The organism is Streptomyces sp. NPDC088350 (assembly GCF_044753545.1).
Lineage (GTDB): Bacteria > Actinomycetota > Actinomycetes > Streptomycetales > Streptomycetaceae > Streptomyces.
The window spans coordinates 249,201-364,543 of sequence record NZ_JBIVNL010000002.1 but is presented as its reverse complement, the minus strand read 5'-3'; the positions used below and the strand labels follow the sequence as shown (position 1 = coordinate 364,543).

97 protein-coding genes, 1 tRNA gene and 2 pseudogenes (1 of these 100 only partly in view) are annotated in these 115,343 nt (G+C 70.5%); 56 read left to right on the top strand and 44 right to left on the bottom strand.

Features of this window, described 5'->3' with window-relative positions; all coding sequences use genetic code 11:
* Positions 1-116, bottom strand: the beginning of a protein-coding gene (locus ACIQBL_RS06915; protein WP_366092920.1) for an indole-3-glycerol phosphate synthase. 358 nt of this gene lie to the left of the window's left edge; 116 of the gene's 474 nt are visible here — the first part of the coding sequence; it begins with the start codon at positions 114-116; the stop codon falls past the left edge of the window.
* A 154-nt stretch (positions 117-270) separates the two neighbouring features.
* Positions 271-1,065: a pyrimidine reductase family protein gene (locus tag ACIQBL_RS06910; RefSeq protein WP_401937688.1), complete on the bottom strand. Its 795-nt coding sequence runs from the start codon at positions 1,063-1,065 to the stop codon at positions 271-273.
* Between the two features lie 37 nt (positions 1,066-1,102).
* Between ACIQBL_RS06910 and zapE the strand changes: the two genes are divergently transcribed.
* From zapE to ACIQBL_RS06860, 10 genes are all read left to right on the top strand, one after another.
* Positions 1,103-2,209 (top strand): cell division protein ZapE, encoded by a 1,107-nt coding sequence (gene zapE / locus ACIQBL_RS06905; protein WP_401937686.1) that lies wholly within the window; start codon positions 1,103-1,105, stop codon positions 2,207-2,209.
* Positions 2,210-2,363: 154 nt separating this feature from the next.
* Complete coding sequence (locus ACIQBL_RS06900; RefSeq protein WP_401937684.1) at positions 2,364-2,762, top strand: hypothetical protein; 399 nt, start codon at positions 2,364-2,366, stop codon at positions 2,760-2,762.
* Between the two features lie 87 nt (positions 2,763-2,849).
* Entirely contained in the window at positions 2,850-3,428 is a 579-nt protein-coding gene (locus ACIQBL_RS06895) for a carbonic anhydrase (RefSeq protein WP_401937682.1), read from the top strand.
* 8 nt (positions 3,429-3,436) lie between these two features.
* On the top strand, positions 3,437-4,897 hold the full coding sequence (locus ACIQBL_RS06890) for a SulP family inorganic anion transporter (RefSeq protein WP_401937681.1): 1,461 nt from the start codon (positions 3,437-3,439) through the stop codon (positions 4,895-4,897).
* A 98-nt stretch (positions 4,898-4,995) separates the two neighbouring features.
* A complete protein-coding gene (locus ACIQBL_RS06885; RefSeq protein WP_401937679.1) occupies positions 4,996-5,796 on the top strand; it encodes a slipin family protein in 801 nt (266 codons plus the stop codon).
* 9 nt (positions 5,797-5,805) lie between these two features.
* Positions 5,806-6,360, top strand: a complete 555-nt coding sequence (locus tag ACIQBL_RS06880; protein ID WP_401937676.1) for a YbhB/YbcL family Raf kinase inhibitor-like protein — start codon at positions 5,806-5,808, stop codon at positions 6,358-6,360.
* Positions 6,361-6,417: 57 nt separating this feature from the next.
* Positions 6,418-6,741, top strand: coding sequence for a hypothetical protein (locus tag ACIQBL_RS06875; RefSeq protein WP_401937673.1), 324 nt, complete (start codon positions 6,418-6,420; stop codon positions 6,739-6,741).
* Between the two features lie 56 nt (positions 6,742-6,797).
* Positions 6,798-7,643 (top strand): polysaccharide deacetylase family protein, encoded by an 846-nt coding sequence (locus ACIQBL_RS06870; RefSeq protein WP_401937670.1) that lies wholly within the window; start codon positions 6,798-6,800, stop codon positions 7,641-7,643.
* A 45-nt stretch (positions 7,644-7,688) separates the two neighbouring features.
* Positions 7,689-7,832 (top strand): hypothetical protein, encoded by a 144-nt coding sequence (locus ACIQBL_RS06865; protein ID WP_401937667.1) that lies wholly within the window; start codon positions 7,689-7,691, stop codon positions 7,830-7,832.
* Positions 7,833-7,909: 77 nt separating this feature from the next.
* Positions 7,910-8,668 (top strand): peptidyl-tRNA hydrolase, encoded by a 759-nt coding sequence (locus ACIQBL_RS06860; RefSeq protein WP_401937664.1) that lies wholly within the window; start codon positions 7,910-7,912, stop codon positions 8,666-8,668.
* A 332-nt stretch (positions 8,669-9,000) separates the two neighbouring features.
* Here ACIQBL_RS06860 and ACIQBL_RS06855 read toward each other — a convergent pair whose 3' ends face one another.
* Complete coding sequence (locus tag ACIQBL_RS06855; RefSeq protein WP_401937661.1) at positions 9,001-9,639, bottom strand: methyltransferase family protein; 639 nt, start codon at positions 9,637-9,639, stop codon at positions 9,001-9,003.
* A 255-nt stretch (positions 9,640-9,894) separates the two neighbouring features.
* Here ACIQBL_RS06855 and ACIQBL_RS06850 point away from each other — a divergent pair, with 255 nt between their 5' ends.
* Entirely contained in the window at positions 9,895-10,797 is a 903-nt protein-coding gene (locus tag ACIQBL_RS06850; protein WP_401937659.1) for a DUF2236 domain-containing protein, read from the top strand.
* Between the two features lie 8 nt (positions 10,798-10,805).
* On the opposite strand, the pseudogene ACIQBL_RS06845 reads toward ACIQBL_RS06850, so the two are convergent.
* A pseudogene (locus tag ACIQBL_RS06845) lies at positions 10,806-11,419 on the bottom strand (IS5 family transposase).
* A 194-nt stretch (positions 11,420-11,613) separates the two neighbouring features.
* Between ACIQBL_RS06845 and ACIQBL_RS06840 the strand changes: the two are divergent.
* The 7 genes from ACIQBL_RS06840 (at position 11,614) to ACIQBL_RS06810 (ending at position 18,842) form a co-directional block, all read left to right on the top strand.
* Positions 11,614-12,252 carry a TetR/AcrR family transcriptional regulator gene (locus ACIQBL_RS06840; protein WP_401937657.1) on the top strand — a complete coding sequence of 213 codons (639 nt, stop codon included), beginning with the start codon at positions 11,614-11,616 and terminating at the stop codon, positions 12,250-12,252.
* An 82-nt stretch (positions 12,253-12,334) separates the two neighbouring features.
* Positions 12,335-12,946, top strand: a complete 612-nt coding sequence (locus tag ACIQBL_RS06835) for a TIGR03086 family metal-binding protein (RefSeq protein ID WP_401937654.1) — start codon at positions 12,335-12,337, stop codon at positions 12,944-12,946.
* Between the two features lie 133 nt (positions 12,947-13,079).
* Positions 13,080-13,868, top strand: a complete 789-nt coding sequence (locus tag ACIQBL_RS06830) for a DUF4142 domain-containing protein (RefSeq protein ID WP_401937653.1) — start codon at positions 13,080-13,082, stop codon at positions 13,866-13,868.
* Between the two features lie 147 nt (positions 13,869-14,015).
* Positions 14,016-15,323 (top strand): DUF692 domain-containing protein, encoded by a 1,308-nt coding sequence (locus ACIQBL_RS06825; protein ID WP_401937651.1) that lies wholly within the window; start codon positions 14,016-14,018, stop codon positions 15,321-15,323.
* Between the two features lie 114 nt (positions 15,324-15,437).
* Entirely contained in the window at positions 15,438-16,214 is a 777-nt protein-coding gene (locus tag ACIQBL_RS06820; RefSeq protein WP_401937650.1) for a DUF4142 domain-containing protein, read from the top strand.
* Between the two features lie 118 nt (positions 16,215-16,332).
* A complete protein-coding gene (locus tag ACIQBL_RS06815) occupies positions 16,333-17,127 on the top strand; it encodes a TIGR04222 domain-containing membrane protein (protein WP_401937647.1) in 795 nt (264 codons plus the stop codon).
* Positions 17,128-17,261: 134 nt separating this feature from the next.
* Complete coding sequence (locus ACIQBL_RS06810) at positions 17,262-18,842, top strand: alpha/beta hydrolase (protein WP_401937644.1); 1,581 nt, start codon at positions 17,262-17,264, stop codon at positions 18,840-18,842.
* 78 nt (positions 18,843-18,920) lie between these two features.
* Here the strand turns inward: ACIQBL_RS06810 and hemQ are convergent, their stop codons facing one another.
* The gene (hemQ, locus tag ACIQBL_RS06805) at positions 18,921-19,652 is read right to left on the bottom strand and encodes a hydrogen peroxide-dependent heme synthase (RefSeq protein WP_043678366.1); all 732 of its coding nucleotides are present in this window, start codon (positions 19,650-19,652) and stop codon (positions 18,921-18,923) included.
* Between the two features lie 4 nt (positions 19,653-19,656).
* Positions 19,657-21,087, bottom strand: coding sequence for a protoporphyrinogen oxidase (gene hemG, locus ACIQBL_RS06800; protein ID WP_401937641.1), 1,431 nt, complete (start codon positions 21,085-21,087; stop codon positions 19,657-19,659).
* Positions 21,088-21,272: 185 nt separating this feature from the next.
* Here hemG and ACIQBL_RS06795 point away from each other — a divergent pair, with 185 nt between their 5' ends.
* Together ACIQBL_RS06795 and ACIQBL_RS06790 are read left to right on the top strand one after the other, a co-directional pair.
* Positions 21,273-22,226 (top strand): DUF4349 domain-containing protein, encoded by a 954-nt coding sequence (locus ACIQBL_RS06795; protein WP_401937639.1) that lies wholly within the window; start codon positions 21,273-21,275, stop codon positions 22,224-22,226.
* Positions 22,227-22,253: 27 nt separating this feature from the next.
* The gene (locus ACIQBL_RS06790; protein WP_401937636.1) at positions 22,254-23,654 is read left to right on the top strand and encodes an FAD-dependent oxidoreductase; all 1,401 of its coding nucleotides are present in this window, start codon (positions 22,254-22,256) and stop codon (positions 23,652-23,654) included.
* 6 nt (positions 23,655-23,660) lie between these two features.
* Here ACIQBL_RS06790 and ACIQBL_RS06785 read toward each other — a convergent pair whose 3' ends face one another.
* A complete protein-coding gene (locus ACIQBL_RS06785) occupies positions 23,661-23,987 on the bottom strand; it encodes a hypothetical protein (RefSeq protein ID WP_401937634.1) in 327 nt (108 codons plus the stop codon).
* Between the two features lie 126 nt (positions 23,988-24,113).
* Between ACIQBL_RS06785 and ACIQBL_RS06780 the strand changes: the two genes are divergently transcribed.
* A complete protein-coding gene (locus tag ACIQBL_RS06780; RefSeq protein WP_401937633.1) occupies positions 24,114-24,938 on the top strand; it encodes a rhomboid family intramembrane serine protease in 825 nt (274 codons plus the stop codon).
* A gap of 6 nt (positions 24,939-24,944) precedes the next feature.
* Here ACIQBL_RS06780 and hemE read toward each other — a convergent pair whose 3' ends face one another.
* A complete protein-coding gene (hemE, locus tag ACIQBL_RS06775; RefSeq protein WP_401937631.1) occupies positions 24,945-26,012 on the bottom strand; it encodes a uroporphyrinogen decarboxylase in 1,068 nt (355 codons plus the stop codon).
* A gap of 104 nt (positions 26,013-26,116) precedes the next feature.
* Here hemE and ACIQBL_RS06770 point away from each other — a divergent pair, with 104 nt between their 5' ends.
* The 5 genes from ACIQBL_RS06770 to ACIQBL_RS06750 all read left to right on the top strand — a co-directional run bounded on the left by ACIQBL_RS06770 (position 26,117) and on the right by ACIQBL_RS06750 (position 32,720).
* Positions 26,117-26,785, top strand: a complete 669-nt coding sequence (locus ACIQBL_RS06770) for a DUF3000 domain-containing protein (RefSeq protein WP_401937629.1) — start codon at positions 26,117-26,119, stop codon at positions 26,783-26,785.
* A 236-nt stretch (positions 26,786-27,021) separates the two neighbouring features.
* The gene (locus ACIQBL_RS06765) at positions 27,022-27,684 is read left to right on the top strand and encodes a response regulator transcription factor (RefSeq protein WP_030605794.1); all 663 of its coding nucleotides are present in this window, start codon (positions 27,022-27,024) and stop codon (positions 27,682-27,684) included.
* Positions 27,685-27,839: 155 nt separating this feature from the next.
* On the top strand, positions 27,840-29,117 hold the full coding sequence (locus tag ACIQBL_RS06760; RefSeq protein WP_401937626.1) for an HRDC domain-containing protein: 1,278 nt from the start codon (positions 27,840-27,842) through the stop codon (positions 29,115-29,117).
* A gap of 250 nt (positions 29,118-29,367) precedes the next feature.
* On the top strand, positions 29,368-30,585 hold the full coding sequence (locus tag ACIQBL_RS06755) for a thiolase family protein (protein WP_401937623.1): 1,218 nt from the start codon (positions 29,368-29,370) through the stop codon (positions 30,583-30,585).
* Positions 30,582-32,720: a 3-hydroxyacyl-CoA dehydrogenase NAD-binding domain-containing protein gene (locus ACIQBL_RS06750; protein WP_401937620.1), complete on the top strand. Its 2,139-nt coding sequence runs from the start codon at positions 30,582-30,584 to the stop codon at positions 32,718-32,720. The genes ACIQBL_RS06755 and ACIQBL_RS06750 overlap by 4 nt, the downstream gene beginning before the upstream one ends.
* Before the next feature lie 84 nt (positions 32,721-32,804).
* On the opposite strand, the gene ACIQBL_RS06745 is transcribed toward ACIQBL_RS06750, so the two are convergent.
* The 5 genes from ACIQBL_RS06745 to ACIQBL_RS06725 form a co-directional block, all read right to left on the bottom strand.
* Positions 32,805-34,775 carry a PIG-L family deacetylase gene (locus ACIQBL_RS06745; RefSeq protein ID WP_401937617.1) on the bottom strand — a complete coding sequence of 657 codons (1,971 nt, stop codon included), beginning with the start codon at positions 34,773-34,775 and terminating at the stop codon, positions 32,805-32,807.
* Between the two features lie 32 nt (positions 34,776-34,807).
* Positions 34,808-37,678 (bottom strand): stealth conserved region 3 domain-containing protein, encoded by a 2,871-nt coding sequence (locus ACIQBL_RS06740; RefSeq protein WP_401937614.1) that lies wholly within the window; start codon positions 37,676-37,678, stop codon positions 34,808-34,810.
* Positions 37,675-38,649 carry a hypothetical protein gene (locus ACIQBL_RS06735; RefSeq protein ID WP_401937611.1) on the bottom strand — a complete coding sequence of 325 codons (975 nt, stop codon included), beginning with the start codon at positions 38,647-38,649 and terminating at the stop codon, positions 37,675-37,677. Before ACIQBL_RS06735 ends, ACIQBL_RS06740 begins: the two co-directional genes overlap by 4 nt.
* On the bottom strand, positions 38,646-40,466 hold the full coding sequence (locus tag ACIQBL_RS06730) for a stealth family protein (protein ID WP_401937609.1): 1,821 nt from the start codon (positions 40,464-40,466) through the stop codon (positions 38,646-38,648). The genes ACIQBL_RS06735 and ACIQBL_RS06730 overlap by 4 nt, the downstream gene beginning before the upstream one ends.
* A 252-nt stretch (positions 40,467-40,718) precedes the next feature.
* Positions 40,719-41,831 carry a hypothetical protein gene (locus ACIQBL_RS06725; protein WP_401938902.1) on the bottom strand — a complete coding sequence of 371 codons (1,113 nt, stop codon included), beginning with the start codon at positions 41,829-41,831 and terminating at the stop codon, positions 40,719-40,721.
* 270 nt (positions 41,832-42,101) lie between these two features.
* On the opposite strand from ACIQBL_RS06725, the gene ACIQBL_RS06720 reads away from it, so the two are divergent.
* Positions 42,102-43,190, top strand: coding sequence for an LCP family protein (locus ACIQBL_RS06720; protein ID WP_401937607.1), 1,089 nt, complete (start codon positions 42,102-42,104; stop codon positions 43,188-43,190).
* Positions 43,191-43,242: 52 nt separating this feature from the next.
* Positions 43,243-43,701 (top strand): FG-GAP repeat domain-containing protein, encoded by a 459-nt coding sequence (locus ACIQBL_RS06715; RefSeq protein WP_401938899.1) that lies wholly within the window; start codon positions 43,243-43,245, stop codon positions 43,699-43,701.
* 66 nt (positions 43,702-43,767) lie between these two features.
* Here ACIQBL_RS06715 and ACIQBL_RS06710 read toward each other — a convergent pair whose 3' ends face one another.
* Positions 43,768-44,787 (bottom strand): hypothetical protein, encoded by a 1,020-nt coding sequence (locus ACIQBL_RS06710; RefSeq protein WP_401937605.1) that lies wholly within the window; start codon positions 44,785-44,787, stop codon positions 43,768-43,770.
* 68 nt (positions 44,788-44,855) lie between these two features.
* Between ACIQBL_RS06710 and ACIQBL_RS06705 the strand changes: the two genes are divergently transcribed.
* The gene (locus ACIQBL_RS06705) at positions 44,856-45,227 is read left to right on the top strand and encodes an NTP pyrophosphohydrolase (protein WP_401937603.1); all 372 of its coding nucleotides are present in this window, start codon (positions 44,856-44,858) and stop codon (positions 45,225-45,227) included.
* Positions 45,228-45,300: 73 nt separating this feature from the next.
* On the opposite strand, the gene ACIQBL_RS06700 is transcribed toward ACIQBL_RS06705, so the two are convergent.
* The 9 genes from ACIQBL_RS06700 to ngcE all read right to left on the bottom strand — a co-directional run bounded on the left by ACIQBL_RS06700 (position 45,301) and on the right by ngcE (position 57,428).
* Positions 45,301-46,824 (bottom strand): amino acid permease, encoded by a 1,524-nt coding sequence (locus ACIQBL_RS06700; RefSeq protein ID WP_401937600.1) that lies wholly within the window; start codon positions 46,822-46,824, stop codon positions 45,301-45,303.
* Between the two features lie 147 nt (positions 46,825-46,971).
* Positions 46,972-48,900, bottom strand: a complete 1,929-nt coding sequence (dxs, locus tag ACIQBL_RS06695) for a 1-deoxy-D-xylulose-5-phosphate synthase (protein ID WP_401937597.1) — start codon at positions 48,898-48,900, stop codon at positions 46,972-46,974.
* A gap of 193 nt (positions 48,901-49,093) precedes the next feature.
* The gene (locus tag ACIQBL_RS06690) at positions 49,094-50,413 is read right to left on the bottom strand and encodes a sugar ABC transporter permease (RefSeq protein ID WP_401937595.1); all 1,320 of its coding nucleotides are present in this window, start codon (positions 50,411-50,413) and stop codon (positions 49,094-49,096) included.
* Entirely contained in the window at positions 50,410-51,198 is a 789-nt protein-coding gene (locus ACIQBL_RS06685; protein WP_401937592.1) for an ATP-binding cassette domain-containing protein, read from the bottom strand. The genes ACIQBL_RS06690 and ACIQBL_RS06685 overlap by 4 nt, the downstream gene beginning before the upstream one ends.
* A 209-nt stretch (positions 51,199-51,407) precedes the next feature.
* Positions 51,408-52,499, bottom strand: a complete 1,092-nt coding sequence (locus tag ACIQBL_RS06680; protein ID WP_401938896.1) for a sugar ABC transporter substrate-binding protein — start codon at positions 52,497-52,499, stop codon at positions 51,408-51,410.
* A 133-nt stretch (positions 52,500-52,632) separates the two neighbouring features.
* Complete coding sequence (locus ACIQBL_RS06675; protein ID WP_401937590.1) at positions 52,633-53,832, bottom strand: ROK family protein; 1,200 nt, start codon at positions 53,830-53,832, stop codon at positions 52,633-52,635.
* 199 nt (positions 53,833-54,031) lie between these two features.
* A complete protein-coding gene (locus ACIQBL_RS06670; RefSeq protein WP_401937587.1) occupies positions 54,032-54,967 on the bottom strand; it encodes a carbohydrate ABC transporter permease in 936 nt (311 codons plus the stop codon).
* A 17-nt stretch (positions 54,968-54,984) separates the two neighbouring features.
* On the bottom strand, positions 54,985-55,920 hold the full coding sequence (locus ACIQBL_RS06665; RefSeq protein ID WP_401937585.1) for a carbohydrate ABC transporter permease: 936 nt from the start codon (positions 55,918-55,920) through the stop codon (positions 54,985-54,987).
* A gap of 59 nt (positions 55,921-55,979) precedes the next feature.
* The gene (gene ngcE / locus ACIQBL_RS06660) at positions 55,980-57,428 is read right to left on the bottom strand and encodes an N-acetylglucosamine/diacetylchitobiose ABC transporter substrate-binding protein (protein ID WP_401937583.1); all 1,449 of its coding nucleotides are present in this window, start codon (positions 57,426-57,428) and stop codon (positions 55,980-55,982) included.
* A 369-nt stretch (positions 57,429-57,797) separates the two neighbouring features.
* On the opposite strand from ngcE, the gene ACIQBL_RS06655 reads away from it, so the two are divergent.
* Entirely contained in the window at positions 57,798-61,580 is a 3,783-nt protein-coding gene (locus ACIQBL_RS06655) for a GH92 family glycosyl hydrolase (RefSeq protein WP_401937581.1), read from the top strand.
* A 7-nt stretch (positions 61,581-61,587) separates the two neighbouring features.
* On the opposite strand, the gene ACIQBL_RS06650 is transcribed toward ACIQBL_RS06655, so the two are convergent.
* The 3 genes from ACIQBL_RS06650 to ACIQBL_RS06640 form a co-directional block, all read right to left on the bottom strand.
* Positions 61,588-61,962: a hypothetical protein gene (locus tag ACIQBL_RS06650; protein ID WP_401937579.1), complete on the bottom strand. Its 375-nt coding sequence runs from the start codon at positions 61,960-61,962 to the stop codon at positions 61,588-61,590.
* Between the two features lie 67 nt (positions 61,963-62,029).
* Positions 62,030-65,305 (bottom strand): GH92 family glycosyl hydrolase, encoded by a 3,276-nt coding sequence (locus ACIQBL_RS06645; protein ID WP_401937577.1) that lies wholly within the window; start codon positions 65,303-65,305, stop codon positions 62,030-62,032.
* Between the two features lie 324 nt (positions 65,306-65,629).
* The gene (locus ACIQBL_RS06640) at positions 65,630-66,688 is read right to left on the bottom strand and encodes a lytic polysaccharide monooxygenase (protein ID WP_401937574.1); all 1,059 of its coding nucleotides are present in this window, start codon (positions 66,686-66,688) and stop codon (positions 65,630-65,632) included.
* A 261-nt stretch (positions 66,689-66,949) separates the two neighbouring features.
* On the opposite strand from ACIQBL_RS06640, the gene ACIQBL_RS06635 reads away from it, so the two are divergent.
* Both ACIQBL_RS06635 and ACIQBL_RS06630 read left to right on the top strand, forming a co-directional pair.
* Positions 66,950-67,552: a hypothetical protein gene (locus tag ACIQBL_RS06635; protein ID WP_401937572.1), complete on the top strand. Its 603-nt coding sequence runs from the start codon at positions 66,950-66,952 to the stop codon at positions 67,550-67,552.
* Positions 67,553-67,566: 14 nt separating this feature from the next.
* A complete protein-coding gene (locus ACIQBL_RS06630; RefSeq protein ID WP_401937570.1) occupies positions 67,567-68,940 on the top strand; it encodes a glycoside hydrolase family 27 protein in 1,374 nt (457 codons plus the stop codon).
* Positions 68,941-68,980: 40 nt separating this feature from the next.
* Here the strand turns inward: ACIQBL_RS06630 and ACIQBL_RS06625 are convergent, their stop codons facing one another.
* From ACIQBL_RS06625 to acnA, 3 genes are all read right to left on the bottom strand, one after another.
* Positions 68,981-70,513, bottom strand: a complete 1,533-nt coding sequence (locus tag ACIQBL_RS06625; protein WP_401937568.1) for a sensor histidine kinase — start codon at positions 70,511-70,513, stop codon at positions 68,981-68,983.
* A complete protein-coding gene (locus ACIQBL_RS06620; RefSeq protein ID WP_401937566.1) occupies positions 70,510-71,235 on the bottom strand; it encodes a response regulator transcription factor in 726 nt (241 codons plus the stop codon). The genes ACIQBL_RS06625 and ACIQBL_RS06620 overlap by 4 nt, the downstream gene beginning before the upstream one ends.
* Before the next feature lie 310 nt (positions 71,236-71,545).
* The gene (gene acnA, locus ACIQBL_RS06615; RefSeq protein ID WP_401937564.1) at positions 71,546-74,260 is read right to left on the bottom strand and encodes an aconitate hydratase AcnA; all 2,715 of its coding nucleotides are present in this window, start codon (positions 74,258-74,260) and stop codon (positions 71,546-71,548) included.
* Positions 74,261-74,518: 258 nt separating this feature from the next.
* On the opposite strand from acnA, the gene ACIQBL_RS06610 reads away from it, so the two are divergent.
* From ACIQBL_RS06610 to ACIQBL_RS06600, 3 genes are all read left to right on the top strand, one after another.
* Complete coding sequence (locus tag ACIQBL_RS06610; RefSeq protein WP_363095465.1) at positions 74,519-74,716, top strand: DUF4236 domain-containing protein; 198 nt, start codon at positions 74,519-74,521, stop codon at positions 74,714-74,716.
* A gap of 64 nt (positions 74,717-74,780) precedes the next feature.
* Positions 74,781-76,310: a helix-turn-helix domain-containing protein gene (locus ACIQBL_RS06605; RefSeq protein WP_401937562.1), complete on the top strand. Its 1,530-nt coding sequence runs from the start codon at positions 74,781-74,783 to the stop codon at positions 76,308-76,310.
* A 607-nt stretch (positions 76,311-76,917) separates the two neighbouring features.
* Positions 76,918-77,082: a hypothetical protein gene (locus tag ACIQBL_RS06600; protein WP_401937561.1), complete on the top strand. Its 165-nt coding sequence runs from the start codon at positions 76,918-76,920 to the stop codon at positions 77,080-77,082.
* Positions 77,083-77,141: 59 nt separating this feature from the next.
* On the opposite strand, the gene ACIQBL_RS06595 is transcribed toward ACIQBL_RS06600, so the two are convergent.
* On the bottom strand, positions 77,142-77,573 hold the full coding sequence (locus ACIQBL_RS06595; RefSeq protein WP_401937558.1) for a DUF6299 family protein: 432 nt from the start codon (positions 77,571-77,573) through the stop codon (positions 77,142-77,144).
* A 254-nt stretch (positions 77,574-77,827) separates the two neighbouring features.
* Here ACIQBL_RS06595 and ACIQBL_RS06590 point away from each other — a divergent pair, with 254 nt between their 5' ends.
* From ACIQBL_RS06590 to ACIQBL_RS06575, 4 genes and pseudogenes are all read left to right on the top strand, one after another.
* Positions 77,828-78,025 carry a DUF5999 family protein gene (locus ACIQBL_RS06590; protein WP_401937556.1) on the top strand — a complete coding sequence of 66 codons (198 nt, stop codon included), beginning with the start codon at positions 77,828-77,830 and terminating at the stop codon, positions 78,023-78,025.
* Positions 78,026-78,148: 123 nt separating this feature from the next.
* Positions 78,149-79,006, top strand: coding sequence for a PaaX family transcriptional regulator C-terminal domain-containing protein (locus tag ACIQBL_RS06585; RefSeq protein WP_401937553.1), 858 nt, complete (start codon positions 78,149-78,151; stop codon positions 79,004-79,006).
* A pseudogene (locus ACIQBL_RS06580) lies at positions 78,993-79,230 on the top strand (adenylyl-sulfate kinase); the annotation flags it as partial. The gene ACIQBL_RS06585 and the pseudogene ACIQBL_RS06580, both read left to right, overlap by 14 nt.
* A gap of 234 nt (positions 79,231-79,464) precedes the next feature.
* The gene (locus tag ACIQBL_RS06575; RefSeq protein WP_401937552.1) at positions 79,465-79,920 is read left to right on the top strand and encodes an ATP-binding protein; all 456 of its coding nucleotides are present in this window, start codon (positions 79,465-79,467) and stop codon (positions 79,918-79,920) included.
* Between the two features lie 23 nt (positions 79,921-79,943).
* Here ACIQBL_RS06575 and argF read toward each other — a convergent pair whose 3' ends face one another.
* Together argF and ACIQBL_RS06565 are read right to left on the bottom strand one after the other, a co-directional pair.
* Positions 79,944-80,951 (bottom strand): ornithine carbamoyltransferase, encoded by a 1,008-nt coding sequence (argF, locus tag ACIQBL_RS06570; RefSeq protein ID WP_401937550.1) that lies wholly within the window; start codon positions 80,949-80,951, stop codon positions 79,944-79,946.
* A 114-nt stretch (positions 80,952-81,065) separates the two neighbouring features.
* Positions 81,066-82,289 (bottom strand): arginine deiminase, encoded by a 1,224-nt coding sequence (locus ACIQBL_RS06565; RefSeq protein ID WP_401937548.1) that lies wholly within the window; start codon positions 82,287-82,289, stop codon positions 81,066-81,068.
* Between the two features lie 146 nt (positions 82,290-82,435).
* Here ACIQBL_RS06565 and ACIQBL_RS06560 point away from each other — a divergent pair, with 146 nt between their 5' ends.
* The 7 genes from ACIQBL_RS06560 (at position 82,436) to ACIQBL_RS06530 (ending at position 89,489) form a co-directional block, all read left to right on the top strand.
* A complete protein-coding gene (locus ACIQBL_RS06560) occupies positions 82,436-83,473 on the top strand; it encodes an SPFH domain-containing protein (RefSeq protein ID WP_401937546.1) in 1,038 nt (345 codons plus the stop codon).
* A complete protein-coding gene (locus ACIQBL_RS06555; RefSeq protein WP_401937544.1) occupies positions 83,470-84,369 on the top strand; it encodes a hypothetical protein in 900 nt (299 codons plus the stop codon). The genes ACIQBL_RS06560 and ACIQBL_RS06555 overlap by 4 nt, the downstream gene beginning before the upstream one ends.
* Before the next feature lie 309 nt (positions 84,370-84,678).
* The gene (locus tag ACIQBL_RS06550; protein ID WP_401938894.1) at positions 84,679-85,572 is read left to right on the top strand and encodes a carbohydrate ABC transporter permease; all 894 of its coding nucleotides are present in this window, start codon (positions 84,679-84,681) and stop codon (positions 85,570-85,572) included.
* A complete protein-coding gene (locus ACIQBL_RS06545) occupies positions 85,569-86,474 on the top strand; it encodes a carbohydrate ABC transporter permease (protein ID WP_401937541.1) in 906 nt (301 codons plus the stop codon). The genes ACIQBL_RS06550 and ACIQBL_RS06545 overlap by 4 nt, the downstream gene beginning before the upstream one ends.
* A 145-nt stretch (positions 86,475-86,619) precedes the next feature.
* Complete coding sequence (locus tag ACIQBL_RS06540; RefSeq protein WP_401937539.1) at positions 86,620-88,047, top strand: GH1 family beta-glucosidase; 1,428 nt, start codon at positions 86,620-86,622, stop codon at positions 88,045-88,047.
* A 272-nt stretch (positions 88,048-88,319) separates the two neighbouring features.
* Positions 88,320-88,829, top strand: a complete 510-nt coding sequence (locus ACIQBL_RS06535) for an aromatic amino acid lyase (protein WP_401937537.1) — start codon at positions 88,320-88,322, stop codon at positions 88,827-88,829.
* Between the two features lie 57 nt (positions 88,830-88,886).
* A complete protein-coding gene (locus ACIQBL_RS06530; RefSeq protein ID WP_401937535.1) occupies positions 88,887-89,489 on the top strand; it encodes a DUF4328 domain-containing protein in 603 nt (200 codons plus the stop codon).
* Between the two features lie 436 nt (positions 89,490-89,925).
* Here ACIQBL_RS06530 and ACIQBL_RS06525 read toward each other — a convergent pair whose 3' ends face one another.
* The 7 genes from ACIQBL_RS06525 to ACIQBL_RS06495 all read right to left on the bottom strand — a co-directional run bounded on the left by ACIQBL_RS06525 (position 89,926) and on the right by ACIQBL_RS06495 (position 99,114).
* The gene (locus ACIQBL_RS06525) at positions 89,926-91,950 is read right to left on the bottom strand and encodes a beta-galactosidase (protein ID WP_401937534.1); all 2,025 of its coding nucleotides are present in this window, start codon (positions 91,948-91,950) and stop codon (positions 89,926-89,928) included.
* A gap of 41 nt (positions 91,951-91,991) precedes the next feature.
* On the bottom strand, positions 91,992-92,885 hold the full coding sequence (locus tag ACIQBL_RS06520) for a carbohydrate ABC transporter permease (RefSeq protein ID WP_401937532.1): 894 nt from the start codon (positions 92,883-92,885) through the stop codon (positions 91,992-91,994).
* Complete coding sequence (locus ACIQBL_RS06515) at positions 92,882-93,862, bottom strand: carbohydrate ABC transporter permease (RefSeq protein WP_401937529.1); 981 nt, start codon at positions 93,860-93,862, stop codon at positions 92,882-92,884. The genes ACIQBL_RS06520 and ACIQBL_RS06515 overlap by 4 nt, the downstream gene beginning before the upstream one ends.
* On the bottom strand, positions 93,859-95,157 hold the full coding sequence (locus ACIQBL_RS06510) for an ABC transporter substrate-binding protein (protein WP_401937526.1): 1,299 nt from the start codon (positions 95,155-95,157) through the stop codon (positions 93,859-93,861). The genes ACIQBL_RS06515 and ACIQBL_RS06510 overlap by 4 nt, the downstream gene beginning before the upstream one ends.
* Before the next feature lie 265 nt (positions 95,158-95,422).
* On the bottom strand, positions 95,423-96,898 hold the full coding sequence (locus tag ACIQBL_RS06505) for a cellulose binding domain-containing protein (RefSeq protein WP_401937523.1): 1,476 nt from the start codon (positions 96,896-96,898) through the stop codon (positions 95,423-95,425).
* 111 nt (positions 96,899-97,009) lie between these two features.
* Complete coding sequence (locus ACIQBL_RS06500; protein ID WP_401937522.1) at positions 97,010-98,413, bottom strand: ATP-binding protein; 1,404 nt, start codon at positions 98,411-98,413, stop codon at positions 97,010-97,012.
* Positions 98,410-99,114 (bottom strand): response regulator transcription factor, encoded by a 705-nt coding sequence (locus tag ACIQBL_RS06495; RefSeq protein ID WP_401937519.1) that lies wholly within the window; start codon positions 99,112-99,114, stop codon positions 98,410-98,412. The genes ACIQBL_RS06500 and ACIQBL_RS06495 overlap by 4 nt, the downstream gene beginning before the upstream one ends.
* 111 nt (positions 99,115-99,225) lie before the next feature.
* Between ACIQBL_RS06495 and ACIQBL_RS06490 the strand changes: the two genes are divergently transcribed.
* The gene (locus tag ACIQBL_RS06490; RefSeq protein WP_401937517.1) at positions 99,226-99,768 is read left to right on the top strand and encodes a hypothetical protein; all 543 of its coding nucleotides are present in this window, start codon (positions 99,226-99,228) and stop codon (positions 99,766-99,768) included.
* A gap of 13 nt (positions 99,769-99,781) precedes the next feature.
* Here the strand turns inward: ACIQBL_RS06490 and ACIQBL_RS06485 are convergent, their stop codons facing one another.
* Positions 99,782-100,654, bottom strand: coding sequence for a spermidine synthase (locus ACIQBL_RS06485; RefSeq protein WP_401937515.1), 873 nt, complete (start codon positions 100,652-100,654; stop codon positions 99,782-99,784).
* A gap of 145 nt (positions 100,655-100,799) precedes the next feature.
* Positions 100,800-101,234, bottom strand: coding sequence for a hypothetical protein (locus ACIQBL_RS06480; protein ID WP_401937514.1), 435 nt, complete (start codon positions 101,232-101,234; stop codon positions 100,800-100,802).
* Positions 101,235-101,504: 270 nt separating this feature from the next.
* Here ACIQBL_RS06480 and ACIQBL_RS06475 point away from each other — a divergent pair, with 270 nt between their 5' ends.
* Positions 101,505-102,977, top strand: a complete 1,473-nt coding sequence (locus tag ACIQBL_RS06475; RefSeq protein ID WP_401937512.1) for a hypothetical protein — start codon at positions 101,505-101,507, stop codon at positions 102,975-102,977.
* A 69-nt stretch (positions 102,978-103,046) separates the two neighbouring features.
* On the opposite strand, the gene ACIQBL_RS06470 is transcribed toward ACIQBL_RS06475, so the two are convergent.
* On the bottom strand, positions 103,047-103,646 hold the full coding sequence (locus ACIQBL_RS06470) for a histidine phosphatase family protein (protein ID WP_401937511.1): 600 nt from the start codon (positions 103,644-103,646) through the stop codon (positions 103,047-103,049).
* Positions 103,647-103,855: 209 nt separating this feature from the next.
* Here ACIQBL_RS06470 and ACIQBL_RS06465 point away from each other — a divergent pair, with 209 nt between their 5' ends.
* The 7 genes from ACIQBL_RS06465 (at position 103,856) to ACIQBL_RS06435 (ending at position 110,418) form a co-directional block, all read left to right on the top strand.
* Positions 103,856-104,857 (top strand): phosphatase PAP2 family protein, encoded by a 1,002-nt coding sequence (locus tag ACIQBL_RS06465; RefSeq protein ID WP_401937508.1) that lies wholly within the window; start codon positions 103,856-103,858, stop codon positions 104,855-104,857.
* Entirely contained in the window at positions 104,808-105,968 is a 1,161-nt protein-coding gene (locus tag ACIQBL_RS06460; RefSeq protein ID WP_401937507.1) for a hypothetical protein, read from the top strand. Before ACIQBL_RS06465 ends, ACIQBL_RS06460 begins: the two co-directional genes overlap by 50 nt.
* A gap of 127 nt (positions 105,969-106,095) precedes the next feature.
* On the top strand, positions 106,096-107,694 hold the full coding sequence (locus ACIQBL_RS06455) for a hypothetical protein (protein WP_401937504.1): 1,599 nt from the start codon (positions 106,096-106,098) through the stop codon (positions 107,692-107,694).
* Complete coding sequence (locus ACIQBL_RS06450) at positions 107,691-109,025, top strand: AAA domain-containing protein (protein WP_401937502.1); 1,335 nt, start codon at positions 107,691-107,693, stop codon at positions 109,023-109,025. Before ACIQBL_RS06455 ends, ACIQBL_RS06450 begins: the two co-directional genes overlap by 4 nt.
* Positions 109,026-109,212: 187 nt before the next feature.
* Complete coding sequence (locus ACIQBL_RS06445; protein WP_401937500.1) at positions 109,213-109,584, top strand: hypothetical protein; 372 nt, start codon at positions 109,213-109,215, stop codon at positions 109,582-109,584.
* Between the two features lie 155 nt (positions 109,585-109,739).
* Positions 109,740-110,354, top strand: coding sequence for a bifunctional DNA primase/polymerase (locus ACIQBL_RS06440; RefSeq protein ID WP_401937497.1), 615 nt, complete (start codon positions 109,740-109,742; stop codon positions 110,352-110,354).
* Positions 110,345-110,418, top strand: a tRNA-Lys gene (locus ACIQBL_RS06435). Before ACIQBL_RS06440 ends, ACIQBL_RS06435 begins: the two co-directional genes overlap by 10 nt.
* Positions 110,419-110,478: 60 nt before the next feature.
* Here ACIQBL_RS06435 and ACIQBL_RS06430 read toward each other — a convergent pair.
* Positions 110,479-111,798 carry a M6 family metalloprotease domain-containing protein gene (locus ACIQBL_RS06430; RefSeq protein ID WP_401937494.1) on the bottom strand — a complete coding sequence of 440 codons (1,320 nt, stop codon included), beginning with the start codon at positions 111,796-111,798 and terminating at the stop codon, positions 110,479-110,481.
* A 375-nt stretch (positions 111,799-112,173) separates the two neighbouring features.
* Here ACIQBL_RS06430 and ACIQBL_RS06425 point away from each other — a divergent pair, with 375 nt between their 5' ends.
* The gene (locus ACIQBL_RS06425) at positions 112,174-114,003 is read left to right on the top strand and encodes a putative bifunctional diguanylate cyclase/phosphodiesterase (protein ID WP_401937492.1); all 1,830 of its coding nucleotides are present in this window, start codon (positions 112,174-112,176) and stop codon (positions 114,001-114,003) included.
* On the opposite strand, the gene ACIQBL_RS06420 is transcribed toward ACIQBL_RS06425, so the two are convergent.
* Positions 113,991-115,112: an LLM class flavin-dependent oxidoreductase gene (locus ACIQBL_RS06420; RefSeq protein ID WP_401937489.1), complete on the bottom strand. Its 1,122-nt coding sequence runs from the start codon at positions 115,110-115,112 to the stop codon at positions 113,991-113,993. The two genes, ACIQBL_RS06425 and ACIQBL_RS06420, sit on opposite strands and share 13 nt — an antisense overlap.
* Between the last annotated feature and the right edge of the window lie 231 nt (positions 115,113-115,343).

Genomic DNA, 115,343 nt, shown 5'->3' with positions numbered 1-115,343 from the left:
CCGCGGGGCTGGAGCAACACGTGGAAGGAGACGGTCTCGTCACCGTGCAAGGTGGTGACGAACTCCACGTCGGCGGACGTAAGGGCCTTCTCGATCATCAGTACGCTTGTGAACACCAGGCGCCCCTTCTCCTTCGAGGACCCGCGGGCCCTCTCTCCTCCGTGGGCCGTCCAGGCCCTGCGGAAACCATCCTGCCCCGTGATCGCACGGGTACTGCCGGATTTAGTGTGCCCGCCGAAAGACAAACGGAACGGATCATTCCGCCCGTCTTCAGGACCGACGGTAGCGACCGAACAGGAACCCGGCCTCTTCCAGCAGGGACACCAGTTCGAAGCGCTGAGGAACCCTAACCGACGGCCCTCCCGCGATCCGCTGCGCGTCCCCCGCCACGAGCATCGGCGAGAGGGTCAGACACAGCTCGTCGAGCACCCCGGCGGCCACGAACTGTCCGAGCAGCCGCGGCCCGCCCTCGGTCAGCAGCCGGGTGTGCCCCCGTTCGGCGAGCGCCTGTACGGCCCGCGCGGGGTCCACTCCGGCACCGTCACCGGCGACCACCACCCGGGCGCCCGCCTTCTCGGCTGCCGCGATCCGCTCCGGCGCCGCCAGGGCACCCGTAAGGACCAGTGTCGGTACCAGGGGCGAGACGAACAGCGGAAGCGAGAAGTCCAGGTCGAGGCTCGCGGTGACGACCGCGATCACCGGCGCCGGCCCCTGTCCCGCCCCGGCCCGGGCCGCCGCGAACTCCGCACGCGCGCGTGCGGGCCGATAACCCTCCTGGCGTACCGTTTCCGCACCGACCACGACCACGTCGGCCAGCGCCCGCAGGGTGCCGAAGATCCGCATGTCGGCGTCGCCCGAGATGGGCTGCGAACGCCCCTCGTGCTGACCGGCCCCGTCGAGCGTGGACACCATGTTGCCGCGCAGCCAGGGACCGCTCCCGGCGGGGTAGGCGTACGCCTCCGCCAGCTCCGGGAGCCCCCATTCCCGGTCCGTCCCACGCGCATCGGGGGCCCCGTCCGAGGCCTGGGCTGCTGTTTCGTCGGTCACAGGGAACAGGCGTCGCATGTCGTGCAGTGTGGCACGCCCCCTAGACTGAGTGACCGTGCCGTCCTCCTCCGCCGCCTCCGGGATCAGCCCGATAGCAGACGCGGCCCCGCTGTCCCTGTGCGCCCGTGAGCCGTACGTCCCCGCGGACCGGCTGGTCGCCGAGATGGTGCCGCCGCCGCGCTTCGACTCCGTGCGCTTCGCCACGTACATCCCGGACCCGAACCAGCCCAGCCAGACCGCGGCGGTCGGCGTCCTGGAGACCTTCGCCGCCGGACTCGGCGGGGCACACGCCGCCGGCACCGCCAAGCGCGGCTTCCTCGGCTTCGGCAAGGGCAGGGCGGCCAAGGCCCCGGCGGGCCCCCGTGGCGTCTACCTCGACGGCGGCTACGGCGTCGGCAAGACCCACCTCCTCGCCTCCCTCTGGCACGCGACCCCGGCCGAGCCCGCGCTCAAGGCCTTCGGCACCTTCGTCGAGCTGACGAACCTGGTCGGCGCGCTCGGCTTCCAGAAGACGGTCCAGACGCTGTCGGGCCACCGGCTGCTGTGCATAGACGAGTTCGAGCTGGACGACCCGGGCGACACCGTCCTCGTGTCGACCCTGCTCGGCAAGCTGGTCGACGCGGGCGTGGCGCTCGCCGCCACCTCCAACACCCTGCCGGGCAAGCTCGGCGAGGGCCGGTTCGCGTCCGTCGACTTCCTGCGCGAGATCCAGGGCCTGTCCGCGCACTTCCGCTCGCTGCGCATCGACGGCGACGACTACCGCCACCGCGGGCTGCCACAGGCCCCGGCGCCGTTCTCCGACGAGCAGGTGACAAAGGCGGCGTACGCCACCGAGGGCGCCTCCCTCGACGACTTCCCGCACCTCCTCGCCCACCTCGCCAAGGTCCACCCCAGCCGCTACGGCGCCCTGACGGACGACCTGAAGGCCGTCTGCCTCACCGACGTCCAGCCGATACCCGACCAGTCGACGGCCCTGCGGCTCGTCGTCCTCGCGGACCGGCTCTACGACCGTGAAGTGCCCGTCCTGGCCTCGGGCTTGCCCTTCGACCAGCTGTTCAGCGAGGAGATGCTGAACGGCGGCTACCGCAAGAAGTACTTCCGCGCGATCTCCCGCCTCACCGCGCTGGCCCGGGACGCCGAGGGCCTCGTCGAAACCGCATAGTTCACGCCAGCCCGGGCACGCTTTTCACGCTCTCTTCCATCGGAAACGTTCCGTTAACCCTGCAAACAACTTCGCCGGGATACCGTGTCACTTGACCAGCCATTGACCAGGCCTTGGTCTGCACGAGAAACACGAACGGGCTGAAGGGGGGCGCATGTTCCGAGGTAAGGCGGCCCGGACCGTCGTGACGCTCCTCACCGCCGTCCTGCTCGCCCTCCAGTTCTTCGCACCCACCGCATCCTTCGCATCCGCGCACACAGCCCGTCATGCGGAGGCCAAAGCACAGCCCGTCGTCAAGCTCGGCGGCAAGGCGCTGCGCGCCGAGACCATCACCTTCCGCGACTGCGGAGCCGCCGGGACCCCCACCGCCCCGCTGCGCCTGCGCGACCGTTGCCGCACCGCCGACTGCGGGCCCGAGACGCCCGAGCGCCCTCTGCTGGCGCAGGACCCGGCGGGCGCCCACCCACCGGCGGCGCCCGGCGCCGCGCACCATCGCACAGCGAGATCCTCAACAGCACACTCTCCGGCGGCACTTCAGGTCTTCCGCTGCTGAGAGCGGAGCAGGCAGTCAGTTCCCCCACGCACACTGTCATGCAAGCCCGACGCGCCCAGAGGGCGCGCCAGGAGGAGTCCACACGCCATGCAGCCCCTCATCGACAACGCCCGTACGTTCGGACAACGCCCTGAGGAGTTCGCCAAACTCGCCGAAGGCCAGTCCCCGCAGGTGCTGTTCATCACCTGCTCCGACTCCAGGGTCGTCCCGGCCCTGATCACGGGCGCCCGCCCCGGCCAGCTCTTCGAGCTGCGCACCGCGGGCAACATCGTCCCGCCGTACGCCTCCGAACACCCCACCAGCGAGGCGTGCACCATCGAGTACGCCGTGGAGGTGCTCGGCGTCTCGGACATCGTGGTCTGCGGCCACTCCCACTGCGGCGCCGTCGGCGCCCTGGTCCGCGGCGACGACCTGACCGCCGTACCGGCCGTGCGCGACTGGCTCACGCACGCGACCCCGAGGCCGCAGGGCGCGGTCGAGGACCCGGCGGTGTCCGAGGGCGTGCAGAGCCACGTCCTGACGCAGCTGCTGAGGCTGCGCTCGTACCCGTACATCGACAAGAAGCTGAAGGGCGGTCAACTCACCCTGCACGCCTGGTTCTACGAGGTCCACACCGGCGCCGTCCAGGTGCACGACCCGGCCGTCGACGCCTTCAAGGCCCTGTGAGCGCGCCGATGTCGACCAAATACCCTTATCTGCGGCAGGACTTCGCCGCCTCCCTCGTCGTGTTCCTGGTCGCGCTCCCGCTGTGCGTGGGCGTGGCCGTCGCCTCCGGTGTGCCGGCCGAACTCGGCCTGGTCACCGGCATCGTGGGCGGGATCGTCACCGGATTCATGCGGGGCAGCAGCCTCCAGGTGTCCGGTCCCGCCGCCGGTCTGACCGTGCTGGTCTTCGAGGCGGTGCGGGAGTACGGACTGCCCGCCCTCGGCGTCATCGTGCTCGCCACCGGAGTGCTCCAAATCCTCATGGGCGTCCTGAAGTTGGGGCGCTACTTCCGGGCCATCTCGGTCTCGGTCGTCGAGGGCATGCTGGCCGGCATCGGACTGGTGCTGATCGCCGGGCAGTTGTACTCGGTGGCCGGGGCGAAGGCCCCGGCCTCGGGGCTGGACAAGATAGCCGAGCTGCCCGGCGCGCTCGTCGACGCCGCCGGGAACACGAAGGCGCTGGCCTCGCTCGCGCTCGGCGCCGCCACCATCGCCGTACTGGTGCTGTGGAAGCGCCTGCCCGCCAAGGTGCGTACGGTGCCGGGTCCGTTGGCCGCCGTAGGGCTCGCGACCCTCGCCGCGCTCGTCCTCGGGCTGCCGGTGGCGACCGTCGAGGTGCAGGGTCTGCTCGGCTCGCTCCAGTCGCCGCCGCTCGGCGCGTTCGGCGATCTGGCGCAGGTCGGCATGCTGGGCACGATCGTCGCGTTCACGCTGATCGCGTCCGCCGAGTCGCTGTTCAGCGCGGCGGCCGTGGACCGGCTGCACAAGGGGCCGCGCACCGAGTACGACAAGGAACTCGTGGCACAGGGCGCGGGCAACGCGCTCTGCGGGCTGCTCGGCGCGCTGCCGATGACCGCGGTGATCGTGCGCAGCGCGGCGAACGTGCAGGCGGGCGCACGGACGAAGGCGTCCCGGGTGCTGCACGGCGTCTGGCTGCTGCTGTTCGCCGCCCTGCTGCCGAACGTCCTCGCGTACATCCCGATCCCGGCCCTGGCGGGCATCCTCGTGCACGCCGGAGCCAAGCTCATCCCCGTGCGGGAGATCGTGTCGCTGTGGCGCGAGCACCGGGGCGAGGCGCTGATCCTGGTCGTCACGGCGCTGTCGATCGTCGCGGTCAGCATGTTCGAGGGCGTCCTCATCGGCCTCGCGCTGGCCGTCGCGAAGACGGCGTGGGAGGCCTCGCACATCAAGCTGGAGGTCGTCGACAAGGGCGCGGGCCCGGTCCAGGCCTACCTGTCGGGCAACGCGACCTTCCTGCGGCTGCCGAAGATCCTCGACAGCCTGGAGGCACTCCCCCAGGACCGGCCGGTGGAACTGCACCTCTCCGGCCTGCACCACCTGGACCACGCCTGCCGTACGGCACTGGAGAACTGGGCCGAGCGGCACAGCGCGGCCGGTACCGAGCCGGTGAAGGTCACGGCGGTGAAGTAGCGGGCCGGTGTCCGCTCCGGGGCGATCGTGGCCCCGGAGCGGGCGCCGGGCATACCCTTGCAGGAGCAGACAAAAGGCCTCTCCGCTAGGGGGTCAGGATGCTCCAGGAACTGCTGGTGGCGGGCGCGGCGACCGGTTCCGCGTGCGTGGTCTACGTCGCCGCGGCGGCCAGGGTCGTCAAGCAGTACGAGCGCGGGGTCGTCTTCCGCCTCGGGCGGGTGACCGGCGAGGTGCGGGCACCCGGGTTCACCATGGTCGTCCCGTTCGTGGACAAGCTCCGCAAGGTCAACATGCAGATCGTGACGATGCCCGTGCCCGCGCAGGAGGGCATCACCCGCGACAACGTCACCGTGCGGGTCGACGCCGTCGTCTACTTCAAGGTCGTCGACGCGGCCGACGCGATCATCACCGTCGAGGACTATCGCTTCGCCGTCTCGCAGATGGCGCAGACCTCGCTGCGGTCGATCATCGGCAAGAGCGACCTGGACGATCTGCTCTCCAACCGCGAAAAGCTCAACCAGGGCCTGGAGTTGATGATCGACAGCCCCTCCATCGGCTGGGGCGTGCAGATCGACCGTGTCGAGATCAAGGACGTCTCCCTGCCCGAGACGATGAAACGCTCGATGGCCCGCCAGGCCGAGGCCGACCGCGAACGCCGGGCCCGGATCATCAACGCCGACGCCGAGTTGCAGGCATCCAAGAAACTCGCCGAGGCCGCAGCGCAGATGTCCGAACAACCCGCAGCCCTCCAACTCCGCCTGCTGCAAACGGTGGTGGCGGTCGCGGCGGAAAAGAACTCGACACTCGTACTCCCCTTCCCCGTCGAACTGCTGCGCTTCCTGGAACGGGCCCAGCCGCAGCCACCCCAGCCCCCTCCGCCGCCCGCCGTGGAGCAGTAGCGTGGCGCCATGCGCCCGAGGATCGTGATCGTCGCGGTGGCCGCCGCGCTGGGGAGCGTCGCCGGCTGCGGGGGCGACGCAGGCGGCTCCGCCGTGCCCACGCCGAGCGCCTCGCAACGGATCACCGTCACCAGTACGGCGTTCACCGAGAACGGCACCGTCCCGCGCCGCTACACGTGCGACGGCGAGGACGTGTCCCCACCCCTGACCTTCGCGGGCGTCCCGGCGAACGCCGGCGACCTCGTCGTACTCCTGGACGACCCGGACGCTCCGCACGGCACGTTCACACACTGGTTGATGTGGGGTGTGCCCCCGCAGGACACCCGCCTCAAGGCCGGAGAGTCGCCGCGGGGCGCGATCCAGGGCCGCAACGGCTTCAAGAAGGCCGGCTACGGCGGCCCGTGCCCGCCCAAGGGAGCCGCGCCCCACCGCTACGTCCTCTCGGTCTACGCCACCGACCGGAGGCTCACCCTCGCCGGCGACGCCTCACCCGACGACGTACGACGCGCCCTGACCGGCCACACCCTCGCCTCGGGCACGCTGACCGGCCGCTACGGGCGCTGACTGGCGGGGCCCGTACCCGCGCCGCGGGATCGAGGGAGCCGACCGAAGGGGTGTCCCATGGCCAAGAAGGGCGCGAAGCGCGAGAACGGGAAGAAGAGCCTCACCGAGCTGCTGCGCGTCCCCGCCGCCCACCCGGTCGACCTCTCCTCCTACGACGCCGCAGGCACCCCCGGCGGCCCCGCCGACAAGGCCGCCGGCCTCAAGGACACCGCCCGGATGGGCGAACACCTGGCCGACCTGCAGGAACGTCTCTGGGCCGCGAGCACGGCAGGCGACCGACGCCGCCTCCTCCTGGACCACCTGACGGCGCTGGATCCGCAGTATCCGAAGGGCGACTTCGATGGGGAGGAGTGCCGGAAGCGGCTGCTGGGTTCGGGCTGACGACTCGGTCCGTGTCGATGGGTGATTAGTCACTTTTATTCACCTATGTTCCTACGGTGATCATTCGAGTACGACGAGTCGCCGCCGCCTGTGCACTCGGCGCCGCGCTCACCGCCTGCGGGACCCCCTCGGCACCCCACGCCACCCGTCCGGCGCCCACCGCGCCCTCCGCCGCCGCCTCTTCGCGGCCCCCCACGCTCGCGCCCGGCCCGGCCGGTCTGACCCCTGTGTTCAAGAACGGTCCGCGGACGGACGGCAAGACCGTCGCGCTGACCTTCGACGCCGACATGACCGCCGATCAGGGGCCGCGCGCGGCGGCGGGCGAGCACTTCGACAATCCGCGGCTCATCGCCACGCTGCGGGCGCTGAAGGTGCCGGCGACCGTGTTCATGACGGGCCGGTGGGCCGACGAGTACCCGGCCGAGGCCCGTGCCCTCGGACGGGACCCGCAGTTCGAGATCGCCAACCATTCCTACAGCCACTACGCCTTCACCGGAGACTGCTACGGCCTGCCGACCGTGTCCCCGGACCGGATGAAGGCGGATGTGGAGCGGGCGTACACGGCGTTCAAGAAGGCGGGCGTGCCGAACGCGATGCCGTACTTCCGCTTCCCCGGCGGGTGTTACGACCGGCAGGCGCTGAAGGCGCTGAGCGCGGTCGGTGTCACGGCGGTGCAGTGGGACGTGGTGAGCGGCGACGCCTTCGCGACGGACTCGGACGCCGTGGCCCAGCAGGTGCTGGCGGGTGTGCGGCCAGGGTCGGTCGTCGTCATGCACTGCACGCGCAGCGCCGCCCCGGCGACCGAGAAGGCCGTCCGCATGATCGTGCCCGAGCTGCGGAAGAAGGGGTACCGGTTCGTGAAGGTGTCGGAGCTGATCGGGGCCACCGACAAGCACCGCTGAGGACAAGCACCGCTGACGTCCCCGCACTCCTCGTACGCTGGTCGCATGAGCGACGAAGAACCGGCGCCGGCGTACGCGGAGTGTGTGCTGTGCCGGCAACCGACGGAGTACCCGGAGTCGTACAAGGGGATCACGTTGTGCCCGGTCTGCGAGTGGCAGGAGGCGCAGCGCACCGCCTGTTCGGGGTGAGCTGCGTCCGACGCCCTCCGTCCTTCCGGTCCTCCCCGCGCCGGGAGGGCCGATCTTGCGCCTGGCAGACTGGGGGCGTGACCAGTGATCCCACCGTTCCCGGCGACGATGTCGACCCCTTCCGCAATGAGCCCACCGCGCGCGACGAGGCTCCGCAGTTCGTACTGCCCCTGGTCGTCCGGATCGAGCGGGACGCTCCCCCGGCCCGTACGGACGCGTTGGAGACGGCCGCCCGGGCCGTGCTGACGATCCTGAGCGACGAGCGGGCCGTCGGTGACGGGGAGTGGGCGCAGGTCATGCGGGACTGGCAGGACGCACGGATCCGGAAGGTGGTCCGGCGGGCGCGCGGGGCCGAGTGGCGGCGGGCCGAGGCGCTGCCGGGCATCACCGTGACCGGGAAGTCGGCGGAGGTACGGGTCTTCCCGCCCGTCCCGCTCGACGGCTGGCCCAAGGACCTGGCCCGGCTCCAGGTCTCCGGCACCGACCTCGACGACCCCGAACCGCCGGCCGACGCGGACCCGACGGCGCCGGTGCTCTGGCTGAACCCCGACCTCGACATGTCCGCAGGCAAGACGATGGCCCAGACCGGCCACGGCGCCCAACTGGCCTGGTGGGAACTGTCCGACGCCGACCGCACCGCCTGGCGCCGGGCGGGCTTCCCCCTCTCCGTCCGCACCGCCGCCCCCGCCCAGTGGGCCGAACTCACCAGCACCGAACGGCCGTTGGTCCGCGACGCGGGCTTCACGGAGATCGCCCCCGGACTGACCGTCGCGGTCGAGGGATACGACCGTGCGGGCGACCTGCCCGGCGACGGGGTACGACGACCGGTCGGCTGAGGTCGGACGTCGACCGGTCCACGGGGGGGGCAGGGGTCGACCGGTCCACGGAGGTCGGTTGTCGATCGGTCCGCTGAGGTCGCGCGTCGGCAGGCAGGCTGCATGCCGCGCCCGGCAGAAGCAGGACAGGGCAGGGCAGTACGGTGCCGTCGGCCGTGTGCGGGACGGGTTTCGCCTCGCCGGAGGCCACCGCGCTCAACCACCCGAGCGGCACGGCTGCGCACCATGACGGTCGGTTCCCTGCCCGGCGTCCGTGTGATCCCACGACCCCCGGAAGCCGCGCCAACTGTCGCTCCCGGGCCGGGGATTGCCCCCCCCTCCGACCGCCGGCCCTACCGACCGCCGGCCGCCCGAGGCCCGACCGGAACCGGTCGTGTCCACGGGATCAGTGCCGGGACACGGGCGCGGTAGGCCTCGTAGGACGCACCGAACCGGTCGGCCATCATGCCGTCCTCTGTGCGGACCCGGCGCAGCAGCCAGGGCACGGCGACGGCCAGGAAGACGATCCAGACGCCGAAGCCACAGGCCAGCATCCCGCCGAGGACCAGGCCGAGGAGGCCGGTGTAGATGGGGTGCCGCACTATTCGGTAGGGGCCCTCGGTGCGGAGTTCGTGATGGTCGTGGACCATCGGGATGCTGGCCCACATGACGCCCAGGACCCACCGCGCCCACAGCAGCAGAGCGGTGGAGGCCACGGCGAGCAGGGCGCCCAGGAGCGCCAGCTCGGGCTGCCAGTACTGGAGGTGGTGCCAGAAGGAATCCGGAGTGCACCTGATCAGCAGGGACAACGCGTAGGCGCCCGCGATCAGCAGAACCCGCCGGGGCAGGGTGCGGCGCAGGCCGTGCACCCAGCCGCCCAGCCCGGCCTCGCTCTTCACGCCGAAGTAGACGGCGCCCGCGATCCAGGCCACGACGAAGACCAGTACACAGCCGCCGGTGAGAGCGACGAGTGCGGAATGAAGTGAGCCCATGGCACAAGGCTGCGCCCTGACGGGAGCGGATCACCACCACCCACGGGCTGATTCGGAGGCTCCACCCCCGGGTGGAGATCCACACCCCACGGCCGGACCGACATGATCACGGACCAGCACGAATCACGGACCAGCACGGCTCGCGGGCCGCCACAGATCGCGTGACGCAGATCACGACGGATCATGGCATCGGGCAGCTCCGCCGGAGCGTCCCCCATCTGAAAGTCCGCGAGGGGGATACGAGGGGAACCGACAGTGCGCCGTGGGTACAAGTGGGTCGACCGCGAACTGGCCCGGATGGACCCGGACGCCGACTGGGAGCGGATGATCTCGCTCTACGTCGGCCACCGCGTCCCCGAGTTCGCGCTGGCGATGATGGTCTATCCGGGCACCATGCGCATGATGCAGCCGAGCTTCGGATCCGCCACGCTGGCCCACACCGCGAAGCTGGAGACGAGGCCACAGCGGCGTTTCGAGGACGGCAACACGTTCCTGATGGCCTGGATGGTGAACGGGTTGTCGAGCGAGGCGGGCCTCGGGGCGGCGGACCGGCTGAACCGCATCCACCTGGCCATCGCCCGCAGGACCCCGCACCTGCCCGGCAACTTCGACGACATCGACGACTTCGTCTATCCGCTGGTCCTGCTGGCCACGTTCGCCGACCGGCTGCAGACCTCGCTGGGCCTGCCCGGTACCGGCGAGCACATGAAGACCGCCTGGCATCACTGGGCGCGGACCCTTTTCCGCCTCCTGGAGCGCGAGTCCGGTCCGCTGGCCGGCGAGGCGTTCCCCGAGGACTGGGACGCGATGACCGAGTTCGCCCTGAAGTTCGACTCACGGCCGTACGAGGAGACGGAGTCCGGTCATCGCGTGGCGACGGCGATGATGGAGTTCTTCGCCGAGCGCTGGTTCCCCGCCCCCTTACGGCCGTTCGGCAGAGACCTGACCCGGTACCTCGCCGGCGAGCGGGTCTGCCGGCTCCACCGGATCGGCTGGCTCAGCCCTCGCCGTGAACGCGCTGTCCGCGTCTTCCTGAAGTCCGCGTTCCTCGTCCAGCGCCTTCTCCCCGACTACCGCAGACCGCTTCCCGAACGCCTACGGCAGACCCGGCGGACCGAGCGGACCGAGGGAACCCGGCGGTCCCGGCTCACCCGTTAGACCGTGTCCTACGTGGTGAGGCGGACGAACCGTTTGTAGCAGCAGAGGGCGGCGGCGAGTCCGAGGAAGGCCAGGCAGTTGCGGCGCTGGGGCTTGAAGTAGCGGCCTCGGTAGGGGTCGTGTCTCGTTTGGTGACCCTCGATCATGGGCTTGAGCCCTTCGCTGTCGTGGACGTTTCCGGCCGAGACGCCGACGAGGAGGGGCAGTCCGTTCGCGTCCGACAGGACGTGCATCGTGGAGCGCGGCTTGCCCCGGTCCACTGGGCTCGGGCCTGTGTGTTCGCCCCCTTTTCAGCCCTGACGTGGGCGGTGTCGAGGACGACGCGGGTGACGTCGATGAGTCCGGCGTCGTCGAGGCGGTGCAGCACGGTCTCGTGCAGGCGGCCCCAGACGCCGGCTCTCGACCAGATCAGGAAGCGGCGGTGTGCGGTCGACTTCGATATCCCGAAGCAGGGCGGCAGCCGGCGCCAGGCGCAGCCGCTGACCAGCACGTAGACGATCGCGGCGAACTGCGTCTCATCAGGCGTGTCCTGCGTTCCGCCGCCCCGCGGTCGCACTCGCGACGGCGGGATCAGCGGCTTCGCGATCTCCCACAGCCCGTCCGGAACAATCCAACTCCACATACCCCGCCCCGTATACGGCTCAACGTCCGCCTCACCACGTAGGACATGGTCCAAGGGCCTGTCCGGCGAGTCCTGCCGCAGACGCGGGGCTCACCGGCACCGATCAGGCACCGTCACTTGACTGCGACCTGATCCGCCGGACAGGCCCTACGCTGGCCCACCATGAGACCCAGCGCGGCGACAAGGACCAGGCCATGACACGACTCGACGGCCGGGTCGAGCGAGGCAACCGCACCCGCCGACTCGTCCTGCGCCGCACCGTCGACATCGCCTCCGTCGAGGGCCTGGAAGCACTCTCCGTCGGCCGCCTGGCCACGGAATTGCAGCTCAGCAAGAGCGGAGTGTTCGCACTCTTCGGCTCCAAGCAGGAGCTGCAACTGGCCACCGTGCGCGAGGCCGCCCGCATCTACACCGAGCGGGTGATCAGGCCCGCCGCCGAAGTCCCGGCCGGGGTGGGCCGGTTGTGGCGGCTGTGCGAGCTGTGGCTGGAGTACTCGCGGGGACGGGTCTTCCCGGGTGGCTGTTTCTTCTACGGGGTCATCGCCGAGTTCGACGCCAGGTCCGGGCCGGTGCACGACGCGATGGTCGGCGCACAGCGGGACTGGACGGCCCTCGTGGAGCGGACGATCACCGATGCCAGGGACGCGGGCGAGCTGCGCACCGACACCGACATACCCCAACTGGCCTTCGAACTGGTCGCGTTGATGGAGACGTCCAACGCGGTCTCCGTACTGCACGGCGAGGAGACCGCGTATCACCGGGCCCGCGTCGGCATCGCGGCACGACTGCGGGACGCGGCGACGAACCCTTCGACGGCCCCCCAAGTCCCCTGATCCACACGCCACTTGAACCGCCCGCCGCCTTCGGCCGAAAAACAAGTAGCACGATCGTTCGCACAGTTTTAGTCTCGAACCCATGACAGTCACCGGAACGGACATCGTCGAACTCGACCGGATCGCCGTGTACGAGGCTTTGCGCGTAGTGGAGTTGGCGCAGGACGAGGACTGGGAGCGGGACACCCCGTGCGCGGGATGGGACCTGCGGCGGCTCGTGGCGCACATGGCCGCGCAGCATCACGGGTTCGCCGCCGCCGCACGCGGCGCGGGCGGGGACAGGGCGTACTGGCAGGAGCCGCAGGACATGGGCGACCCGGCCCGGACGCACCGCGCGGCGGCCACGGCCGTCCTCGCCGCGTTCGCCGAACCCGGCGCCACCGAGCGGGAGTTCGCCCTTCCGGAGCTGGGTGCGAGCTTCCCCGGCGGGACGGCGATCGGCTTCCACTTCATCGACTACGTCGTCCACGCCTGGGACGTCGCCGCCGCGCTCGGCGTGACGGTGGACCTGTCGAAGGACGTCCTGGACATCACCCTGGTGGTCGCCCGGTTGGTGCCCACCGACCCGGCCGGCCGCGGTCCGGGATTCGCCTTCGCCCCACCGCTCGACGTACCGCCGGGAACCGACCCGCTCGACGAGACGCTACGGCTGCTCGGCCGGACGCCGGAACAGTGGCCCGCGAAGAGCCGCTGAACTCGCTTCCTTTGCACGCCCTTTGAGCAAAACTGCCCTCCCCTTGAACAAGGCGCCTTGCCCGCGCGTACCTCCTGGCACTCGCCAAGCGTCGACTTCTCCAACGACCAGTTGGTTTCCCCGGGAGGTTCCCTTGCGTCGTATCAACGGTACGGCTGTGCTCATCGCGGCGATCGTCGCCACCACCGGCGCGCTCGCGTTTCCCGTGTGGTCGTACGGCGACCGCGCGGGCACCGGTCAGGCGAACGTGGCGGCGGGCACCGTCAACACCCAGTGGGGGCCGCTGACGGCCGCCGACCGGGATCTCATCGTGCGGGTCCGGCTGGCCGGGCTGTGGGAGCTGCCCGCCGGTCAGCAGGCGATCGAGCGGGCGCCCAGCCAGGCGATCAAGGAGGCCGGCGACCATCTCATCGTCGGCCACACCGACCTGGACAAGCGGGTGCGGATCATCGCGGCCCAGCTCAACGTCGCGCTGCCCAACGTGCCGAACGAGCAACAGCAGGGCTGGCTGCGGGAAATGAGCGCGGCGACCGGCGCGGAGTACGAGTACAAGTTCGCCAACCTGCTGCGGGCCGCGCACGGCAAGATCTTCCCGGCCATCGGCGCCGTGCGGAACACCACCCGCAACTCGCTCGTGCGGCAGCTGGCCTCGGACGCCAACCAGACCGTGCTCGACCACATCACCATGCTGGAGAAGACCGGGCGGGTCGACTTCGACGCCATCGCCAACGAGATCGCGAACGCCTCGACCGCCAGCCCCACCGGCCCCGCCGCGCCGGTCCCCGGCCAGGTGGTTCCCTCGGCACCGGCCGCCGAGGCGAGCGGAAACATCGGCGCCACCTCGCGGCCGTCCCCGGCGGCCCCGGGCACGGTCAACACCGGCCGACCGGATCCGGTCGACTCGAACGGCGTGCTGGGGTAGCCGGCCGGTCCCATGCCCCGAACCTCAAATATTGCTCTGAAGGTGCCGCGGGCGGGGTTCGCCGCCCGGCGCGGGGGCGATACCTCCGTCACGCCGGAACAGCGGCCTTGTGGAGTTGACGGATTCACCGGAGGACGGGGACCGACGATGGAGCGACTGGGGACGGGCATCGGATGGCGGCCGGAGATCGCGGACGCCGTGGAACGCATGCCGGGCATCGACTGGGTCGAGGCCGTGGCCGAGAACGTCTGCCCAGGCCACCTCCCGGATGCGCTCCTACGGCTGCGCGAGCGCGGCGTGACCGTGGTCCCGCACGGCGTCTCCCTCGGCCTCGGCGGCGCGGACCGCCCGGACGAGGGCAGGCTGACGGCCCTCGCCGAACGGGCCGAGGCCCTGGGCTCGCCGCTGGTCACCGAGCACATCGCGTTCGTCCGCGCGGGCGGCCCGCTGACCGCCTCCCCGCTCCTCGAAGCCGGCCATCTGCTGCCGGTACCGCGCACCCGGGACGCCCTCGACGTGCTCTGCGAGAACATCCGCATCGCCCAGGACGCGCTGCCCGTGCCCCTCGCGGTCGAGAACATCGCCGCGCTGCTGGCCTGGCCGGGCGAGGAGATGACCGAGGGGCAGTTCCTGTACGAACTGGCCGACCGCACCGGCGTACGCCTCCTCATCGACGTCGCGAACCTGCACACCAACCACGTCAACCGCGGCGAGGACCCGGCCAAGGCCCTCGCCGAACTGCCCGTCGAGGCCATCGCGTACGTCCACGTCGCGGGCGGCGTCGAACGCGACGGCGTCTGGCACGACACCCACGCCCACCCCGTCCCCGCCCCGGTCCTCGCCATCCTCACCGACCTGGCATCCCGCGTCTCCCCGCCGGGGGTGCTGCTGGAGCGTGACGACAACTTCCCCGAACCGGCCGAGCTGGAGCGGGAGTTGAGGTCGATACGCGGGGCGCTGGTGAAGGGGCGGGCACGGCCCACGAGCGGTGCGCGGCCGGCCCGCGCCGCGGCCCCGGCCGCCGTACCGCAGGCCTCCGCCCCCGCCCGTCAGCGCGTCGCCCTCGCGCAGACCGCCCTGCTCTCCGCCCTCGTCGCCGGCACTCCCGTCCCCGACGGGTTCGACCGCGTACGGCTCGGGGTGCAGGCGCGGGCGCTCGGGGTGAAGCGGGCCGATGTCGTGGCGAAGGTGGCCCCCGAACTGCCGGAGATCCTCGGGGACGGGTACCGGCCGGCCTTCCTCGCCTACGCCCACACGCACCCGATGACCGGCGGTTACCGGCGTGACGCGCTGGACTTCGCCGGGCAGCTGCTGCTCGCGGGCGGGCCCGAGGACGCCGAGGCGCGGCGGGAGTTGCGGGAGTGGTGGCTGGAGCGTTCGGGGCCGGTCCCGCGGTCGACGCGGCCCGGGGTCCGGCTCGCCCGCGCCACGAGGCGGGTGCTGCTGCGCCGCTGACGGGTCGCGGTGGGGCTGACGAGGGGCCTTGGGAGGTGACGGTGACTCCACAGTAATATTGCGGTTCCGCACGAGAAGCGCACTCACGTGCGGTGCCGTCACAGGAGGCACCCCATGCGACCGCGACCCCCCGTCAAGGGCCGAGGCATATTCAGTGGCACCGGCGTCATCGTCGTGGGCCTGACCGCGACCCTGGCCGCGCTGGTCTTCCCGGTCTGGTCCTACGCCGACCGGTCCGGGACGACCGGCGCGAGCGTGCTCAGCGACCAGACCGTGGCGACACAGTACGGGCCGTTGTCGGCCCTGGACCGGGACTTCGTCACCAGGGTCCGGCTGGCCGGGCTGTGGGAGCTGCCGGCCGGCCAGCAGGCCGAGGAGAAGGGCACCACCGCGGCCGTACGGACGGCGGGGCAGCACCTCATCGACGGCCACACGTTCCTGGACGAGCGGGTGCGCGACGTCGCCGCCAAGCTCGGGCTGCCGCTGCCGAACCAGCCCAACGCGCAGCAACAGCAGTGGCTCGCCACCCTGAACGCGGCGCAGGGCGTGGACTTCGACCGCGAGTTCGCCAACATCCTGCGCCTCGCGCACGGCAAGGTGTTCACGGTGGTCGCCCAGGTCCGTGCGACCACCCAGAACTCCCTGGTCCGCGCCCTCGCCGACGACGCGAACACGACGGTCCTGGACCACATCAAGGTCCTGGAGGCCACCGGGTACGTCGACTTCGGCGAGCTGGCCCGGGACATGGCCGCGACGGGCGCGCCCGCTGCCACCAACTCCCCGGTCCCCGCCGTCGATCCCGGCCAGGTGGTCCCGCTGGCCCCGTCGGTCTCCCCCACCTTCACGCTCCCGCCGGCCGCGTCCAGCCCACCGCCGTCGACGCAGCCGTAGAGCGGGTTTCGGCCGTGGTTGGTTTCCGGACAACCGGAACGTCACGTACAGACAACGCTCCGTCCGGATTGTGAACAAGGCATGGCGTCGCACTGGGCCTTTGGCATAGAAATTTGGCATGTTCTGGGTCCTTCTCCTGCTCCTGGCCTGGGCCGTCGCGGGCACGGCCTGCACACGGCTGTGCCTGGCCGCCGTCAGAGCGGCGGCCGTCGACGCGGACGGCGTGGGCAAGGGACACGATCTGACGCTCTACGAGGCGGCGTTCCTGTCCGGCGGTCCCGCGCGGGTCGCCGATCTCACGCTCGTCTCCATGGCGCGGCAGCACCGGCTGCTGCTCGCCCACACCGGCTGGGCGACCGTCGTCGACCCGCGCGGCCGGGACGCCATCGAGCGGTCGGTGATCGGCGCCATCGGGCCCGAGGGGCAGTCCCGGATCGCCCCGGTGCGGGCCACCGCGGCGGCCACGGACGCGGTCCGCGACGTCGCGGACCGGCTCGTCGACGCGGGTCTCGCCGTACCGGACGGAAGCAGTACGACGGTCGCGGCCGGGGTGCGGCAGGTGCGGGCCGCCGCGCTCGTCGTGCTCGTGCTGGGCGCGACCGCGCTGTTGACGCCCGGGGCCGAGATGCCGCGCGGGCTGGTCGCGCTCTGGTTCGCGCTGCCGCTCGCCGTCACGCTGAGCTGTCTGGCGATCGCCCGGGTCGAGGTGCACCCGTACTCGCGCTGGGCCTCCCCGGCCGGACAGCAGCTGCTCGGCGCCCTGGCCCGGCACGCGGGCGGCGGCGCCGACGACCGTACGTATCTCACCTCCGTCGCCGTACGCGGTATCCGCGCGGTCGGCGAGCCGGATCTGCGGGCGGCCTTCGCGCATCGCGAGCAGTACCGCGAGCAGTTCGACATGTGGCGCCGCTGACCACAGCGTGAAAGCGCTCCAGGGGGCGCACAGGGGTCATTGGGGACGACACCGGCCCGATGGTGCTTGCCTTCGCCAACGACCGAACGAAACATCCCTTTTGTTGCTGCCGTGCTCCGAAGGGATACCCCACCATGCGAGCCGCCGCCCTGTACTCGGCCGCCGGGTCCTTGCTGCTGACCACCCTCGCCGCCGCCCCGGCCACCGGTGCCCCGGGCGCCGTCGAGTCGGCCGGCACCGCGCTGGCCGCCGCGCACGCCCGCGCGCGGGGCATCGACTTCGGGACATGCCCCGACGCGCAGGACCTGCCCGGCACCATGGAGTGCGGCACGGTCTCCGTCCCGCTCGACTACGCGCACCCCGACGGCAAGCAGATCAAACTGACCGTCGGCCGCGCCCGGGCCACCCACAAGGACCCGCACAACAGCAAGCGCAGAGTCCCCCGCCAGGGCTCCCTGGTCTACAACCCGGGCGGCCCCGGCGCCTCCGGCCTCTACTTCCCGCTGATCGGCATGCTCCCCGAGTGGAAGCGCATCGCGTCGGCCTACGACCTCGTCGGCTACGCCCCGCGCGGCGTCGACAACTCGGCGCCGCTGTCCTGCGTCGACCCCAAGCACTTCTTCAAGGGACCCTCGCAGTCGCCGGCCTACCCCTCGGAGTCGTACAAGAAGGAGCGCGTCGCGCAGGCCCAGGCCTACGCGCGCGGCTGTGCCAAGCGCTCCGGCAGCAAGCTCCGCTTCTACACCTCGCTCAACAACGCCCGCGACCTGGACGTCCTGCGCGCCGCGCTCGGCGAGGACAAACTGACGTTCATGGGCGCGTCCTACGGCACGTACTTCGGGGCGCTGTACGCGACGCTGTTCCCCTCGCACGTACGGCGGATGGTGTTCGACTCGGCGGTGAACCCCGACCCGGAGCAGATCTGGTACCGCGACAACCTCGACCAGTCGGCCGCGTTCGAGGGCCGTTGGGCGGACTTCCGGGAGTGGGTCGCCAGGCACGACGACGTGTACGGGCTCGGCGACACGGCCGAGAAGGTGCTGCTCAGCTACCGGAAGGCCGAGGCGCGGCTCGCCGAGAAGCCGGCGGGCGGCAAGGTGGGGCCGGCGCAGTTGCAGGGCGCGTTCCTGTCGGCCGGGTACTACGACGACTACTGGCCGCACCGCGCCGCCGCGCTGTCGTCGTATCTCAAGGGCGATCCGAAGCCGCTGATCCTGCAGGCCGCCTCGACGCCGGAGGCGGCCGTCGAGGCGGAGAACAGCAACGCGGTCTACACGGCCGTCGAGTGCAATGACGCGCCCTGGCCGACCGAGTGGGAGGTGTGGGACCGGGACAACACGCGGCTGGCGCGGGTGGCGCCGTTCGAGACGTGGGACAACGTGTGGATGAATCTGCCGTGCGCGTATTGGCCCGAGCCGCGTCAGCAGGCCCTCGATGTGCGCACGGGCCCGGGTGAACTCCCGCCGGTGCTGATCCTTGCCGCCGAGCGGGACGCGGCTACGCCGTATGAGGGGGCGCTTGAGTTGCAGCGGCGGTTGTCCGACTCGGTGTTGGTGACCGAGCGGGACGCGGGGACGCATGGGATCGCGGGTGGGTCCAACAAGTGTGTCAACGGGTATCTCGATGCTTACCTGTTGGAAGGGCGGTTGCCGGCTCGGCATGCTGCGTGTGCTCCGCATGCCGAGCCGGTTGCTGCGCGGCCAGGCAGTCGGTAAACCGCGGCCCGGTGGGGGCTGGTCGCGCCCACGCGGCGAAGCCGCATATCGACACTGCCCCGCGCCCCTTTGGGGCGCTTACGCCAGGCCTGCTACCAAGTCGCCGATGTCCTTGCGGCGGCCCGTGTAGAACGGGACCTCTTCTCGGACGTGCATCCGCGCCTCGGAGGCTCGGAGGTGGCGCATGAGGTCGACGATGCGGTACAGCTCGTCGGCCTCGAAGGCGAGGAGCCATTCGTAGTCGCCGAGGGAGAAGGAGGCGACCGTGTTGGCGCGGACGTCCGCGTAACCGCGGGCCATCTTGCCGTGGTCGGCGAGCATGCGGCGGCGGTCCTCGTCGGGCAGCAGGTACCAGTCGTAGGAGCGCACGAACGGGTACACGCTGATGTAGTTGCGCGGGGTCTCGTCGGCCAGGAAGGCCGGGATGTGCGAGCGGTTGAACTCGGCGGGGCGGTGCAGCGCCATGTTCGACCAGACCGGCTCCAGGGCGCGGCCCAGCTTGGTGCGGCGGAAGAGGTTGTACGCCTCCTGGAGCTGGTCGGCGGTCTCGGCGTGCCACCAGATCATGAGGTCGGCGTCGGCGCGCAGGCCCGACACGTCGTACGTGCCGCGGACGGTCACGTCCTTCGCGGCGAGCTGGTCGAACAGCTCCTGGACCTCGTCGGCGTATCCGGCGCGGTCCTCGGGCAGCACGTCCTTCAGCTTGAAGACGGACCACAGGGTGTAGCGGATGACCTCGTTGAGGTCCTTGGCCAGCTTGCCCTTGTTCGGGATACGGCCGGGCTCGGTGGTGGGGGCGTCGTCGCTCATGGGGCTATTCTCCCGCTCCGCCGGACGCGCTCGGCACCGGGTCACCGGTCAGCCGCTCCACGGCCGCGTACGCGCTCGCGATGGTCGCCGGGATGCCGACGCCGTCGTAGGCCGCGCCGCACACGGCGAGTCCTGGCAGCTTGCCGACGTGTTCGCGGACGCGGGCCACGCGCGCGTGGTGGCCCACCGGGTACTGGGGCAGGCCGTCCGTCCAGCGGGTGACGCGGGTCGCGACGGGCGTGGCGTCGAGGCCGGTGGCCTCGCGCAGGTCGTGCCGTGAGACGTCGACGAGGCCGGTGTCCTCGCGCTCCAGGATCGCCGTCTCGCCGTACCGGCCGACCGAGGTGCGCAGGACCAGCAGGTCCGGGTTCTCGTCGGCGATCCAGCCCCATTTCTGCGAGGCGAAGGTGGATGCCTTGATGGTGCGGCCGTCGACGGGGGGCACCAGGAAGCCGCTGCCTTCGGGGAGTTCGACCTCCGCGCGGCGGTACGCGAGGGTGACCAGGGCCATCGAGGCGTACTCGACGGCTCCCAACTCGGCTGCCGCGCCCGGTGCTTCGGCCCGCAGCAGCTCGGCGGCGACCGGGGCGGGTACGGCGACGATCACCCCGTCGGCGTCGAGCACGCGGTCGCCGGCGACGACCCGCCAGCCCGACGGCCCGGTCCGGCGCAGCTCCGTCACCGGTGTCCGGGTGAGGATCTCGGCGCCCCGCGCGCGCACCGACTCCGCGACGGCGAGCGGCAGTTGGCCCACTCCGCCCTCGATGCCCATGAAGACCGGGCCGGTCTGCTGTGCGGCGGCGGCGCGCTCCTGGATGCCCCGGACGGCCTCGGTGAGGGAGTCATGGGTTCGCGCGGCCTCGAACAACTGCGGGACCGCTGCGCGCATCGAGATGCGGTACGCGTCGCCCGCGTAGACCCCGCCCAGGAGGGGCTCGACGAGGCGGTCGACGACTTCCCGGCCGAGGCGTGCCGCCACGTACGCGCCGACGGCCACGTCGTCGCCGACCTCCGTGCGGGGCAGGTCGGCGTCCCGCTCGATGCGGTGCAGGCCCTCGTCCGAGAGGACTCCGGAGAGGGCGGAGGCGGTGCCGGGGACGCCCATGACGTGGCCCTTGGGCATGGGGCGCAGGGCACCCCGGGTCCAGATCGACGCGGTGGCGGTGGCGGGCGGCTGGAGGCGGTCGGTGAGGCCGACCTCGCGGGCCAGCGCCACGGCCTCGGGGCGGCGGGCCAGCATCGACTCGGCGCCGAGGTCCACGCGGGCGCCCGCGATCTCGCCGGGCAGCAGCTTGCCGCCGACCCGGTCCGACGCCTCGACGACGGTCACGCGCACGCCTCTGTCCAGCAGCCGGTGAGCGGCGGCCAGCCCCCCGATCCCGGCGCCGATGACGACGACATGCCCTGTGCCCGTACGAGTCTCCACTTCGCGCATGCCCCCAGCCTCTCAGACCCCACTGACAGTCCGGCTGCGGGCCGGTGTCCCGCCCGTTGTCCGGCCCGTTGTCCGCTGCGAGTCCCGACCGTGACCGCATCGGGACCGTGCGCCGCCAACGTTCCGCCCGGCCCCGGCGTCGGAGTTGCGTCAGTCGTCACGACGATCATCGGGGGTACCGCGACATGCGCGCACACCACTCCATACGCCCTGTCCAGGCCCTGGCCGGCCTTCTGCTCGCCTCGGCGCTCGCGCTGGCCGGGTGCAGCGGCGGCGCGAACGACAAGAGCGCGAGCGGCGCCGCCGCCGACAAGGCCGTCGCTCCGGAAGCCCGGCAGGAGGGCGCGTCGGGCAGCGGCAACGCCAGGAACACCAAGTCCGTGCCCCAGCTCACCGCGAGCAGCATCATCCGTACGGCCTCGCTGTCCGTGCGGGTCAAGGACGTACCGAAGGCCCTCGACGAGGCCCGCACCACCACCGAGAACGCCGGCGGGTTCGTCGGCGACGAGACGACCACCCGCGACGGCCAGGGCCACGAGCGGACCCGGGTCGTGCTGCGGGTGCCCACCGACAAGTACGACGAGGTCCTCACCGACCTGGAGGGCACGGGCAAGCTCCTGGACCGCACCGCGAAGGCGCAGGACGTCACCGACCAGGTCGTGGACGTGGAGAGCCGCATCACCTCGCAGCGGGCCAGCGTGGCACGCGTGCGTGAGCTGATGGACCGGGCCACCAAGCTCAGCGATGTGGTGGAACTGGAGGGCGAGTTGAGCACCCGCGAGTCCGACCTGGAGGCGCTGCTCGCCCAACAGGCCTCCCTGAAGGACCGCACCAGCCTGGCCACCATCACGCTGTCCCTGTCGCAGACCCCGGTGGCGAAGGCCGCCGCGAAGGACGGCACCCCCGGCTTCGTGGACGCCGTGGCGGGCGGCTGGCACGTCTTCGTCACCATGCTGCGCTGGATCGCCCTCGCGCTCGGCGCGGTGCTCCCGTTCGCGGCCGTGGCGGCGCTGGCGCTCGTCCTGTGGCTGCGTCTCGTACGGCCGCGTCGGGCCGCTGCCGTCCCGGCGGCGACCGGGGTGGGCCCGCTGTCGGCGGCCCGGCCGGTGCGCGAGGAGGAGCAGGGCGGGCAGGACTGAAATCATCGGCCCCCGTAGCGTGTTCGCATGGACATGAGCCGTGCGAGGGGTACCCGGGAACGACTGGTCGTCATCGGAGGCGACGCCGCAGGCATGTCCGCGGCGTCGCAGGCCCGCCGCCTCAAGGGGCCGGACGAGCTGGAGATCGTGGCCTTCGAGCGGGGCCACTTCACGTCCTACTCGGCGTGCGGGATCCCCTACTGGGTGGGCGGTGATGTCGCCGCTCCGGAGGAGTTGATCGCCCGTACGCCCGAGGAGCACCGGGCGCGTGACATCGACCTGCGCATGCGGACCGAGGTCGTGGAGATCGACGTCGCGGGCGGGCGGGTACGCGCGCGTGACGTCGATTCGGGGACGGAGTCCTGGACGTCGTACGACAAGCTCGTGATCGGGACCGGGGCGCGGCCGATCCGGCCGGACATGCCCGGGGTGGACGCCCCCGGGGTGCACGGGGTGCAGACGCTCGACGACGGGCAGGCGTTGCTCGACTCGCTGGCACGCACGCGTGGGCGTCGGGCGGTGGTGGTCGGGGCCGGGTACATCGGGGTGGAGATGGCGGAGGCGTTCGTCAACCGCGGGTATGACGTGACCGTCGTCAACAGGGGCAAGGAGCCGATGTCGACGCTCGACCCGGACATGGGCCGGCTGGTGCACAAGGCGATGGAGGGCCTGGGCATCACCATGGTCAACGACGCCCGGGTCACCGAGCTGCGCACCGGGGACGACGGGCGGGTGCGGGCGGTGGTCACCGAAGACGCGGAGTATCCGGCGGACGTCGTGGTGCTGGGGATCGGTGTCCGGCCGGAGACCTCGCTCGCGAAGGCGGCCGGGCTGCCGCTCGGGCAGCACGACGGGCTGCTCACCGACCTGGCGATGCGGGTGCGCGGGCACGAGAACATCTGGGCCGGGGGCGACTGCGTCGAGGTCCTCGACCTGGTCTCCGGGCAGGAGCGGCACATCGCCCTGGGGACGCACGCCAACAAGCACGGTCAGGTCATCGGCACCAACGCGGGCGGCGGTTACGCCACCTTCCCGGGGGTGGTCGGTACGGCCGTGAGCAAGGTGTGCGACCTGGAGATCGCCCGTACCGGGCTGCGCGAGAAGGACGCCCACCGCGCGGGGCTGCGGTTCGAGGCGGTCACCATCGAGTCGACCAGCCGGGCGGGCTACTACCCCGCGGCCTCCCCGATGACGGTGAAGATGCTCGCCGAACGCCGTACCGGCCGTCTCCTGGGCGTGCAGATCGTCGGTCGTGAGGGCGCCGCCAAACGTGTCGACATCGCGGCGGTCGCCCTCACGGCCCGTATGACGGTGGAACAGATGACGGCGCTGGACCTGGGCTACGCCCCGCCGTTCTCTCCGGTGTGGGACCCGGTCCTGGTGGCGGCCAGAAAGGCGACCGCCAAGGTCCAGGCCGGCCCGCGCTGACGCCGCCTACGCCGTCCCGTTGATGCGGTCTATGGCCTGCCGTGCCTGCTCGGCCGGCGGCCTGGCCGGCAGCGAGGAGACCGACGCGCTCGGCATCATCGCGGCGGGCTGTGCCCCCGCCCCCGCCGGCTTCGCGTGGGCGCCGAGCGCGGTGGAGCGCAGCCGGTTGCTCACCGCCTCGTCCAGGGTCACCGGCCGCTGCATCTGCGCGGCGAGCCGGCCCGCTTCCTGACCGAGCCGGGCGACGTCCTCCCAGGGGAGGCGCACCACCAGGGAGATCTCGGCCTCGCCGTCCGGCGTGGCGGTCATCTGAGGAGTAATTCGGTCGTTCATCGCCTGTTCCTCACGTCGTCCCCGCGACACGCCTTCCCCGCACCGCGGGCGGTTGAGGAGTCATACGCACAGGCGGACGGCGGTGTTCACCGGTTCGCCGCGCGTATCGGGGGGCACTAATCCCTTGTGGTCATCCCCGTCCATGACGTGAACCCGGTGCGCCGCACCCCCTGGGTGACGTATGCGCTCATCGCCGCGAACGTGCTCGTCTTCCTGTTCACCCCCGGGATGGCGGGCTCCGTGGCGGGCGGCAGCGACCTCGCGCAGCTGTGCCATCTCCAGGCGTTCCTGGACCACTACGCGGCCGTACCGCGGGAGTTGATCCACCACCAGATGCCCCGGCTCGTACCGACCGGCGCCGTCCAGGCCGGCCCCGGCGGCGCGGGCTGCGCCGTCGGCCCGCCGGCCTACGACAAGTCGGCCCCGCTGAGCGTCCTCACCGCGATGTTCCTGCACGGCAGCTGGATCCACCTGCTGGGCAACATGCTGTTCCTGATGATCTTCGGCAACAACGTCGAGGACCGCATGGGCCACATCCGCTTCACGCTCTTCTACGTAGTCTGCGGTTACGCGGCGGGCTACGGCTTCGCGCTGCTCAACGCGGACTCCGGCGACCCGCTGATCGGCGCGTCCGGGGCGATCGCCGGTGTGCTGGGCGCCTATCTGGTGCTGTACACGAAGGCCCGGGTGTGGGTCCTGGTGCCGTTCCTGTTCTTCCTGCCGCTGCGCCTGCCGGCGTGGCTGGTGCTGGGCTTCTGGTTCGTGCTCCAGGCGTTCTACTCGTCCGGCGAGGGCGTCTCCGGCGCGGGCACCGTGGCATACGCGGCACACGTCGTCGGCTTCGTCGCGGGCATGCTGCTGGCCTGGCCGCTCAAGGCGGGCACGCCCCCGCCGCCGGAACCGCGCGGCCTGCTGTTCGGCAGGCGGGCACGGCCCCGGCACACGTGGTGAGCGCCGTCAGCGGGCCGTCCGGGTGTGGACGTACTCGACGAGCCGGGTGAGCGAGTCCGGGTCGGTGGACGGCATCACGCCGTGCCCGAGGTTGAAGATGTGGCCCTCCAGACCCTTCGCCGCATCGAGCACCTCGCGGGTCTTGGTCTCGACGGCCTCCGTGGAGGCGAACAGGACGGTCGGGTCGAGGTTGCCCTGGAGCGCCTTGCCGGGGCCGACACGGCGGGCGGCCTCGTCCAGCGGGACCCGCCAGTCGACGCCGACGACGTCCGCGCCGGCCTCGCCCATCAGGCCGAGCAGCTCGCCGGTGCCGACGCCGAAGTGGATGCGCGGGACGCCGTAGCCCTCGACGGCCTTGAAGACCTTGGCGGAGGCGGGCAGCACCGAGCGGCGGTAGTCGGCCGGGGCGAGGGCGCCGGCCCAGGAGTCGAAGATCTGGACGGCGCTCGCACCCGCCTCGATCTGGACCTTGAGGAAGGCGGCCGTGATGTCGGCGAGGCGGTCGAGGAGGTCGGCCCAGAGTTCAGGGTCGCCGTACATGATCGCCTTGGCGTTCTCGTACGTGCGGGACGGGCCGCCCTCGATGAGGTAGCTCGCGAGGGTGAACGGGGCGCCGGCGAAGCCGATGAGGGGGGTGGAGCCCAGCTCGGCGGTCAGCAGGCCGATGGCCTCCGTGACGTAGGAGACGTCGTCGGGGGTGAGGTCGCGGAGCCGGGCCAGGTCTGCGCGGGTACGGATCGGCTTCTCGACGACCGGGCCGACGCCGGGCTTGATGTCGAGGTCGATGCCGATGGCCTTGAGCGGGACGACGATGTCGCTGAAGTAGACCGCCGCGTCCACGTGGTGCCTGCGCACCGGCTGGAGGGTGATCTCGGCGACCAGCTCGGGGCGCGTGCAGGAGTCGAGCATCGCGATGCCCTCGCGCGCCTTGTGGTACTCCGGCAGCGAGCGCCCGGCCTGCCGCATGAACCACACGGGTGTGTGCGGTACGGGCTCGCGCCTGGCCGCCTTCATGAAGGCGGAGTCGTAAGTGGCGGTCTGCTGCTGGCCCACGGGGCTCTGGTTGGCACTCACGGGGCAAGTCTCGCACGGCGGCAGAAGGCGATTACACGGTGTGCGGAACGGAAGAGCGGGTGTCTAGTCCCGCACGATGCCTCCGTTCCCCTTAATCTTCCCGCATGGCTGCGGCTCAGGGACGACTGTCGGACGGCGCTGACGGAATGGACGACTCCAAGGAGGGGGACCGGGATGGGGGCGGTACGGCTCCGCCGGCTTTCCAGGCCGCGGTCCAGGCCCTGCGGAACAGTCGGCTGCGACCGCAGATCGAGATCGAGCCGACGCCGGCGCCGCAGCGGCTCGCCCCCTACGCGTACGCGCTGGAGGCCGCGGTCGTCGACGGCGACCAGGACCTGGCCGACGGCCGGCTGGTGCTGCTGCACGACCCGGCCGGGCACGACGCCTGGCACGGCACGTTCCGGCTGGTGACGCTGGTGCGCGCCGAGCTGGAGCCGGAGATGGCGGCGGACCCGCTGCTGCCCGACGTGTGCTGGTCGTGGCTGACCGGCGCGCTCCAGGCGCGCGGACTGACGTACGGCGAGCCGAGCGGCACCGTGACGCGGGCCGGCTCCCACTACTTCGGCGGGCTGTCCGAGCGCCCGTCCGCGTCCCAGATCGAGATCCGTGCCTCGTGGACGCCTCGCGAGGGGCTCGGCGGTGTCCCGGACACGGCGGCGCATCTGGCCTCCTGGTGCGATCTGCTGGCCCAGGTCGCGGGCCTGCCGCCGGCGGGTCCGGGCGACGCGTCCATCGTCACGCTGCCGCAGCGCCGGGGACCGCAGTCACGCTGAGCCTTACCCGAGGCACACCGAGGTCTTACCCGTCCTTGCGGTGTCTTTGTCGATACGGCCACTTTCCATCACAACCAGGCCCTCGAACGGACCGTTTCGTTCACCGAACGATCGACAGTGTGTCCGAATTGCACTCATTGCTACTCACTAAATCGTGATCTTTCTCTAAAGGACCGCGGGTTTGCTGCCGAAGACGACTGTGACCTTGAAAGTCGTCCCACACCCCAGGAGGCCTGGTGTCCGTTCTCCTCGAGCAGCCCGCAAGCCTGGTCGCCTACCGCCCGAACAAGCCGACCGCCATGGTGGTCGTGGCCGACCCGCGCGTCCGCTCCACCGTCACCCGCCACCTGTGGGCGCTCGGTGTGCGCGACGTCATCGAGGCCTCGTCCGTCGCGGAGGCTCGTCCCCGCATCGGCAACCCCCGCGACATCTGTGTGGCAGACGTCCACCTTCCCGACGGCTCCGGCCTCACCCTGCTGTCCGAGACCAGAGCCGCAGGCTGGCCCAACGGCCTGGCCCTGTCCGCCGCCGACGACATCGGTGCCGTGCGCAACGCCCTCGCGGGCGGCGTCAAGGGCTACGTCGTCACCGGCACCCGCACCAATGTCGGGCTCCCCACCCGACCCGGCGCCGCCCCCATCGGCTCCGCCGCCGCCCGTATGCACCGCCGCCCCCCGGGTTCCCCGAGCCACCCGGGTGGCTACCGCGAACTGTCCGGCCGCGAGGTCGAGGTCCTGCGCCTGGTCGCGGAGGGCCAGTCGAACAAGGCGATCGGCGTCTCCATGGGCCTGTCCGCACTGACCGTCAAGAGCCACCTCGCCCGCATCGCCCGCAAGCTCGGCACGGGCGACCGCGCCGGCATGGTCGCGGTGGCCCTGCGCACCGGAATCATCCACTGACCCGTCCCGGAACCACGTCCCCGCACCCCCTTCCCACTCCCCCGCCGAGCCGTGAACCGGATCTTTCACTTACCTGACTGGTTTACGACCCCCAGACGCCCGTCGACGGAACGTTCCGTCGGCGGGCGTTGTCCATACACGGATACCCTTGACAGGTGACCGACGCCCAAGAAACCGCAGCAGACAGCTCACTGCGAACCACCGGAGGCGCCCCTCCGGACGACGTCGAACCGGCGCCGATCCCTTTGCTCGAACCCCGCGAGGGCATTCCGCCCGTGATCGCCGACGAGGACTCCCTCGCCGAGGTGATCGCCGCCTTCGCCGCGGGCACGGGCCCCGTCGCCGTCGACGCCGAGCGCGCGTCCGGCTACCGCTACGGCCAGCGGGCCTATCTGGTGCAGCTGCGCCGTGAGGGCGCGGGCTCCGCACTGATCGATCCCGTCGCCTGCCCCGACCTGTCGGGCCTGGGTGAGGCCGTCTCCGGCGTCGAGTGGGTACTGCACGCCGCCACGCAGGACCTGCCGTGTCTGCGCGAGATAGGCATGGTGCCGACGCGGTTGTTCGACACCGAGCTGGCCGGGCGGCTCGCCGGATTCCCGCGGGTCGGTCTGGGCGCGATGGTCGAGAACGTCCTCGGTTTCGTCCTGGAGAAGGGGCACTCCGCCGTCGACTGGTCCACCCGCCCGCTGCCCGAGCCGTGGCTGCGGTACGCGGCCCTGGACGTCGAACTCCTCGTCGACCTGCGGGACGCCCTGGAGAAGGAGCTGGACCGCCAGGGCAAGCTGGACTGGGCCCGCCAGGAGTTCGACGCGATCGCGGCGGCGCCGCCGGCCGAGCCCCGCAAGGATCCGTGGCGTCGTACGTCCGGGATGCACAAGGTACGGCGGCGCCGGCAGCTCGGTGTCGTACGGGAGCTGTGGCAGACGCGGGACCGGATCGCGCAGCGGCGGGACGTGTCGCCGGGGAAGGTGCTGTCCGACGCGGCGATCGTGGAGGCGGCGCTTGCGCTGCCGCTGGATGTGCAGGCGCTGGCGGCGTTGAACGGGTTCGGGCATCGGATGGGGCGGCGGCAGCTGGAGCAGTGGCAGGCGGCCGTCGATCGGGCCAAGGCGCTGCCCGACTCGGCGCTGCCGCAGCCCGGGCAGCCGGTTACCGGGCCGCCGCCGCCGCGTGCCTGGGTCGACAAGGATCCGGAGGCCGCGGCTCGGTTGTCCGCGGCGCGCGCCGCGGTGTCCGCGGTGGCCGAGGGGCTCAACATGCCTCAGGAGAACCTCATTGCTCCGGACACGGTGCGGCGGGTGTGCTGGGAGCCGCCGAAGAGTGTGGACGCGGAGTCCGTGGGGGCCGCGCTTGCCGGGTACGGGGCTCGGGCCTGGCAGGTGGAGCAGGTGACGCCTGCCTTGGTGGACGCGTTGACCGCCAAAGCGCCGTAAACGTTCCTGTTTGGTCGCGAGTGCGGGTGCGCTGTGGCTGGTCGCGCAGTTCCCCGCGCCCCTTCAGGGCCGCCTCAGACGGTCCGGGGTACGTCGAGATCACGCCAAGATCCGTGACGTGGCGATGTGACGTTCGCCGCTTGGGGCCCCGGGACTGGGCAGCTTGGTTACCCACAAGTAGCATGGTTCCTGAGCGCGCGCTCAGCGCATCGCGGCAGTGCCGATCCCGCACCCTGGAGGAGAGCCAATCGTGCCTCGTACCGTCAGGGATGTCGTCTTCGTAGACGGCGTCCGTACCCCGTTCGGCAAGGCGGGCCCGAAGGGCATCTACCACGAGACCCGGGCCGACGACCTCGTCGTGAAGGCGATCCGGGAGCTGCTGCGCCGCAACCCCGGTCTCGACCCCGCGAAGATCGACGAGGTCGCGATCGCCGCGACCACGCAGATCGGTGACCAGGGGCTGACCCTGGGGCGGACCGCGGGCATTCTCGCCGGGCTGCCGCAGTCGGTGCCCGGTTACTCCATCGACCGCATGTGCGCGGGCGCGCTGACCGCCGTCACGACCACCGCGGGCTCCATCGCCTTCGGTGCGTACGACGCCGTCATCGCCGGCGGTGTCGAGCACATGGGCCGCCACCCGATGGGCGAGGGCGTGGACCCGAACCCGCGGTTCGTGAGCGAGAAGCTGGTCGACGACTCCGCGCTGTTCATGGGCATGACGGCGGAGAACCTGCACGACCGCTACCCGACGATCACCAAGCAGCGCGCCGACGAGTACGCCGTGCGCTCGCAGGAGAAGGCCGCCAAGGCGTACGCCAACGGCAAGATCCAGCAGGACCTGGTGCCGATCTCGGTGCGCAACACCAACGAGCAGGTGGGCGAGACCGGTTGGGGTCTCGTCACCGCCGACGAGCCGATGCGTCCGGGTACGACCCTGGAGAACCTGGCCGGGCTGAAGACGCCGTTCCGGGTGCACGGGCGGGTCACCGCGGGCAACGCGGCCGGGCTCAACGACGGTGCCACCGCGTCGATCATCGCGAGCGAGGACTTCGCCCGCGAGAACAACCTGCCGGTGAAGATGCGCCTCGTCTCGTACGCCTTCGCGGGCGTCGAGCCGGAGGTCATGGGCTACGGCCCGATCCCGGCGACGGAGAAGGCGCTCGCCAAGGCGGGCCTGTCCATCGAGGACATCAACCTCTTCGAGATCAACGAGGCCTTCGCCGTCCAGGTGCTGGCCTTCCTGGAGCACTACGGCATCGCGGACGACGACGAGCGCGTCAACCAGTACGGCGGCGCGATCGCCTTCGGTCACCCGCTGGCCTCCTCGGGCGTGCGCCTGATGACGCAGCTGGCCCGCCAGTTCGAGGAGCAGCCGCACGTCCGCTACGGCCTGACGACGATGTGCGTCGGCTTCGGCATGGGCGCCACGGTCATCTGGGAGAACCCGCACTTCGAGGGGGACAAGTGAGCACCACCACCGAGCTTCTGAAGGGTGCGGCCGAGCTGTTCCCGGACGAGGTCGTGACGTCCGCGCACGTCCGCCACCTCGAACTGCCGTACGGCGCTGGGCGGTTCGCGCTGATCACGCTGGACAACGGCTTCGACCACACCAAGCCGACCACCTTCGGCCCGGCCTCGCTGGCGAACCTGAGCACCGCCATCGACCAGGTCGAGAAGGAGGCGGCGGCCGGCGAGATCGTCGGTGTCGGCATCACCGGCAAGCCGTTCGTGTTCGCCGTCGGCGCGGACCTGAAGGGCGTAGAGCTCCTCAAGAACCACGACGACGCGCTCGCCATCGGCAAGGGCGGCCACGAGGTCTTCAAGCGCCTCGCGGACATCGCGGTACCGACCTTCACGTACTACAACGGCGCGGCCATGGGCGGCGGTGTCGAGGTCGGTCTGCACTGCGAGTACCGCACGGTGTCGAAGCACATCGCGGCCTTCTCGCTGCCCGAGGTCTTCCTCGGCCTCGTCCCCGGCTGGGGCGGCTGCACGCTGCTGCCGAACCTGATCGGCGCGGAGAAGGCCGTCTCGGTGATCATCGAGAACAGCCTCAACCAGAACAAGCAGCTCAAGGGCCAGCAGGTCTTCGACCTCGGGATCGCGGACGCGCTCTTCGAGGGCGCGGACTTCCTGGAGCAGTCGCTGATCTGGACGGCGAACGTCCTCAAGGGCGAGATCAAGGTCGAGCGTCCGGCGATCGACCGCGGCGAGGCCTGGGACCAGGCCGTCGCCAAGGGCCGTTTCGTCGCGGACTCCAAGGTGCACGGCGCGGCTCCGGCCGCCTACCGCGCGCTCGACATCGTCGAGGCCGCGAAGAACGGCGACCTCCAGCAGGGCTACGACGCCGAGGACCTGGCCCTCGCCGACCTCATCATGGGTGGCGAACTCCGCGCCGGTATCTACGCGTTCAACCTCGTCCAGAAGCGCGGCAAGCGTCCGGCGGGCGCCCCCGACAAGTCGCTCGCGCGTCCGGTCACCAAGGTGGGTGTGGTCGGCGCGGGTCTGATGGCCTCGCAGCTCGCCCTGCTCTTCCTGCGCCGTCTCGAAGTGCCGGTCGTCCTCACGGACATCGACCAGGAGCGCGTCGACAAGGGTGTGGGCTACGTCCACGCCGAGATCGAGAAGCTGCTGAGCAAGGGCCGGGTGAACCAGGACAAGGCCAACCGCCTCAAGGCCCTGGTGACCGGCGTCCTGGACAAGGCCGAGGGCTTCTCCGACGCCGACTTCATCATCGAGGCCGTCTTCGAGGAGATCGGCGTCAAGCAGCAGGTGTTCGCGGAGGTCGAGGCGGTCGCCCCGGCGCACGCGATCCTCGCCACGAACACCTCCTCGCTGTCGGTGAGCGAGATGGCGTCGAAGCTCAAGAACCCCGAGCGGGTCGTGGGCTTCCACTTCTTCAACCCCGTAGCGATTCTGCCCCTGTTGGAGATCGTGCGCGGCGAGCAGACGGACGACGCCTCGCTCGCGACCGCGTTCGCGGTGGCCAAGAAGCTGAAGAAGACCGCCGTGTTGGTGAAGGACGCCCCGGCGTTCGTCGTCAACCGCATCCTCACCCGCTTCATGGGCGAGATCCAGAACGTCATCGACGAGGGCACGCCGGTGGCGGTCGCGGAGAAGGCGGTCGAGCCGCTCGGCCTGCCCATGTCCCCGCTGGTCCTGCTGGAGTTGGTCGGTCCGGCCATCGGGCTGCACGTCTCGGAGACCCTCAACCGGGCCTTCCCGGACCGCTTCACGGTCTCCCCGAACCTCGCGGCCGTCGTCAAGGCGGGCAAGCGCGGCTTCTACGTCTACTCCGCCGAGAACGGCTTCAAGCCCGAACTCGACCCCGAGGTCGCCGCGTTGCTCCAGCAGGGCGACTCCGTGCTGACCGAGGAGCAGGTCCGCGACCGGGTCCTGGACGCGGTGGCGCAGGAGATCGGCCTGATGCTCGACGAGGGTGTCGTCGCCGAGGCGCAGGACATCGACCTGTGCCTGATCACGGGCGCCGGCTGGCCCTTCCACCTGGGCGGCATCACGCCGTACCTGGACCGGGAGGGTGTGTCGGAGCGGGTGAACGGGAAGGCGTTCCTGGCGCCGGGTCTGGCGAGCGTTCCGGCGTAACGACCGTCGTACGGACGTGACTTGATGGGGGCCTCCGCTTTCGGGCGGGGGCCCTCCGTCGTTCTCACGGTGGTCGGCACGGTCTCAGCCGACCACCTGCCACGGCCCGAACTCCGTTGATCCGGGGGCCACTTGGCGGGAAAGGGCAAGTCGTGCGTCGGGGCCCAGGACCGCGATGGTGGCCCGGCCCAGCGCGTCGAAGGCGGCAGCGGGTGCTCCGGTGATCACACCGCCCAGGGCCGTCGTGGGCAGCTCCCGCCAGGGCTCGTCGCCCGGAAGAAAGCGACAGGCGACCCCGCCGAGGTCTCCACGGGTGACGAGGAGCGTGCCGGTCTCGGGCGCGGGCGACGCCGCCAACGCGATCGCGCCGAAGCCGCCGGGGCCACCGACGGTCGCGGCCGGCTTGGCCCATCGGCCACCGGGAGCGTCCTCCTGTGCCATGAGCAGGCGGCCCGTCTCCGGCTGCCGGTAGACGGTCATGACCTGACCGCCCGGCTGTACGACGCCTGCGACCGGCCCGGCCGGCACGCTCAGCCGGAACCGGGGCGCCCTGGTGAGCGGTTCGTCGAGGGAGTTCTGGGCCCAGTGGAAGACACCGTCGCGGCTGGCCGCGAAGACCTCGACGTGGCCGTTGGCCGCGGTGAGCGCGGTGAGCCCCTCCTGCAGGTCGTGCCCGCGCAGATCGGTCCATTCGCTCCAGGATCCGTCGGTCTCCTGGACGCGGGTGTGCAGTCCCTGCCCCGCGTTGCGCGCGAAGAGGTGCAGCCGGCCCTTGCCGTCCCTGGTCACGACCGGGCCGCCGAGGTGGCGGTCGCGGTGCGGGATACCCGCGGAGGGGTTGCCCAGCGTGACCCAGCCGGGGAACACACCGTCGGGTTCGGCCTGTTCGAGCAGCACGATCTCCCGGGCGTGCCCGTCGTCGGCGGCCAGGTGGGAGAGACGTTCGGCGAAGACCTGCCAGCGGCCGTCCGGTGTGAGGTTCACGGCGAGGCCCGGTGCCAGCGGGCCACCGCCGAGGAAGAAGGGGCCACGCCACTGGTCGGACCCCGGCTGCGCCTCCAGCCAGACCGCGGCCTGCTGGTTGACGACCGCGAAGGCGGCCAGCCGGCCCCGCCGGTCGGCGAGCAGCCAGTTGGCGCCGGCCGGATGGCGCGGGGCGGTGCTCTGCACCCAGCCCGTCCGCCGCGAGGTGAACGCCAGGGCGTAGTCCCCGCTGCCGGCCGGGTCGCCGCTGTCGTATCCGTCGGCCGCGCCGTAGACGTTGAGGAAGTAGTCCTTCAGCGAGACGGCCCGGGGGCTGAGGTTGTGCGGCCAGCGTTCGTTGTAGTAGCCGCGGTACGACTCGACGGCGAAGGTCCGGTTCTCGGCGGGCCCGTGGTAGCGGTCCAGCGCGAGCCAGGTGAACAGCGCGGTCGCGGTGTGGTCGCAGTGGTCGGAGAGGTCTCCGTGGTCGTGCCGCTGGGGAAACGTCTCGTTGTGCGCCAGCCGGTCGGGGTCCGGGTCCATGGTGCGCACCAGCGTCGGCCGGACGAGGTCCATGATCTGGACCAGGGTGTCCACCAGGCCGGTCCGCGTGTACCAGTACGTCTCGGGCACGAGGCCGCCGGTGGGGACCAGGGTGGGAACCTGCTGGACCTCGTCGCGCCACAGCACGTGCAGGCTGCGCGGCGGCCCCTCCGGGGTGCCGTGCTGGCGGATGTTGAGGAAGATCAGGGTCACCCAGGGGGCGTCGGCCAGTGTGCACGCCTCCGCGATCGCACCGCCCGCCGTGGCCAGGGCGGCCGGGTTCCAGGCGGCGGTACGGTCGCCGAGGACCATGGCGGCGTACGCGGACTTCAGACCGTTCTGCCGTGCCCTGCCGTAGGCTTCCCGGTCCTCGGCGACCGGTCCGGTCTGTCCGGGCCGGGGATTGCGGCCGTCGGCGTCGCCGTTGGTGAGGCAGACCGTGGTGGTGCGAGTGCCGGCCCTGAGCCCCTGGAACACGGCCGGGTTCATGAAGTACAGGTCGTCGTCGGGGTGCGCCACGATCTGCAGCACGGAGGCGGGACTGTTCACGGTGGTGCTCCTCCGGGCGGGAACGGATGGGGTCACAGCGGCCATCCCGGCAGATAGCCCGCGTGGGCCCGCTGGTTGCGGGGGGATCCGGTCTCGAACTGGCTCGGCACCGGGAAATAGCTGGGCAGGAACGCGGCGAGGATGGCGTCCTGCTCGTCCTCGGGGACGTCTCCGTCGTGGTAGTCGTTGAGGCAGAACACGTCGTGCGGGCGCACGGAGAGGATCCGGTTGAGCCGGGCGGCGTGGTCGCTGAGGCCGACGTTGACGAATCCGCAGGAGATGCTGCCGGGCACGCTGCGCAGGGTGTGGAAGCCGAAGTAGTGGTGCAGCGAGGAGGCGACGGAGATGTCGCCGTGGCTGCGCAGCCTGCTGGCCGCGGTGACCTGGACGGCGCCCTGGTAGCGCTGTTCGATGTCGGCGAGCACCCCGCGCCGCAACGGGTGCGGTGCGTGCAGGAAGCTGTGCACCAGGGTCTGCCCGAAGTCCCGCTCGATCAGGGCCCGGTTGTTCTTCGCGGCGCTGATGTTGAACTCGTCGGCGGTGGACGTGTCGGCCATCGGCACGGCGGTGGGCGACATGAAGTGCTTGGCCTGGCCGTTGCCGAGGAAGAACATGTCCGGCTGCACGGTCCGCCCGACGAACACGTCGTCGTTGAAGTAGAGGAAGTGCTCGGCCAGGCCCTCGATGTGGTGCAACTGGCTTTCGATGGCGTGCGAGTTGTACGTCGGCAGCGCACCCCCGGTCCCGAAGATCTCCGTGTGGTCCACCACCCGTACCCGGGGATGGGAGCGGTCCAGCCAGTGCGGGACCTGCCGGTCGGTGACGATGTAGATGTTCCGGATCCAGGGGGCGTACATGTCGATGGACCGCAGGGAGTAGCGCAGTTCGTCGCGGTCCCGGAACCGCGCCGCGCTGGTCGCCGCGTCCTCCGTGGCCATGCCCAGCTCGGCCAGGACGGCGTTCTTGCGCTCCAGCCAGGCGACGTCGGCGCCGTCGACCCAGGTGTACACGGCGTCGACGGGGAAGGGGACGTCGCCGTGCAGGGTTCGGGTGAAGGGGTCGATCGTCGGGTACGACCGGCCGCCCAGGGTGAGGTTTCCGCGGTACATGGCGCTGTTGGGCACGCGGTCGCCGATACGGGTGCGGGCGGGCGCCAGCAGGTGGGTGCCGTCCTCGGGGTCATGGTCCCAGAAGGAGACGGTGCAGCCGTAGACGGCGCCCAGGCGCAGGATGCGCGACGGGGAGACCACGCTCTGGTACACGCGCAGACCCGAGGAGGGCGAGTCGGCGTACGGGGCCGCGAACGAGGCGAGGACGGTGGCCACCGTCTTCTGTCCCTCGTTGAGCACGGCCGCGTAGACGGCGTCCTGGGCATAGCGCTCGGCGACGGCCTTGAAAACGGCTTCTCGGTGCACCGCGTGCACGGCGACGGTGTGCCGCACCAGGGTGTCGCGGACCACGAGATAGGGGATGTCGGCCGCTTCGAGCGCGTTCGCGACCAGGGCCAGGTTCTGCTGGACCACGTCCCACGGGGACTCCCAGTCGAGGAGCCGGCACACCTGACCGCCGTCACTCACCAGGTCGCGCCGCTTGAGCAGGCGTTCCTCCAGTGCCCGCTGGTCGGAGGTGCGCACGGTGGTGGCCGGGGCGGGGACCGCGGCGGGGACGATGCCCTCGGCACCGCCGTAGTAGGCGTGCACGGCCTGGCGTTCGGCCCTGGCCACGGCACGGCGGCCGGTGTCCCGCTCGGCGACGAGTTCGTGGAGGATCCGCTCCCAGTGCGCGGTCACCACGGCGGGCGCGAACCGGTTGACGGAGGCGAGGGCCGCGGCGCCCATCCGCTGCCGCAGTTCGCCGTCCTGGATGAGGAACATCAGGGCCGAGGCCAGGGCGTCGGTGTCGCCGGGCGGGACGAGGACGCCGGTCTGCCCGTCTATGACCACTTCCCGGGGGCCGTTGGGCGAGTCGTAGGAGACCACCGGGACGCCTGCGGCGTGCGCCTCCGCGAGGACCAGGCCGAAGGCCTCGTTGCGTGAGGTGAGGGTGGCGATGCTGGCCTTGGCCCACTCCTCCGCGAGGTGTGGGGAGTTGCCGTTGAGCTGGACGCAGTCGTGCAGTCCGAGCGTGTCGATCTGTCGGCGCAGGGCGCCGCTGAGCGGGCCGTCGCCGAAGATCCGCAACTGCCAGTCCGGGTGGTGGCGGGCCACGGTGGCCCAGGCGGTGACGGCATGGTCGATCTGCTTCTCGGCCACGAGCCGGCCGGCGATCACGACGGTACGGGTCTGCAGGGTCGAGCGGGGCCGGAAGCCGCTGGGCAGGGCGTTGGGCACCACCTCCAGCCGGGGCGCCGCGTCGCCCAGGGTCTCGGCGAACCAGTCCCGGGTGCGTTCGCTGAGCACGGCGAGCGCGTCCAGCCGGGCCGCGTAGCGGCGCAGTGGTTCGCCGCTGGTGCCGCGCAGTTCGGAGACCCGGTGCTCCTGGTGGACGGTGATGACGTGGGCCGGGACCAGGTGCACGGCGAGCGCCATCAGTGCCGGGGTGGTGGTGATCAGGACGTCGGTGTCGGTGTCCTGGAGGGCGAGCTCGAGTTCGAGGTCGGCGAGCCGGTTGAATGCCGACTCCCACGACCGGTCGACGATCTGGCTGGGCTGCGCGGCGAGTCCGGCCCACACCGGGTCGTCCACGGTGGTCGCGCGGGTGGGGCGGGGGGTGCGTGCGGTGAGGTCGACCAGATAGTCGACGCGGACCCGCTCGTCCGGGGTGAAGAACTGGGCCGGCTTGCTCTTGAAGACGCTGAGCACCCGCACGTCGTGGCGGGCGGCGAGTTCCGACGCCTGGTTGAACACCGCGCGTTCGGTGCCGCCCACGGCGTCGGCCGTGGTCAGCAGGAATGTGATCTTCATCGGTCGGTTCGGCCTGCCTCGGACATGCGCGTGCAGGTGACTCGGAGATTCCCTGCGGGGGTGTAGCGCGGTTGGACGATCAGGGGCGGCCGGCCCTGCGGAGTGATGGCGATGCTGCGCATGGCGAAGACGCGCAACGGGTTGCGTACGTCGTGCAGTCGGCGCCCCAGACGCATGGACCGGCCGTCGCGGTCGTGCAGTTCGATGTCCCAGTGCTCGGGCCGTGCTCCGCGCGGGGTCATCCGGTCCAGGGGTACGTCGACCCGGAAGCCGCCGCCGCCGTCCGCGGTGACGGGCTGCTCGAACCGGCGTCCGGAGGCGAGGAACTCGGCCCACGGCTGGTCGGTCGTGACGCCCAGCACCCGGAAGTCCACGGTGACGCCGGCATGGGTCAGCCGCACCTTGGTCACCTCGGCGGCGGGCCGGACCCCGGCGCTGATCACCCGGGCGCTGCCGCGCACGGAGCGACCGAGCCGGTGTCGTTCCCCGGTCACGGGGGACGCCGCCATGGGCTTGGTCGGACCTTCGTAGGGCACCGGCGGCTGGAGCAGCAGCAGGGACAGCGAGCGCTTCCTCCGCCCGGTGTGCAGGCGCAGTCGCAGCCGCCAGCGCCCGGTGGTGACGGGTACTCCGCCGACCTCCGCGCCCAGCAGGACGGCGGCGTCGACCAGTGCCTCGCCGGCCGGGCCCTCGTAGACGCGGGCTTCGACGGCATGGCGGCGCCGGCCGCGCCGTACCAGGATCTCGGCCCGCTCGGGCAGTCCCGCGGACGGCGGGAGTCCGGCGTGCAGGTTCACCGTCTGGCCGTCGAGGATGGCGGCGTAGTGCAGTCGGGCGGCACGGCGGCGGCGCAGCGGGATGAAGACGCCGAGCATGAGCCGGTCGCGCAGGGCGCGGACGCGGGCGCGCGGACGGCGTGGTCGAGCCGCTCCGCCCGTTGGTCCGGCGGAGCTCTGGGGGCGGGAGGTCATGAGCCGACGCGCCCCAGTTCGGCGACGCGCGGCGCGGACCGCGGTGCGGGGATGCCGGACGCGGTCTCGAAGGGGCCGAGCACCGGGAAGTAGGCCTCCAGAAACGTCTCCACCATGCGGTTCTGGGCCTCGGGGTCGGCGGCGGTCACGGTGTCGTTCATGCAGAAGGTGTCGAAGTTGCGCCGCGCCAGCAGGCTGTTGAGCCGGCGCTCGGCCAGGTCGTCGGCGAGGTCGACGTAGACGTAGCGGATGTCGCCGACCGTGGCCCGCGCCGAGTGGTAGGCGTAGTAGTGGTGCAGCGAGGAGGCGATGGGTACGTCGCTGGGCGAGCGGAAGCGGGAGTGCTGGGTGACCCGGTGGGCCTTGTCGTAGACCTGCTCGATCTCGGCCAGGATGCTGCGCCGCAGCGCGTGCGGGGTGTGCTTCATCTTCTGTGAGATGACGGTCCCGAAGTGCTGGGCGATCAGACCGCGGCTGTTCTTGCCCGCCGCGTTGACGGGGAGGTCCTCGGTGCTCGCCCGGCCGGACGGGATGAGGGCCTTGGACTGGAAGAACTTGGTCAGTCCGTTGGGGTGGAAGAAGTGGCCGGGCTGGACCGGGCGGCCGAAGAACACGTCGTCGTTCAGGTACAGGAAGTGCTCCGAGAGGTCCTGGATGTGGTGCAGCTGGCTCTCGATGGCGTGCGAGTTGAAGGTCGGCAGCGCGTACGGGTCCGAGAAGATCTCCCGGTGGTCCACCACCCGGATGCCGGGGAAGTCGGTGTTCAGCCAGGCGGGGACCTGGCCCGCGGTGACGAGGAAGATGTTGCGCACCCACGGGGCGTACTGGTGGATGGAGCGCAGCGAGTACTTCAACTCGTCGCGGCTGGTGAAGCGGGAGTCGTTCGCGGCCTGTTCGTGCAGGTTCCCGGTGTGCCCGCCGTCGAGCTCGCGCCGGAACGCGTCCCGGCCGGCGCTCCACACCGGGTCGGAGTCGTCGACCCAGGTGTAGACCACGTCGATCGGGAACAGGTGGTCGTCGGGGAGCGCGGCGGCGAACTCGGGCAGGGTGCGGGCGTGGCCTGTGGCGTAGACGGCCGGAACAGGACTGAATCGTTTCTGTTCGGTCCAGCAGCGGCCCGCGTCCACCGCGACCTCGGTCATCACCCGGTTGGCGCGCGGCGCGACGAGTTGCCCGTCCCGCTCCTCCCAGAACTCCAGGTCGCAGCCGGACTCGCGGCCGAAGACCAGGTTCCCGGAGGGGTCGCAGACGTACCAGGCCAGGCGCAGCACCCGCTGGTCGCGCAGCCCTCGCCAGCTCGCGGTGAGAGCGCCGGGCCGCATCTGACCGGGCGAGACGGTACCGACATGGCCGGAGCCGTCCTCGCACTCCGTCCGCAGGGCGGCCTCCAGCTCCGGGCGGAGCCGGGCCGGTACCGCGACGCACGGCACATTGGCCGAGGTGCCCCGTACACAGAAGTAGTCGATCCCGGCCTCTTCCAGGACCGCGACGAGGAGGTGAAGGTTGCGGGCCCGGGCGGCCCAGGCCGTGGCTCCGGGCACCTCCAGGGCACGCAGGTGCCGGCCACCCACGCGGACGACCCTCATCCACCCCTCTGTGGTGTGGCGGCTCCCCTTGCGACCGCCGCCCAGCGCCCGGACCACCACCGCGGACCGCACGGCGTCGGCGGAGGCCAGCGAGCGCTTCACCGAGGTACGCAGCGGACTCGGCAGACGCCGGACGATCTTGCGGCGCGCCCCCACCGGCACCAAAGATCGATATGTCGACACGAACGCGTTCGCCTCGGGATTGTTGAGGCTCACCTGTTTCCGCACCATCCAAGTCGTGGCCGGGGTCGACCCCCGGCGGCTTTTCCCCACCCTGACCGGCTGCCGCACCCCCTGTGCGACCACCGCTGAACCAGTAGATCTGACCAAATATTTACCGAAGTCACACTTGCGGCTTACCCGAGTCTTACTGATTAGACAGAATGTTTACATCTGATGCGCGACCTGTCCAGGAGCAATCGGTTTCTGCGAAACCTCTGTCGCGTATGCCACATCCGTGAGGACGCTTCACCGGGCGACCGGTCAGGCGCGCGCCCAGTCCGAGAAGACCAGTCCGGGTTCCGGGGTCTGCCGCCCCACGTACAGAGCGCCTTCCGCGTCGAAGACGGCGAGCACCACGCGCCCCCGGGCATCGTGCGCCAGGGCGGGCGTGCCCAGACAGGACCTGGCGGTGCCGCTCCACCACAGCCCCGACGCCTCGGACTCCGTGCCGCACACACCGACCAGCACCTCTCCGGACGCGCCACGATGCGCGATCACCGTGCAGTCGTAGCCGTCGAGGACGGTGCGCAGCACCGCGTTGCCGCCCTCCCCGGGCGTGCCGCCGAGCGCGACCGGCCAGCCGCCGGGCCGGTGGCACAGCAGACCGGAGCCGGTCGGATCGGTCCACACATGGGTGAGCCGGCCGGGCGCGGTCTCCAGCGCGGCGGCGGAGCCGGGCAGCGCTCCGGGACGGATGTCGTACGACCGCCGCGGCACCGCCCCGGGTTCCGGCTGCGCCCAGTGCAGCACACTCTCCCCGGCCGGGGCGAACACCTCGATCCGGCCGTCCGACGTGGCCGTCGCGGTCACCCCGTCCTGGACGTCGGTGCCCTTCAGGTCGGCCCAGGGCTCCCACTTGCCGCCCCTGCCCTCCCGGCGCATCATCAGGCCGCCGCCCGCGTTCCGCGCGAAGACGTACAGGTCACCGCCCGCGTCCACGGCTCCGGCCGGCACACCCAGCCTGCGCGCCCGCTCCGGTTCCCGGTGCGGATTACCCAGCGAACGCCACTCGGTGACGGGCCGCCCGGACTGGTACTGGATCGCGTGGACGACCTCCACGTCGGCGGACCCGTCGGCCCTGCGCCGCTCCCGCCGTCCAAGGAAGTGGACGTACGCGTCCACCCCTTGGACAACGGCGAGGTGGGTCAGGTCGGCGACCGCGAAGAAGTCCGGCCCCGACCAGCCGGAGCCGCCGGGGTCGGTCTCGGTCCAGCGCAGCAGGCCTCCACGCGTCGGCGCGTACGCGCTGAGCCGGCCGTCCCTGCCGTGCACCAGCCATGGACCCGAGGCCGTACCCGTCACCCTGGACGCCGGGGCGACGGCGGGCGCGGGGGAACGGCGTCGCTGTTCCCCACGTGCGGAACGACCCCGCATCACCATGACGGACTCTCCCTGAAGACGTGCCCGACCTCGACGCGGGGACCTGAAATTCGCCACATCATATGCATGGCACCTACACTCCCCGGGCTCGGACAGCGGGCCCGCCGTCCGTGCGGGAACGGCCACAGCACCCGGCGCCACCTCGAATCGGCGACGTGAACGTGATGTGGATCACTGAAGTACAACGTAAGTCGCCTGTCACCGGTCTGTCCGATCGCCCCAGTAGTTTCAGCCCCGGCACGCACCAGACGAGGACAGCACCCGATGACGACCCCTGCCGTCGACAGACCGAGCGGAACGCACCGCCCCTCGCGAAGCGGTACGCCGCGCCGTCGGCGCCGCACCGGCCGCTGGATCCTGCTCTCCCTGGCCGTCCTGGTCCTCGCCGGAGCCGGTACCGCGTACTGGCTCTACAGCGGTATCGACGGCAACATCAAGCACGTCGACATCGACAAGGCGATCGGCGACGACCGGCCGGAGAAACTGCCCACGTCGGGGCAGAACATCCTGATACTGGGCTCGGACTCCCGCGCCGGCGCCAACGCGAAGCTGGACAACGCCAAGGTGTCCGGGGCCCGTTCGGACACCGCGCTGGTGATGCACATACCCGAGGGCCGCAAGAAGGCCGTCGCGATCAGCATCCCCCGCGACACCCTGGTGACCCGCCCGGAGTGCACCAGGGCGAACGGCTCCACGGTCGCCTCGGCGAAGCGCGTGATGTTCAACTCCATCTACTCCCAGGTCGGTCCGGCCTGCGTGGTGAAGACGGTCGAGCAGATCTCCGGGGTCCGTATGGACCACTACGTCGAGGTCGACTTCGCCGGCTTCAAGGACCTGGTGGACGCGATAGGCGGCGTGACCGTCACCGTCGACCAGGACATCCACGACACCTCCAGCGGCCTGAACCTGACCAAGGGCACCCACAAGCTGAACGGCACCCAGTCCCTCCAGTTCGTCCGCACCCGGCACGGCATCGGCGACGGCAGCGACCTCGGCCGGATCGGCCTCCAGCAGAAGTTCATGCTGGCCCTGCTCACGGAGATCCAGAAGCAGGACCTGCTGGGCAGCCCGGTCAAGGCCTACAAGATCGCCGACCAGCTCACCGCCGCGCTGACCACCGACTCCGACCTCGCCTCCCTCACCAAGCTCGCGGAGTTCGGCCGCAGCCTGAACGGCGTCAACCCGTCCACCATGGAGACGATCATGCTCCCGGTGTCGTACGACAAGATCGACCCGAACCGGGTCGTCGCGGCGGAGCCGCAGGCGTCGACGCTGTGGAAGGCGGTGCGCACCGACTCGACGATTCCCGAGTCGGCGAAGAAGTCACCGGCCACGGGCGGGACTTCGTCCTGACGGGACGGAACCCCCAGCGGTACCAGGGACATCATGAGGGGGCAACCGCGGCCTGTCGCCCGCCGGTTGGCATGTCGCGAGCGCCGGAGACCTTGACGGTGACGGCGTCCCCGACCTCGTGGTCCGTGATACGGGCGGCCTCTGCCTGTACCCCGGCGACCCGACCGCCACCGCACCCGCCCTGGCGACCACCGTGCCGGTCCACCTGAGCGCCGCCGACTGGAGCGGCCTCGACGTGCTCGCCCCGGGGGACGCGAACGGCGACGGCGCCCCGGACCTCTGGGCCCGCGACCGGAGCACCGGCACGCTGTGGCTGTACCCGGGCACCGGCGCCCTCGGCTCCCGCGTCGCGGTGGCGGGCGGCACCTGGACGGCGGCGCACCGCCCGCTGGTCGCCGCCGGTGACGTCGACGGCGACGGCCGCCCGACCTGTGGACCACGACCGCCGCCGACACGGCGAGCGCCCTGCTCTTCCACCCCGGCACGGCCGGTGGCCTCGGCGATCCGGTGACGGCGGGCACGGGTGGCCTGCAGTGGATGCTGCGCATGGGCCGACCGGTGTGCACGAGCCGAGCGCTCAGACCTCCCGCCACGCCTCCAACGCCAGCCCCGCCTCCTCCTTCCGCCGCGTGACCAGGAGTTGACCGGTCGACGGCGACACCGTCGCGGCGGCCACCCGCCCGTCCTCGTCCAGGGTGAGCGAGACCTCGGCGTCCACCGGGAGTTGGGGGCCCGACTCGGTCCACCAGGCGCCCGCGGACTCCTGCTCCGTGGGGTACGCGGCGAAGGCGACCCGGCCGCCGGCCGAGCGCTGGGCGAGCAACGTGCAGTCGTGGCCGTCGAGTTCGCAGCGGACGGCGGAGACCGGGCCGGGGCCCGCGGAGGGGAGGAGGGTGATCGGCTTGGTGCCGGGGCGCCAGGCGCAGAGGTCGCCGGAGTCGTCCGTGCAGAAGAGGGTGGTGTTCTCCGGGGAGGTGGCCACGGCGCGGAGCGTGCCGGGGCGGATGCGGGCCTCCATCGCCTCCTCCAGCACCGGTTGGCCGCCCGGTTCCGCCTGGCGCCAGTGCAGGATCGCGCCGGGCACCGCCGCGTACAGCTCGACCGTGCCGGACTCCCCCGTCACCGCGGCCAGGTCCTCGTGGACGGCGCTCCCCTTGAGGTCGCGCCAGGGTTCCCAGCCGCCCTTCTCCTTCTGGGCCAGCATGCTCACCCCGCCGCCCGCGTTGCGCACGAAGACATGGGCCCGGCCCTCCGCGTCGACCGCGACCGCCGGTACGCCGGTGCGGTCGCCCTTCTTGTCCGGGTGGCCGATCGGGCTCCAGTCGAGGGCCGCGAGCCGGGGGCGGAAGTGCGTGGAGTGGACCAGCCCGGACTCGCCGGCCGCCGTGGGGCGCCAGGACACCAGGTGGGCGTAGCCGTCCGCGCCCTGGCCGATGCCGAGCGACCCCGGGTGCAGCCTCTGGTCGCCGCCCACCGTGCGCGGGGCGCTCCAGAGGCCGCCGGGGCCACGCTCCGCCCGGCACAGGACGGCGTCGTCCGAGGGCAGATACACACTGAGCCGGCCGTCACGGCCGCGGAGGAGCCAGTCGCCGTTCACCGGTTCACTGTAATCGGGGCGGGTGCTTCCGCGCCGGGCGCCCCTGCCCCGCGTGCGACCCTTGCGCCATGGACGAGGACACTCCCCTGCTCGTGATCGTCGACGGCGCGAATGTCGTCGGTTCGGTGCCCGACGGCTGGTGGCGGGACCGGAAGGGTGCCGCCGAGCGCCTGCGCGACCGGCTCGCGAGCGACGGTCTGCCCGGCCGCACCGACCCCGTGGACCTCGTCCTCGTCGTGGAGGGCGCGGCCCGTGGAGTGGCGTCCGTGCCGGGTGTACGAGTGGACTCGGCACCCGGCAGCGGCGACGACCGCATGGTCGAACTGGTCGCCGGGGCCGCCGGCCGCCGTTGCCTGGTGGTCACGGCGGACCGTGAACTGCGGCGCAGGGTCACGGAGTTGGGCGCGGAGGTCGCGGGGCCACGCAGCGTACGGGGCTGACGTGTACGTCAGTCGGCCCGGTAAGTCCCCTCGCGGAGCGGGACTTACCGGGCCGGACGGCCAACTGGCGTGCCTACGAGGCGTTTCCGGTCGGCGGTGCGGTGGACGCGCCCGCCTCCGCCGCCTGTTGCAGGCCGAGTCGGCTGTGCGTGCGGCCGTAGACGAAGTAGACGACGAAGCCGATCGCCATCCAGATGGCGAAGCGGAGCCAGGTTTCGGCGGGGAGGTTGAGCATCAGCCAGAGGGAGGCCAGGACCGAGACGATCGGGAGGGCCGGGACCCACGGGGTGCGGAAGGCGCGGGGCAGGTCGGGGCGCTTGTTCCTGAGGATGACCACGCCGATCGCGACCACGATGAAGGCGAACAGCGTCCCGATGTTGACCAGTTCGGCGAGTTCGCTGAGGCTCGTGAAGCCCGAGACGATCGCGATGATCACGCCGAGGAGGATGGTCGGGCGGTACGGGGTGCGGAAACGCGGGTGGACGTGGGAGAAGAAGCGGGGCAGCAGTCCGTCGCGGCTCATCGCGAAGAACACGCGGGCCTGGCCGAGCAACAGAATCATGCAGACCGTTGTCAGGCCGATCGCGGCGCCGAAGCTGATCAGGCCCGCGAACCACGGGTGACCGGTGGCCTTGAACGCGTCGGCGAGCGGCGCGTCGATCGACAGTGAGCTGTACTTCTGCATACCGGTCACGACGACCGCGACGGCGACGTACAGCGTGGTGCAGATGACCAGTGAGCCGAGGATGCCGCGGGGCACGTCCCGCTTCGGGTTGCGGGTCTCCTCGGCGGCGGTGGCGACGACGTCGAAGCCGATGAAGGCGAAGAAGACCACGGACGCGGCGGTGAAGATGCCCATGACGCCGAAGTTGGAGGGCGCCCAGCCGAACATCAGCTGGATCAGCGGGGCTTTGAGGTTGCCGCCCGCCTCGACCGACTGCGACGTGGGGATGAAGGGCTTGTAGTTGTCGCCCTTGATGAAGAAGGCGCCGGCGACGATCACCACGAGGACGACGGCCACCTTGATGGCGACGACGACCGAGGTGACCCGCGCGGAGAGCTTCATGCCGAGGACGAGGATCGCGGTGAGGACGAGGACGAGCGCGGCGGCGAGGATGTCGAACCCGAAGCCGTGGGCGCCGTCCCGGCCGCTGAGCGCCTCGGGCAGGTGCCAGCCCGCGTTGTCCAGCAGCGAGTGGATGTACCCGGACCAGCCGACGGCCACCACCGCCGTGCCGAGGGCGAGTTCGAGGACCAGGTCCCAGCCGATGGTCCAGGCGGGGAGTTCGCCGAGGGAGGCGTACGAGAAGGTGTACGCGGAGCCCGCCACCGGGACCGTGGAGGCGAACTCGGCGTAGCAGAGCGCCGCGAGGGCACAGACGACGCCGGCCACGACGAAGGACAGGGCCACCGCTGGGCCGGCGGTGTTCTTGGCGGCCGTGCCGGTGAGGACGAAGATGCCGGTGCCGATGACGACACCGACGCCGAAGACGGTCAGATCCAGGGCCGAGAGGGACTTTCGGAGCGCGTGCTCCGGTTCCTCGGTGTCCTTGATGGACTGTTCGACTCTCTTCGTCCGGAAGAGGGTGCTGCTCACGGGTGTACCTCCCACGCTTGGCGTCCTCGACATGATCGAGAGGGGGCGATGTGCGTATGCCCCGACGCGGGCGGGTTCACGCGAACGGGCCGCTTCCACCACTGCAAAGAGTGGTGGAAGCGGCCCGTCCGGCGGCGCGGCCGTGCCTCAGTCGCGTGCGGACTCCACCGAGTCGACCTCCGCCGTGGGGCGGTCGAACCGGCCGTCCAGCTTCGAGACCAGGCCGGTGACCTGGCGGGCGATGTCCGGGGCGGTGAGGCCGATCTCCGTCATGACCTCGGCGCGGGAGGCGTGGTCGAGGAAGCGCGGCGGGATCCCGAAGTCGCGCAGCGGGACGTCCACGCCCGCGTCGCGCAACGCCTGCGCGATCGACGAACCGACGCCGCCGACACGGGAGTTGTCCTCGACGGTGACGACCACCCGGTGCTGCTCCGCGAGCGGGGCCATGGCCTCGTCGACGGGCTTGACCCAGCGCGGGTCGACGACGGTGGTGGTGATGCCCTGCTTGTCGAGGAGGGCGGCGATCTCCAGGCACATCGGCGCCAGCGCGCCGACGGAGACCAGCAGGACGTCCGGGGCGTCGGTGCCGGGCGCGCGCAGCACGTCCATGCCGCCGATCCGGCCCACAGCCGGTACGGCCGGGCCGACCGCGCCCTTGGAGAAGCGGACCACGGTCGGCGCGTCCTTCACCTGGACGGCCTCGCGGAGCTGGGCGCGGACCTGCTCGGCGTCGCGCGGGGCGGCGAGCCGCAGCCCGGGGACGACCTGGAGGATCGACATGTCCCACATGCCGTTGTGCGAGGCGCCGTCGGTACCGGTGACGCCCGCCCGGTCCAGTACGAAGGTCACACCGCACTTGTGGAGAGCGACATCCATCAGGACCTGGTCGAAGGCACGATTCAGGAATGTGGCGTACACCGCGAACACCGGATGCAGACCGCCCGTGGCGAGGCCCGCGGCCGATACGGCCGCGTGCTGCTCGGCGATGCCGACGTCGTAGATGCGGTTCGGGAAGGCGTCCGCGAACTTCTTCAGGCCGACGGGCTGGAGCATTGCCGCGGTGATGGCGACGATGTCCTCGCGCTCCTGGCCGAGGGCGACCATCTCGTCGCCGAAGACGGAGGTCCAGTCGGCGCCGGAGGCCTTGATCGGCAGGCCGGTGTCGGGGTGGATGGGGCCGATGCCGTGGAAGCGGTCGGCCTCGTCCTGGAGGGCGGGCTGGTAGCCGCGGCCCTTCTCGGTGAGGACGTGCACGATCACCGGGCCGCCGAACCTCTTGGCGCGGGCGAGCGCGGACTCCATCGCCTCGATGTCGTGGCCGTCGATCGGGCCGACGTACTTCAGGCCGAGGTCCTCGAACATGCCCTGCGGGGCGATGAAGTCCTTCAGGCCCTTTTTCGCCCCGTGCAGCGTCTCGTAGAGGGGCTTGCCCACGACCGGGGTGCGCTCCAGGAGGTCCTTGCCGCGGGCCAGGAAGCGCTCGTAGCCGTCGGTGGTCCGCAGGGTCGCCAGGTGGTTCGCGAGGCCGCCGATGGTCGGTGCGTACGAGCGCTCGTTGTCGTTGACGACGATGACGAGCGGGCGGTCCTTGGCGTCGGCGATGTTGTTCAGCGCCTCCCAGGCCATACCGCCGGTCAGCGCGCCGTCACCGATCACCGCGACCACGTGGTCGTCGCGTTTCAGCACCTGGTTGGCCTTGGCGAGGCCGTCGGCCCAGCCGAGGACCGTCGAGGCGTGCGAGTTCTCGATGACGTCGTGCTCGGACTCGGCCTGCGAGGGGTAGCCGGAGAGGCCGCCCTTCATCTTCAGCTTCGAGAAGTCCTGGCGGCCGGTGAGCAGCTTGTGGACGTAGGACTGGTGGCCGGTGTCCCACAGCACCCGGTCCTTCGGCGACTCGAAGACGCGGTGCAGGGCGATGGTCAGCTCGACCACACCGAGGTTCGGGCCGAGGTGGCCGCCGGTCTTGGAGACGGCGTCGACGAGGAAGGTCCGGATCTCCCCGGCCAGCTGGTCCAGCTGCTCCAGGCTGAGCCGGTCCAGATCGCGCGGTCCCCTGATGCGGGTCAGCAGCGGCACCCGTGCCTCCTTGCAGTAGAGCTGATCGAGCTGTTGCCGGGCTTGTCGAGTCTAATGTTCCGCCTTCGCGGACCGCGCCCGGGCTCTGCGTCATACGTCACGCGATCGGCTGTACCCAAGAACAGCCATTCCTACGACATGACTGTGCCCGGTACCGCGTTCGGTACCGGGCACTGGTCGAGAAGGGCGCAGGTCAGCCGCGGCCGGCGGCCTTCTGGCTCTTGCGGGACACGGAGTCGATGACGACCGCGCCGAGCAGGACGCCACCCGTGATCATGTACTGGATCGACGTGTTCATGTTGAGCAGGTCGAGGCCGGTCTGGATCGACTGGATGACGAGCATGCCCAGGAGGGCGGACCAGACGGTACCGCGGCCACCGAAGAGGCTCGTACCGCCGATGACCGCCGCCGCGATGGCCAGCATCAGGGTGTTGCCGCCACCGGCGTTGAGCGTGGCGCTCTGCGTCTGGCCGGCGAAGAACATACCGCCGACCGCCGCGAAGCCGCCGGAGATGGCGAACACGGTGATGCGGATCATCGGCACGTTGATACCGGCACGGCGCGCGGCCTCGATGCCGCCGCCGACCGCGAAGACCTTGCGGCCGTACGGGGTACGACGGAGCACGAAGTCCACGATCACCAGCGAGGCGAGGAAGATCACCAGCGCGTTGGAGACACCGGCCGAGGAGTTCAGCACGTACGCCGTGACGAACGCGGCCACGGCGAGCAGACCGACCCGCAGCCCGATCTCGCTGGTGGGCCGGAACGGCACCCCGGCGGCCTTGCGGCGGCGCTGGTCGACGAGCGAGCCGAAGAGCAGGGAGCCGACGCCGAGGGCGGCGAGGATGTAGGCACCGGCGATCGACTGGTTCATGAAGAACGAGCTCTGACCGAAGAGGTGCACCGGGCCGTTGTCCGGGATGTTGATGGTGCCGCTCGAACCGAGCAGCCACAGCATCAGACCGTTCCAACCGAGGAAGCCGGCCAGTGTCACGACGAACGCCGGTACGCCGATCCTCGCGAAGAAGAAGCCGTGCAGTGCGCCGATGCCGACACCCGTCACGACGGTCAGGATCAGGGCCAGCCAGCCGTTCATCCCGTGGTTGACCACGAAGACGGCGAACAGGGTGGACGCCAGACCGCTGACCGAGCCGACGGACAGGTCGATCTCGCCGAGCAGCAGCACGAAGACCAGGCCGATGGCGAGCATGCCGGTGGCCGACAGGTAGTAGCTGATGTTGGACAGGTTGTCCGCGCTCAGGAACCGGCTGTTCTGCACCTGGAAGATGATGCCGATGGCGATCAGGCCGGCGACGACCGGCAGCGAGCCGAGTTCACCGCCCTTGACCTTGCGCTTGAACTCGGTGATGTAGCCCTTGAAGCCCTCTTCGCGGACCAGCAGACGCGGGTCGACGACGGTGGCGGCACCGGCCGCCGCCGTGGGGTCCTCGGCCGACGGCGCGGTGGTCGGTTCCACCGCGTCCTTCTTCACGGTATTGGACGTGTCGCTCACTTTGCCGCCTCCGTGCTGCGCACCGCACGACGGGTCACGGCGTTGTCCGTGGCACCGGTGATCGCGGCGATGATCGTTTCCTGACTGGTGTCCTTCACCGGGAAGGATCCGTTGTTCTTGCCCAGGCGCAGCACGTTGACGGTGTCGGCGACCGCCTTGACGTCGGCCATGTTGTGGCTGATGAGGATGACACCGAGGTTGCGCTCGCGCAGCCGCTCGACCAGGTCGAGGACCTGCGCGGTCTGCTCGACGCCGAGGGCGGCGGTCGGCTCGTCGAGGATGACGACCTTGGGGTCACCGATCAGCGCGCGGGCGATGGCGACGACCTGCCGCTGACCGCCGGAGAGGCTGGCGATCGGGATCCGCACGCTCGGGATGCGGATGGAGAGAGTGCTCAGCAGCTCGCGGGAGTTCTTCTCCATCGTGACCTCGTCGATGACGCCGCGGTGGAGCAGCTCACGTCCGAGGTAGAGGTTGCCGACGACGTCGAGGTTGTCGCACAGCGCGAGGTCCTGGTAGACCGTCGCGACGCCGAGTCCCTGGGCGTCGTGCGGCTTGGTGATGCTGACCGGGTTGCCCTCCCATTCGATGACTCCTTCATCGATGGGGTGCACTCCGGCGATGGTCTTCACCAGGGTGGACTTTCCTGCGCCGTTGTCGCCGACCAGTGCGACGACTTCTCCGGCGTGGACCTCCAGCTCTACGTCGGTGAGGGCCTGCACCGCACCGAATCGCTTGGAGACTCCGCGCAACGCCAGCACGGGCGTAGCGGACACGTGAACCATCTCCTTCGCCGCCTGACCGGCGGGGATGCCGCGCTTGTCAAAAGCCGCGGAGGGTTGTGCCTAGGCACAGATTTACAAGATGAACATGCGCATGGCCGATGCCAGTTGGCAACGGCTGGGTGCGCGTGGGTTCCGTTCGGCGCCCGCCCCACAGCGGGGTTGGAAGGTGGGGCGGGCGCCGAAGGGGCTTTGTCACCGCTGGGCGGTGGTTACGACAGACCGGCCGCCTTGCACGCCTTGGCGTAGTCGGCGGTGCAGATCTGCGCGACGGTGTAGAGACCGTCCTTGACGACCGTGTCCTTGATGTTGGCCTTGGTGACCGACACCGGGACGAGCAGCTGCGAGGGCACCTTGTTGCCGGAGCCACTGGTCTGGGTCGTGGTGGCGAGCGAGGAGATGCTCTTGCCCTGCGCCAGGTCCACGGCGAGCGTGGCAGCGGCCTCGGCCTCCGGCTTGAAGGCCTTGTAGACGGTGCTGGACTGGGTACCGGCGACGATGCGCTGGATACCGGCGAGCTCCGCGTCCTGGCCCGTCAGCGGGATGCCGCTGATGCCGGCGCCCTTGAGGGCGGTGGCGATACCGCCGGCCATGCCGTCGTTGGCGGAGTAGACGCCCGCGATGTTCTTGGCGCCGAGCTGGGTGATGGCCGCCGTGACCTTCTGGTTGGCGACGGTGTCCTTCCACAGGCCGGACTGCTCGTAGGCGATGTCGACCTTGCCGTCGAGGGCCTCGTGGGCGCCCTTCTTGAACATCGCGGCGTTCGGGTCGGCGTCGTCACCGTTGATCATGACGATCTTGGACTTCGTGGTGGCCTTCGAGCCCAGGGAGGTGAGGAGCGCCTCGCCCTGGAGCTTGCCGACCTCGACGTTGTCGAAGGAGACGTACGCGGAGACCGGGCCCTGGGCCAGACGGTCGTACGCGACGACCTTGATGCCCTTGTTGACCGCCTGCTGGATCGAGGACTTGATCGCGGCGGAGTCCTGGGCGCTGATCACGATGACCTTGACGCCCTTGGTGATCATGGTGCTGACCTGCTGGGCCTGGGTGGCCGCGCTGGCGTTGGCGTTGGCGTACTGGACGCTGCAGCCGGAGCAGAGCTCCTTGACCTTCGCCTCGAAGTACGGCTTGTCGAACTTCTCGTACCGAGCGGTGACGCTGTCGGGCAGGAGCAGGCCGATCGAGGCGTTCGTACCGCCCGAGGAGCTGGAGTTGCTGGACGACTTCTTGTCGCCGGCCTTGCCACAGGCGGCCATCGAGACGGCCATCGAGACGGCGATGACAGCAACGGCGGCACGACGCATACGCGTATTCACTTCAGAAACCTCCCTGACGAGGCCGCGTCGTTGCGGCCGAGGTGGCTGGAAGTCAACTCGGCCGCGCGTTCGGCGTCAAGAAGTAAATACTTAACGAGATGGCAACGGCGTCGTGCGTTCTCTAAGTGAAGGCAGGTGTCGCTGTAGTCAGCGACCCGTCCAAAAGGGTCGAATCGCCCATCTCGCTGAGTGCGAGAGCGAGCGCTCCGAGCACCTCCGCACGGCCTCCAAGTGCACCCGGGAGAACGGACAGTTGACGCGCCGCACTGGGGATCGCATAGCGGCCTACAGACTCCCTGATCGGCCCGAGCACCAGCTCCCCGGCCTCGGCGAGATCGCCACCGAGGACCACGCGGCTCGGGTTCAGCAAATTGCAGAGATTGGCGACTCCACTGCCGATGTGTCGGCCGACGTCGGCGATCACCCGACGACAGCCCGGGTCTCCGTCCCGCGCCAGCCGCACGACTCCCTCCATGGTCAGATCGGTGCCGTGACTGCTCTGGAGGAGTGGCAGCACATAGCGCGCGGCCGTGAAGGTCTCCAGACAGCCCCGGTTTCCGCAGCGGCAGACAGGGCCGGACTCATCAAGAGTAATATGCCCGATTTCTCCCGCTGTGCCACCCGGGCCCCGGTAGATCGTGCCGTTGATGACCAGCCCGGCGCCGACCCCGCTCGCGACCTTGATGTACGCCAGGTCCCTGACGCCCCGGCCGCTGCCCCAGACCAGCTCACCGAGGGCGCCGAGGTTCGCGTCGTTGTCCACGTGCACCGGTACGCCCAGACGGCTGCCCAGCTCCTCGGCGGGTCTGGTGCCGGTCCAGCCCGGGAGGATGGCGGTCGAGCCCAGGGTGCCCGACTCCACGTCGATCGGTCCGGGCACGCCGAGGCCCACCCCCGCGATCTTGGAACGGTCCACTCCGGTGGCCACGATCAGCCGGTTGACCAGCTCTTCCGCCCGGTCGAAACCCTGGGTCGAGGAGGCGTCCACATCGACGGGCTCGGACTCCTCGGCCAGCACCTGGTGGGCGAGATTCCCGACCGCGACGCGCAAATGGGTGTGCCCGAAGTCGACTCCGATGACGATGCCGGCGTCCCCGCTCAGGGACACGCTGCGGGCCCGGCGGCCACCCGCCGAGGTGGGCGTGACCTCGACCGTTCCGCCGTCCTTGAGCTCGCGCACGATGTTGGAGACCGTCGCGGCGGACAGGCCCGTCGTCCTCGCGATCTCCGCCTGCGTCAGCGACCCGGCCAACCGCACCGCTCGGACGACCCGCTCGAGATTGGCTCGGTGCAGTGACGACTGCGACCCGGGAGTCTCCACGACGACCTCCTGCGCGCGGGACCGCATCGATGAGGCCCCGTCTATGTCCAACTAGTGAACTCTAAGCTGAGCCGTTCGGGTTGCCTCCCGTCAAGAGGTTGAACCGCATCCGGGTTCTCGGACACATACGTGGACACCGCTCCCGGCCTTCCGGGAGCGGTGGCGGAACGAGCGCTTCCTTCCGTGTTCTCCAGGCGCGCTACTTCAGGGTCGCCGAGGTCAGGCCGGACTGCACCTGGCGCTGGAACGACAGGTAGACGACCAGCATCGGGATCATGGCGATCGTCACGCCGGCGAAGAGAACGGGCAGGTCGGAGGCGTATCCCTGTTGCTGCTGGAGCTGGATGAGGCCCTGGGTGAGGACATAGCGCTCCGGGTCCGAACCGCTCTGCGGCTGCATCAGGACCGTCGGCAGGATGAACTGGTTCCACTGGCCGAGGGTGTTGAAGATGCCGACGCTGATCAGACCCGCCTTGGCCATCGGCAACATCACTTGGAAGAACGTCCGGGTGTGCGAGGCACCGTCGAGCACCGCCGCCTCGAAGACCGCGGTGGGCAGCGTCCGGAAGAACGCGTGCATGAAGAACACCGTGAACGGCATCGAGTAGGCGATGTAGACCAGGATCAGCCCCTGGTAGGTGTTCAGCATGTCGAGGCGCTTGACCATGAAGAACAGCGGGACCAGCGCCAGGAACACCGGGAACATCGCGCCGGCGACGAAGAAGTAGTACAGCAGCCGGTTGCCCCAGAACTGGTAGCGGGCCAGCACGTACGCGGCCATCGAGCCGAACAGCATCGTCAGCGGCACCGAGAACACCAGGACGATCAAGGTGTTCAGGAAGTAGTCGCCGATGCCCTTGCTCCAGGCCCGCCGGAACACGTCGAACGACCAGTTGTGCGGCCAGCCGAAGGCCGAGTTGCCGATCTGCACGTCGGTCTTGAACGAGCTGAGCACCAGCCACAGCAGCGGCAGCACGATCAGCAGGGCCCACAGGGCCAGGAAGCCGTGCGAGAACACGTTCAGTACGGTGCCCTCGCCGCGCGGCTCACCGGCCCGGGCGCTCGACTTCCCGGCCGACGGCTGGGGCGGGACGGTGCCGCCCGTGGGGGCGGTCTCCTTGAGGGGTGCGCTCATCGTCGTATGTCTCCCGCTCAGAACTCGATGCGCTCACGGCGGGTGGCGCGCAGCGTGACCACGGACAGGACCAGGGTGAGCAGCAGCATGACGACGCCCATCGCGCAGGCGTAGCCGCTCTTCCCGAAGTAGAGGAAGTTGCGCATCATCACGGTCGACATGACGTCGCTGCCGTGGTCGGGACCGCCTCCGTAGGCGCCCATGTTCGAGGTCATGGAGGAGACCAGGACGAACATGTCCATCGCGATGATGCCGAGATACACCCAGGCCGTCTGGACGGTCTCCCAGAGGAGCGGCAGGGTGATCCGGAAGAAGGACTGGGAGCGGTTCGCGCCGTCGATCAGGGCGGCCTCGTAGATGTCCCGGGGAATGGACTGCATGGCGGCGGAGAACAGCACCAGATAGAAACCGACGCCGTGCCACACCACGACCGCCATCAGCGCCCACAGCACCATGTTGGGCTCGTTGAGCCACTCCACCGGATTGTTGGCGTCGACCAGGTGGAGTTTGATCAGGAAACCGTTGAGCAGACCGCCGCCGTCACTGCGGTACACCGCGTTGAACAGCACCGCGAGAATCGCCAGCGACAGGACCTGCGGGAAGAAGTAGACGATTTTGTAGAACCCGGAACCGGCGACGCCCTGCACACCGCCGGCTTTGCTGCGTCCTCCCGCGTTCACCATGAAGGCGAAGAAGAGGGCCAGCAGAATGGTGATCACGGGGATGAACACCAGGAACAGGAGGTTGTGCCAGATGGCCTCCTTGAAGACGTCGTCGTGGAGCAGCGTTCGATAGTTGTCCAGTCCGACGAACTTGAAGGTCTGTGACTCGCCCTTCCAGTCGGTCAGCGAATAGCCGAACGTCTGGATGTACGGCCAGATCACGAAGATCAGATAGAGCGCCACGGGAACGAAGAGAAATCCCGCGACGAACCTGTACTGCCCTTTGCGCATTGACGTTTCCTGCCCCTGGTGTCCCGAGCGTGCTCAGGTGGTGCGATCAGGCGTGGTGATCAGGAGTGAACGTTCTTCTTGGACGCCGGGTCCTTGGCCTGCTTGTCGACGGCGGCCTGGCAGCGCTTGAGCCACTCCTTGGGCTGGATGCGCTTGGCCATCAGCTCGTTGGACGCGTTCTGGATGGAGGTGTCCATCTCGCTGTACCAGTCGGGGTAGAGGTAGCGGAAGGTGTTGGCACCGGCCGCCTTGGAGGCGTCGACCGTGGACTGGGTGCCCGGGCGCAGGGTGACGCTGGAGTCGACACCGTCCTTGAGGATGGTGAGCGAGTTGGCCTCCTTGGCGAAGAGCGTCGACCACTCCTTGGAGAGCATGTGGCGCATGAACTCCTGGGCGCCGGGGAGGTTCTTGGCCTTCGCCGGGATGATGAACGGCTCGCCCGAGCCGGCCCGGATCGCCTCGAACGGCATCTTGCTGCCGGCCAGCAGCGGCATCGGCAGGAACTTCATGTCGAAGTCCGTCGGCGTCAGCTTGAGCTGCTCGTTCTCCAGCCAGGAACCACAGGTGATGAAGGCGGCCTTGTACTGGTTCCAGCGGGTCTGCGACTCGGTGTGGGTCAGGCCGTTGGTGCCGGGCATCAACAGGTCCTTCTCCACCACCTCGTAGATCGCCTCGATACCCGCCTGCGCGGCGGCCGAGCCGACGAACGCCTTCGGGTCGAGGTTGTCGATCGCCTTGACGGCGTCGATCCCGCCCTTCTTGGCGATCATGTCCATGATGGCGACGTTGATGTAGTACGGGTACTTGCCCTGGTGGGCGAGACCGCCGATACCGGCCGCCTTGGCCTTCTGGCACACGGCGATGAACTCGTCCCAGGTCTTGGGCGGGGTCCAGCCCTTCTCCTTGAAGAGCTTGCCGGAGTACCACAGGCCCCACACCGTGTAGATGTAGTTGAGGGCGACGACCTTGCCCTCCTGGACACCGGGGTCGAGGGTGCCGGGGATCAGCAGATCGCGGACCTTCTTGGTCGGGTCGTCGATCGCGGGCGCGTCCAGTACCGGCGAGAGGTCGAGCAACTGGCCGTTCTTGTACAGGACGTCGACCTTGATCTGCTGGGCGCCGGAGTCGTCGACGATGTCCGGCGGGTTGCCCGCGTTGAAGCGGGGCTGGAGCTTGCCGGTGATCTCCTGGGTGCCGGTGTGGGTGGAACTGACGCCGATCTTCGTCTTGAAGTTGGCTTCCCACGCCTTGGCGTAGTCGTCGCCGTAACCGCCCTTGAAGACGACGACGTCGAGCGTGCTGCCCTTCTTCACGCCGAAGGGATTCGACTTGGACGTGGTGCCCTTGCTGGTGTTGTCGCTGCTGCTGCCGCCTCCGCCACCGCTGGCACAGGCGGACAGAAAACTCATCGTGGGTACGGAGATCAGACCAAGTGCGGCCGACCTCTTGATCAGGTCTCGGCGGCCGACGCCTTTGGAACCGTTGTTCTCGGCGGAAGTGGATCCCATGCTCAAGTCCTCGCTTTCTCCAGGACTCAGGCGGTGAACCGGATCCTCCCCGGCACCGCGGTCAGGTCGAGCTTGGTCGTGCAGGAGTACTTCGTGCGTACTGCTTCGAGAGCGGTGTCGAACGCGACAGGTATAGTCCACTTCCGGTCGGCAGAGCAAGATCGAATGCAGGGTAGGTTGTCGGTCTTTTCCGAAGTGAGACCTCGCGGAAATATGAACGCCCTGTGTGTTCGATGCCGGAGAAATCCCCGTTATTGCCCTCGAATGCCGCACTCAACACCCTTGACATCACTGGCCACTTGACTCCCTACTGTTCCTTGCGCGTCGTAGCTGACAACGTTGTCCAACGTGCAGGGAGGGTTCTCTCGTATGCGTCACAGATGGTGGAGTTCAGCAGTCGCTCTCGCGCTGGTGATGGGCTCGCAGGGAGTGGCGGTCGCGCTTCCGGACAAGGCCCCGCCCGCCGGCGGGGAGTTCGCCTCCTCGTTCGAGTCGGGAGATCCGGCACCGGACTGGCTCAACACGGTCGACACCGCGCCGGACGGCTCCAAGCGCGCCTCGGGCGTCGACGGCGGCTACAGCACCGGCATCCCCGGCAATGTGACCGACCATGTCACCGACGTCCGGGCCAGCTCCGAGAACACCGGCGGCGGCGAGGTGAAGGAGAACCTCGTCGACGGGGAGTCCGGCACCAAGTGGCTGACCTTCGCGCCCACCGGCTGGGTCGAGTTCGACCTCGACAAGCCCGCCAAGACAGTGACGTACGCCCTGACTTCGGCCAATGACTACGCCGAACGCGATCCGCAGGACTGGACGCTGTCGGGCTCGACGGACGGCAAGGACTGGAAGACCGTCGACACCCGCTCCGGCGAGACCTTCGCCGACCGCTTCCAGACGAAGTCGTACGACCTCGCCGCGCCGGCCGAGTACCAGCACTTCCGGCTCGACATCACGAGGAACAACGGCGCGAGCGGCATCCTCCAGCTCGCCGACGTCCAGTTCTCGACGGGCAGCAGCACCGCCCCGATCCCCGAGGACATGCTCACGCTGGTCGACCGCGGCCCGAGCGGCTCGCCCACCGCGAAGGCGGGCGCCGGCTTCACCGGGAAACGGGCACTGCGCTACGCGGGCCGTCACACGGCCGCCGGGCGGGCGTACTCGTACAACAAGGTCTTCGACGTGGACGTGCCGGTCGCCAAGGACACGGCGCTGTCGTACCGGATCTTCCCGCAGATGGCCGACGGCGACCGCGACTACGACGCCACGAACGTCTCCGTCGACCTGGTCTTCACCGACGGCACCCACCTCAGCGACCTCGGCGCGAGCGACTCGCACGGCTTCGCGCTCACTCCGCAGGGGCAGGGCGCGGCGAAGATCCTCTACGTCAACCAGTGGAACAACGTCCTCTCGCGCATCGGTTCGGTCGCGGCCGGGAAGACCGTCGACCGGATCCTGCTCGCCTACGACTCCCCGAGCGGGCCGGCGAAGTTCCGCGGCTGGCTGGACGACGTGAGCATCAAGTCGGTCGCGCCCGAGAAGCCGAAGGCGCATCTGGCGGACTACGCGCTGACCACCCGGGGCACCAATTCCAGCGGCAGCTTCTCGCGCGGCAACAACTTCCCCGCGACGGCGCTGCCGCACGGCTTCAACTTCTGGACCCCGGTGACGAACGCGAAGTCGCTGAGCTGGCTGTACGACTACGCACGCGCGAACAACGACGACAACCTGCCGACGCTCCAGGCGCTCAGCCTCAGCCATGAGCCCAGCCCCTGGATGGGCGACCGGCAGACCTTCCAGGTGATGCCGTCGGCGGTCTCGGGCATCCCCAACACCGACCCGAACGCACGGGAGTTGGCGTTCCGGCACCAGAACGAGACCGCGCGCCCGTACTACTACGGCGTCACGTTCGAGAACGGTCTCAAGGCCGAGATGGCCCCGGCCGACCACGCGGCCTCGCTGCGCTTCACCTACCCCGGAGACGACGCGAGCGTCCTCTTCGACAACGTCACCGAGCAGGCGGGCCTGACCCTCGACAAGGCGAACGGGACCGTCACCGGCTACTCGGACGTCAAGTCCGGGCTGTCCACGGGCGCGACCCGGCTCTTCGTCTACGGCGTGTTCGACGCGCCGGTGACGGACGGCTCGTCCACCGGGGTCAAGGGCTATCTGCGGTTCAAGGCGGGCGCCGACCACACGGTCACCCTGCGCCTGGCGACCTCGCTGATCAGCGTCGACCAGGCTAAGGACAACCTGCGCCAGGAGATCCCGGACGGCACCTCCTTCGACACCGTCAAGGAGCAGGCCCGGCAGGTGTGGGACAAGCTGCTCGGCAAGGTCGAGGTGGAGGGAGCGACATCCGATCAGCTGACCACGCTCTACTCCAGCATGTACCGGCTGTACCTGTACCCCAACTCGGGCTTCGAGAAGGTCGGTTCGACGTACCAGTACGCCTCGCCGTTCTCCCCGATGCCGAGCCAGGACACCCCGACGCACACCGGCGCGAAGATCGTCGACGGCAAGGTGTACGTCAACAACGGTTTCTGGGACACCTATCGGACGACCTGGCCCGCGTACTCGCTTCTGACGCCCGGTCAGGCGGGTGAGATGGTCGACGGGTTCGTGCAGCAGTACAAGGACGGCGGCTGGACCTCGCGCTGGTCCTCCCCCGGCTACGCGGACCTGATGACCGGCACCTCCTCGGACGTCGCGTTCGCGGACGCGTACGTCAAGGGCGTGAACTTCGACGCCAAGTCGGCGTACGACGCGGCCGTGAAGAACGCGACCGTCGTCCCGCCCTCGTCGGGCGTGGGCCGCAAGGGCATGACCACCTCGCCCTTCCTCGGCTACACGACCACCGCCACCAACGAGGGCTTCTCCTGGGCGATGGAGGGCTATGTCAACGACTACGGCATCGCCAAGATGGGCCAGGCCCTCTACAGGAAGACCGGCGAGAAGCACTACAAGGAGGAGTCCGCGTACTTCCTCAACCGGGCCCAGGACTACGTCGACCTCTTCGACAAGCGGGCCGGGTTCTTCCAGGGCAAGGACGCCAAGGGCAACTGGCGCGTGGACTCGGCGAGTTACGACCCGCGCATCTGGGGCTACGACTACACGGAGACCGACGGCTGGGGCTACGCCTTCACCGTCCCGCAGGACAGCCGGGGCCTCGCCAACCTCTACGGCGGCCGGAAGGCCCTCGGTGACAAGCTCGACCAGTACTTCTCCACCCCGGAGACGGCGTCCGCCGACTTCGTCGGCTCCTACGGCGGTGTCATCCACGAGATGACGGAGGCGCGGGACGTCCGGATGGGCCAGTACGGGCACTCCAACCAGGTCGCCCACCACGTCATCTACATGTACGACGCGGCCGGCGAGCCCTGGAAGGCGCAGAAGAACGTGCGCGAGGTCATGTCGCGCCTCTACACCGGGAGTGAGATCGGGCAGGGCTACCACGGCGACGAGGACAACGGCGAGCAGTCGGCCTGGTACCTCTTCTCCGCGCTCGGCTTCTACCCGCTGGTGATGGGCAGCGGCGAATACGCCGTCGGCTCCCCGCTGTTCACCAGGGCGACCGTCCACCTGGAGAACGGAAAGGACCTGGTCGTCAAGGCGCCGAAGAACAGCACGAGGAACGTCTACGTGCAGGGTCTGACGGTCAACGGCAAGGCCTGGACGTCGACTTCGCTCCCGCACTCGCTGCTGGAGAAGGGCGGGGTGCTGGACTTCTCCATGGGCTCCAAGCCCTCGGCGTGGGGCAGCGGCAAGGACGCGGCGCCGGTGTCGATCACCAAGGACGACCAGGTGCCGGCGCCCCGTAGCGACCAACTCTCCGGTGACGGAGCCCTGTTCGACAACACGTCGGCCACGAGCGCGACGGTGACCTCGGTGGATCTGCCGGTCACGCAGGCCACCAAGGGCGTCCAGTACACGCTCACGTCGTCGGCGGACCACACGACGGCACCGACCGGCTGGACCCTGCAGGGCTCGGCCGACGGCAGCACGTGGAAGACGCTCGACAAGCGCTCCGGCGAGTCCTTCACCTGGGACAGGCAGACGCGGGTGTTCTCGGTGAAGTCGCCGGGCCCGTACGTGCGTTACCGCCTGGTCCTGGACAGCTCGTCGACGCTCGCGGAGGTGGAGTTGCTGGCCTGAGGCACGGTCACGGCACGGGGAGGCGGGGCAGGAGTTTCCGCAACGCCTCCGCGTGCTGGTGGACCCGTCTGAGCACGCCTCTCCTGGTCGACGCGAAGACGGGGACGTCCTGGGCCGGACCGCACGCGGCGGCCTTGTACAGGTCGTCCAGCCACGCCCCGCTCCCCCTGGTGCCGTCCGGCGCCAGGGGGATCAGTCGTGTCAGGACCTCCGATTCGGCGCCGCCCAGGAACCAGACGCGCACCATCAGGTCGGCGCGCAGATAACGCAGGCCGCCGTCTATGTCCTCCGGCGGCGCGAAGCCCTCGCCCTCGACCAGGAACGCGAAGGCCGTGCGCGCTTCGGCCCGGAACTCCTCGGGCAGCTGCGGCCGTTTCACCATCTGCGGATGCTCGCACGCGACGATGTGCCCCCGCCACCGAAACCGGCGAGGGCACACATGGTGGACGTCAGTTCACCGCAAGGGTGAACACATGGAGATCCGGGTCGTCCGGAAGTGTCACGCTCTTGATGGTCTTGCCCGTGGGTGCCGCGAAGGGCCTGGTGGCGAACACATAGGTGACGACCGGGTCTTTGTCCGCACCGGCGACATTGCGGTACGCGGTCCTGGCGACGACCTCGTTGCCGTACTGCACGGTGCCGCCGCCCCCGCCGACGGTCCAGTCCGTGAAGGACAGGTCGATCGCGTCGGTGCTGCCGTCGGTGTAGGTGACGGTGGCCTTGGTCTGCTGGTTGCCGTTGACCGCGCTGCCGACGAAGGACAAGTCGGCTGCGGGCTGCGGGAGTTGGACGGTCCGGCCGGACGCCGAGACGTTGTCCGGGCGCCCGTTGGGCGAGTTCGGCCAGGTGAAGCCGAGACCGTCCACCGTGGTACCCGTGCCGCCCGGGGTCAGCCCGGCCGCCGCGAGGGCCTGGAAGGAGTAGCTCCAGCCGCCTCCGTCGTAGTCCGCCTCGTCGTGCTCGCCGGTGTCGTCGGAGACGCCGGTGTTGTTGTAGGCGGCGAGGAGGGTGCCGGGCGCGGCGACCGTGAGGGACACCGGCTGCTCGTACGACGTGTCGCCCGAGGTGACGGTGACCTTCACGTCGTAGAAGCCCTGCGTGACGTCGGTGGCGGCGGTGAGGGTGATGTCCTGGGAGCCGTCGGCGACCGTTCCCTGTGCGGGTGTTGCCGTGAGCCCGGCGGGGGTCTCGACGCTGTAGCGGACCTCGGGGCCGGTGCCGCCGCTCAGGGAGAGGGCCTTGATGTTGACCTTCGTGGTGTCGCCGGGTGCGAGGGTCGCGGCGGTCGGGCCGACGCCGATCTGGTACGGCTGTTCGCCGGTGCGGAAGGACGGCGGGGCGTCGGCGGGGTCGCTGCCCCAGGTGCGGTTCGGGGTGGTGGAGAGGGTGTAGTCGAGGGTGCCGCCGTTGCGGACGATCGAGGACGGGAGCCAAGGGCGGTCGCTGGTACGGCCGTTGACCTCCAGGGACTGGATGTACGGGGCGTCGGTCGCGGCGCCCTTCGCCCGGATGGAGATGTCGTTGCCGTGCGGGCGCTTGATCTCGACGCGCTCGAACAGCGGTGAGGCGAGGGTGAGTTCGGCGCGGGAGGGGACCTGGGGGTACATGCCGAGGGCGGAGAAGACGTACCAGGACGACATCTCGCCGAGGTCGTCGTTGCCGGGGATGCCGGCGGGGGTGGTCGTCCAGAGCTGCTTCATCGCGGCCCTGACCGTCTCCTGGGTCTTGTAGGGCGCGCCCGCGTAGTCGTACAGGTAGGGGACGTTGACGGAGGGCTCGTTGTCCAGCTCGGACTTGTCGCCGCCGGTGCCCGTGAAGGCCCAACTCCCGTCCGCCTCATGGAAGAAGGAGTCGAGGCGGGCCAGCGCCTTGTCGGTGCCGCCCATCGCCGCGAACAGACCGGCCGGGTTGTGCTGGACCATCCACGTGTACTGGGCGGCGGTGCCCTCGACGAAGCCGTTGCCGGTGCCCGGGGTGAAGCCGGTGACCCAACTGCCGTCCGCCTTGCGGTTGGCGGTGTAGCCGCCGGTGGGGTCGGCTGCGATGTCGAAGTTGTTCTGCCACCACTGGGCGCGCCTGGCGAAGTCGGCGGCTGTGCTCTTCTTCCCTGCCGCCGTGGCGAGTTGGGCAAGCGCGAAGTCCGCCGTGGACATCTCCAGGGTCTCGGCGGCGCCGCCCCAGGCGTTGGAGACGGACGGCATGTAGTGCAGCTTCAAGTACTTGTCGAGGGACGGGCGTTGGCCCACGGACAGCACGGGCTTGCCGGACGAGGACAGGTCCTGTGCGGTCGGCACGGTCGCTGCCTGGACGAGGGAGTCGAGGGCACCGTTCAGGTCGAAGTCGGTGCCGCCGAAGGCGCGGATGCCGGCCAGAGCGGTGGGTGAGGGGTCGCCGTTCATGACGTGGGTGCCGCTCGCGCCGTGCAGCCAGCGGTCCCAGATCCCGCCGTTCTGCCGGGCGAGTTCGTAGAGGGACTGCGCGATGTCGGAGCCGGTGCGCGGGTTGAGGAGGGTGAGCAGCTGGACCTGCGACCGGTAGACGTCCCAGCCGGAGAAGGTGCCGTACTGCGCCTGGTGGCCCCGGCTGACCTTGTGGACCTTGCCGTCGCTGCCGGTGTATCTGCGGTCGGCGTCGCTGATGACGTTGGGATGCAGGAGGGAGTGGTAGAGCGCGGTGTAGAAGGTGGTGCGCTCGGTGTCGGTGCCGCCGCCGACCTCGATCGCGCCGAGTTGGTCGCGCCAGGCGCGGTGGGCCGCGTCCTCGACCGCGTCGAAGGTGCGCTGCGGCGGGTTCTCCGCCGCGAGGTTGGCCTCGGCGCCGGCCTGACTGACGTACGAGATACCGGCCTTGACGCCGACCGGGCCGGTGCCGGGTTCGAACTCGACGTAGCCGCCCGCGCCCTTGCCGGCGGTAGGACGACCGCCGTTCGTGAAGCCGCCCGTGCCGCCGGTCGCACGCGTCGAACCCGGGGTCAGCTTGTCGTCCTGCCAAGTGCCGGTGGTCTTGAAGGCGCGGTCGAAGGTGGCGGTGAAGTACAGGGTGTAGTAGGCGCGTTGGCCCTCGGGGTCGAGGTAGCCGCAGAAGTTGCCGGAGGTGACCGAGCCGGAGACCGTGCGGGTCGCCGGGTCGATGGTGACCGACGAATCGGTGGAGCCCACCTCGGAGTTGGCGGTGCGGATCAGCAGCGAGGCGGGCTTGTCGGCCGGGTAGGTGAAGCGGCCGGAGCCGGTGCGGGCCGTCGCGGTGAGGTCGGCGGTGACGCCGGAGGCGAGGCCGACCCGGTAGTGGCCGGGCTCGGCGGTCTCGTCGGTGTGGCTGAAGCCGGAGGCGTAGACGGCGTCCTTGGTGTCGCTCGCCGGGGAGGAGGTGACCTCACCGGCGTACGGGAAGAACGGGATGTCGCCGCTGCCGCCCGCGCAGCCCGTGCCGGACATGTGGGTGAGGCTGAAGCCGCGGATGCGGGTGGTGTCGTACTGGTAGCCGCCCGGCGCGGCCGTGCTGGTCGCGCTGCCTCTGGTGTTCTCCGGGCTCCAGGAGAGCATGCCGAAGGGCACGACGGCGCCCGGGAAGACGTTGCCGCCGTTCTTGGTGCCGATCAGCGGGTCGACGTAGGCGCTGGGGTCCTTGACGAGGTGCGGTGGGGCGGCTGTCGCCGCCAGGGCGGGGGTGGCGCCGCCGAGCGCGAGCGCGGCGGCCAGTGCCAGGGACATGGGACGGAAACGCATGACGCGGCCCCTCCTCCTTCGGACGGGTCGCGCACCACGGGTCGCACAAGCCGCAGGGACAGTAACGTGGGTCACCGGTACCACGGAAGAGCGCGTGCGCCGGTGGCGGCGCACGGAACGGACACCCGGACGGTCCAGCCGGGCCAACTGGGTTGACATCGTTGTCCGTTGGGGCGGTAGAGTCATATGCAGACCATCCGACAACGTTGTCGCACCGCAGTGTCGCCCCAAGCCACGCACCACCCGGGCAGGTGGAACCCCCCTTCCCCGCCCGGCTCGCGGACCCGGTGGCCCCCGACCACCGGGTCCGCCCCGAGCAGAGGCTCAACCGACCTGGCAGGGCAGGGTCGTTGCCGTGTCCCCTCCGTCGCCGGTCACGACGTATCCGAAGGTCGTGCTCTGCCCCGGACTCAGTGAGCCGTTCCAGTCGGCGTTGTGGACCATCACGTCCTGGCCGGTGTAGGTCGCGTTGCCGTTCCAGAGGCTGGCCACCGACTGGCCGCCGGGGAGCGTCCAGTTGACCATCCAGCCGAGCATCGGGACGTCGCCGGAGTTGGTGACGGTCACCTCGGACTGGTAGCCGCCGGGCCAACTGCCCGTCGTACGACGGGTGGCGGAGCAGGTGCCGGGGACCGGGTCGGTGGGGTTGCCCGGGTCGTGAACGCCCGTCACCTCGCCGTTGCCGCCGTCGAAGACGACGTCGGAGCAGGAGTAGAAGGTCTCCGTGCTGTCCGAGCGCTGCCACACCATGTAGATGATGTGGCGCCCCGACTTGTTCGCCGGAAGCCGCCCGGTCCAGGAGTAGTTGGCCTCGACCGTGCCCGGGGTGCCGTTGAGCGGCGGGTGGTCGACTGTGAGGAACGGGGTGTCCTCCATGTCGTTCCAGGTGAGTGTCCTGGTCGGGTCGAAGCCGTCCTTGGTGATGTAGACGTAGAACCAACCCGGGTGCGCCGCCCAGGCGTTGTACGAGAAGTCGACCGTCGCGCCGGACGTGAGATGTGTGACCGGCCAGTCGTCACGCGGGAGGTTGAAGCCCGTGAAGTTGGGGTTCCCGCCGCTGCACAACTGACCGTCCGGCACGAAGCCGCGGGTGCGGCCGGCGCCGTCGGAGCGCAGCACGGAGAACCAGTTGTAGAACGGCGTGGTGCCGCTGACCTGTTGGGCCGCCTTGCAGGCCGGGTTGACCGGTTTGATCTCGCCGGTGCCGGTGAGCGCGTCCTGCCAGCAGAGGAAGGTGCGGCTGGCGGGTTTCATGGGGGTCCCGTGGGCCTCGGCCCGGCCGCCGGCGGCGAGGATCAGCGCCAGGGCGGGGACGGTGGCGAGAAGGGCCAGGAGGACGAGGAAGAGGGCTCGGTGGGGGGTGGGGCGCGGTAATCGCGGCATGACAGGCGAATGTCCGATTGTCATAGGCATGACAGTTCTACGTCCCTTCGCTCGGCGGTGGTGAGGAACGTGCGGAGGTGGAGGCGTGGGGTGGGGCGATCCGGCCGTACCCGACGGGTTCCGGACCGCCGGGCGGTGGGAGCGCTCCCACCCCACGTCCTGTGAAGCTAGCGCGGACCGGGGAGGCTGTAAACGCCGGGCGGCCCTCGAAGTGGCGCTCGGGGCGGACGTGTTCAGGAACCGGTCTCGTACGATCTCGTCATGATCGCAGTAGTCGTCACGGTCGCGCTGACCTTCGCCGGGTATGTCGCCACGTACCTCAACGGTCTGCGGCTGGCGCAGCGACAGGAGCGGCTGGCCCGGGTCAATCGTCAACTCAGCGACTTCTACGGCCCGTTGTTCGCCCTGACGGAGGCCAACGCCCGCACCTTCGCCGCGTTCGCACAGCGGCACGGCCGCGCCGGAGGCACCTCGCCCTTCAGCGGCGGAACTCCGCCGACCGACGAGGAGCTGGCGGAGTGGCGGCTGTGGGTGACGGCCGTTTTCCTGCCGGTCCTCCGGGAGATGCGCGAACTCGTCGTCGGACGGGCGGATCTGCTGCGTGAGCCGGAGATGCCGCCCCTGCTGCTGGACCTGTGCGCGCACGCGGCGGGATACGAGATCACCGCGGCGCGCTGGGCGCGCGGGGACTTCTCGGAGCACCTGTCACTGGTCGCGTTCCCGAGCGCGGAGCTGGCCGGGTACGCGCGGCGGGGGTTCGGTGAACTGAAGCGGGAGCAGGCGCGGTTGCTGGGTGGGGGCGGGCACGCCCACGCGGCGGAGCCGCACATGTCACCGCCCCGCGCCTCCGACGGGGCGCTGTGAGGGGGGACCAGCGCATGAGGAGACGGATCCGCGGGGTACTCGCCGTGTGCGCGGGAGCGCTGCTGCTCACCAGCGGGGTCGGCGCGACCGGCGGCCGGTCCGGGCGGGCCGACGACAACGGTGTGGGGCTCAAACCCCTGCTGGGGTGGAGCAGTTGGAGCTTCGTCCGCAGCGATCCGACCGCGCGGACCATCGAGGCACAGGCGAAGGCGCTCAAGGACAGCGGGCTCGCGAAGAACGGGTTCGTCTACGTCGACGTCGACGACTTCTGGTACCGGTGCCCGGGCAGCCAGGGGCCGGACGTCGACCAGTACGGCCGCTGGGTCACCGACCCGGTCGAGTTCCCGCCGCGCGGCGCTGAGAACGGCATCCAGGTCGTCGCCGACTATGTGCACTCCCTGGGGCTGAAGTTCGGCCTGTACGTCACTCCCGGCATCTCCAAGCAGGCGGTCGCCAGGAACACCGCGATCAAGGGATCCCGGTACCACGCCCGGGACATCGCCACCACGACGAAGGAGAGCAACTACAACTGCGGCGGCATGGTGGGCATCGACTACGCCGAGCCCGGCGCGCGGACGTACCTCGACTCGTGGGCCGGGCAGTTCGCCGGGTGGGGCATCGACTACCTGAAGATCGACGGTGTCGGCACGTCCGACCAACAGGACGTCCGGGCCTGGTCGGACGCGCTGCGGCACACCGGCCGGCCGATCCATCTGGAGCTGTCCAACAGCCTGGACATCGACAACGCGGCCACGTGGAAGGAGCTTTCCAACGGCTGGCGTACCGGCGGCGACATCGAGTGCTACTGCGGTGCGGACAGCGGCAGTTACCCGTTGACGACCTGGGCCTCGGTCGCCTCGCGGTTCGACCAGGTCGCCGCGTGGGCGCCGTACGGCGGTCCCGGCGGTTACAACGACTACGACTCCCTGGAGATCGGGAACGGTGACAACGACGGGCTCACGCCCGACGAGCGCAGGACACAGATGAGCCTGTGGTCGCTGGCCGCCGCCCCGCTCGTCCTCGGCACCGACCTGACCCGTCTCGACCCCCTCGACCTCGCGTTGCTCAAGAACACCGATGTCCTCGGGGTCGACCAGGACGGCGTCGACGCCGAGCGGATCTCCTCGGACGCGAGTTCACAGGTGTTCGCCAAGACCGAGCCCGACGGGGACGTGGTGGTCGGTCTGTTCAACACCGGGCCGGCTCCCCGGGAGGTCGCCACGAGCGCGGCGGCCCTGGGGCTGCCTTCGGCGCGCGGCTACGCCCTGCGGGATCTGTGGAGCCGCCGACTGACCGAGTCGGCGGGCCGGTTCGCCGCCGATGTGCCGCCGCACGGGGTGGTCCTGTACCGGGTCACGGTGACCGGCGCGGCTCGCGGCGGCGAGTGACGCCCACTGCCCCGGGGCAGTACGGCGCGCGGTGCCCCCCCTAGACCGGCGCCGTGCGGGCGCGCAGCGGTGTTTCGGCGGGCGGGAGTTCGGCCGCCGGGAGTTCGACGGTGAACTCGGTGCGGCCCGGCACGCTGGTCACGTCGATACGGCCGCCGTGTGCTCTGGTGATCGCCACCGCGATGGCCAGGCCGAGGCCGGAGCCGCCTTCCTTGCCGCCGGCGCGGGCGCGGGAGGCGTCGGCGCGGGTGAAGCGTTCGAAGACCGTGGGGAGGAGGGCCGGGGGGATGCCGGGGCCGTCGTCGCGGACCCGGATGACGACGGTGTCGGTGGCGGTGGCCTCGACGCTCGCCGTGACCGTCGTGCCGACAGGTGTGTGCATCCGCGCGTTGGCCAACAGGTTGGCGAGCACCTGGTGCAGGCGGGCCTCGTCGCCGACGACCAGGGCCGGGGCGTCCAGGGAGAGTTGGAGCTGCCATTCGTGGCCGGTGCCGGCGGCGCGCGCGTCCCAGACCGCCTCGGCGAGCAGCGCGGCGAGGTCCACCTCGGCGGACTGCAGCGGTCGGCCCTCGTCGAGCCGGGCGAGCAGCAGCAGGTCCTCCACCAGGCCGGTCATCCGCGCCGACTCGGCGGTGACCCGGCGCCAGGCGAGACCGGGTTCGATGCGGTCGGTGCCGCGGTTCATCAGCTCGGCGTAGCCCGCGATGGAGGCAAGCGGGGTGCGCAGTTCGTGGCTGGCGTCGGCGAGGAAGCGGCGCATGCGTTCCTCGCTGCGGCGCATCTGCTCTTCGCCGCGCCGGCGTTCGGCGAGGGAGGACTCGACGTGGTCGATCATGCGGTTGAGCGCGGCGCCGACCTGGCCGGCCTCGCTGCCGGGGTCGGTGTCCCGCTCGGGTACCCGGGTGAGGGCGGTGACCTCGCCGCGGCCGAGCGGCGCGCGGGAGACCTCGACCGCGGTGGCGGCGACCCGGCCGAGGGGCCGTAGCTGCCGTCGTATGACGACCGCGCACAGGCAGCCGGCCACGGTCAGGCCGACGAGGGCGACGGCCGCCTCGATCGCCACCAGATCGCCGATCATGTCCTGTACGTCGTCCATCGGGAGCCCGGTGAGGACCCGCACCCCGTGGCTGTCGAGGGCCGTGATCCGGTAGGTGCCGAGGCCGGGCACGGTCCGGGTGTGCATCGCGCCGTCGGCCTTGATGCCCGCGAGGGCGGTGCGCTGGGCGGTGGTGAGGCTCCTCGGCGGGGCGTCCTGGCTGACGACGGCCGCGGCGACGATCGAGCCGTGGTCGTCGAACCGCGCGGCGAGTGTCCCGGTGGCGTGGCCGTTCTCCAGGAGGAACCCGAGGTCGTCGTCGAGCTCCGGGTGCAGTTCGGCACCGCCGAGGCTTCGCTGGGCGGCGTTGCCGACCCGGTCGTCCAAGTCGCCCAGCAGATAGGAGCGTTGGACGAGGACGGTGGTGAGGGACATCGCGGCGCACACGACGACGAGGGTGGCGCTGATGAAGAGCAGGAGGCGGGTGCGCAGTGAACGGCCGTGCGGGCGGCGGCGGTTGCGGGTCAGGAGGTTCATCTGCTGTCCTCCACGGGCCGGATGGCGTATCCCATTCCGCGCACGGTGTGGATCATCGGCGCCCGGCCCCGGTCGATCTTGCGGCGGAGGCTGGAGATGTAGACCTCGACGAGGTTGCCGCCGCCGTCGAAGGCGGTGCTCCACACATGGCCGAGGATCTGTGCCTTGCTCAGCACCTGGCGGGGATGGTCGAGGAGCAGGGTGAGCAGGTCGAACTCCTTGGCGGTGAGCTGGATCCGCTGACCGGCGCGGCGCACCTCGCGGGTCTCGCCGGTCAGCGCGAGATCGCCGAGGACGCGTACGGAGTCGTCGGCCGGGGTCCGTTCGCCGCCGGCCCGGCGCAGCAGTCCGCGCAGCCGCAGGACGACCTCCTCCAGGGAGAAGGGCTTGGTGACGTAGTCGTCGGCGCCCGCTTCGAGGCCGTCGAGGCGGTGTTCGATCGCGTCGCGCGCGGTGAGCATGAGGACGGGCAGCCTCGGGTTCTCGTAGCGCAGCCGGCGCAGCACCTGGATGCCGTCCAGGTCGGGCAGCATGCCGTCGAGGACGACGGCGTGCGGGGCGCAGCCGCGGGCGATCCGCAGCGCGCTCTGCCCGTCCGGCGCCGGGTAGGGCCGCCAGCCGGCCTCGGTGACCGCGACGGAGAGCAGCTCGGTGAGCGCGGGCTCGTCGTCGACGATGAGCACGCGTACGCGGCTGCTGCGGGACCCCGATGTGCCAGTCATGTCCTGATTCTGTCCCGGCCCGCTGGGGGAATCCTGTGTACCACATGTGCACACCCGAGGAGTTCGGCCTCCGGGGCGGCTTTCGGGCACCGGCCCGGCACCCGGCGGGAGCGCGAAGTCGCCGGGTGCGGGCGGGAGTTCAAGCCACCGCGACCGCCTTCGCGTCCCGGTCGATCCGCGCGGCGGCCGACTCACCTGGTCCCGGGAGCAGTTGGACGTCTTCGCTGCGGGCCCGCCTCAGGGCCGAGGGCGGAAACGCAACCGGCCGCCGCCCCGTGGGGAGCGACGGCCGGTTGCGTTCTGGAGTACGTCAGTTGCGGATCAGGTTGCGCAGCACGTACTGGAGGATGCCGCCGTTGCGGTAGTAGTCGGCCTCGCCGGGGGTGTCGATGCGGACGACCGCGTCGAACTCCACGCCGGTGTCGGTGGTGACCTTGACCGTGGCGGGGGTGGTGCCCTCGTTCAGTTCGGTGATGCCGGTGACGGAGAAGGACTCCTCGCCGGTCAGTCCGAGGGACTCGGCGGTCTGGCCCGCCGGGTACTGGAGCGGGACGACGCCCATGCCGATGAGGTTCGAGCGGTGGATGCGCTCGTAGGACTCGGCGATGACGGCCTTGACGCCGAGGAGCGCGGTGCCCTTGGCGGCCCAGTCGCGGGACGAGCCGGAGCCGTACTCCTTGCCGGCCAGGATGACCAGCGGGATGCCCTGCTCGATGTAGTTGCGCGAGGCGTCGTAGATGAAGGAGACGGGGGCGCCGGCCTGCGTGAAGTCACGCGTGAAGCCGCCCTCGGTGCCCGGCGCGACCTGGTTGCGCAGGCGGATGTTGGCGAAGGTGCCGCGGATCATGACCTCGTGGTTGCCGCGGCGGGAGCCGTAGGAGTTGAAGTCACGCCGCTCGATGCCGTGCTCGGTGAGGTACTTTCCGGCCGGGGTGTCGGCCTTGATGGCGCCGGCGGGCGAGATGTGGTCGGTGGTGACCGAGTCGCCGAGCTTGGCGAGGACGCGGGCGCCGGCGATGTCGGAGACCGGGGTGGTCTCCATCGTCATGCCCTCGAAGTACGGGGGCTTGCGGACGTAGGTGGACTGCGCGTCCCACTCGAAGGTGTTGCCCTCCGGGATCGGCAGCGCCTGCCACTGGGCGTCGCCCGCGAAGACGTCGGCGTAGGACTTGTTGAACATGTCCTCGCCGATGGAGTTCGCGACGACGTCGTTGACCTCGGCCTCGGTCGGCCAGATGTCTTCGAGGTAGACCGGCTTGCCGTCCTGGTCGACGCCGAGCGCGTCCTTGGTAATGTCCACCTTCATGGAGCCCGCGAGGGCGTAGGCGACGACCAGCGGCGGGGACGCCAGGTAGTTCATCTTGACGTCGGGGTTGATCCGGCCCTCGAAGTTGCGGTTGCCGGAGAGCACCGAAGTGACGGCCAGGTCATGGTCGTTGACGGCCTTGGAGACCTCCTCCGGCAGCGGGCCGGAGTTGCCGATGCAGGTGGTGCAGCCGTAGCCGACGAGGTTGAAGCCGACCTTGTCGAGGTAGGGGGTGAGCCCCGCCTTGTCGAAGTAGTCGGTGACGACCTTGGAGCCCGGGGCGAGGGTGGTCTTGACCCACGGCTTGCGGGTCAGGCCCTTCTCGACCGCCTTCTTGGCCACCAGCGCGGCGGCGACCATGACGTACGGGTTCGAGGTGTTGGTGCAGGAGGTGATGGCCGCGACGGTGACCGCGCCGTGGTCCAGCTCGTAGGTCGAGCCGTCGGGGGCGGTGACGGTGACCGGGTTCGACGGGACGCCGTTGGTGGCGGCCGGGGAGTCGGAGGCCGGGAAGGACTCCTTGCCCGCCTCGTCGTCGTCGGAGACGTAGTTGCGCACGTCGCTCTTGAACTGCTCGGCGGCGTTCGCGAGGACGATGCGGTCCTGCGGGCGCTTCGGGCCGGCGATCGAGGGGACGACCGTCGAGAGGTCCAGCTCCAGCTTCTCGGAGAAGTCGGGCTCGGCGGCCGGGTCGAGCCAGAGGCCCTGCTCCTTGGCGTACGCCTCGACGAGCGCGACCTGCTGCTCGTCGCGGCCGGTCAGGCGCAGGTACTTCAGGGTCTCGTCGTCGATCGGGAAGATCGCGGCGGTGGAACCGAACTCCGGCGACATGTTGCCGATGGTGGCGCGGTTCGCGAGGGAGGTGGCGGCGACGCCCTCGCCGTAGAACTCGACGAACTTGCCGACCACGCCGTGCTTGCGGAGCATCTCGGTGATGGTCAGCACGAGGTCCGTGGCGGTGGTGCCCGGGGTCAGCTCACCGGTCAGCTTGAAGCCGACGACACGCGGGATGAGCATCGAGACCGGCTGGCCGAGCATCGCGGCCTCGGCCTCGATGCCGCCGACGCCCCAGCCCAGCACACCGAGGCCGTTGACCATCGTGGTGTGCGAGTCGGTGCCGACGAGGGTGTCGGGGTAGGCCTGGCCGCCCCGGACCATGACCGTGCGGGCCAGGTGCTCGATGTTGACCTGGTGGACGATGCCGGTGCCCGGCGGGACGACCTTGAACTCGTCGAACGCGGTCTGGCCCCAGCGCAGGAACTGGTAGCGCTCGCGGTTGCGGCCGTACTCCAGCTCGACGTTCTGCGCGAACGCCTCGTGCGTGCCGAACTTGTCGGCGATGACGGAGTGGTCGATGACCAGCTCGGCCGGCGCCAGGGGGTTGATCTTCGCCGGGTCGCCGCCCAGCTCCTTCACGGCCTCACGCATGGTCGCGAGGTCCACCACGCAGGGCACACCGGTGAAGTCCTGCATGATCACACGGGCCGGCGTGAACTGGATCTCCTGCGACGGCTGGGCCTGCGAGTCCCAGGTGCCGAGGGCGCGGATGTGGTCGGCGGTGATGTTCGCGCCGTCCTCGGTGCGGAGCAGGTTCTCCAGCAGGACCTTAAGGCTGTAGGGGAGCCGGGCCGAGCCCTCCACCTTGTCCAGGCGGAAGATCTCGTACGACTCGTCGCCCACCTGCAGCGTGCTGCGGGCGTCGAAGCTGTTCGCCGACACGACAGTCTCCTTCATTGATGTGCGCGTTCCCACCGCATCCTGCCGCCACTACGTCTTGGCCGATCAGCTAAGGTAAGGCTAAGTTAGGCAAGCCTTACTGCTGGGCTCGGCGGAGTGTGCGACTGCGGTGCACCTCGGCAGATATCTCGATGTCGAGATAACTCTAGTACATGGGGGCGGGCTGGTCATGCCCGGATCCATCCCGCCGCCATACCCGCGCGCCTTCGGGGTACCCGGTGCGGGACGAAAGGGGGCGGGATGCCGCTCACGTTCCGCAAGAGCTTCCGGATCCTTCCTTGGCTTCGGCTGAACATCAGCAAGGGGTCCATGTCGTTCACGACAGGCGGCAAGCGCGGTCCGCACTACACGCGCAGCACATCAGGACGTCGTACGACATCGATGAATTTGCCCGGACCTTTCGGGTGGCGCAAGACTCGTACCAAGAAGGACGACTGACCGGCCGTCACCCGAACAGCCCACCCAAGAGGCGCCATCTCATATCTGAGATAACCTCTGCCTCATGGCAGACGACTACCTCGTACGTATCGGCAAGCTCATCCGTGACGCCCGCCAGCACCGGGGCTGGACACAGACACAGCTTGCCGAGGCGCTCGGCACCAGTCAGAGCGCCGTCAATCGCATCGAGCGCGGCAACCAGAACATCAGCCTTGAGATGATCGCTCGAATCGGTGAAGCCCTGGACAGCGAGATCGTCTCTCTGGGCTACGCCGGTCCGATGCATCTGCGCGTGGTCGGCGGTCGTCGGCTCTCCGGCGCGATCGATGTGAAGACCAGCAAGAACGCATGTGTGGCACTGCTGTGCGCCTCGCTCCTCAACAAGGGGCGCACAGTGCTGCGCCGGGTCGCGCGGATCGAGGAGGTGTACCGCCTTCTGGAGGTACTCGGCTCGATCGGCGTCCGCACCCGCTGGATCAACGACGGCGTCGACCTGGAGATCGTGCCGCCGGCCGAGCTGGACATGGCGTCGATCGACGCGGAGGCCGCCAAGCGGACGCGCTCGATCATCATGTTCCTCGGCCCGCTGCTGCACCGCATGGACAGCTTCAAGCTGCCGTACGCGGGCGGTTGCGACCTCGGCACCCGCACCATCGAGCCGCACATGATCGCGCTGCGGCGGTTCGGCCTCGACATCGCCGCCACCGAGGGGCTGTACCACGCGCAGGTCGACCGGTCCGTCTCCCCCGACCGGCCGATCGTGCTGACCGAGCGCGGCGACACCGTCACCGAGAACGCGCTGCTGGCCGCCGCCCGCCACGACGGCGCCACGGTCATCCGCAACGCGTCCTCCAACTACATGGTCCAGGACCTCTGCTTCTTCCTGGAGGCGCTCGGCGTACGGGTCGAGGGCATCGGCACCACCACCCTCACCGTGCACGGCGTGCCGACCATCGACGTCGACGTCGACTACTCCCCCTCCGAGGACCCGGTCGAGGCGATGAGCCTGCTCGCCGCCGCCGTCGTCACCGAGTCGGAGCTGACGGTCCGCCGGGTGCCCATCGAGTTCCTGGAGATCGAGCTCGCGGTCCTGGAGGAGATGGGCCTCGACCACGACCGCACGCCCGAGTACGTCGCCGACAACGGCCGCACGCGCCTGGTGGACCTCACGGTCCGGCCCTCCAAACTGGAGGCGCCGATCGACAAGATCCACCCGATGCCGTTCCCCGGCCTGAACATCGACAACGTCCCGTTCTTCGCGGCGATCGCGGCGGTCGCGCAGGGCCAGACCCTCATCCACGACTGGGTCTACGACAACCGCGCGATCTACCTCACCGACCTCAACCGCCTCGGCGGACGCCTCCAACTCCTCGACCCGCACCGCGTGTTGGTCGAGGGCCCGACCCGCTGGCGCGCCGCCGAGATGATGTGCCCGCCGGCGCTGCGGCCGGCCGTGGTCGTGCTGCTCGCGATGATGGCGGCGGAGGGGACGTCCGTACTGCGGAACGTGTACGTCATCAACCGCGGTTACGAGGACCTGGCGGAGCGGCTCAACTCGATCGGGGCGCAGATCGAGATCTTCCGGGACATTTGATGTGCGGATGCCGCCGCACCTTGTCTGGCCTGCTGTTTGGCGGGGCAGGGACGGGTGCGGCGGCATCTCTGGGACTTCTCTCGGACTTCTCTGGGACTTCTCTGGGACTTTGGGTTCGCGGTGGACTACGAGCCACGCTCCACAGGCTCTGCCGACCGGGGTCGGAGTGCCCCAGCCGGCCCACGCCGGACGAGCCGATCCGCATCGCGGGCAGCCGCTGGGCTGTCGAGGGACGCTTCCAGGCTCATCCACCTCGGCCTCGCTGAGATCCGACGCCTGATCACCCGCCTCACGGACCGCCGCCCCACCGCGATCGACCACATCCCGCACTGGTCGCACCGGAGACGACGACGCCGGCACCAAGCCCGAACCAACCACTCCAAACGACGCGGACACAGCCCGTGAACTGGCTTGTCAGACACCGCCGGCTCACTGCCGCCGGCAGCGACCACAGAGGCATCGTCGATCATCAGGAACCTACGATCCGGCAAGGCATCCCCCGAGCGCCAGTCACCCGCCACCAAGGTTCCAGCACCCTCGTCGACAACCGGGCGACCGGGTACTGAACGCGGGCCAGTCCCTCAACGCGAAGAAGGCCCGGCTGCGGATGCAGACCGACGGCAACCTCGTCGTCCACACCTCCGACAACCGTCCCGTCCGGGCCAGCCAGACCCCCGGCCACAACGGCGCCGTCCTCCGGCTCCAGGGCGACGGCAACATGGTGATCTACGCCGGGTCGACCGCGATCTGGGCCACCAACACCGTGCACTGACCGGCCTGAACGCCCGTCCGGCCCGCGCCCGTTGGGGCGGCGGGCCGGAGACGCGCGGCTCAGCTCTCGGTGAGGGTGATGTCCTGCCGCTGGGTCGCGTGGAAGCGGGGCAGGGGCAGGCCGCCCCGGGAGGACAGTTCCATCACGGTGGCCTCGACCTGGGCCGGGCCGGGGGTGAGGGTGTCGGACGACGGCTTGGCGGAGTTCTCCCAGCCGTGCTCCATGCCGTCGCAGACCGCGCGGGTGCCGCCGATGCCGTGCCGGACCGACGGGTCGCCCTGCGAGACGGAGGAACTCACGAACACCGGGCCCGAGTTGCCGAGGCAGCGGTAGGTGCCGGAGAGCGTGATGGTGCCGTCCGGGGCGATGCTGCCCGCGGGGTCGACCGTCACCGTCTCGTAGGGGTCGGCGGACGCGGTCGCGGCGGGGGCGGCGGCCAGCAGGAGCAGTGCGGCACCGGCGGCCGTACCGAGGGCGGAACGCATGGACATGGGAATACCTCCTGAAGTATCTGAAACAGAGGTCTCCACTCGTACCGGTCCAGGGCCCCGACTCCCGTGATCCTCACTCCTTCGGTGGCGAGTCCGCACCGAGCGTCGTGGAACCGTCCGAGTGTTGTCCGCGTGTTGTCACGCTTCACAGCGGGCGGTTCCGGTGAGTTCGCGGCGGGAGGATGGTCTGTATATGCGATGCGGGGCGGTGACGGAGCCGCCCGCACGGATCGCATCCGACGTGGAGGTACGCCATGTGTTCCCACCAGCCCTCGTGCCCCGTGACCGACTTCGACACCACCGCGCACATCGTCTCCGCCCACCCCGAACAGGGCTGGACGCTGCTGTGCGACGGCGCGATCGTCTTCGACGACACCGGCGCCCTCCTCCCCGACGGCCGGATCGTCGCCCCGCACCGGGTACCGGCGGACCAACTCGCCGTCGCCGCCTGACCGTTCCCGCGTGATCGTTGCCGCGCGACCGTCTTGCGGGACGCGCTGCCCCCGGTGACCGCCGAACCGTAGAGGTTCGGCTTGCGCACCCGAGGTGACCAGCGGTGATGCTGTCGGCCTAAGATGATCAACGTGTCCGACCAGCATGCTCCACGGTCTCTCATCGTCACGCTCTACGGCGCCTACGGCCGCTTCGTGCCCGGCCCTGTCCCGGTCGCGGAGCTGATCCGGCTCCTGGCCGCGGCCGGCGTCGACGCGCCCTCCGTGCGCTCGTCGGTGTCCCGGCTCAAACGGCGCGGGCTGCTGCTGCCCGCCCGCACCGCACAGGGCGCCGCGGGCTACGAACTGTCGCCTGAGGCACGGCAGTTGCTCGACGACGGCGACCGGCGCGTCTACGCGACCACCCCCTCGGACGACGAGGGCTGGGTGCTCGCGGTGTTCTCCGTCCCCGAGTCCGAGCGGCAGAAGCGGCACGTCCTGCGCTCCCGGCTGTCCGGCCTCGGCTTCGGCACCGCCACTCCCGGCGTGTGGATCGCACCCGCCCGCCTGTACGAGGAGACGCGGCACATCCTCCAACGGCTGCGGCTCGACCCGTACGTGGACTTCTTCCGCGGCGAACACCTCGGCTTCGCGGCGACCGCGGAGGCCGTGGCCCGCTGGTGGGACCTGGCCGCGATCGCCAAGGCCCACGAGGCGTTCCTCGACCGCCACGCGCGCGTGCTGCACGACTGGGAACAGCGCGCGGACACCCCGCCCGAGGACGCCTACCGCGACTACCTCCTCGCCCTGGACTCCTGGCGCCACCTCCCCTACGTCGACCCCGGCCTGCCCGCGAGCCTGCTCCCCCGGGACTGGCCCGGCGCCCGCTCGGCCGAGGTGTTCCGGGGGCTGCACGAGCGGCTGCGGGACGCGGGAGCGGTGTTCGCGGGGGTGCGACGCGAGGACACGCCGCCTCGTGCGCACCGCCGGTCACTCAGCTGAGGACCGCAACACCGATGTGCAGCGCATCGGCCCTCGTGTCCGAGGTGCTCGCGCGCAACGGCGTCCTCTCCCTCGTCCCGGTCATCGCGCCCTGCACCGACAGCCGCGCGGCCGTCCGCAAGCGCCACGAGGCGAGCGGGACGCCGTACATCGAGGTGCATGTCGCGACCCCCGTCGAGGTGTGCGGCGAGCGCGACGTCAAGGGCCTCTACGCCCGCCGGAGTCGGCGGACGCGGTGCTGGCCGAGCGGGGGTTGGTGTGAGCGCGGTGCCGACCACGGGCGTTCTTGTCACGAGATGTCAATAGCGCGGTAACAAGGGGAGCTGTCGTGCGAGGGAGGGCGTTGAACCGGGTATGCCGCTCGGTACCGGGACGAAGGTCCCGTGCGGCGCCCGCCGGGAGACTCTGACAAAGGGCGCCGTACCATTCATATAGTTGAAAGCAGGACAGCCTGCTCCATGAACGGACCCGCCTTGCAAGAACGCCCCTCCGCCTCCGCCTCCTGGCGCATCGCACTGCCGCACACCGCCGCGGCCGTGCCCGTGGCCCGCGCACTGGTCCGTACCGCTCTGTCCGAGGTGGAGCACACGGCCGACAGTGACACCGCGGAGCTGCTGACGGCGGAGCTGGTAGCGAACGCGGTGGAGCACACCGCCGGTGACGCCCCCATAGAGCTGGTGGTCGAGCTGCTGCCCACCGGCTGCCGGGTCGAGGTGCACGACCCCGACCCGGAGCCGCCCACAAGCCTGACCAAGCCGGCCGAGGAGGAGCCCGACCCCTGGCAGGAGCACGGGCGCGGTCTGCTGCTGATCCGCGCCCTCAGCTCGGCGTGCGGCCACCGGCCCACCGAGTCGGGCAAGGCGGTGTGGTTCAGGCTGCCCGTCGTACCGCCCCAGTGGCGTCCGGCGGGTTAGCCGCCGGAGGGCGTACGCGCCGGTCAGGCCAGCGTGGCCACCAGTACGGCCTTGATCGTGTGCAGTCGGTTCTCCGCCTGGTCGAAGACCACCGAGTGGGCCGACTCGAAGACCTCGTCCGTGACCTCCAGGGAGTCGAGGCCGTGGGTCTCGTATATCTCGCGGCCGACCTTGGTACCGAGGTCGTGGAAGGCCGGCAGACAGTGCAGGAACTTGACGTCCGGGTTGCCGGTGGCCCGTAGGACGTCCATGGTCACGGCGTACGGCGCGAGGGCCGCGATCCGCTCGTCCCAGACCTGCTTGGGCTCGCCCATGGAGACCCACACGTCGGTGACGACGAAGTCGGCGCCCGCGACACCGTCCTCGATCCCCTCGGTGAGCGTGATGCGCGCGCCGCTCCGCTCGGCGAGCGCGCGGGCGGCGGTGACGATCTCCTCGGCGGGCCAGTACGACTTCGGGGCGACGATCCGTACGTCCATGCCCAGCAGCGCGCCGGTGACGAGGTAGGAGTTGCCCATGTTGAAGCGGGCGTCGCCGAGGTAGGCGAAGGCGATCTCCTTGAGCGGCTTGGCACTGTGCTCGGTCATGGTGAGCACGTCGGCGAGCATCTGGGTGGGGTGCCAGTCGTCGGTGAGCCCGTTGTATACGGGCACGCCCGCATACGCGCCCAGCTCTTCCACGGCCGCCTGGCTGTCCCCGCGGTACTCGATGCCGTCGAACATACGGCCGAGCACGCGCGCGGTGTCCTTCACGGACTCCTTGTGCCCGATCTGCGAGCCCGAGGGGTCGAGGTAGGTCGTCGAGGCGCCCTGGTCGGCCGCCGCGACCTCGAACGCGCAGCGCGTGCGCGTCGAGGTCTTCTCGAAGATCAGCGCGATGTTCTTCCCCGACAGGTACCGCGTCTCGCCCCCGGCCTTCTTCGCGGCCTTCAGCTCGGCGGCCAGCTCGATCAGACCGCGGAACTCCTCCTCGGAGAAGTCCAGCTCCTTGAGGAAGTGGCGGCCGGCGAGGGCGGTCGGGACTGTCGCCATGGGGGCGCTCCAGAGATACGGGTACAGGGGAACAAGTGCTTGGTTTGGAATTCTATACGATACCCAGCATTTCTATACGGCGACCTCTGTGCGGCGGCTTCCGTGCGGCGACTTCTATACGGCGTCCCGTTCGACCGGGCAGCTCATGCAGCGCGGCCCGCCCCGGCCCCGGCCCAGTTCGCTGCCGGGGATCTCGATCACCTCGATGCCGCGCTTGCGCAGATGCGTGTTGGTGGTGGCGTTCCGTTCGTAGGCGACGACGACGCCCGGTTCGACGGCGAGGACGTTGCAGCCGTCGTCCCACTGCTCGCGCGCGGCGGCGTGCACGTCCTGGGTGGCGGTCAGGACACGGATCTCGCTCAGTCCGAGGGCGGCGGCGATCGCGCGGTGCATGTGCTCCGGCGGATGGTCGGTGACCTTCAACTCCTTGTCGCCGACGCCCGGTTCGATGGTGTACGACCGCAGCATGCCGAGCCCGGCGTACTGGGTGAAGGTGTCGCCGTCGACCATCGTCATCACCGTGTCGAGGTGCATGAAGGCACGCCGCTTCGGCATGTCGAGCGCGACGATCGTCCGCGCGGAGCCCTCGGCGAACAGCTTGTGCGCGAGCATCTCGACGGCCTGCGGGGTCGTGCGCTCGCTCATGCCGATGAGCACCGCGCCGTTCCCGATGACGAGGACGTCGCCGCCCTCGATGGTGGACGGGTAGTCGGCCTGCCCCTCGGACCAGACGTGGAACTTCTCCGCGCGGAAGAGCGGGTGGTGCCGGTAGATCGCCTCGAAGTGGACGGTCTCGCGCTGTCGCGCCGGCCAGCGCATCGCGTTGACGGCGACGCCGTCGTAGATCCAGGCGGACGTGTCGCGGGTGAAGAGGTGGTTGGGGAGGGGCGCGAGAAGGAAGTCGTCGAGGTCCATGACGTGGAAGCGGACGGAGGTCGGCTCCGCGTGGGCGTCCAGGAACTCGCGCTTGGTCATGCCGCCGACGAGCGCCTCGGCCAGTTCGGGCGCGGGCAGGGTCTCGAAGGCGGCGCGGAGGTGGTCGGTGGCGAGGGGGCCGTACTCCTTCTCGTCGAAGACGCGGTCCAGGACGAGCGAACGGGCCGCCGGGATCGCCAGGGCCTCGGCGAGCAGGTCGCCGAAGAGGTGGACGGCGACGCCCCGGTCGCGCAGTACGTCCGCGAAACCGTCGTGCTCGGCGCGCGCCCTGCGCACCCAGAGCACGTCGTCGAAGAGGAGGGCGTCCTTGTTCTCGGGGGTGAGCCTTTTGAGCTCGAGATCCGGCCGGTGCAGGATGACGCGGCGGAGCCGGCCGGTCTCGGAGTCGACATGGAGTGCCATGTCTCCATCCTGACCATCCCGGGCCGGGTTCACCCCCTCGCTTTTCATACCGCCCCTTCTTTTCGTCCCCTTGACGACAAGTGGATCGGGCGATTATCGTCTTACTGACGAGATCGATGCGGGATCTGAGGGGATCTGAGGAACTGATGGCCGACATCACCCGGCGCCTTGGCTGGCGCCATCTGCGCGGGGCTCCGACGGCGCACATCCGGCACCACCGCTCGGGCAGGTTGCTGCACGACGGGCCCGGACTCAGCTTCTGGTTCCGCTCGTTGACCGCCGCGCTCTCCGAAGTACCGGTCGACGACCGGGAGTTGGCCATGACCTTCCATGCCCGTACGTCCGACTTCCAGGACGTGGCGGTCCAGGCGACCGTCACCTACCGGATCAGCGACCCGGCCCTCGCCGCCGCGAGGCTGGACTTCTCGGTCGACCCGGACACGGGCGTGTGGCGAGGCGCACCCCTGGAGCAGTTGGGCACCCTGCTCACGGAGACGGCCCAGCAGCACGCGCTGGCCGTGCTGGCCCGTACGCCGTTGGCGTCCGCGCTGGTCGACGGGGTGACGGCGGTACGGGAACGGATCGCGGCCGGTCTGGACACCGAACCCCGCCTCCCGGCCACCGGCATCGAGGTGGTCGCCGTCCGCGTGATGGCGCTGCGCCCCGAACCCGAGGTCGAGCGGGCCCTGCGCACCCCGGCCCGCGAACAGATCCAGCAGGAGGCGGACAGGGCCACCTACGAACGCCGGGCGGTGGCCGTCGAACGGGAGCGGGCGATCGCCGAGAACGAACTCGACAGCCAGATCGAACTCGCCCGCCGCGAGGAGCAGTTGGTCGACCAGCGCGGCACCAACACCCGCCGCGAGGCCGAGGAGCACGCGGCGGCGGACGGAGTACGGGCCGAGGCGGAGGCGACCCGAACGGTACGGCTCGCCGACGCCGAGGCGGCGCGTTCCGTACGGCTCTCCCGTGCCGAGGCCGAAGGCGCGCGCGAGGTGGGCGAGGCGCGGGCGCACGCCCAGGCGGCATGGCTCCGGGTGCACGCCGACGTCGACGTCGCGACCCTGCACGCGCTCACCGGGACCCGGCTCGCCGAGAACCTGCCGAACATCGACAGCGTCACGATCTCGCCGGACGTCCTGACCGGGCTGCTCGCCAGGCTCGGTACCGGAGAGCCGGCGTGAGTCTCGCCCCACGGGTCGTCCTCGTCCACCGGACCACGGAGTACGAGGAGTTGGTGGCCCGGCACGGCACGCACGGCCAGGCCGCGTACTTCCTGCGGTCGCGGGGCCGGGACATCGAGGAGGTCGCCGAACGGCACCGCCGGACGCGACGGGCGCTGGCCGAGGTGTCGTCCTCGGTCCCGCTGACCTGGCGTCAGACCCAGGTCGAGCGGGCCGACTTGGACCGGTTCCTGTTCGCGCCGGAGGACGTGGTGGCCGTGGTCGGGCAGGACGGCCTGGTGGCTAACGTCGCCAAGTACCTCTCCGGCCAACCGGTGTTGGGCTTCGACACGGACCCCGGCCGCAACCCGGGCGTCCTGGTACGACACCGTCCGTCGGCCGCGGGCACGCTGCTGCCCTCGGCGTACGCGGCCGGTACCGGTGTCGACGAACTCACCATGGTCGAGGCCGTCGCCGACGACACGCAGCGGCTGGTCGCGCTCAACGAGATCTATCTGGGAGCCGTCGGACATCAGACGGCCCGATACCGCCTGGGCCTGGAGGGCGACGGGGGTGTCGTCGAGGCCCAGGCGTCCTCCGGGGTGCTCGTCGGAACGGGCACCGGGGCCTCCGGCTGGCTCCGGTCGGTGTGGCAGGAGCGGGGCAGCGACCTCGCCCTGCCACACCCCTCGGAGGACAGGCTGGTGTGGTTCGTACGGGAGGCTTGGCCTTCGCCGGTCACCGGTACGTCGTTGGTGGCGGGTGAGTTGAGTGGTTCGGCGGAGCTTCAACTCACGGTGGAGTCCGAGCAGTTGATCGTGTTCGGGGATGGGATGGAGGGGGATGCGGTGGAGTTGACGTGGGGGCAGGGGGTGCGGGTGGGGGTGTGTGGGGAACGGTTGCGGTTGGTGGGCTGAAAGACCTTTCCCACCCACCCACCCGTTTACTGTCTCTTAAAAGGTGAACCTCAAAAACGCCCGAGTCGGGTGGGTGGGTGGGAAACGGGGGTCTGGGGGCGGAGCCCCCGGGGACGGCCCCCCCCCCCCCCCCCCCCCCCCCCCACACCCCCGCGCCCCCCCCCCCCCCCCCCCCCCCCCCCCCCCCCCCCCCCCCCCCCCCCCCCCCGGGGGGCCCCCCCCCCCCCCCCCCCCCCCCGCCCCCCCCCGGCCCGCGGCGCCCGCGGTCGCGGTACGCCGGCTCCCGGCCCGAGTTCGTGGCGGAGCCGGCTGTACCGCTGGGACATGAAGGCGTCGCCGTACGCGTTCATCTCCCCGTTCTTCATCATCTTCGGGGCCTTCGGGCTCATCCCGCTGCTGTACACGGCCTGGTACTCGCTGCACAACGTGCAGTTGTCGTCGCTGGACCACAAGACGTGGGCGGGGCTGGACAACTACCGGAACCTGTTGTCCTCGGACTTCTTCTGGAACGCCCTGAAGAACACGTTCACCATCGGTCTGATCTCCACCGTGCCGCAGCTGTTGATGGCGATCGGGATCGCGCATCTGCTCAACTACCGGCTGCGCGGCTCGACCGTGTGGCGGGTCGTGATGCTCACCCCGTACGCCACCTCGGTGGCCGCGGCGACCCTCGTCTTCACGCTGCTGTACTCGTGGGACGGCGGGATGGTCAACTGGCTGCTGCACTTCGTCGGCGTGCATCCCGTCAACTGGCGTGAGTCCACGTGGGGTTCGCAGTTCGCGGTGTCGTCGATCGTGATCTGGCGGTGGACGGGTTACAACGCGCTGATCTATCTGGCGGCGATGCAGGCGATATCCGCCGATCTGTACGAGTCGGCGGCGATCGACGGCGCGAACCGCTGGCAGCAGTTCCGCCATGTGACGATCCCGCAGCTGCGCCCGACCATTCTCTTCACGGTGGTCGTCTCCACCATCGGCGCGACCCAACTCTTCGGCGAGCCCCTGCTGTTCGGCGGGGTCAGCGGTTCGAAGGGCGGCTCCGAGCACCAGTACCAGACGCTCGGTCTGTACATGTACGACCAGGGCTGGATCATCGGCAACCTCGGCAAGGCGTCCGCGATCGCCTGGACGATGTTCCTGATCCTGCTGATCGTCGCCGCGATCAACCTGCTGTTCACCCGACGGCTGAGGAAGTCCCAATGACCACAAGCGAACTGACACTCCCTCAGGACCAGGTGCCGGTGCGGACGGGGCGCGCCCCGCGCCGCCGGGTGATGGGCGCGGGCAAGCAGATGCACGCGGGCCCGCTGACCTACGTCGTCCTGGTCGTCTTCGCGCTGGTCTCGCTGGCCCCGCTGGTGTGGACGGCGATGGCGGCTTCGCGCACCAACCAGCGGCTGGCGGAGACCCCGCCGCCGCTGTGGTTCGGCGCGAACCTGTTCAAGAACCTCCAGACGGCCTGGGACCAGGCCGGCATGGGGACCGCGATGTTCAACTCGACGGTCGTCGCGGGCACGATCACCATCGGCACGGTGCTGTTCTCCACCCTCGCGGGCTTCGCCTTCGCCAAGCTGAAGTTCCGCTTCTCCAGCACCCTGCTCCTGCTGACCATCGGCACGATGATGATCCCGCCCCAACTGGCCGTCGTACCCCTGTACTTGTGGATGGCGGACCTGCACTGGTCGAACCATCTCCAGACGGTGATCCTGCCGACCCTGGTCAGCGCCTTCGGCACCTTCTTCATGCGCCAGTACCTGGTCCAGGCCCTCCCCACCGAACTCATCGAGGCGGCGCGGGTGGACGGCGCGAGCAGCCTGCGGGTGGTGTGGCACGTGGTCTTCCCGGCGGCACGCCCCGCGATGGCGGTGCTCGGGCTGCTGACCTTCGTGATGGCCTGGAACGACTTCCTCTGGCCGATCATCGCCCTCACCCAGCAGAACCCCACCGTCCAGGTCGCGCTGAACTCCCTCGGTACCGGCTACATCCCCGACCAGTCGGTGATCATGGCGGGCGCGCTGCTGGGTACGCTGCCGCTGCTGATCGCCTTCCTCCTCTTCGGCAAGCAGATCGTGGGGGGAATCATGCAGGGCGCGGTCAAGGGCTGACGCACCGCTCGGGGCCGGGCGCTGCCGACTCGGCCCCTTCCTTCTCCTCCCCCCATCCCCCGTCTCGCCTCCTCCCCCTCTCCCCCCTCTCCTCCTCCCTCCCCCTACTCGTCGGTCTCCACGACCCCTTAATGGGAGCGCTTCCATGCCTGAGCCCGTTGCACCCGTGACCTTTCCTCCCGCCTTCCTCTGGGGCGCCGCGACCTCCGCCTACCAGATCGAGGGGGCGGTGCGGGAGGACGGCCGTACGCCCTCGATCTGGGACACCTTCAGTCATACGCCGGGCCGTACGGCCGGTGGTGAGCACGGTGACATCGCTGTCGACCACTACCACCGCTACCGCGACGACGTGGCGCTGATGGCGGACCTGGGCCTGACGGCGTACCGCTTCTCGGTCTCCTGGCCGCGGGTGCAGCCGACCGGCCGGGGCCCGGCGGTCCAGGTGGGCCTGGACTTCTACCGCCGCCTGGTCGACGAGCTGCTCGCGGTCGGCATCAAGCCGGCGCTGACCCTCTACCACTGGGATCTGCCGCAGGAGTTGGAGGACGCGGGCGGCTGGCCGGAGCGCGACACGGCGTACCGCTTCGCCGAGTACGCGCAGATCGTGGGCGAGGCGCTGGGCGACCGGGTGGAGCAGTGGATCACGCTCAACGAGCCGTGGTGCAGCGCGTTTCTGGGCTACGGCTCGGGGGTGCACGCACCGGGCCGCACGGACGCGGCGGCTTCGCTGAAGGCCGCGCATCACCTCAACCTGGCGCACGGGCTGGCCACTTCGGCGCTGCGCGCGGCGATGCCGGCCCGGAACTCGATCGCGGTGAGCCTCAACTCGTCGGTGGTCAGGCCCGCTTCGCAGTCGCCGGAGGACATGGCGGCGGCCCGGAAGATCGACGACCTTGCCAACGGGGTGTTCCACGGGCCGATGCTGCACGGGTCGTATCCGCAGTCGCTGCTCGACGCGACGAGGTCGATCACGGACTGGTCCTACGTCCAGGACGGCGATCTGACCCGGATCCACCAGCCGCTGGACGCACTGGGGCTGAACTACTACACGCCGGCGCTGGTCGCCGCGGCGGAACCGAGCGGCCCGGCCCCGCGCGCCGACGGCCACGGCGTGAGCGCGTTCTCCCCCTGGCCGGGCGCGGACGACGTGGCGTTCCTCCAGACCCCGGGCGAGCGCACGGAGATGGGCTGGACGATCGACCCGACGGGCCTCTACGACCTGATCACGCGGTACACGAGGGAGGCGCCGGGACTGCCGTTGTACGTGACGGAGAACGGCGCGGCCTACGACGACAAGCCCGACCCCGAGGGCAACGTCCACGACCCCGAGCGGATCGCGTACCTGCACGGCCACCTGTCGGCGGTGCGGCGGGCGATCGCGAACGGGGCGGACGTACGGGGCTACTACCTGTGGTCCCTGATGGACAACTTCGAGTGGGCGTACGGCTACGGGAAGCGGTTCGGGGCGGTGTACGTGGACTACGCGACGCTGGCGCGGACGCCGAAGTCGAGCGCGCGGTGGTACGGGGAGGCGGCGCGGACGGGCGTGCTGCCGTCGGTGGGGGAAGCCTGAGCGACGGGGGCTCCGGGGGACGGGGCGCTGCACGTCGAGGGGGCGTGCCGCGCCCCGGCGGGGTGCAGGAAACGGTGGGGGTCAAACTAACCTTTCTCGACGACTATGGGGGCTAGACGGCCCTACAGCTTGCGGGCAGTGGTGGCGTTGGTGACGGCCGCCGAGGCCAACAGCGGGGCCACGCCCATGGGGCCGCCCTCGCCAAGCGCTAAATAGAGTGATTCATTCGATCGGCAAGTGAATGGATACACATCAAGCGCGAGGAGAGGGCCGTGGCCTCCGTCACCCTGGGCGAGGAGCCGATCAGCATCGAGCAGTTCGTCGCGGTCGCCCGCCACGGCGCCCGGGTCGAGTTCGACGCGACCTACGTCGACCGGGTACGCAAGTCCCGCGCACTGGTCGAACGCTTCCTCGCCGAGAACCGCCTCGTCTACGGCGTCACCACCGGCTTCGGCGACAACGTCACCGAGGTGATCGACCCGGCGGACGCCGAGCAGCTGCAGCGCAACATCGTGCGCTCGCATGCCGTGTCCGTCGGCGAACCCCTGCCCACCGAGATCGTCCGCGCCATCGCGCTGATGGAGCTGGTCGGCCTCGGCGAGGGCTTCTCCGGCATCCGGTTCGAGACCCTGGAACTGATCCGGCGCATGCTCAACGCCGGCGTCACCCCCCACGTCCCCGGCGAGGGTTCCGTGGGCGACATCGAGCACATCGCGGAGTTGGTGCGGAGCGGGGAGGCGCTACGGGTGGTCGAGAACGTGGTGGGCCCGTTGCACCTATGATCACTCCGCCCCGGCGTCCCCTACGGCCGCACCCGCCTCCGAGACAGGCCAGCGACGATGACGAGTTCCACCCCCAAGGTCCCCCGGGTTCTTGCCCGTTCCGCGCAGGCCGCGACAGCGACGGCGGCCGTGGCGGACGTGTTCCGCACAGTGGCGGTCCGCGATCACTACCTGCACCCGACGGACGCGTCCTTCCACAGGTCGGGCCTCGTCTCCATGGTCTTCGTCTATCTGATGAATCTGGCGATCGTGCTGTTCCTCGTGTGGCTCGCCCGCGCCCGGCGCAACGCCCAGGAGCTGTCCCCCGGGGCCCCGCTCCCGAGTCGGGGCTGGACGATCGGCGCGTGGTTCATACCGGTCGTCAACCTCCTCGTCCCTCGCGGAATCCTCCTCGCTGTCGGACGCGCCGGCTCCGCGTCGTGGGACGAGAGACGAGACACGACACTGGTGAATCTGTGGTGGGCCGCCTGGGTTGCGCACGCGCTGGTGATCGTGGTCACGAACCAGGTGGCGCCTGGGTCGATGGCCCTCCTCGTGGTGGCGGAGTCGCTCATGATCGCCGCGGCCGCGCTGGTGGGGCTCGTCATCGAGCGCATCACCGCGCTGCAGAACTCCGCGCTCGGCGCCACCGTTCCCGTAGCGCCTCCCGCCCAGGTGTGAGGCGCGGCGCCGTACCGCGCCGCATTCACAGCCACCCCTCAGACCCCATGCGGCAACCTCTCAGTCCCGAGGCGTCCCATCCCTGTGTACGGGGTGATCCGATCCCGGCGCGGAGGGGAGGGCGTCATGTTTTTCATCGTGTTGGTGCTGCTGGCCCTGATCGTCGGCGGGGCGGTCGCAAGCGGCAAGCGGGCGGCGGGAGTTCACGGTTCAGCACGGGATACGGACCCGCGCGGCAGACCTACGACGCCGACGCCGGCGCGGAAGCCACCCGTTGGGTCGAGCGGCTCGGCGGGAGTCTCTCCACGCTGGACGCCGGCGGTAACACGGCCGCCCGGCAGGCCCTCACCGACGCCGCCGAGCGGCACCGTGCCGCCGAGGGGCAACTCGCCACCGCCTACTCCCCCTTGCAGTACGGGCTATTCCCGTAGTACCCCTACCGCCCGCGACGCGGTTCCCGTACGACCACGACCCCACCCGGCGGCACCTTCACCGATCCGCCCGACACCGGCTCACCCGTGAGAAGTTCGACCGCGTCGGCCGCGACGACCGGGACCTCGGCGCCCTCCCCCGCATGGTCGATGAGGAACAGATAGTCCGCGTCCGCTCCCCGCCGCAGCGCCGCCTCCACCCCCTCCGGCGTCACCCGTACCGGCTCCACCCCCGCCTCCCGGCGGATGAGGTCCAGAAGCCCGGCGAGGGTCGTCGGGTCGGGGTGGGTGCCCAGGTACCAGGCCGTGCCCGTGCCGTACGTGTTCCGGGTCACCGCCGGGACGCCGGTCAACGGACCCTCCGCGTACGACGTGATCGCCTCGGCGCCCGCCAAGGCCACCCGCTCCGACCACAGGGACGCCGTACCGCCGCCGCTGCTCAGCCCGAGGGACTCCCCCGGCAGCAACGGGAACAGTTCGTCCGTGCGCACGCCCAGGACGTCTCTGAAGGCCCCTGGGTAACCGCCCAGCCGTACATGGCAGTTCTCGTCCACGGCCCCGCTGTGGAAGCCCACCGCCAGGGTGCCGCCGGACGCGGTGAAGCCGGACAGGTTGGCCGCACCGGCCTCGTCGACCAGGTACAGGCTCGGGGCCAGGACCAGGCGGTACGGCGACAGGTCCGCGTCCGGGCGGACGAAGTCCACCGCGATGCCCGACCGCCACAACGGCTCGTACCAGGAGCGGACTTGGTCCAGGTAGCGGATCTTCTCGCTCGGCTGGGACGGCAGTTCCAGGGCCCAGCGGGCGTTCCAGTCCCAGACCACGGCCACCGTCGCGGTACCCGTACTGCCCCGCACCTCCGCCAACGCCCGCAGATCCGCGCCCAGTCGGACGACGTCCCGCCAGATGGCGCTGTCGGTGCCCGCGTGCGGCAGCATCGCCGAGTGCCACTGTTCGGCGCCCGCCTTCGCCGCCCGCCACTGGAAGTAGGCGATGCCGTCCGCGCCGCGGGCGACATGGGCGAGCGCGTTGCGTCTCAACTCCCCCGGCTGCTTGGCCCTGTTGACCGGCTGCCAGTTCACCGCGCCCGTCGAGTGCTCCATCAGCAGCCACGGACGGCCGCCCGCCAGCGAGCGGACCAGGTCGCCGCTCATCGCGATGTCGATCTCCGACTCGGGGTCCGTGGAGCGGAGGTAGTGGTCGTTCGAGACCACGTCCAACTCCGGTGCCCAGCGCCAGTAGTCCAACGCGTCGAAGTTGAACATCACCATGAAGTTGGTGGTGGCGGGCAGCGAAGGCGCCGCCTCCCGCAGGACGTCCCGTTCCGCCTTGTACAGCGCCAGCAGCTCGTCGCTGCAGAAGCGGCGCCAGTCCAGCTGGTGGGTCGGGTTGGGGACCGCGCCGGTCGCGCGCGGGGGCAGGATCTCCGCCCAGTCGTAGTACCACTGGCTCCAGAAGGCCGTGCCCCAGGCGTCGTTGAGTGCCGCCAGGCGGTCGCCGTACTTCGCCCGCAGCCAGCGCCGGAACGCCTCCGCGCTCTCGTCGCAGTAGCAGGCCGCGTTGTGACAGCCGTACTCGTTGTGGATGTGCCACATCGCGACCGCCGGGTGGTCCGCGTACCGGCGCGCCAGCTCGCCCGCGATGCGCAGGGCCGCCGTACGGTAGGCGGGGCTCGACGGGCAGAACGTCTGCCGGCTGCCGTACGACAGTCTCCGGCCGTCCCGGTCCACGGGCAGTGCCTCGGGGTGGGCGCGGAAGAACCAGGCCGGTGGTGCCGCCGTCGGCGTCGCCAAGTCGGCCGCAATGCCGTTCTGTTGGAGCAGGTCCAGGATCTTGTCCAGGAGGGTGAAGTCGTACACGCCCTCGGACGGTTCGAGCAGCGCCCAGGAGAAGATGCCGACGCTGACCATGGTCACCCCGGCCTCGCGCATCAGGCGCATGTCCTCGGCCCAGACCTCCTCGGGCCACTGCTCGGGGTTGTAGTCGCCTCCGTACGCGAGGGTCGTCGGGGTGAAGGGGTGGTCGTGCACGGTGGTTCTCTTTCCACGGGAAGGGCCCGACAGAGGGGAGGTCAGCCCTTGTTGGCACCCAGCGTGAGGCCGCTGACGAACTGGCGCTGGAGCGCGAAGTACACGATCAGGGTGGGGATCGCGGTGAGCAGGGCGCCGGCGGCGACGAGGTTGGGGTCGGTGAAGTACTGGCCGGAGAGGTTGTTCAGGGCGGAGGTGATCGGCATGTTCTCGCCGGTCGAGATCAGCACGATCGCCCAGAAGAAGTCGTTGTAGATCCAGATCGAGAGCAGGGTGGCCAGAGCCGCCATCGCCGGTTTGCACAGGGGCAGCACGATCTGCCAGTACATCCGCCATACCGACGCGCCGTCGACCAGCGCCGCCTCGGTCAGCTCGTGCGGCAGCATCCGCATGTAGTTGCTGAGCACGAAGGCGCAGAAGCCGGACTGGAACGCCACATGGATGAGGACCAGGCCGAGCGCGGAGTCGTAGAGCTTGCCGCTCATCGTGATGCCGGGCAGGTCGATCAGCAGGTACAGGCGGTACAGCGGGGTGATGATGACCTGCTGGGGCAGCAGGTTGCCGGCCGTGAACACCAGCAGCAGGGCGATGTTGAGCCGGAAGTCGAACCGGCTGACGTAGAACGCGACCATGGACGCCAGCAGCAGCGTGAGCAGCACGGCCGGGACCGCGATGATCAGCGTGTTGACGAAGTAGTGGACCATGTCGGACTGCTGGAACGCGTTCTTGAAGTTGTCGAGGTTCAGCTTGTCCGGCCAGGAGACGTAGCCCTTGTTGCTGGTCTCCGCGTACGGGCGCAGGGCCGCGTAGACCGCCCACAGCAGCGGGGCGAGCCAGGCCAGCGAGGTGACGGCGAGGAACGTGTGCAGCAGGATGCGGGCCGGGCGCAGCGGGGTGCGCTGCTTCACGCCGAGCGCGGCGGTGGGGGTGGTCATGCGCGCCGCTCCTTGCGGAAGGTCGCGATCAGGTACGGGATGATGACCGCGAGGGAGATGACCAGCAGGACGACGGCGATCGCGGAGCCGTAACCGATCCGGCTGGACTCACCGATGATGTTGTTGGTGATCAGGATCGACAGCAGCTCGGTGCCCTGGGCGCCCTTGTTGAAGACGAAGACCAGGTCGAAGGCGCGCAGCGACTCGATGATCGTGACGACCAGGACGACCGTGTTGGTGGGCCGCAGGGTCGGGAAGATGACGTTCTTGAACGTCTGCCACTCGTTCGCGCCGTCGAGCGCGGAGGCCTCGCGCAGGGACGGGTCGACTCCCTTCAGGCCGGCCAGGTACAGGATCATCATGTAGCCGGCGTGCCGCCAGGACGCGGCGATCAGGACGGCCCACAGGTTGAGCTTGGGGTCGCCGATCCAGTCGATGTAGTGGCCGGGCTTGTTGGCTCCGATGAGGCTGTTGATCAGACCGGTGTCGGGGTTGTAGATGAGCTGCCAGACGAAACCGGTGACCGCCAGCGACATGACGACCGGCAGGAAGAACGCGGTCTGGTAGACGCGGCTGAAGCGGATCTTCTTGTCCAGCTGGACGGCCAGGAACAGGCCGAAGGGGGTCGGCAGCAGGATGAGCACGACGAACCAGATGACGTTGTGCTCAAGGGCCGGCCAGAACTGCGGGTTGTCGTTGAACAGCTCCTTGAAGTTGGCCAGGCCGACCCACTTGATCGAGCTGAAGCCGATGCCGTCCCAGCTGGTGAAGGCGAGGGCGATCGAGGCGAGGGCGGTGACCCAGACCAGGGCCACGTGCAGGACCGTCGGCACACCCGCCATGAAGGCGAGCGTGATGCGGTCACGGCGGGTCAGCAGGCGCTTGGCGCCCTGCGGGACCCGCTTGTCGGCAGGCGCGGGGCCCGAAGGCGGAACGGCGTCCGCCTCCGGGCTCGTCGTAGTCGTCTCGGAGATCATGAGGAGGCGAAGATCGTCTTCTTCTGGCGCTCGATCGAGGACAGCAGACTGTCGACGCCCTTGGGGTCCTGGAGGAACTTCTGCAGACCGGGCTGCATCACCGTCGAGGTGAAGTCCGGGCGGGAGTCGCGGTCCATGAACTGGGTGAGGCTCTTGGCGGCGCCGATCATGTCGAACGCCTTCTTCTGCAGCGGCGAGTACGCGGAGGTGTCGGCCTTGCTGGAGGCGGCCACCACGCTCGGGTCGGTCTTGAGGTACAGCTGCTCGGCCGCCGGGGTGCCCAGGTACTCCAGGAGCTTGACGACACCGTCGTGGTTCTTCGGGGACTTGCTGACCATGAAGCCGTCGGTGGGCGCCTCGACGGTGTCCTGGCCGTACGCGGAGTTGATCTCCGGGAACGGGAAGAAGTCGAGGTCGTCGAGGTCGGCCTTGTTGGTGAACTGCTGCGCCACGAAGGAGCCCAGCAGGTACATGCCGGCCTTCTTGGACACCACGCTCTGGGCGGCGTCCTGCCAGGTGCGGCCCATGAAGCCGTCCTGGTGGTACGGGAGGAGCTCGGCCCAGTGGTCGAAGACGGCCTTGACCTTGGGGTCGGTCCACGCCTCCTTGCCCGCCATCAGGGACTTGTGGAAGTCGTAGCCGTTGAGGCGGAAGTTGATCTGGTCGAAGGTGCCCATCGCCGGCCAGGCGTCCTTGTCGCCGAAGGCGATCGGGACCAGCCCGTCCTTCTTCATCTGCTTGCAGAGGGCGACCAGCTGGTCCCAGGAGGTCGGGACGGTGTAGCCCTTCGCCGCGAAGACGCTCTTGCGGTAGAAGATCGCCCACGGGTACGTGGTCAGCGGCACGAAGTAGTACTTGCCGTCCTCGCCCTTGCTGAGCTTCTTCATCGCGTCGGGGAAGTTGTCCCCGATCTTCGCCCACACGTCGTCGATCGCCGTGGCGAGCTTCTTGGCCGCGAAGAACTGCATGCGGTACCCGGCGAACCAGTTGAACACGTCGTCCGGCGTGCCCTGGAGGTAGGAGTTGATCTGCTCCTGGAAGGTGTTGTGGTCCTTCGTGTTGACCTTGACGGTGATGCCGGACGTCTTCTTGAAGTCCGCGTAGACGCTCGCGAACGCCTTCTTCGGCACCGCGTCGGACGCGTTGGAGCCGAGGGTGACGGTCTTCGGGTCGGACGAGCTACCACTGCTGCCGCACGCGCTCAGCAGGGGAATGCCTGCGCCGAGCACGGCAGCGCCGCCAATGCCGCGCAGGACGGAGCGGCGACTGGCGGCGGGGAGAGAGAAGTCGGGCATGAACGGCTCCTGACGGACAGGGTTCGGCCGGAATGCGCCACGCCCCAGGTCGTCGTAACCGACCAGAAACCAACGCGACCAAACACGGTGGCGTAATAACAGTCCTATGTCTGGTCATGCGTCAACACCCGATGCCTTCATTTGTCGAAACGTAATCGACACGGACGAGCAAAAGAAGCGGAAGCACAGCCGAGTGGCCGTACGTCCGCTCCGGGCCGACCGGGGCCATGGGCCCCACGAGTGGCCCGTGGGGCCCATGGGGCGCCTACTGGAAGGCGGCGAAGGCCTTGGAGAAGGCGGACGCCCCCTGGACGATCGAGCTGCAGGTCGCGTCGGCCGAGGGCCTGGCCCCGCCCGCGCACTGCTTGTCACGGGTCGCGGACCACATGGAAATCCCGCCCAGACCCTTCGCCTTGGCGAATACGACCAACTGGTTCGCGTCCTCGACCGTGAAGACCTCCGATGAAACGTCGTTGACGCCGATCATGGGAGTTACTGCAACCGCTTTCCAGGAAGCGCTTTCCGAAAGCCCGAGAACGCTCTTGACTTGGGCCTGAGTGGCCGTAGCCGCTTGCTCTGAGTACGTTCCCATATCTCCGTTGTACGCCGGTCCGTAATCCATGGCCATGATGTTGACCGTGTTGATCTTCACGCCGTTGGACTTGGCATTGGACAACAGGTTCACCCCGTCCTGTGTCAGCCCCTCGGGCATCACGGGGAGGGTGTAGGAGACGTCCAGGTTCGGGTGCTGCTGCTGGAGCCTGGCGATCGCCTGGGCGCGGATCGTGTTCGCCGCCGTGTCGGGCAGCGCGGCGCCCTCGACGTCGAAGTCGACCTTGGTGAGGCCGTACGCGTCCACGACCTTGCCGTAGGCCGTCGCCAGCGCGCTCGCCGAACCGCACGTGGTCGCCAGCTCGGAGCCGGACGCGCCGCCGAAGGAGACCCGTACGTCGCCGCCCTTGGCGCGCAGCGCGCCGATCTGGGCGGCCACGCCGTCGCTCGCGAGGTCCGACACACCGCCCCACTTCGGGGTGCAGCCGCCGCCGTCGGTGACGAAGGCGAGGTTGTAGTTCTTCACGCCGGTCGCGCCGACGTTCGCGAGCAGGTCGAAGGCCGGGTAGAGCGAGGTGTCGACGTACGGGGCGAAGCCCGCGCCGGCCGTCGTGCCGGTGCCGCTGCTCTGGGACGGGGAGGCGGTGGGGGTGGGGGTAGAGGTGGGCGTGGCCGTGTGGGTGGGGGTGGGGGTGGCCGTCGGGGTCGCCGTGGGTGTCGGCGGTGAGGTCGTCGGGCGGCCGGTCGGTTCGGGGGTCGCGGTGCCGTCCGCCGAACACGTGGCGTTGTCGATGAGGCAACCGGTGGGCTGGCCGGTGCCGTTGACCACGAAGCCGACCGTGGCCGACTCTCCGGCCGCGAGACCGTCCGTGTCCCACTTCGGCGGCTTCACGGTGACGTGCTGCCCGCTCACGCTCGACTCGGCGTCCCACAGCGAGCCGAGCTTCGACCCCGCCGGCAGGTCGAACTCCAGCGTCCAGTCCTTCTTCGTGGCGCCGGTGGTGTTCGTGACGACGTACTGGGCGGTGTACCCCGTCGACCACACGCTGGTTCTCGTGTACGCCGCGCCGACGCTCGCGGCCTGGGCGATGCCGGTCAGCATGATCGCGCCGCCACCGACCACCGCCGCGGCGACCGCTCCGCCGATCACCTTGTTCCTGTTGCTGATCCTGCGCCGGTGCGTGCTCATCGCGTGCCCTGCCTTCACTGTCCGCCGGGGGGTGGGTGCGGCAGCACGCTAGCGATCCGGAATCGGGCAAAGCGCCTGATCCGGGCAGGAGTTGGCGATCTTAGGGTGCGCTTAAGGAAGGGATCGGGAACGGTTAAAGGTCGAGACCAGTCTGCCGCGTCTACGGCGTCTCACGGACCCCCGATGACCCCGGCGCTCCGGCTCCCGCCCGTCCAGCTGGATCCAGATCCGCACCTCCGTGCCGCCGAGCATCGAGGAGCCGATCCGGACGTCCCCGCCCGTCGACTCGGCGAGCCTGCGCACGATGTCCAGGCCCAGCCCGGTCGACCCGTCGCTGCCGGAGCCGCGCCCGCGGGCCATCGCCGCCTCGGGGTCGCGGATGCCGGAGCCCGCGTCCGAGACGAGCACGATCACCGCGTCCTCGCTGTTGTGCACGTCGACCGCGAAGGCCGTGCCCTCGGGGGTGTGCCGGAACACGTTGCCGAGCAGGGCGTCGAGCGCGGCGACCAGGTCGGCGCGGGCGACGGGTATCCGCACCGGCCGGTCCACCCCGGCCACCCGCACCTTGCGGCCCTCGTCCTCGGCGAGCGCCGACCAGAACCGCATCCGCTCGCGCACCACCTCGGCCGCGTCGCACCCGGCACCGGGCCCGGCCGCCACGGTCTGCGGCTTGGCCTCCCGCGCGGTCCGGATGATCGTGTCGACCTCCCGCTCCAACTGCGCGACAGCGGTCCGCGTCTGCTCGGCGGCGGGCCCGTCCCCGAGCGAGGCAGCGTTGAGCCGCAGCACGGTAAGGGGTGTGCGGAGGCGGTGCGACAGATCGGCCGCCAATTCCCTTTCGTTCGCGAGCAGTTGTACGACCTGGTCGGCCATGGAGTTGAACGCGACCGCCGCCAGCCGCAGTTCGGTCGGCCCCTCCTCCGGCACGCGCGAGCCCAACTTCCCCTCCCCCAGTTCGTGCGCGCCCTCGACGAGGCGCTGCGCGGGCTGCACCATCCGTACGCCCAGCCGGTCGGCGACCGCGACGGAACCGACGATCAGCGCGATGCCGACCCCGGCGAGCACCGCCCAGGCCGTACCGACGCCGTTGCTGACCTCGGACTCCGGGACGTACACCTCGACGACGCATATCTCGCCGGAGCTGAGCGCGACGGGCTGGAGCAGGACGGAGCCGCCGGGTACCTCGGTGGTGGAGGCGCGGCCCAGCTTCCGTACGGTCGCGATGTCCTTGTCGGCGGCGCGCCGCCGCCCGATGTCGACGGCGGCCTTCCCCTCCCCGGCCGGTATGTGGACGGCCATCCCGGAGTCCGCGCCCGCCGAGGCGACGACCTTCTCCAGCTGGTCCCGGTCGGTGGTGATGGACAGGGCGGGGGCGACGGCGGCGGCCTCCCGCTCGGCGTTCGAGAAGGCGCGGTCGCGGGCCATCTCCTTGATGACCAGGCCGAGCGGCACGGCGAAGGCGACGACGACCATCGCCGCGATGGCCAGACAGACCCTGACCAGTGCCCACCTCATCGCAGCGACTCCGCTCCCGGTGGCTCCAGCTTCACGCCGACACCGCGCAGGGTGTGCAGATAGCGCGGCCGGGCCGCCGTCTCCCCCAACTTCCGGCGCAGCCACGACAGATGGACGTCGATGGTCTGGTCGTCGCCGTACGACTGCTGCCACACCTCGGCGAGGAGTTCCTTGCGCGGTACGACGACACCGGGGCGGCCGGCCAGGAAGGCGAGGAGGTCGAACTCGCGGCGGGTGAGGTCGAGTCGGACGCCGTCCAGCTCGGCCTGGCGGCGCAGCGGGTCGACGGTGAGGCCGCCGACGCTGATGACCGTGGTCGGGGGTGTCTCGCCGGTGGTGCCACGGGAGCGTCGTAGGACCGCGGACATGCGGGCGGACAGATGGTCGACCGAGAAGGGCTTGGTGAGGTAGTCGTCTGCGCCCGCGTTGAGCAGCCGGACGATCTCCGACTCGTCGTCCCGCGCGGTGGCGATGATCACCGGTACGTCGGTGATCCCGCGCAGCATCTTCAGCGCCTCGGACCCGTCCAGGTCGGGCAGTCCGAGGTCCAGGACGACCACGTCGAAACGGAAATGGGCGACCTCGCGCAGCGCCTCAAGTGCCGTACCGACACTGCGCACCGTGTGGGCGGCGTCGGTCAGATGCCGGATGAGGGCCGAGCGTACGAACTGGTCGTCCTCGACCACGAGCACACTTGCCATGCGCCGCACCGTACGCCATGCGGGCGACCCGTATCCGGGCCTGTGGACAACTCCCGCCTGTGGACAACCAGTAGGAGATCGACGGGACACCTGTGGGGCGCGTGAGGCAGTATGGCCGCGATGCGCAGAGGACTCGTCAACGGATTCGTGCACGTGCTGGCCTGGTCGCTGGCCACCGGCGCGGCCGTCACGCTGTCCTGGTGGGGCGTCCACACGGTCATGACGGGCACGGCCTACGACCCGCCGCGCGCCCTGCCCATCACGGCGGCCGGCACGACCGCGCAGGCCGCTCCGCCGCCGCCCTCGGCACCGGTCCGGGCCGAGTCGTCCCCGAGCCCCTCGAACACCCCGCCGCCGAGCCGCAGCCCCGGTCCGACCCCCACGAAGACGGCGCCGGCGAGCCCGTCCCCCTCCACGTCCGCCTCCGGCCAGATCAAGAGCTACGACACCGACGGCGGGCGGGTGGTGCTCGAACTCGACACCGCGCCCGCCTATGTGACGCTCGTGTCGGCGACGCCGGGTACGGGCTGGGCGATGCAGGTGTGGAAGACGGACTCCTGGCTCCGGGTGGAGTTCACCAAGGGCACGGACAAGGTGTCGGTGATCTGCACGTGGCACGACGGGGCGCCGCGGGTGGATGTGGGCAACTACTAGACGTGGGTGACCGCTAGCGGAACACGGACGGGGGCGGTGCCGGTGAGGCGACCGCCGAGGTGTCCGTCACCGGTACGGCGCCGCCGGTGAAGTCGGTGAGTTCTCTGCCGTGTTGGAGCCGGCCCGGGTGCGGGTCGGAGGCGGCACGCCGGGTCAGTTCGGCGAACGGCAGCGGGTGGTCGGAGGCGACGAGCACGGCGTTGCCGAACCGTTTGCCGCGCAGCACGGTCGGGTCGGCGATCAGCGCGAGTTCCGTGAACCGGGCGGCCACGGTGGCGATTTGACCACGGAGGTGCGCGAGCGGGGGCCCGTCGGCGAGGTTGGCGGCGTAGATCCCACCGGGTCTGAGCGTCCGGCGCACCTCGTCGAGGAACTCGGTGGAGGTGAGGTGAGCGGGCGTACGGGCCCCGCTGAACACATCCGCGACCACGAGGTCAGCCCACCCCTCGGGCACCTTCGCGAGCCCCGCGCGGGCGTCGGTCGACCGCACCCGGATCCGCGCGTTCGGGTCCAACGGCAGCTCGCGCCGGACCAGTTGGACGAGCGCCGCGTCGAACTCGACGACCTGCTGGGTGGATCGGGGCCGGGTGGCGGCGACGTACCGGGCGAGTGTGAGGGCACCACCGCCGAGGTGGACCGCCTGGATCGGCTTCCCGGCCGGTGCGGCGAGGTCGATGACGTGCCCGAGGCGCCGCTGGTACTCGAAGGACAGATACGCCGGGTCGTCGAGATCGACGTACGACTGCGGCGCCCCGTCGATCAACAGCGTCCAGGCACGCGCACGGTCCCGGTCGGGTATCAGCTCGGCGAGCCCACCGTCGACGGGTTCGACGACGGCCTCGGCGGTGCCGGCACCCGCTCGCCGGGTACTCCTGGACTTTCCCATTGGCCCATTATCGGTGGGTGGGGATGGTCCGGCGCGACATCCGCGCCCCTTGGGGGCGCGAGGCTGTGTCGCTATGCGGCTCCGCCGCGTGGGCGCGACCAGCCCCCACCGGGCCGCAGGTTCATCACGACCCTCCCTACGGAACTCACCGACAACCGTCCGCCGCCTCGATCAACCGAGCCGCCTCACCCAGCGCAGCCCGCAGCACCTCCGGGTCGGTTGCCAGGTCCGCGTCACCGGGGGGCAGCAGCCAGTCGGAGCCCTCGACCGGGGGCTCGGGGTCGGGGGCCAGCCGCAGCCCCCTGCCGTGGGTCTCCGTGCACGTGCTGCCCGGCAGATCCCACGCCGCCGCCGTGCCCGGCGGTACCAGGAAGCCGAGTGTGTCGTCGCCGTCGTCGTGCAGGACGGGACCGACCCCGTCGCAGGCGCCGCGGCGCAGGATGTCGACCGCCTCCAGCCCCTGCCGCGTCGGCACCGTCACCAGGTCGCAGGCGGACTCCGCGAACGGTGGCGCACCGCGCTCCGCGCTCGGCATTCGAGGATCGACGCCCTGCCTGGTCTCCATCCCGGTCTCCACCACGGAACCCCTCCTTGGACGAGCGGGTCGGGAGTCGGGTGGCTCCCGGTCCATGGAGTTCAACGCGGCGAAACGTCAACGGCTACGGCACAAGTCCGCCGCAAAGGATGGCAGTTCATGGCAGATCCCGGATGAGATATCCGGTTTGTAGCCAAACCCTGCGTGGCGGGTCGTGCACAGCAGGTACGTTCTTGCCCGCTGGAAACAGGGCGTCACTCAACAAGTCACCCTGAATCCGGCATGGTTCGACGGTTCGCACGAGAGGACCCGGCCATGGCGTCGTCAACGGTGCCCCCGCCCCAGTTCCCCCAACCACCGAGACCCAATCTCGCCTTCCGGCGGCTGCGCGGACAGCGCTCACCGGCGGAGTTCGCCGCGGCCGTACGCCGGTCCGCGCGGGAGATCGGCGAGCGGGTGAGCTGTGACGCGCGCTATGTCGGCCGGGTCGAGGCCGGTGAGATCCGTTGTCCCAACTACGCGTACGAACGGGTGTTCCTGCACATGTTCCCCGGCCGCACGCTCGCCGATCTCGGCTTCGCGCCCCGCTCGTCCGTACGCGGACGCGGGGCGCGCACCGCCGAGGACGCGCCCCCCTCACACCTCACAAGCCCGGCCCGCACGACCGACGATGCGGAAGGGACGGGTGAGACGCGGGGGGCGTACGAGCCGTATGACACACAGGACCCGTACGACACGCACGAGAACCACGAGAACCGCGAGGAGAGCGACGTGCTGCGTCGCGCATTCATGAGGGGCGGCACCGTCACGGTGGCCGCCGGCACACTGGGCCCGCTGGGGCTCACTTTGGACGCCGTGGCAGCGGAACGTTCCGTCCGCCGTCCCGGTACGAGCGAGGCGGGCGCCCTGGAAGAGGCCGTCCGCAGAATCCGGCTGCTCGACGACCGGCACGGCGCCGACGGCCTCTACCGGCGCGCGGCGGCCCCGCTGCGTGCCGCCTACGCCCTGCTCGACGCGGGCACCACCCGGCAGTCCGTCGCCGAACGACTGCACTCCGGAGCCGGTGAACTCGCCATCTCGGTGGGCTGGCTGGCCCACGACTCCGGCCGCTTCGACGACGCCCGCTCGCACTACGCGGAGGCGCTCGCGACGGCCCGGATGACCGGGGACGCGGGCCTTGAGGCACACGCCTTCTGCAATACGGCGTTCCTCGCGCGGGACGCCGGACGGCCACGGGAAGCGGTGCGCGCCGCACAGGCCGCGCAACGCGTCGCCCGCCCCCTCGGCTCCGCCCGCCTGATGTCGCTGCTCGCGCTGCGCGAGGCCGGCGGCTGGGCGGGGCTCGCCGACCGCACCGGCTGCGAACAGGCGCTGGCCCGTGCGCAGGCCCTCTACGAGCGGGGCCACTCGGACGCCGACCCCGAGTGGATGAGCTTCTACGGAGAGGCCGAGTTGGAGGGTCTTGAGGCGCAGTGCTGGTCGACGCTGGGCGACTGGCCGCGGGCCGCGCGGCACGCTCGGCGGGCGGCGCATCTTCAGGATCCGCACTTCACGCGGAACATCGCGCTGTACACGGCTGAGCTTGCCGACGATCTCGCGCGCGGGGGTCGGCCTGACGAGGCGGCGACTGCGGGGATGCGGGTGCTTGATCTGTTGGACCTGGTGCAGTCGTCGCGGATTCAGACGATGCTGGCGGGCACTGCGCGGGTGCTGTTGCCTCACCGGCGGGCTTCGGGGGTGTCCACGTTTCTGGAGAGGCACTCAGGGTTGCCTCGTACTGCGGCTTAGTTGCTACGGGGGGAGCGTGGTGATTCGTCTGCGGGCCGGTGGGGGCTGGTCGCGCAGTTCCCCGCGCCCCTAAAGGGCAACCATGTGCCCCACGTCGTTCCAGTTCTCGATCGCTGGTTCGCCGTACGCCCAGCCCAGTACGGACAGCGACGTCGGGTTGAGCCGTATCCGTGCCGCGAAGTCGATCGGCAGGCCGAGCCAGCGCGCGCCGATCGAGCGCAGGATGTGGCCGTGCGCGAAGACCAGTACGTCACGGTCCTCGGCCCGTGCCCAGGCGACGACCTCGTCCGCGCGGGCGGTCACCTCGGCGAGGGTCTCCCCTTCGGGGACGCCGTCGCGCCAGATGAGCCAGCCGGGGCGTACGTCCTGGATCTCGTCCGGGGTCATGCCCTCGTAGGCGCCGTAGTCCCACTCCATGAGGGTGTCCCAGTGGGTCGCGCGGTCGCCGAAGCCGGCGAGTTCGCAGGTCTCACGCGCGCGTGCCAGCGGGCTGGTGCGCACCTCCACCCCGGGGAGGCCGTCGAAGGGGGCCCGGTGCAGTCGCTCGCCGAGCACCTTGGCGCCGCGCCGGCCCTCTTCGAGGAGCGGGACGTCGGTCCTGCCGGTGTGCTTCCCGGACAGCGACCATTCGGTCTGTCCGTGCCGGGCCAACAGGATGCGCGGTGCCATGAGGGACCTTTCCGGGCGAAAACGAGAGGCGGGTCACTCCATCATCGCGCACCCTTGAAAAGGGCAACCCGGGGGGCGAACTCTGCGTCTTTGAGGTCCTGGGGCGCCCCAAACGGGGCGCGCACCTACGCCGTAAAGTGTCCCGACCGGGCTACCGGGAAGCCGGACCACCGGGCACCGCACCAGAACAGAAGGGGGAGGGCGATCGGATGCCGCAGACCGAGACACCAGGCATCGAGGCGGACCGGCGAAGCCGGCTGCGCTGGTGGACCGAGCTGCCGCTGATCCTCATGGTGTACGCCTCGTACTCGGCCGGGCGGCTGCTGGCCAGGGGCGACACGTCCAGCGCCGTCGACCACGGTCTGGCGATCCTCCGCATCGAGAAGTTCCTGCGCATCAACGCCGAGCACCCGCTCAACCGTCTGTTCACGCGCGAGTCCTGGATCGGCATACCGGCCGACTTCTGGTACGCGTCGCTGCACTACCTGATCACGCCCGCGATCCTGATCTGGCTGTTCCGCTCCAGGGCCCAGGTCTACCGCGCGGCCCGCACCTGGCTGATGACGTCCACCTTCATCGGCCTGATCGGCTTCACCCTCCTCCCGACCTGTCCGCCCCGCCTCCTCTCCCCCGACTACGGCTTCGTGGACACGATGGCCGAGTACAGCTCGTACGGCTGGTGGGGCGGCGAAGCGAGCGCGCCGCGCGGCCTGGGCGGCATGACGAACCAGTACGCGGCGATGCCGAGCCTGCACTGCGGCTGGGCGCTGTGGTGCGGTGTGATGCTGTGGCGCCACGGCGGGACGCGGCTCACCAAGGTCCTCGGTGTCGCCTATCCGCTGCTGACGGCGATCGTGGTGATGGGCACCGCGAACCACTATCTCCTCGACGCGGTCGCGGGCGTGGTCGTGATGGGCTTCGGGTTCCTGCTGGCGCCGCAGGTGATGAAGGCCTCGGACCGGATCAGGGCGCGGTTCGAGGGGCGCGGCTCACTCGTCGCGGCGCGCTCCCGTGACGCCTCCGGTGAGGCCGCTCGCGGCATCTCCCGTGACGCCTCTCGTGGCACAGAAACCTCAATTGTCAGTGGCGGATGCCAGACTTCCCCGGGTGAGCGAATTCCACGGCAGCGCGAGTCGCAGCTCGGTACCGGAGCCGAGCCGAGTGCCTCCCCCACGGACGCGGGGGACGGCGCTCCGGCACCGGCTCGCTGAGCTGCGCGGCCCGGACGTCCCGGCCAAGGCGCTGGACGCGCGCGCCCTCGCGGCGCTGGCGGCGAACCCGGGCTGCAAGCGGCGGGCGATCCTGGACGGCGCGGGGGTGAACAAGGCGGTGCTGGCCGACGCGCTCGGCTCGCCGTCGGCCTTCGGGCAGTCCCAGTTCGCCTTCATGCGGGGCAATGCCTTCGAGGCCCGGGTCAAGGCGGACGGCGGCGCGGAGCTGCTGCGCCTGGTGCACGAGAAGCTGGACGCGGGCGCCGAGCCGCCCACCCGCGCGCGGGTGCCCGAGCTGTCGGCGATCGGCCCCGAGGGCCGTGCGGCGCGTACGGCGCTCGCACTGCGCGAGGCCACCGAGGCCGCCGCCTGGACGTTGCTGGACCACCCCATGCTCGCCCTCGACGTGGCGGGCTCGCCCGCGTTCCTGGAGCCGGACGCGGTCGTCGTGCACCCCGACGGCAGTTGGACCGTCGTCGAGATCAAGTCCTTCCCGATGCTGGACGGTTCGGCGGACCCGGCGAAGGTCGGCGCGGCGGCCCGCCAGTCGGCGGTGTACGTGCTGGCGCTGGAAGAGGTCGCGGCCAAGCTGAACCCCGCTCCTCGAGTCCGCCACCGCATCCTCCTCGTCTGCCCGAAGGACTTCTCCAACCTGCCCACCGCGTCCGCCGTCGACGTCCGCAAGCAGCGCGCGGTCACCGGCCGCCAACTGGCCCGCCTCACCCGCATCGAGGACATCGCCGACGCCCTTCCCGAGGGCACCTGCTTCGCCCCCGACCGACCGCCCGCCGAGCTGACGGCGGCGGTCGAGTCGGTCCCCGCGGCCTACGCCCCCGAGTGCCTGGCCGCCTGCGAACTGGCCTTCCACTGCCGCGACCGCTCCCGCGCGTCCGGCGCGGTCACCACCCTCGGCCGCTCCCTGCGCGCCGAACTGGGCGACCTGACCACGGTCGACGAGGTCCTGGCGGCGGCCCACGGCGAGGCGGGCGACCCGGACGACCCGGCGGTGGCCGCGCTGCGCAGGGCGGCGGAACTGCGGGCGGAGGCGCTGGAGGGCGCGGCCGAGCTGCGCGCGGCGGCGGCGAGCGCGACGGGCGGTGTGCCGCGATGACCACGACGACCTCAATGACCGTGATCCCGAGCACCACCGTCGCCGCACCGGCAGCACACAGGCAGCCGGCGAGTCGCGGCCCGCACCACCGCACCCCGCCCCCGGTCACCCACCCCGAGGGGACCCCGTGTCGCTGATCTCGACTCTCGCCCGCCTGGAGGCCGTTCGCACCGGCCGCGCCCAGCCCGCCGCCACCGTCCGCCACCGGCATCTCTCCGAGCACCCCCTCGTCCTCGTGCCGCTCACCACCGCCGGTGAGGCCGGGGCGCCCCTCGGCGCGCTCGTCGGCACGGACCGGGACGCGCCGCGCCTGCTGGTCGTACCGCAGCCGCGTGACCGGGACCTCAGGTTCGCGTTCCTGGCCGAACTGGCGGACGTGGTCCTGCCGTACATCGACACGTACGCGGACGTCGTGGAGGCCGCCGAGCGCAACGAGACCGATCCGGAGACCGGCAAGCGGGTCAAGGTAGAGGTCGAACTGTGCGCGGATGCCCCGCAGTTGATCGTGCCGAGCCGCGCGGGCATCGAGCTGGTACGGCTGTTGGGCCGCTCGATGCGCTTTCGCCGCACGGCCGAGCAGGACCCCGAGACCCCGCACCCGGCGCCCCCGCGCGTGCCGTTGCTCGGCCGCTGGCTGACCCACTTCGGGGAGCGGGCCCGCGTGCCCGGTTCCGCGCTGCTCCTCGCGCTCACCGAGGTGCTCGGCCGGCACTGGGCGACCGGTCAGTCCAGCCTGGAGGACCAGCACCTGGCCGCGCTGCTCGCGTGGATCGACCCGCCGGAGGGCGTCTTGGGCGCCGAGGCAGCGCGCGACGCGGAGCTACGGCGGGACGCGCGCGGCCAGTTGGTGTGCCCGCCGGCCGGACCGGCCACCGACCCGGCGTTCGACAACAAGCTGCTCGCCCCCGCCATCGAGCGCTACGACCGCGCCCGCACCGCCCTCGCCGCCGCCGAGGACGGCCTGGAGGCCGACGACCGGCTCGGTGAACTCACCGCGGCCGAGCGGGAGATCAGGGCCCTCGTCGAGAGCGTCACCCGCCCCACCTGGGACGCGGTGTGGCACGGACTCGATCTGCTGCGGGCCCTGCCGGAGGGTGGGCACGCCGTCGACCGGTGGACGCGCGACCGCTGGTCGTTCACCGGCCACCGGGACCGGATCGTCGCCGGTGAGCCCCCGCAGCCGCGCCGCGACGACGCGGTGACCGCGGCCAACAAGCTGGCCACGCGCGAGCGCGAACAGGCCCGCCTGGACGCCCAGGAGGCCCTGGACGACCCGTTGGTGATGGCCGGGCGGCGGCTCGCCGGGGAGGCGTTCGCGGGCGAGGTCACGGATGTCGTCATGGCGTACAGCGAGGGCAAGAGCCCCCGCCCGCGCCCCCTGGTGACCGTGCGCACGGACGACCGGCCGCATCTCGGGGAGCGGGTCAAGGTGTTCCGGTCGCTGGCCGGCAAGCCGCAGTCGGCGGAGTTCGTGGGCCACGAGGAGGAAGGTGCCCTCGTCGTCCTCCGGGTGGTCGACAAGATGGGCCGCGGCAAGGAGCCGGAGACCGGTTCGGTGCCGGAGAAGGGCGACCGGATCTGCTTCACGCTGTTCGAGCACGAGCAGCGGGGCGGCGCGAAACTGCCCGACCAGGAGGAGACGCCGTGGACGCACGGCGGACCGCCGGGCGAGGAGAGCGCCGTACAGGAGTCCGCCGACCCGGTGACCGAGGAGGACGTGCTGTGACCGCCGTGTTCGATCCCGGTGCCGAGGCCGGGCGCGCGACCGACGCGATCCTCCGCGACACCCTGCACGGCACCGCGCGCGGGGTCGTCGTCGACTCCCCGCCCGGGGCCGGCAAGTCCACGCTCGTCGTCCGCGCGGCACTCGAACTGGCCGACGCCGGACGGCCGTTGATGGTGGTCGCGCAGACCAACGCCCAGGTCGACGACCTCGTCGTCCGGCTCGCCGAGAAGAACGGCGAGCTGCCCGTGGGCCGTCTGCACAGCAGTGACGCGGACCCGTACGACAAGGCACTGGACGACCTGCCGAACGTACGGAAGTCGGCGAAGGCGGGCGAACTCGCCGGACTCCCGGTCGTCATCTCGACGGCGGCCAAGTGGGCGCACGTCACGGTGGACGAGCCGTGGCGGCACGCGATCGTCGACGAGGCGTACCAGATGCGCTCGGACTCGCTGCTGGCCGTGGCCGGACTGTTCGAGCGGGCGCTGTTCGTGGGCGACCCGGGGCAGTTGGACCCGTTCGCGATCGTCGGCGCGGAGCAGTGGGCGGGCCTGTCCTACGACCCCTCGGCCTCGGCCGTGACCACACTCCTCGCGCACAACCCCGAACTGCCGCAGCACCGCCTGCCGGTGTCCTGGCGCCTGCCCGCGTCGGCGGCCCCCCTCGTCTCGAACGCGTTCTACCCGTACACCCGTTTCCGCAGCGGCACGGACCACGGCGACCGGCGGCTCAACTTCGCTGTCCCGTCGGACGGTTCGGGCCCGGACCGGGTCATCGACGAGGCCGCGCAGGCCGGTTGGGGCCTGCTGGAACTGCCCGCCCGCCACACGCCCCGCACGGACCCGGAGGCGGTACGGGCGGTGGCGGCGGTCGTACGACGCCTGCTGGACCGGGGCGGCGCGGCCACATCCGAACGCTCGCCCGACCCCACCCCCCTGACCGCCGACCGGATCGCGGTCGGCACCGCGCACCGGGACCAGGCGGCGGCGGTCCGCGCGGCGCTGGCCGAGCTGGGCGTCACGGACGTCACCGTGGACACGGCGAACCGGCTCCAGGGGCGGGAGTTCGACGTCACGGTGGTCCTCCACCCCCTCTCCGGCCGCCCCGACGCGACCGCCTTCCACCTGGAGACGGGCCGCCTCTGCGTCCTGGCCTCCCGGCACCGGCACGCGTGCATCGTGGTCTGCCGGGCGGGCGTGACCGACCTCCTGGACGACCACCCGTCGACGGAGCCGGTGCAGCTGGGGGTGACGGTGAAGTTTCCCGACGGGTGGGAGGCGAATCACGCGGTACTCGCGCACCTGGCGGAACACCGGGTGGTCTGGAGACCGTGAACCGGCGGCTCTCGGAGGTCCGGTCGGCCGGAGATGAGTACGGCACCGGGCTGCTGGGAAACCCCTCACAGGGTGCCGGAGCCCGTGCCTCGGGGGTATGCCCGGGGCCCCTTGCGCGGCCGGGGGACAATGGACGGTGGTCCCGCTCACGAGGCGGGCCATCGGTGACGTACGAGGAGGAGAAGACATGGCGGAGCACACGCCGCGTCGCAACGAATCGCGGCTACGCCCCGCGCCCCTGCTCTTCGAGCCCGCACAGGCGGCCGAGGACCCGGAGCACTTCTTCGACCTGGAGTCGATAGACGACCCCCACGCGCTGCTCGCCCGCGCGACGGAGCTGACGCACGCGTTCCGCGCCGCGACCGACCGCGCGGTGGAGTTCCAGGCGATCGCGGCGGCGCAGCTCGCGGACCCGCGCCGGTTCGACCGGCTGACGCCGGCGGACATCGCCGAGCGGGCCGAGTGGACCGAGGACTACGCGAAGAAGATGGTCGAGTTCGGGCGGGATCTGCTGCGCGGCACCGAGGGCCGGGACAGCGGGGCGGCCGACCCCGTGTGACCCGGGTGGCCCGCACATCCCGCGTGGCCCTACCCGGCACCAAAAGAACTCCTGGCATATGCCGGACGGGCAAGATACTCCCTCCCGCCCCCTCCTGTCCCGATTTCCGACAACCCTCGGAGACCGGGCGCTCACGGCCAGTAGATCTGTGTGCCATGAGCAGCACACAGGACGACCCCTTCGCCGACCGCTTCGACATCTCGGGCGTCACCCCGGACGGTGCCGCCTGGCTCGCCTCGGCAGGAACGTATCCGCGCAGCACCCTCGCCCTCTGGAAGGAACGGCCGGACGCCCCGGTCGTCCTGCCCTGCGGCAACGCCTTCGACGTGGTGAACGCCCCGGCGATCTTCGGGCGCCGTATGGTCGATCACTTATGGGACGAGGGCCCCGGCTCCGGGCCGGTCGCGACCTACCGGGGACGGATGCTCCTGTTCGCCACCCCGGGCACGGCTCAGCGGCTGCCGTCGCTGCTCGGCTGGGAGGAGTGGGGCGCGCGTCCCGGAGCGCACGGCCGTACGGGGTCCGTACCGCCACTGCTGTGCCACGGCACCGGCGACGCGGTGACCGTCCCGGCGCTGGTCGGCGCGGCTGCGGCGGCGCCGTTCGACGCGCGCTGGCTGGTCGCTCCGGACACCCGCCGGCCCTGGCTCCCCGGTGCCGAAATCCTGCTCTGGGCGGCCGTGCGGGCAGCTCGCGCGACCGTGCGGATATCGATTTTTCCTCCCCCGGATCAGGGTGCTAAGGTCTACGACGTCAGCAGGCGCCGCTAGCTCAGTTGGTTAGAGCAGCTGACTCTTAATCAGCGGGTCCGGGGTTCGAGTCCCTGGCGGCGCACCTGTGAAGGGCCCCTCGTGAGAACGAGGGGCCCTTTGACGTACCCGGCAATCAGGAGGATCAGCCTCCCGGCTCCCCCGGCGTGATCGTCACCGTCCACGCCCCCGAATCCGTCCGCCCCTCCACCTCCACCTTCACGTTGCCCCCTGGCACCGTGAAGCTCTCGCCCAGGCTGACCGGGGCGTCGGCGAGGGGCGGATAGACCGACGTCTCCCAGCAGGCCTCGGTGTGCGGGTGGGCGTCGACGACCTCGATCGGGCCGCCACCGGACGCCGCGCCGCTGCGCACCCGGTACACGAGGATGCCCTGTTTGCAGGCCGTGCCGTCGTTGCCGACGGGGCTGCGTGCCTCGAAGGCCAGGGCGCTGTCCGTACCGGTGCGCACCACGGCCAGCTTGACCCCGAGGCCGAGTCCGAAGGCCGGCGACCCCGCCGAGCCCGCCGTTCCGGGCCCGGCGGCCAGGGGTTCCAGGGTCAGCCGGGTCGGCGCGGTGCCCCGTACGCACACCACCTGGCGCGGGTCCAGCCAGCCCAGCTTCCACTTGTGCCAGGCGAACAGGTCGGGCGCGAGGCCGAACTGGCTGCCCATCAGGTCCCAGTCGCCGACGTAGGTGTCCCAGTCGCCCTTGCCGTCGACCGGCCGGTGGTAGAGGTCGGGCAGGTCGAAGACGTGGCCGGTCTCGTGGGCGAGGACGAGCCGGTCCGGCGGGTGCTTCTCGAACACCGTGACCACCCGGCGGACGTCCGTGCCGTCGGCCCGCAGCGGGGTGTCGAGGTTGACGACCTTGGTCGCGTCGGAGTCCACGCCGGGCGCGTCCGGGTCGGCCACGAAGTAGACGATGTCGTAGCGCGAGAAGTCGACCTGCGGGTCGGCGGCGGCGAGCGCGTCGCGGAGGTACGCGGCCCGGTTCGCCGGGTTCCAGTCGCGCTGTATGGCGTACGACGTCGACGGGCGGGGCATCCGGATCCAGTTCCGCAGCGGGTGCGGGCGCAGGGTGAACCTGCCGTAGGAGGCGCGTTCGTAGAAGCGGGTGGTGGCCGGGAAGTGGTCGGCGGCCAGTTCGGCGGGGGTGGTGCGCGGGGTCGCGTCGGGGAAGGAGAGGAAAATCATCACCGCGTCGAGGGGGCGGGTGGGGCGCGGATAGGCGGTGTTCCAGGTGTCGAGGCCCTCCGAGTGGTGGGCCTCGGTGCGCTTGAGGGCGCAGGGGGTGGTCGAGAACGGCTCGGCGACCGACTGGCTGGACATGATCGAGGTCGCGGCGAGCGCGGACATGGTGGTGAACACGGCCGCGGTGCCGCGCAGTCCGGGGCGCGTCCGCCACTGGGCGAGCCCCTTGAGTGCCGTACGGGAGAGCCCCTTGAGGGGGAGCTGACACGGCACGTTGGACCTCCGGGAGCGGTTCGCGGGACACCGACACCCAGCCTGTGATGGTTTGTTGGGGTACGCCCTGTTTATCTGCACCAGATGAGTGAGAGGGACGCTCGGGAAGGCCGAGACACGCCCGGGCCGACATCGGGAAACACTCACGGAACGTCACATGTGGTCGGCCTTTTGACGAACCCGTCCAGGTGCGGGCGGAATCGATCTGCCGGAACCGGCCGTTGTTCCGGGACACTGGACAGTGGCTGGAAGGGCCGGGGGCCAACCTCTATGATCGGCACACTTTCCTGCACGGACACGGCACGGCGGCCTCCCACCCGGTCGGCCATCCCGACGAGACCCATCCGAAGATCGAGTGCACTGCGGGAGCGAGCGGTGAGCGGAACGTCCGAAGGGCCGGCGCCCGCGGCAGATCTCATCCGGCCGGCCGTCACAGAGAGTAGCGCCGAGGCATCGCCTCGTGCCGAGTCCCCCGGGGGCGGCCGTCTTGAGTCCGCCTTCTCCGTGTCCCCCCTCGCCATGGCCGTCGTGGGCCGCGACGGCCTGGTCGTCAGCGTGAACGACACGTTCGGCGCGCTGCTCGGCAAGGCCGGTGTCGCGCTCGCGGGGCTGGTCGCGGCCGATCTGGTGGACCTGCGGTCGGACGCGCGTACCTGGCACGCCTATCGCGAGGTGCTGCGCGGGCGGCAGGCCAAGCTGAGCTGCACCCGCCGGGTCAAGCACCCCGACGGGCACTCCCTGTGGGTGCAGGTGACCGTGGCGCCGCTGCCGGCCGAGGAACACGGTGTGCTGCTGTCACTCACCGACATCAGTGCCCGTCGTGAACTCCAGGCGCGGCTACGGCACTTGGAGATGCACGACGCGGTGACCCGGCTGCCCAACCGCACCCTGTTCTTCGAGCGGCTGTCGGCCGCGCTGGAGGCGGAGTCGTACGAGCAGGGCGGCACCGGGCGGATCGGCCTGTGCTATCTGGACCTGGACGGCTTCAAGGCCGTCAACGACACGCTCGGCCACCGGGTCGGCGACCGGCTGCTGGCCGCCGTGGCGGAGCGGCTGACGCGGTGCGCGGACGAGGCGGGGTACGCCCGGGCGACCGCCCCTCTGGTGGCGCGGCTGGGCGGGGACGAGTTCGCGCTGCTCGTCGAGGACTCGACCGGGACCGACCAACTGGCCGATCTCGCCGAGTCGGTGCTGAAGGCCTTGCAGGCGCCCTTCGACCTGTCCGGGCAGCGGCTGTCGCTGTCGGCGTCGATCGGGGTGGTCGAGCGGCAGGCGGCCGGTACGACGGCGACCGGTCTGATGCAGGCGGCCGACACGACGCTGTACTGGGCGAAGGCCGACGGCAAGTCCCGCTGGACGCTGTTCGATCCGGAGCGCAACGCGCACCGCATGACCCGCCAGGCCCTCGCCTCCACGCTCCGCCCGGCCATCGAACGGGGTGAATTCACCCTGGAGTACCAGCCGTTGGTGGGGATGGAGAACGGACGGCTGCGCGGGGTCGAGGCGTTGGTGCGCTGGAACCACCCGCAGTTCGGGATGCTGACGCCGAATCGGTTCATCGGACTGGCCGAGGAGGACGGCTCGATCGTGCAGCTCGGCCGCTGGGTCCTGGTCACCGCCTGTCGCCAGGCCCGCCGTTGGCAGTTGGACCACCCGGACGAGCCGCCGATCTTCGTGAGCGTCAACGTGGCCGTACGCCAGGTGTGGGACTCGGACCTGGTCGCGGACGTGGCCCAGACGCTGGCCGAGACCGGACTCGCCCCGCATCTGCTGCAGTTGGAGCTGACCGAGTCCGCGGTGATGGGTTCTGCGGGACGGCCGTTGCAGGCGCTCCAGGCGCTGAGCGACATGGGGGTCCACATCGCCATCGACGACTTCGGCACCGGCTACTCGAACCTGGCGTACCTGAGCCGGCTCCCGGTCTCCGTCCTGAAGTTGGACGGGTCCTTCGTCCGGGGCTTCCAGTACGAGGGGGAGGGCGTCCCGCCGAACCCGGCCGACGAGGTCATCGTCGAGGCGATGATCCAACTCGCCCACCGGCTGGGCCTGTCGGTGACCGCCGAGTGCGTGGAGACCTCGGCGCAGGCGTCCCGGCTGCGCCGGATCGGCTGCGACACCGGACAGGGGTGGCTGTACTCCCGTCCGGTGGCGCCGGATCGTATCTCCGAGCTGCTGGGGACGAAGGCCTGCAATCAGGCGTCCTGATCGGCCGTCAACTCATAGGCGTCGGCGATCAGTTCGTACGAGCGCAGACGCAGGTCTGCGTTGTGGGCGTGGGACGTGAGCATCAACTCGTCGGCGCCGGTGCGCTTCTGGAGGTCGTCGAGGCCGTCGCGGACCTGGTCGGCGGTGCCGTGGACGACGTTGGCGTTCCAGGAGGTGATGAACTCCCGCTCCATGGGGCTGAATTCATACGCCTCGGCCTCTTCCGGGGTGGGCACGAGTCCGGGGCGGCCGGTGCGCAGCCGGACCATGTTGAGGGCGGCGGCCAGCACCTGGCGGCGGGCCTCCTTCTCGTCGTCGGTGGCGAGGGCGGAGACACCGATCAGCGCGTACGGCGCGTCGAGCACCGCGCTCGGCCGGAAGGACTCGCGGTAGAGGTCGAGCGCCGGGACGGTGTTCTGCGCCGAGAAGTGGTGCGCGAAGGCGAAGGGCAGGCCGAGCATGCCGGCGAGGCGGGCGCTGAAGCCGGAGGAGCCGAGGAGCCAGATCGGCGGGCGGTGCGGGGACTGGACGCCGCCGGGCGAGGTCGACTGGATCGGGCCGGGGACCGCGTGGATACGGGCGTAGGGGTGGCCGGACGGGAAGTCGTCGTCCAGGAAGCGGGTGAGTTCGGCGAGTTGCTCGGGGAAGTCGTCGGCGCCCTCGTTCAGCCGCTCGGTGCGACGCAGGGCGGCGGCGGTGGCGCCGTCGGTGCCGGGGGCGCGGCCGAGGCCGAGGTCGACGCGGTTCGGGGCGAGTGCCTCCAGGGTGCCGAACTGCTCCGCGATGACGAGCGGGGCGTGGTTCGGGAGCATGACGCCGCCCGAGCCGAGGCGGATGCGGTCCGTGTGGGCGGCGAGGTGGGCCAGGATCACGGCGGGCGAGGAGGACGCCACGCCCGGCATCGAGTGGTGCTCGGCGACCCAGTAGCGGTGGAAACCGCGCGACTCGGCGAGCTTGGCGATCCGCACGCTGGTGCGCAGCGCGTCCGTGGCGGTGCGGCCGGCGCCCACGGTCACCAGGTCCAGTACGGAGAGGGGGACGGGGGCGGTGCCCCGCGCCGTGCCCCGGATCTCGTCGGTCGTACCCCGGATCTCGTCGTCTGCCGCCACGGTGGGTGCCTCCTGTTGTGAGCTGTGCGGTGTCCTTCCGGCACTAACAGGAGGCTGTCTCCGCTTTATTCCCCGAGGGACGGCTCACGACAGACGGGGGCACGGGGGTGGGGGGGGGGGGGGGGGGGGGGCCCCCGGGGGGGTGGGTAGGCGGGGGGCACCCCCCCCCGCCCGCCCGGGGGGGGGCGGCCGGCGGGCCCCGGGGGGGGGGGGGGGGCTGGGCGGCCGCGC

Excerpts from the sequence above, each read along its gene's own strand:
- ACIQBL_RS06910 (WP_401937688.1), bottom strand. The coding sequence starts at position 1,065 with ATGCGACGCCTGTTCCCTGTGACCGACGAAACAGCAGCCCAGGCCTCG.
- ACIQBL_RS06900 (WP_401937684.1), top strand. The coding sequence starts at position 2,364 with ATGTTCCGAGGTAAGGCGGCCCGGACCGTCGTGACGCTCCTCACCGCC.
- ACIQBL_RS06895 (WP_401937682.1), top strand. The coding sequence starts at position 2,850 with ATGCAGCCCCTCATCGACAACGCCCGTACGTTCGGACAACGCCCTGAG.
- ACIQBL_RS06890 (WP_401937681.1), top strand. The coding sequence starts at position 3,437 with ATGTCGACCAAATACCCTTATCTGCGGCAGGACTTCGCCGCCTCCCTC.
- ACIQBL_RS06885 (WP_401937679.1), top strand. The coding sequence starts at position 4,996 with ATGCTCCAGGAACTGCTGGTGGCGGGCGCGGCGACCGGTTCCGCGTGC.
- ACIQBL_RS06880 (WP_401937676.1), top strand. The coding sequence starts at position 5,806 with ATGCGCCCGAGGATCGTGATCGTCGCGGTGGCCGCCGCGCTGGGGAGC.
- ACIQBL_RS06875 (WP_401937673.1), top strand. The coding sequence starts at position 6,418 with ATGGCCAAGAAGGGCGCGAAGCGCGAGAACGGGAAGAAGAGCCTCACC.
- ACIQBL_RS06865 (WP_401937667.1), top strand. The coding sequence starts at position 7,689 with ATGAGCGACGAAGAACCGGCGCCGGCGTACGCGGAGTGTGTGCTGTGC.
- ACIQBL_RS06855 (WP_401937661.1), bottom strand. The coding sequence starts at position 9,639 with ATGGGCTCACTTCATTCCGCACTCGTCGCTCTCACCGGCGGCTGTGTA.
- ACIQBL_RS06840 (WP_401937657.1), top strand. The coding sequence starts at position 11,614 with ATGACACGACTCGACGGCCGGGTCGAGCGAGGCAACCGCACCCGCCGA.
- ACIQBL_RS06835 (WP_401937654.1), top strand. The coding sequence starts at position 12,335 with ATGACAGTCACCGGAACGGACATCGTCGAACTCGACCGGATCGCCGTG.
- ACIQBL_RS06825 (WP_401937651.1), top strand. The coding sequence starts at position 14,016 with ATGGAGCGACTGGGGACGGGCATCGGATGGCGGCCGGAGATCGCGGAC.
- ACIQBL_RS06820 (WP_401937650.1), top strand. The coding sequence starts at position 15,438 with ATGCGACCGCGACCCCCCGTCAAGGGCCGAGGCATATTCAGTGGCACC.
- ACIQBL_RS06815 (WP_401937647.1), top strand. The coding sequence starts at position 16,333 with ATGTTCTGGGTCCTTCTCCTGCTCCTGGCCTGGGCCGTCGCGGGCACG.
- ACIQBL_RS06810 (WP_401937644.1), top strand. The coding sequence starts at position 17,262 with ATGCGAGCCGCCGCCCTGTACTCGGCCGCCGGGTCCTTGCTGCTGACC.
- hemQ (WP_043678366.1), bottom strand. The coding sequence starts at position 19,652 with ATGAGCGACGACGCCCCCACCACCGAGCCCGGCCGTATCCCGAACAAG.
- hemG (WP_401937641.1), bottom strand. The coding sequence starts at position 21,087 with ATGCGCGAAGTGGAGACTCGTACGGGCACAGGGCATGTCGTCGTCATC.
- ACIQBL_RS06795 (WP_401937639.1), top strand. The coding sequence starts at position 21,273 with ATGCGCGCACACCACTCCATACGCCCTGTCCAGGCCCTGGCCGGCCTT.
- ACIQBL_RS06790 (WP_401937636.1), top strand. The coding sequence starts at position 22,254 with ATGGACATGAGCCGTGCGAGGGGTACCCGGGAACGACTGGTCGTCATC.
- ACIQBL_RS06785 (WP_401937634.1), bottom strand. The coding sequence starts at position 23,987 with ATGAACGACCGAATTACTCCTCAGATGACCGCCACGCCGGACGGCGAG.
- ACIQBL_RS06770 (WP_401937629.1), top strand. The coding sequence starts at position 26,117 with ATGGCTGCGGCTCAGGGACGACTGTCGGACGGCGCTGACGGAATGGAC.
- ACIQBL_RS06740 (WP_401937614.1), bottom strand. The coding sequence starts at position 37,678 with ATGAAGATCACATTCCTGCTGACCACGGCCGACGCCGTGGGCGGCACC.
- ACIQBL_RS06735 (WP_401937611.1), bottom strand. The coding sequence starts at position 38,649 with ATGACCTCCCGCCCCCAGAGCTCCGCCGGACCAACGGGCGGAGCGGCT.
- ACIQBL_RS06730 (WP_401937609.1), bottom strand. The coding sequence starts at position 40,466 with ATGGTGCGGAAACAGGTGAGCCTCAACAATCCCGAGGCGAACGCGTTC.
- ACIQBL_RS06725 (WP_401938902.1), bottom strand. The coding sequence starts at position 41,831 with ATGCGGGGTCGTTCCGCACGTGGGGAACAGCGACGCCGTTCCCCCGCG.
- ACIQBL_RS06720 (WP_401937607.1), top strand. The coding sequence starts at position 42,102 with ATGACGACCCCTGCCGTCGACAGACCGAGCGGAACGCACCGCCCCTCG.
- ACIQBL_RS06705 (WP_401937603.1), top strand. The coding sequence starts at position 44,856 with ATGGACGAGGACACTCCCCTGCTCGTGATCGTCGACGGCGCGAATGTC.
- ACIQBL_RS06685 (WP_401937592.1), bottom strand. The coding sequence starts at position 51,198 with ATGGTTCACGTGTCCGCTACGCCCGTGCTGGCGTTGCGCGGAGTCTCC.
- ACIQBL_RS06680 (WP_401938896.1), bottom strand. The coding sequence starts at position 52,499 with ATGCGTCGTGCCGCCGTTGCTGTCATCGCCGTCTCGATGGCCGTCTCG.
- ACIQBL_RS06670 (WP_401937587.1), bottom strand. The coding sequence starts at position 54,967 with ATGAGCGCACCCCTCAAGGAGACCGCCCCCACGGGCGGCACCGTCCCG.
- ACIQBL_RS06665 (WP_401937585.1), bottom strand. The coding sequence starts at position 55,920 with ATGCGCAAAGGGCAGTACAGGTTCGTCGCGGGATTTCTCTTCGTTCCC.
- ngcE (WP_401937583.1), bottom strand. The coding sequence starts at position 57,428 with ATGGGATCCACTTCCGCCGAGAACAACGGTTCCAAAGGCGTCGGCCGC.
- ACIQBL_RS06655 (WP_401937581.1), top strand. The coding sequence starts at position 57,798 with ATGCGTCACAGATGGTGGAGTTCAGCAGTCGCTCTCGCGCTGGTGATG.
- ACIQBL_RS06650 (WP_401937579.1), bottom strand. The coding sequence starts at position 61,962 with ATGGTGAAACGGCCGCAGCTGCCCGAGGAGTTCCGGGCCGAAGCGCGC.
- ACIQBL_RS06645 (WP_401937577.1), bottom strand. The coding sequence starts at position 65,305 with ATGCGTTTCCGTCCCATGTCCCTGGCACTGGCCGCCGCGCTCGCGCTC.
- ACIQBL_RS06640 (WP_401937574.1), bottom strand. The coding sequence starts at position 66,688 with ATGCCGCGATTACCGCGCCCCACCCCCCACCGAGCCCTCTTCCTCGTC.
- ACIQBL_RS06635 (WP_401937572.1), top strand. The coding sequence starts at position 66,950 with ATGATCGCAGTAGTCGTCACGGTCGCGCTGACCTTCGCCGGGTATGTC.
- ACIQBL_RS06630 (WP_401937570.1), top strand. The coding sequence starts at position 67,567 with ATGAGGAGACGGATCCGCGGGGTACTCGCCGTGTGCGCGGGAGCGCTG.
- ACIQBL_RS06625 (WP_401937568.1), bottom strand. The coding sequence starts at position 70,513 with ATGAACCTCCTGACCCGCAACCGCCGCCGCCCGCACGGCCGTTCACTG.
- ACIQBL_RS06620 (WP_401937566.1), bottom strand. The coding sequence starts at position 71,235 with ATGACTGGCACATCGGGGTCCCGCAGCAGCCGCGTACGCGTGCTCATC.
- ACIQBL_RS06610 (WP_363095465.1), top strand. The coding sequence starts at position 74,519 with ATGCCGCTCACGTTCCGCAAGAGCTTCCGGATCCTTCCTTGGCTTCGG.
- ACIQBL_RS06605 (WP_401937562.1), top strand. The coding sequence starts at position 74,781 with ATGGCAGACGACTACCTCGTACGTATCGGCAAGCTCATCCGTGACGCC.
- ACIQBL_RS06600 (WP_401937561.1), top strand. The coding sequence starts at position 76,918 with ATGCAGACCGACGGCAACCTCGTCGTCCACACCTCCGACAACCGTCCC.
- ACIQBL_RS06595 (WP_401937558.1), bottom strand. The coding sequence starts at position 77,573 with ATGTCCATGCGTTCCGCCCTCGGTACGGCCGCCGGTGCCGCACTGCTC.
- ACIQBL_RS06590 (WP_401937556.1), top strand. The coding sequence starts at position 77,828 with ATGTGTTCCCACCAGCCCTCGTGCCCCGTGACCGACTTCGACACCACC.
- ACIQBL_RS06585 (WP_401937553.1), top strand. The coding sequence starts at position 78,149 with ATGATCAACGTGTCCGACCAGCATGCTCCACGGTCTCTCATCGTCACG.
- ACIQBL_RS06575 (WP_401937552.1), top strand. The coding sequence starts at position 79,465 with ATGAACGGACCCGCCTTGCAAGAACGCCCCTCCGCCTCCGCCTCCTGG.
- argF (WP_401937550.1), bottom strand. The coding sequence starts at position 80,951 with ATGGCGACAGTCCCGACCGCCCTCGCCGGCCGCCACTTCCTCAAGGAG.
- ACIQBL_RS06565 (WP_401937548.1), bottom strand. The coding sequence starts at position 82,289 with ATGGCACTCCATGTCGACTCCGAGACCGGCCGGCTCCGCCGCGTCATC.
- ACIQBL_RS06560 (WP_401937546.1), top strand. The coding sequence starts at position 82,436 with ATGGCCGACATCACCCGGCGCCTTGGCTGGCGCCATCTGCGCGGGGCT.
- ACIQBL_RS06545 (WP_401937541.1), top strand. The coding sequence starts at position 85,569 with ATGACCACAAGCGAACTGACACTCCCTCAGGACCAGGTGCCGGTGCGG.
- ACIQBL_RS06540 (WP_401937539.1), top strand. The coding sequence starts at position 86,620 with ATGCCTGAGCCCGTTGCACCCGTGACCTTTCCTCCCGCCTTCCTCTGG.
- ACIQBL_RS06530 (WP_401937535.1), top strand. The coding sequence starts at position 88,887 with ATGACGAGTTCCACCCCCAAGGTCCCCCGGGTTCTTGCCCGTTCCGCG.
- ACIQBL_RS06520 (WP_401937532.1), bottom strand. The coding sequence starts at position 92,885 with ATGACCACCCCCACCGCCGCGCTCGGCGTGAAGCAGCGCACCCCGCTG.
- ACIQBL_RS06515 (WP_401937529.1), bottom strand. The coding sequence starts at position 93,862 with ATGATCTCCGAGACGACTACGACGAGCCCGGAGGCGGACGCCGTTCCG.
- ACIQBL_RS06510 (WP_401937526.1), bottom strand. The coding sequence starts at position 95,157 with ATGCCCGACTTCTCTCTCCCCGCCGCCAGTCGCCGCTCCGTCCTGCGC.
- ACIQBL_RS06505 (WP_401937523.1), bottom strand. The coding sequence starts at position 96,898 with ATGAGCACGCACCGGCGCAGGATCAGCAACAGGAACAAGGTGATCGGC.
- ACIQBL_RS06500 (WP_401937522.1), bottom strand. The coding sequence starts at position 98,413 with ATGAGGTGGGCACTGGTCAGGGTCTGTCTGGCCATCGCGGCGATGGTC.
- ACIQBL_RS06495 (WP_401937519.1), bottom strand. The coding sequence starts at position 99,114 with ATGGCAAGTGTGCTCGTGGTCGAGGACGACCAGTTCGTACGCTCGGCC.
- ACIQBL_RS06490 (WP_401937517.1), top strand. The coding sequence starts at position 99,226 with ATGGCCGCGATGCGCAGAGGACTCGTCAACGGATTCGTGCACGTGCTG.
- ACIQBL_RS06485 (WP_401937515.1), bottom strand. The coding sequence starts at position 100,654 with ATGGGAAAGTCCAGGAGTACCCGGCGAGCGGGTGCCGGCACCGCCGAG.
- ACIQBL_RS06475 (WP_401937512.1), top strand. The coding sequence starts at position 101,505 with ATGGCGTCGTCAACGGTGCCCCCGCCCCAGTTCCCCCAACCACCGAGA.
- ACIQBL_RS06470 (WP_401937511.1), bottom strand. The coding sequence starts at position 103,646 with ATGGCACCGCGCATCCTGTTGGCCCGGCACGGACAGACCGAATGGTCG.
- ACIQBL_RS06465 (WP_401937508.1), top strand. The coding sequence starts at position 103,856 with ATGCCGCAGACCGAGACACCAGGCATCGAGGCGGACCGGCGAAGCCGG.
- ACIQBL_RS06445 (WP_401937500.1), top strand. The coding sequence starts at position 109,213 with ATGGCGGAGCACACGCCGCGTCGCAACGAATCGCGGCTACGCCCCGCG.
- ACIQBL_RS06440 (WP_401937497.1), top strand. The coding sequence starts at position 109,740 with ATGAGCAGCACACAGGACGACCCCTTCGCCGACCGCTTCGACATCTCG.